Source organism: Streptomyces sp. NPDC043680 (assembly GCF_056436685.1).
Genome location: NZ_JBWKCE010000008.1, coordinates 54,848 through 168,662, shown reverse-complemented (window position 1 = coordinate 168,662; position 113,815 = coordinate 54,848). Strand labels below are relative to the sequence as shown.

Annotated in this window: 101 protein-coding genes, 2 tRNA genes, 3 pseudogenes and 1 riboswitch (2 of these 107 cut by a window edge); of the genes and pseudogenes, 64 read left to right on the top strand and 42 right to left on the bottom strand. The window is 72.6% G+C overall.

What is annotated here, in order from left to right; translation table 11 throughout:
- The 4 genes from AC0666_RS18790 to AC0666_RS18775 form a co-directional block, all read right to left on the bottom strand.
- Positions 1–1,112, bottom strand: the 5' portion of a protein-coding gene (locus tag AC0666_RS18790; protein ID WP_468968848.1) for an ABC transporter permease subunit. It extends 559 nt beyond the left edge of the window; only the first 1,112 of its 1,671 coding nucleotides appear in the window; its start codon is at positions 1,110–1,112; its stop codon lies beyond the left edge, outside the window.
- Positions 1,079–1,987, bottom strand: coding sequence for a branched-chain amino acid ABC transporter permease (locus AC0666_RS18785; protein ID WP_468968851.1), 909 nt, complete (start codon positions 1,985–1,987; stop codon positions 1,079–1,081). Before AC0666_RS18785 ends, AC0666_RS18790 begins: the two co-directional genes overlap by 34 nt.
- Before the next feature lie 90 nt (positions 1,988–2,077).
- Positions 2,078–3,901, bottom strand: a complete 1,824-nt coding sequence (locus AC0666_RS18780) for an AMP-dependent synthetase/ligase (protein WP_468968854.1) — start codon at positions 3,899–3,901, stop codon at positions 2,078–2,080.
- Between the two features lie 161 nt (positions 3,902–4,062).
- Positions 4,063–4,147: transfer RNA gene (locus AC0666_RS18775), tRNA-Leu, on the bottom strand.
- 208 nt (positions 4,148–4,355) lie between these two features.
- On the opposite strand from AC0666_RS18775, the gene AC0666_RS18770 reads away from it, so the two are divergent.
- Entirely contained in the window at positions 4,356–5,525 is a 1,170-nt protein-coding gene (locus AC0666_RS18770) for a low temperature requirement protein A (protein ID WP_468968857.1), read from the top strand.
- Here AC0666_RS18770 and AC0666_RS18765 read toward each other — a convergent pair.
- Positions 5,509–6,450 (bottom strand): beta-ketoacyl-ACP synthase III, encoded by a 942-nt coding sequence (locus AC0666_RS18765; protein ID WP_468968860.1) that lies wholly within the window; start codon positions 6,448–6,450, stop codon positions 5,509–5,511. The two genes, AC0666_RS18770 and AC0666_RS18765, sit on opposite strands and share 17 nt — an antisense overlap.
- 221 nt (positions 6,451–6,671) lie before the next feature.
- On the opposite strand from AC0666_RS18765, the gene fdhD reads away from it, so the two are divergent.
- Both fdhD and AC0666_RS18755 read left to right on the top strand, forming a co-directional pair.
- Positions 6,672–7,508: a formate dehydrogenase accessory sulfurtransferase FdhD gene (gene fdhD, locus AC0666_RS18760; RefSeq protein ID WP_468969581.1), complete on the top strand. Its 837-nt coding sequence runs from the start codon at positions 6,672–6,674 to the stop codon at positions 7,506–7,508.
- Positions 7,509–7,536: 28 nt separating this feature from the next.
- Positions 7,537–7,761, top strand: a complete 225-nt coding sequence (locus tag AC0666_RS18755; RefSeq protein ID WP_468968863.1) for a hypothetical protein — start codon at positions 7,537–7,539, stop codon at positions 7,759–7,761.
- Positions 7,762–7,824: 63 nt separating this feature from the next.
- Here AC0666_RS18755 and AC0666_RS18750 read toward each other — a convergent pair whose 3' ends face one another.
- Both AC0666_RS18750 and AC0666_RS18745 read right to left on the bottom strand, forming a co-directional pair.
- Positions 7,825–8,247 (bottom strand): (2Fe-2S) ferredoxin domain-containing protein, encoded by a 423-nt coding sequence (locus tag AC0666_RS18750; RefSeq protein ID WP_356846295.1) that lies wholly within the window; start codon positions 8,245–8,247, stop codon positions 7,825–7,827.
- Positions 8,248–8,256: 9 nt separating this feature from the next.
- Positions 8,257–9,309 carry a bile acid:sodium symporter family protein gene (locus tag AC0666_RS18745; RefSeq protein ID WP_478707952.1) on the bottom strand — a complete coding sequence of 351 codons (1,053 nt, stop codon included), beginning with the start codon at positions 9,307–9,309 and terminating at the stop codon, positions 8,257–8,259.
- Positions 9,310–9,431: 122 nt separating this feature from the next.
- On the opposite strand from AC0666_RS18745, the gene AC0666_RS18740 reads away from it, so the two are divergent.
- Positions 9,432–10,283: a LysR substrate-binding domain-containing protein gene (locus AC0666_RS18740; RefSeq protein ID WP_468968868.1), complete on the top strand. Its 852-nt coding sequence runs from the start codon at positions 9,432–9,434 to the stop codon at positions 10,281–10,283.
- Between the two features lie 149 nt (positions 10,284–10,432).
- Here the strand turns inward: AC0666_RS18740 and AC0666_RS18735 are convergent, their stop codons facing one another.
- Positions 10,433–12,268, bottom strand: coding sequence for an IclR family transcriptional regulator (locus AC0666_RS18735; protein WP_468968870.1), 1,836 nt, complete (start codon positions 12,266–12,268; stop codon positions 10,433–10,435).
- A complete protein-coding gene (locus AC0666_RS18730) occupies positions 12,265–12,786 on the bottom strand; it encodes an RNA polymerase sigma factor (RefSeq protein ID WP_356846292.1) in 522 nt (173 codons plus the stop codon). Before AC0666_RS18730 ends, AC0666_RS18735 begins: the two co-directional genes overlap by 4 nt.
- Positions 12,787–13,270: 484 nt before the next feature.
- Between AC0666_RS18730 and metG the strand changes: the two genes are divergently transcribed.
- The 4 genes from metG (at position 13,271) to AC0666_RS18710 (ending at position 17,807) form a co-directional block, all read left to right on the top strand.
- Complete coding sequence (gene metG / locus AC0666_RS18725; protein WP_468968873.1) at positions 13,271–14,986, top strand: methionine--tRNA ligase; 1,716 nt, start codon at positions 13,271–13,273, stop codon at positions 14,984–14,986.
- 237 nt (positions 14,987–15,223) lie between these two features.
- Positions 15,224–16,144, top strand: coding sequence for a helix-turn-helix transcriptional regulator (locus AC0666_RS18720; protein ID WP_468968876.1), 921 nt, complete (start codon positions 15,224–15,226; stop codon positions 16,142–16,144).
- Positions 16,145–16,248: 104 nt separating this feature from the next.
- Complete coding sequence (locus AC0666_RS18715) at positions 16,249–16,938, top strand: hypothetical protein (protein ID WP_468968878.1); 690 nt, start codon at positions 16,249–16,251, stop codon at positions 16,936–16,938.
- Positions 16,939–17,027: 89 nt separating this feature from the next.
- Positions 17,028–17,807: a bestrophin-like domain gene (locus AC0666_RS18710; RefSeq protein ID WP_468968881.1), complete on the top strand. Its 780-nt coding sequence runs from the start codon at positions 17,028–17,030 to the stop codon at positions 17,805–17,807.
- Here the strand turns inward: AC0666_RS18710 and AC0666_RS18705 are convergent, their stop codons facing one another.
- The 3 genes from AC0666_RS18705 to AC0666_RS18695 all read right to left on the bottom strand — a co-directional run bounded on the left by AC0666_RS18705 (position 17,808) and on the right by AC0666_RS18695 (position 20,273).
- Positions 17,808–18,983, bottom strand: coding sequence for an MAB_1171c family putative transporter (locus AC0666_RS18705; RefSeq protein ID WP_468968884.1), 1,176 nt, complete (start codon positions 18,981–18,983; stop codon positions 17,808–17,810).
- On the bottom strand, positions 18,980–19,537 hold the full coding sequence (locus AC0666_RS18700) for a toxin-antitoxin system, toxin component (protein ID WP_361723758.1): 558 nt from the start codon (positions 19,535–19,537) through the stop codon (positions 18,980–18,982). The genes AC0666_RS18705 and AC0666_RS18700 overlap by 4 nt, the downstream gene beginning before the upstream one ends.
- Before the next feature lie 64 nt (positions 19,538–19,601).
- Complete coding sequence (locus AC0666_RS18695; RefSeq protein ID WP_356846284.1) at positions 19,602–20,273, bottom strand: helix-turn-helix domain-containing protein; 672 nt, start codon at positions 20,271–20,273, stop codon at positions 19,602–19,604.
- A gap of 219 nt (positions 20,274–20,492) precedes the next feature.
- On the opposite strand from AC0666_RS18695, the gene AC0666_RS18690 reads away from it, so the two are divergent.
- The 3 genes from AC0666_RS18690 (at position 20,493) to AC0666_RS18680 (ending at position 25,102) form a co-directional block, all read left to right on the top strand.
- Positions 20,493–21,482, top strand: a complete 990-nt coding sequence (locus AC0666_RS18690) for a helix-turn-helix domain-containing protein (RefSeq protein WP_468580908.1) — start codon at positions 20,493–20,495, stop codon at positions 21,480–21,482.
- Between the two features lie 129 nt (positions 21,483–21,611).
- On the top strand, positions 21,612–22,967 hold the full coding sequence (locus AC0666_RS18685) for a 6-phospho-beta-glucosidase (RefSeq protein WP_468968888.1): 1,356 nt from the start codon (positions 21,612–21,614) through the stop codon (positions 22,965–22,967).
- Positions 22,968–23,038: 71 nt separating this feature from the next.
- Entirely contained in the window at positions 23,039–25,102 is a 2,064-nt protein-coding gene (locus AC0666_RS18680; RefSeq protein ID WP_478707951.1) for an MDR family MFS transporter, read from the top strand.
- Positions 25,103–25,163: 61 nt separating this feature from the next.
- Here the strand turns inward: AC0666_RS18680 and AC0666_RS18675 are convergent, their stop codons facing one another.
- The gene (locus tag AC0666_RS18675; protein ID WP_361723767.1) at positions 25,164–25,652 is read right to left on the bottom strand and encodes an NUDIX hydrolase; all 489 of its coding nucleotides are present in this window, start codon (positions 25,650–25,652) and stop codon (positions 25,164–25,166) included.
- Entirely contained in the window at positions 25,649–26,317 is a 669-nt protein-coding gene (locus AC0666_RS18670; protein WP_468968895.1) for a helix-turn-helix domain-containing protein, read from the bottom strand. Before AC0666_RS18670 ends, AC0666_RS18675 begins: the two co-directional genes overlap by 4 nt.
- A 66-nt stretch (positions 26,318–26,383) precedes the next feature.
- Between AC0666_RS18670 and AC0666_RS18665 the strand changes: the two genes are divergently transcribed.
- Both AC0666_RS18665 and AC0666_RS18660 read left to right on the top strand, forming a co-directional pair.
- Complete coding sequence (locus AC0666_RS18665) at positions 26,384–27,424, top strand: FAD-dependent oxidoreductase (RefSeq protein WP_478707950.1); 1,041 nt, start codon at positions 26,384–26,386, stop codon at positions 27,422–27,424.
- 109 nt (positions 27,425–27,533) lie between these two features.
- On the top strand, positions 27,534–28,931 hold the full coding sequence (locus tag AC0666_RS18660; RefSeq protein ID WP_478707949.1) for an NAD(P)/FAD-dependent oxidoreductase: 1,398 nt from the start codon (positions 27,534–27,536) through the stop codon (positions 28,929–28,931).
- 17 nt (positions 28,932–28,948) lie between these two features.
- Here AC0666_RS18660 and AC0666_RS18655 read toward each other — a convergent pair whose 3' ends face one another.
- The gene (locus AC0666_RS18655) at positions 28,949–30,037 is read right to left on the bottom strand and encodes an ATP-dependent DNA ligase (protein WP_468968901.1); all 1,089 of its coding nucleotides are present in this window, start codon (positions 30,035–30,037) and stop codon (positions 28,949–28,951) included.
- A 75-nt stretch (positions 30,038–30,112) separates the two neighbouring features.
- Here AC0666_RS18655 and ligD point away from each other — a divergent pair, with 75 nt between their 5' ends.
- Complete coding sequence (ligD, locus tag AC0666_RS18650) at positions 30,113–31,138, top strand: non-homologous end-joining DNA ligase (protein WP_468968904.1); 1,026 nt, start codon at positions 30,113–30,115, stop codon at positions 31,136–31,138.
- Between the two features lie 93 nt (positions 31,139–31,231).
- Here ligD and AC0666_RS18645 read toward each other — a convergent pair whose 3' ends face one another.
- Positions 31,232–31,720, bottom strand: a complete 489-nt coding sequence (locus AC0666_RS18645) for a hypothetical protein (RefSeq protein ID WP_468968906.1) — start codon at positions 31,718–31,720, stop codon at positions 31,232–31,234.
- A gap of 320 nt (positions 31,721–32,040) precedes the next feature.
- Here AC0666_RS18645 and AC0666_RS18640 point away from each other — a divergent pair, with 320 nt between their 5' ends.
- Both AC0666_RS18640 and AC0666_RS18635 read left to right on the top strand, forming a co-directional pair.
- A complete protein-coding gene (locus AC0666_RS18640; protein ID WP_468968909.1) occupies positions 32,041–32,763 on the top strand; it encodes a dienelactone hydrolase family protein in 723 nt (240 codons plus the stop codon).
- Positions 32,764–32,992: 229 nt separating this feature from the next.
- Entirely contained in the window at positions 32,993–33,847 is an 855-nt protein-coding gene (locus AC0666_RS18635; protein ID WP_478707948.1) for an alpha/beta fold hydrolase, read from the top strand.
- Between the two features lie 102 nt (positions 33,848–33,949).
- On the opposite strand, the gene AC0666_RS18630 is transcribed toward AC0666_RS18635, so the two are convergent.
- Positions 33,950–34,606 carry a TetR/AcrR family transcriptional regulator gene (locus AC0666_RS18630; protein WP_478707947.1) on the bottom strand — a complete coding sequence of 219 codons (657 nt, stop codon included), beginning with the start codon at positions 34,604–34,606 and terminating at the stop codon, positions 33,950–33,952.
- A gap of 95 nt (positions 34,607–34,701) precedes the next feature.
- Between AC0666_RS18630 and AC0666_RS18625 the strand changes: the two genes are divergently transcribed.
- Both AC0666_RS18625 and AC0666_RS18620 read left to right on the top strand, forming a co-directional pair.
- Entirely contained in the window at positions 34,702–35,496 is a 795-nt protein-coding gene (locus tag AC0666_RS18625; RefSeq protein WP_478707946.1) for a VOC family protein, read from the top strand.
- 83 nt (positions 35,497–35,579) lie between these two features.
- Positions 35,580–35,822, top strand: coding sequence for a WhiB family transcriptional regulator (locus AC0666_RS18620; RefSeq protein WP_356846271.1), 243 nt, complete (start codon positions 35,580–35,582; stop codon positions 35,820–35,822).
- 257 nt (positions 35,823–36,079) lie between these two features.
- Here the strand turns inward: AC0666_RS18620 and AC0666_RS18615 are convergent, their stop codons facing one another.
- The 5 genes from AC0666_RS18615 to AC0666_RS18595 form a co-directional block, all read right to left on the bottom strand.
- A complete protein-coding gene (locus tag AC0666_RS18615; protein WP_468968919.1) occupies positions 36,080–37,051 on the bottom strand; it encodes an acyl-ACP desaturase in 972 nt (323 codons plus the stop codon).
- 355 nt (positions 37,052–37,406) lie between these two features.
- The gene (locus AC0666_RS18610; protein WP_468968922.1) at positions 37,407–39,050 is read right to left on the bottom strand and encodes an ABC-F family ATP-binding cassette domain-containing protein; all 1,644 of its coding nucleotides are present in this window, start codon (positions 39,048–39,050) and stop codon (positions 37,407–37,409) included.
- A 274-nt stretch (positions 39,051–39,324) separates the two neighbouring features.
- A complete protein-coding gene (gene ssgD, locus AC0666_RS18605) occupies positions 39,325–39,741 on the bottom strand; it encodes a spore wall synthesis regulator SsgD (protein WP_468968925.1) in 417 nt (138 codons plus the stop codon).
- Complete coding sequence (locus AC0666_RS18600) at positions 39,738–40,013, bottom strand: hypothetical protein (protein ID WP_468968928.1); 276 nt, start codon at positions 40,011–40,013, stop codon at positions 39,738–39,740. Before AC0666_RS18600 ends, ssgD begins: the two co-directional genes overlap by 4 nt.
- Positions 39,992–40,360: a (4Fe-4S)-binding protein gene (locus AC0666_RS18595; RefSeq protein WP_468968930.1), complete on the bottom strand. Its 369-nt coding sequence runs from the start codon at positions 40,358–40,360 to the stop codon at positions 39,992–39,994. Before AC0666_RS18595 ends, AC0666_RS18600 begins: the two co-directional genes overlap by 22 nt.
- 112 nt (positions 40,361–40,472) lie before the next feature.
- Between AC0666_RS18595 and AC0666_RS18590 the strand changes: the two genes are divergently transcribed.
- Complete coding sequence (locus AC0666_RS18590; protein ID WP_468969582.1) at positions 40,473–41,588, top strand: WD40/YVTN/BNR-like repeat-containing protein; 1,116 nt, start codon at positions 40,473–40,475, stop codon at positions 41,586–41,588.
- Positions 41,589–41,750: 162 nt separating this feature from the next.
- Here AC0666_RS18590 and AC0666_RS18585 read toward each other — a convergent pair whose 3' ends face one another.
- Positions 41,751–42,050, bottom strand: a complete 300-nt coding sequence (locus AC0666_RS18585; RefSeq protein WP_468969585.1) for a YciI family protein — start codon at positions 42,048–42,050, stop codon at positions 41,751–41,753.
- A gap of 25 nt (positions 42,051–42,075) precedes the next feature.
- Here AC0666_RS18585 and AC0666_RS18580 point away from each other — a divergent pair, with 25 nt between their 5' ends.
- Positions 42,076–42,753: an endonuclease V gene (locus AC0666_RS18580; RefSeq protein ID WP_468968933.1), complete on the top strand. Its 678-nt coding sequence runs from the start codon at positions 42,076–42,078 to the stop codon at positions 42,751–42,753.
- 6 nt (positions 42,754–42,759) lie between these two features.
- Here AC0666_RS18580 and AC0666_RS18575 read toward each other — a convergent pair whose 3' ends face one another.
- The 3 genes from AC0666_RS18575 to AC0666_RS18565 all read right to left on the bottom strand — a co-directional run bounded on the left by AC0666_RS18575 (position 42,760) and on the right by AC0666_RS18565 (position 47,640).
- Entirely contained in the window at positions 42,760–43,965 is a 1,206-nt protein-coding gene (locus AC0666_RS18575) for a saccharopine dehydrogenase family protein (protein ID WP_468968936.1), read from the bottom strand.
- A 124-nt stretch (positions 43,966–44,089) separates the two neighbouring features.
- Entirely contained in the window at positions 44,090–45,709 is a 1,620-nt protein-coding gene (locus AC0666_RS18570; RefSeq protein WP_468968939.1) for a PKD domain-containing protein, read from the bottom strand.
- A 242-nt stretch (positions 45,710–45,951) separates the two neighbouring features.
- Complete coding sequence (locus AC0666_RS18565; protein WP_478707945.1) at positions 45,952–47,640, bottom strand: hypothetical protein; 1,689 nt, start codon at positions 47,638–47,640, stop codon at positions 45,952–45,954.
- 221 nt (positions 47,641–47,861) lie between these two features.
- On the opposite strand from AC0666_RS18565, the gene AC0666_RS18560 reads away from it, so the two are divergent.
- From AC0666_RS18560 to AC0666_RS18535, 6 genes are all read left to right on the top strand, one after another.
- The gene (locus tag AC0666_RS18560) at positions 47,862–48,254 is read left to right on the top strand and encodes an MmcQ/YjbR family DNA-binding protein (protein ID WP_468580877.1); all 393 of its coding nucleotides are present in this window, start codon (positions 47,862–47,864) and stop codon (positions 48,252–48,254) included.
- 99 nt (positions 48,255–48,353) lie between these two features.
- Positions 48,354–49,490 carry a CaiB/BaiF CoA transferase family protein gene (locus tag AC0666_RS18555; protein WP_468968946.1) on the top strand — a complete coding sequence of 379 codons (1,137 nt, stop codon included), beginning with the start codon at positions 48,354–48,356 and terminating at the stop codon, positions 49,488–49,490.
- Entirely contained in the window at positions 49,490–50,515 is a 1,026-nt protein-coding gene (locus AC0666_RS18550) for an LLM class F420-dependent oxidoreductase (protein ID WP_468580874.1), read from the top strand. Before AC0666_RS18555 ends, AC0666_RS18550 begins: the two co-directional genes overlap by 1 nt.
- A 9-nt stretch (positions 50,516–50,524) precedes the next feature.
- Entirely contained in the window at positions 50,525–51,667 is a 1,143-nt protein-coding gene (locus AC0666_RS18545) for an acyl-CoA dehydrogenase family protein (RefSeq protein WP_468968949.1), read from the top strand.
- A 60-nt stretch (positions 51,668–51,727) separates the two neighbouring features.
- A complete protein-coding gene (locus AC0666_RS18540) occupies positions 51,728–52,942 on the top strand; it encodes an acetyl-CoA C-acetyltransferase (RefSeq protein ID WP_468580871.1) in 1,215 nt (404 codons plus the stop codon).
- 45 nt (positions 52,943–52,987) lie between these two features.
- Positions 52,988–55,159, top strand: coding sequence for a 3-hydroxyacyl-CoA dehydrogenase NAD-binding domain-containing protein (locus AC0666_RS18535; RefSeq protein WP_468968953.1), 2,172 nt, complete (start codon positions 52,988–52,990; stop codon positions 55,157–55,159).
- Between the two features lie 88 nt (positions 55,160–55,247).
- Here AC0666_RS18535 and AC0666_RS18530 read toward each other — a convergent pair whose 3' ends face one another.
- The 4 genes from AC0666_RS18530 to AC0666_RS18515 form a co-directional block, all read right to left on the bottom strand.
- Entirely contained in the window at positions 55,248–56,237 is a 990-nt protein-coding gene (locus tag AC0666_RS18530; protein ID WP_478707944.1) for an antibiotic biosynthesis monooxygenase, read from the bottom strand.
- Positions 56,234–58,960, bottom strand: a complete 2,727-nt coding sequence (locus tag AC0666_RS18525; RefSeq protein ID WP_478707943.1) for a molybdopterin-dependent oxidoreductase — start codon at positions 58,958–58,960, stop codon at positions 56,234–56,236. The genes AC0666_RS18530 and AC0666_RS18525 overlap by 4 nt, the downstream gene beginning before the upstream one ends.
- On the bottom strand, positions 58,957–59,784 hold the full coding sequence (locus AC0666_RS18520) for an FAD binding domain-containing protein (RefSeq protein ID WP_468968961.1): 828 nt from the start codon (positions 59,782–59,784) through the stop codon (positions 58,957–58,959). Before AC0666_RS18520 ends, AC0666_RS18525 begins: the two co-directional genes overlap by 4 nt.
- 178 nt (positions 59,785–59,962) lie before the next feature.
- Positions 59,963–60,697 (bottom strand): MerR family transcriptional regulator, encoded by a 735-nt coding sequence (locus AC0666_RS18515; RefSeq protein WP_468968963.1) that lies wholly within the window; start codon positions 60,695–60,697, stop codon positions 59,963–59,965.
- A gap of 109 nt (positions 60,698–60,806) precedes the next feature.
- On the opposite strand from AC0666_RS18515, the pseudogene AC0666_RS18510 reads away from it, so the two are divergent.
- A pseudogene (locus tag AC0666_RS18510) lies at positions 60,807–62,651 on the top strand (AMP-dependent synthetase/ligase).
- Between the two features lie 69 nt (positions 62,652–62,720).
- Here AC0666_RS18510 and sph read toward each other — a convergent pair.
- Entirely contained in the window at positions 62,721–63,710 is a 990-nt protein-coding gene (gene sph / locus AC0666_RS18505) for a sphingomyelin phosphodiesterase (RefSeq protein ID WP_468968969.1), read from the bottom strand.
- Between the two features lie 157 nt (positions 63,711–63,867).
- Between sph and AC0666_RS18500 the strand changes: the two are divergent.
- Positions 63,868–64,767, top strand: a pseudogene (locus AC0666_RS18500) (oxygenase MpaB family protein); the annotation flags it as partial.
- Between the two features lie 259 nt (positions 64,768–65,026).
- Here the strand turns inward: AC0666_RS18500 and AC0666_RS18495 are convergent.
- Complete coding sequence (locus AC0666_RS18495) at positions 65,027–66,550, bottom strand: M1 family metallopeptidase (protein WP_468968974.1); 1,524 nt, start codon at positions 66,548–66,550, stop codon at positions 65,027–65,029.
- A 295-nt stretch (positions 66,551–66,845) separates the two neighbouring features.
- Here AC0666_RS18495 and AC0666_RS18490 point away from each other — a divergent pair, with 295 nt between their 5' ends.
- From AC0666_RS18490 to AC0666_RS18465, 6 genes are all read left to right on the top strand, one after another.
- Positions 66,846–67,709 (top strand): SCO6745 family protein, encoded by an 864-nt coding sequence (locus tag AC0666_RS18490; protein WP_468968977.1) that lies wholly within the window; start codon positions 66,846–66,848, stop codon positions 67,707–67,709.
- A gap of 113 nt (positions 67,710–67,822) precedes the next feature.
- Complete coding sequence (locus tag AC0666_RS18485) at positions 67,823–70,234, top strand: Tex family protein (RefSeq protein WP_478707942.1); 2,412 nt, start codon at positions 67,823–67,825, stop codon at positions 70,232–70,234.
- A 267-nt stretch (positions 70,235–70,501) separates the two neighbouring features.
- Positions 70,502–71,026 (top strand): hypothetical protein, encoded by a 525-nt coding sequence (locus tag AC0666_RS18480; RefSeq protein ID WP_468968983.1) that lies wholly within the window; start codon positions 70,502–70,504, stop codon positions 71,024–71,026.
- The gene (locus tag AC0666_RS18475; protein WP_478707941.1) at positions 71,016–72,209 is read left to right on the top strand and encodes an MAB_1171c family putative transporter; all 1,194 of its coding nucleotides are present in this window, start codon (positions 71,016–71,018) and stop codon (positions 72,207–72,209) included. Before AC0666_RS18480 ends, AC0666_RS18475 begins: the two co-directional genes overlap by 11 nt.
- Positions 72,210–72,231: 22 nt before the next feature.
- Positions 72,232–73,020 carry an SDR family NAD(P)-dependent oxidoreductase gene (locus AC0666_RS18470; RefSeq protein WP_478707940.1) on the top strand — a complete coding sequence of 263 codons (789 nt, stop codon included), beginning with the start codon at positions 72,232–72,234 and terminating at the stop codon, positions 73,018–73,020.
- An 85-nt stretch (positions 73,021–73,105) separates the two neighbouring features.
- Positions 73,106–73,660 carry a superoxide dismutase family protein gene (locus AC0666_RS18465; RefSeq protein ID WP_468968992.1) on the top strand — a complete coding sequence of 185 codons (555 nt, stop codon included), beginning with the start codon at positions 73,106–73,108 and terminating at the stop codon, positions 73,658–73,660.
- 13 nt (positions 73,661–73,673) lie between these two features.
- Here AC0666_RS18465 and AC0666_RS18460 read toward each other — a convergent pair whose 3' ends face one another.
- Positions 73,674–75,311: an ABC-F family ATP-binding cassette domain-containing protein gene (locus AC0666_RS18460; RefSeq protein WP_468968994.1), complete on the bottom strand. Its 1,638-nt coding sequence runs from the start codon at positions 75,309–75,311 to the stop codon at positions 73,674–73,676.
- 92 nt (positions 75,312–75,403) lie between these two features.
- Here AC0666_RS18460 and AC0666_RS18455 point away from each other — a divergent pair, with 92 nt between their 5' ends.
- A complete protein-coding gene (locus AC0666_RS18455) occupies positions 75,404–76,342 on the top strand; it encodes a GlxA family transcriptional regulator (RefSeq protein ID WP_468968997.1) in 939 nt (312 codons plus the stop codon).
- Between the two features lie 92 nt (positions 76,343–76,434).
- Complete coding sequence (locus AC0666_RS18450) at positions 76,435–77,082, top strand: DJ-1/PfpI family protein (RefSeq protein WP_478707939.1); 648 nt, start codon at positions 76,435–76,437, stop codon at positions 77,080–77,082.
- On the opposite strand, the gene AC0666_RS18445 is transcribed toward AC0666_RS18450, so the two are convergent.
- The gene (locus AC0666_RS18445; protein ID WP_468969003.1) at positions 77,048–77,842 is read right to left on the bottom strand and encodes an enoyl-CoA hydratase/isomerase family protein; all 795 of its coding nucleotides are present in this window, start codon (positions 77,840–77,842) and stop codon (positions 77,048–77,050) included. The genes AC0666_RS18450 and AC0666_RS18445 overlap by 35 nt on opposite strands.
- A 76-nt stretch (positions 77,843–77,918) precedes the next feature.
- Between AC0666_RS18445 and AC0666_RS18440 the strand changes: the two genes are divergently transcribed.
- On the top strand, positions 77,919–78,110 hold the full coding sequence (locus AC0666_RS18440; RefSeq protein WP_468969006.1) for a hypothetical protein: 192 nt from the start codon (positions 77,919–77,921) through the stop codon (positions 78,108–78,110).
- A gap of 130 nt (positions 78,111–78,240) precedes the next feature.
- Positions 78,241–78,732, top strand: coding sequence for an ATP-binding protein (locus AC0666_RS18435; protein WP_468969588.1), 492 nt, complete (start codon positions 78,241–78,243; stop codon positions 78,730–78,732).
- An 18-nt stretch (positions 78,733–78,750) separates the two neighbouring features.
- On the opposite strand, the gene idi is transcribed toward AC0666_RS18435, so the two are convergent.
- Positions 78,751–79,350, bottom strand: a complete 600-nt coding sequence (gene idi, locus AC0666_RS18430; RefSeq protein ID WP_361716642.1) for an isopentenyl-diphosphate Delta-isomerase — start codon at positions 79,348–79,350, stop codon at positions 78,751–78,753.
- A 202-nt stretch (positions 79,351–79,552) separates the two neighbouring features.
- Positions 79,553–80,323, bottom strand: a pseudogene (locus AC0666_RS18425) (SAM-dependent methyltransferase); the annotation flags it as partial.
- A gap of 425 nt (positions 80,324–80,748) precedes the next feature.
- Between AC0666_RS18425 and AC0666_RS18420 the strand changes: the two are divergent.
- The 15 genes from AC0666_RS18420 to AC0666_RS18350 all read left to right on the top strand — a co-directional run bounded on the left by AC0666_RS18420 (position 80,749) and on the right by AC0666_RS18350 (position 98,061).
- Positions 80,749–82,530 (top strand): DUF5941 domain-containing protein, encoded by a 1,782-nt coding sequence (locus tag AC0666_RS18420; protein WP_478707996.1) that lies wholly within the window; start codon positions 80,749–80,751, stop codon positions 82,528–82,530.
- Positions 82,527–83,279: a phosphocholine cytidylyltransferase family protein gene (locus AC0666_RS18415; RefSeq protein ID WP_361716648.1), complete on the top strand. Its 753-nt coding sequence runs from the start codon at positions 82,527–82,529 to the stop codon at positions 83,277–83,279. The genes AC0666_RS18420 and AC0666_RS18415 overlap by 4 nt, the downstream gene beginning before the upstream one ends.
- A complete protein-coding gene (locus AC0666_RS18410) occupies positions 83,267–84,328 on the top strand; it encodes an iron-containing alcohol dehydrogenase family protein (RefSeq protein ID WP_468969013.1) in 1,062 nt (353 codons plus the stop codon). Before AC0666_RS18415 ends, AC0666_RS18410 begins: the two co-directional genes overlap by 13 nt.
- Positions 84,306–85,085, top strand: coding sequence for a CDP-alcohol phosphatidyltransferase family protein (locus AC0666_RS18405; RefSeq protein ID WP_468969016.1), 780 nt, complete (start codon positions 84,306–84,308; stop codon positions 85,083–85,085). Before AC0666_RS18410 ends, AC0666_RS18405 begins: the two co-directional genes overlap by 23 nt.
- An 8-nt stretch (positions 85,086–85,093) precedes the next feature.
- Positions 85,094–85,966: a glycosyltransferase family 2 protein gene (locus AC0666_RS18400; protein WP_478707995.1), complete on the top strand. Its 873-nt coding sequence runs from the start codon at positions 85,094–85,096 to the stop codon at positions 85,964–85,966.
- A gap of 102 nt (positions 85,967–86,068) precedes the next feature.
- Entirely contained in the window at positions 86,069–86,998 is a 930-nt protein-coding gene (locus AC0666_RS18395; RefSeq protein ID WP_468969019.1) for an ABC transporter permease, read from the top strand.
- A complete protein-coding gene (locus AC0666_RS18390; RefSeq protein WP_361716659.1) occupies positions 86,991–87,773 on the top strand; it encodes an ABC transporter ATP-binding protein in 783 nt (260 codons plus the stop codon). The genes AC0666_RS18395 and AC0666_RS18390 overlap by 8 nt, the downstream gene beginning before the upstream one ends.
- Positions 87,774–88,157: 384 nt before the next feature.
- Positions 88,158–89,096: a squalene synthase HpnC gene (gene hpnC / locus AC0666_RS18385; protein WP_468969022.1), complete on the top strand. Its 939-nt coding sequence runs from the start codon at positions 88,158–88,160 to the stop codon at positions 89,094–89,096.
- Positions 89,093–90,052 (top strand): presqualene diphosphate synthase HpnD, encoded by a 960-nt coding sequence (gene hpnD / locus AC0666_RS18380; protein WP_478707938.1) that lies wholly within the window; start codon positions 89,093–89,095, stop codon positions 90,050–90,052. Before hpnC ends, hpnD begins: the two co-directional genes overlap by 4 nt.
- Before the next feature lie 133 nt (positions 90,053–90,185).
- Complete coding sequence (gene hpnE / locus AC0666_RS18375; protein WP_478707937.1) at positions 90,186–91,565, top strand: hydroxysqualene dehydroxylase HpnE; 1,380 nt, start codon at positions 90,186–90,188, stop codon at positions 91,563–91,565.
- Between the two features lie 53 nt (positions 91,566–91,618).
- Positions 91,619–92,713, top strand: a complete 1,095-nt coding sequence (locus tag AC0666_RS18370) for a polyprenyl synthetase family protein (protein ID WP_468969031.1) — start codon at positions 91,619–91,621, stop codon at positions 92,711–92,713.
- Between the two features lie 128 nt (positions 92,714–92,841).
- Complete coding sequence (gene shc, locus AC0666_RS18365; RefSeq protein ID WP_468969034.1) at positions 92,842–94,935, top strand: squalene--hopene cyclase; 2,094 nt, start codon at positions 92,842–92,844, stop codon at positions 94,933–94,935.
- Positions 94,935–95,612 carry a phosphorylase family protein gene (locus AC0666_RS18360; RefSeq protein ID WP_468969036.1) on the top strand — a complete coding sequence of 226 codons (678 nt, stop codon included), beginning with the start codon at positions 94,935–94,937 and terminating at the stop codon, positions 95,610–95,612. Before shc ends, AC0666_RS18360 begins: the two co-directional genes overlap by 1 nt.
- Before the next feature lie 5 nt (positions 95,613–95,617).
- The gene (gene hpnH / locus AC0666_RS18355) at positions 95,618–96,649 is read left to right on the top strand and encodes an adenosyl-hopene transferase HpnH (RefSeq protein ID WP_468969039.1); all 1,032 of its coding nucleotides are present in this window, start codon (positions 95,618–95,620) and stop codon (positions 96,647–96,649) included.
- Positions 96,646–98,061, top strand: a complete 1,416-nt coding sequence (locus AC0666_RS18350; protein ID WP_468580829.1) for an aspartate aminotransferase family protein — start codon at positions 96,646–96,648, stop codon at positions 98,059–98,061. Before hpnH ends, AC0666_RS18350 begins: the two co-directional genes overlap by 4 nt.
- A 33-nt stretch (positions 98,062–98,094) precedes the next feature.
- On the opposite strand, the gene AC0666_RS18345 is transcribed toward AC0666_RS18350, so the two are convergent.
- Both AC0666_RS18345 and AC0666_RS18340 read right to left on the bottom strand, forming a co-directional pair.
- The gene (locus AC0666_RS18345; RefSeq protein ID WP_468969045.1) at positions 98,095–98,298 is read right to left on the bottom strand and encodes a hypothetical protein; all 204 of its coding nucleotides are present in this window, start codon (positions 98,296–98,298) and stop codon (positions 98,095–98,097) included.
- 154 nt (positions 98,299–98,452) lie between these two features.
- Positions 98,453–99,259 carry a tyrosine-protein phosphatase gene (locus AC0666_RS18340; RefSeq protein WP_468580827.1) on the bottom strand — a complete coding sequence of 269 codons (807 nt, stop codon included), beginning with the start codon at positions 99,257–99,259 and terminating at the stop codon, positions 98,453–98,455.
- A 311-nt stretch (positions 99,260–99,570) separates the two neighbouring features.
- A riboswitch (cyclic di-AMP (ydaO/yuaA leader) is annotated at positions 99,571–99,746 on the top strand.
- 2 nt (positions 99,747–99,748) lie between these two features.
- On the opposite strand from AC0666_RS18340, the gene AC0666_RS18335 reads away from it, so the two are divergent.
- From AC0666_RS18335 to AC0666_RS18295, 9 genes are all read left to right on the top strand, one after another.
- On the top strand, positions 99,749–100,708 hold the full coding sequence (locus AC0666_RS18335; RefSeq protein WP_478707936.1) for a LysM peptidoglycan-binding domain-containing M23 family metallopeptidase: 960 nt from the start codon (positions 99,749–99,751) through the stop codon (positions 100,706–100,708).
- Positions 100,709–100,876: 168 nt separating this feature from the next.
- Entirely contained in the window at positions 100,877–101,662 is a 786-nt protein-coding gene (locus AC0666_RS18330) for an SGNH/GDSL hydrolase family protein (protein WP_468969052.1), read from the top strand.
- 158 nt (positions 101,663–101,820) lie between these two features.
- The gene (locus AC0666_RS18325) at positions 101,821–103,023 is read left to right on the top strand and encodes an MBL fold metallo-hydrolase (RefSeq protein WP_468969053.1); all 1,203 of its coding nucleotides are present in this window, start codon (positions 101,821–101,823) and stop codon (positions 103,021–103,023) included.
- A 443-nt stretch (positions 103,024–103,466) separates the two neighbouring features.
- Positions 103,467–104,999, top strand: a complete 1,533-nt coding sequence (locus AC0666_RS18320; protein ID WP_478707935.1) for a GDSL-type esterase/lipase family protein — start codon at positions 103,467–103,469, stop codon at positions 104,997–104,999.
- Between the two features lie 250 nt (positions 105,000–105,249).
- Positions 105,250–107,145, top strand: a complete 1,896-nt coding sequence (locus AC0666_RS18315) for a sensor histidine kinase (RefSeq protein ID WP_478707934.1) — start codon at positions 105,250–105,252, stop codon at positions 107,143–107,145.
- 56 nt (positions 107,146–107,201) lie between these two features.
- The gene (locus tag AC0666_RS18310; RefSeq protein WP_478707994.1) at positions 107,202–107,630 is read left to right on the top strand and encodes a roadblock/LC7 domain-containing protein; all 429 of its coding nucleotides are present in this window, start codon (positions 107,202–107,204) and stop codon (positions 107,628–107,630) included.
- Positions 107,630–108,040, top strand: a complete 411-nt coding sequence (locus AC0666_RS18305; protein ID WP_478707933.1) for a DUF742 domain-containing protein — start codon at positions 107,630–107,632, stop codon at positions 108,038–108,040. The genes AC0666_RS18310 and AC0666_RS18305 overlap by 1 nt, the downstream gene beginning before the upstream one ends.
- Complete coding sequence (locus AC0666_RS18300; protein ID WP_478707932.1) at positions 108,018–108,728, top strand: GTP-binding protein; 711 nt, start codon at positions 108,018–108,020, stop codon at positions 108,726–108,728. The genes AC0666_RS18305 and AC0666_RS18300 overlap by 23 nt, the downstream gene beginning before the upstream one ends.
- 11 nt (positions 108,729–108,739) lie before the next feature.
- Positions 108,740–109,291, top strand: coding sequence for a GAF domain-containing protein (locus tag AC0666_RS18295; protein ID WP_468580816.1), 552 nt, complete (start codon positions 108,740–108,742; stop codon positions 109,289–109,291).
- Here the strand turns inward: AC0666_RS18295 and AC0666_RS18290 are convergent.
- Positions 109,277–110,194 (bottom strand): transketolase family protein, encoded by a 918-nt coding sequence (locus AC0666_RS18290; protein WP_478707931.1) that lies wholly within the window; start codon positions 110,192–110,194, stop codon positions 109,277–109,279. The two genes, AC0666_RS18295 and AC0666_RS18290, sit on opposite strands and share 15 nt — an antisense overlap.
- Positions 110,195–110,206: 12 nt before the next feature.
- Positions 110,207–110,908: a transketolase gene (locus AC0666_RS18285; protein WP_478707930.1), complete on the bottom strand. Its 702-nt coding sequence runs from the start codon at positions 110,906–110,908 to the stop codon at positions 110,207–110,209.
- Between the two features lie 146 nt (positions 110,909–111,054).
- Between AC0666_RS18285 and AC0666_RS18280 the strand changes: the two genes are divergently transcribed.
- Positions 111,055–111,131, top strand: a tRNA-Pro gene (locus AC0666_RS18280).
- Positions 111,132–111,276: 145 nt separating this feature from the next.
- On the opposite strand, the gene AC0666_RS18275 is transcribed toward AC0666_RS18280, so the two are convergent.
- The gene (locus AC0666_RS18275; protein WP_478707929.1) at positions 111,277–112,290 is read right to left on the bottom strand and encodes an NAD(P)H-dependent flavin oxidoreductase; all 1,014 of its coding nucleotides are present in this window, start codon (positions 112,288–112,290) and stop codon (positions 111,277–111,279) included.
- Between the two features lie 116 nt (positions 112,291–112,406).
- On the bottom strand, positions 112,407–113,105 hold the full coding sequence (yczE, locus tag AC0666_RS18270) for a membrane protein YczE (protein WP_468969077.1): 699 nt from the start codon (positions 113,103–113,105) through the stop codon (positions 112,407–112,409).
- Between the two features lie 279 nt (positions 113,106–113,384).
- Between yczE and AC0666_RS18265 the strand changes: the two genes are divergently transcribed.
- Positions 113,385–113,815 carry the 5' portion of a VanW family protein gene (locus AC0666_RS18265; RefSeq protein WP_478707928.1) on the top strand. The gene runs 1,351 nt beyond the window's last position, so 431 of the gene's 1,782 nt are visible here — the first part of the coding sequence; it begins with the start codon at positions 113,385–113,387; its stop codon lies beyond the right edge, outside the window.

Sequence of the window (113,815 nt, the reverse complement as noted above, 5' to 3'; positions counted from 1 at the left end):
GCCGTGCTCTTCCCGGCCCCGTTGGGCCCGAGCACGGCCAGGATCTCCCCCTTCCGCACGAGGAGGTCCACCCCGCGCAGTACGAGCCCCCCGTCGTACCCGGCACTGACGCCGCGCAGCTCCAGGGCAGGCCCTGCGGGGCCGGGGCCCGGGGCGGGACCGGGCCCTGCAGGGCGGTCCCCCTCCCCGCCCCTTCCTGAAACCGGGCTCTGCCCGGACCCGGTCCTCGAACCGCGGACGGGCCGAAGAACAGGCCCGTCGGCAGCCGCACCGCCACCACCCCCGGCGCGCCGCCGGGCCAGTCGCACCGGAACCGCCGCGCAGTACCCGTCCGGATCGTTGGCCAGGGCCAGCCCCGCCAGGCCGAACAGGATCACCGGCAGATGCGCCGACGCCGTCACGTGGTCCGCCAGCAGCCGCGGGGCCACGGCGTACACCAGCCCCGCCACCACCGCGTACGGGGGCCGCCGCACCCCCGCCGCGACCACCACCGCCAGCCAGACCAGCCCCGTCATGGCCGTGAAGTCCGTCGCGGTGATGCGGGTGTTGTACGAGGCGTACAGCACGCCCCCGAACCCGGCCAGTCCCGCCGACACCGTGAACAGCAGCAGCTTCGTCCGCAGTACGGACACCCCCGAGGCCATCGCCGCCGCGGGCGCCGACCGCACGGCCAGCATCGCCCGCCCCGAGGGGGAGTTGCGCAGCGCGCTCAGGGCGGCGGCGACCGCGGCGACGAGGACGAGCAGCGCCACCCCCAGCGCCCGGTCGTCGGACAGGTCCACCGGCCCGAACACCGGGCGCGGGACGGACCATCCCGCATCACTGTTGCGCAGCCATCGCAGTTGGAAGAGCACCTGGTCCGCGAGGAACGCCAGGGCGAGCGTGGCCAGGGCCAGCGACCTGCCGCCCAGCCGCAGCGCCGGCAGCGCGACCAGCGCCCCCAGGGCCGCCGCCGCGCAGGTCCCCGCAGCCAGCGCCAGGGCGAACGGCCAGCCCCGGCTCATCAGCATCCCCGCGACCAGCGCGGCCCCCGTCACGAACGTGGCCTGGGCCAGCGAGACCATCGCCCCCAGGCCGGTCACCACGGTGAAGGACATGAACACCAGCCCCACGGCGAGCCCCTGCGCGAGCAGCCCGCTCCAGAACGGCGTGTCACCGTGTAGAAGGCCGCGCCCAGCAGCGCGGCGGCCACGGCCCACACCCCCCAGCGCCGCCCCCACCCGGCCCCCGCCAGGTGGTCCACCGCCGGGGTGTCCACGGCTGCCGTCCCGGCCGTCCTCGCCCGCCGGGTCAGCACCAGCAGCCCGCCGAACAGCACCAGGAACGGCACCGCCGTCCGGAACCCGGTGACGGACTCCGCCAACGACGCGTACCCGGCCACCAGGTTCTGCAGCGCCCCCAGGCCGAGCCCGCCCGCGAAGGCGAGCGGCACGGACGCGAACCGCCCGAGGGCCGCCGCCGTGGCCGAAACGAAGAGGAACAGGGTGAAGTCGTGGGCCGACAGTCCCAGCAGCGGGGTCGCCAGCACCCCGGCCAGCCCTGCGAGCGCCGAGGCGATCATCCACGCCACCGAGGACAGCCGGTCGGCGCTGATGCCGCGCAGTTCGGTCAGCGAGCGGTTGTCGACGGCCGCCCGCAGGTGCAGCCCGAGCCGGGTGTTCCGCATCAGCACCCACAGGGCCCCCGCCACCACCGCCGTCACCACCCAGGTGATCAGCTGGTCGGAGTCGATGCCGACCCCGTCCGTGAACTGCCAGGACGTGGCGGGACTCGGCCCCACTCCGGGCAGGCCGAACTGGTTCTCCGCCGGGACGACGTCCGCTCCGGCGTCCGCGAGCAGCTCCACCGCCCACAATCCGGCCGCCGGCAGCGCCACGAGCAGCCCGATGGTGGCCACGATCTGCGCCGTCTCGCCGACCCGTGCGAGCCGCCGGAACATCAGCCGGTCCAGCCCCCAGCCGAGTCCGGGGGCCAGCACGCCCACCACCAGCAGCGCCGCGGGGACCGCCGGCCATCGGAGCCCGGAGCGCAGCTCGTGGAAGGCCAGCGCGCACGTGACGTCTCGTCAGAACCTGGCTCAGGACTGGTAGAGAGCCGCCACCTCCATCGCGTACGCCTTCTCGATCGCCCGCCGCTTCAGCTTCAGCGAGGGCGTCAGCAGGCCGCGCTCCTCCGTGAACTGCTCGCCCAGCACCCGGAAGGTGCGGATCGCCTCCGCCTGCGAGACCAGCGTGTTGGCGGCCACCACCGCACGACGCACCTCCGCCTTCAGGTCCGGGTCGTGGACCAGCTGCGCGGCCGGCAGCTGCGGGCGGCCCCGCAGCGACAGCCAGTGCGCGATGCCCTCCATGTCGAGCGTGAGCAGCGCGGCCACGTACGGCCGGTCGTTGCCCACCAGCACGCACTGCGAGACCAGCGGATGCGAACGCACCCGCTCCTCCAGGGCCGTCGGTGAGACGCTCTTGCCGTTGGAGGTCACCAGGATCTCCTTCTTGCGCCCGGTGATGACGAGGTACCCGTCCTCGTCCAGCCTCCCCAGGTCCCCGGTCGCCAGCCAACCGTCCCGCAGCACCTCCTGCGTGGCGCGCGGATCGCCCAGGTATCCGGAGAAGACGTGGCTCCCGTGCAGCCAGACCTCCCCGTCCTCGGCGATGTGCACCGTACTGCCCGGGATCGGCAGGCCCACCGTGCCGTACTTGGTGGCGCCCGGCGGGTTCGCGGTGGCCGCGGCGCTGGACTCGGTCAGGCCGTACCCCTCGAAGATGGTGATCCCGGCACCGTCGAAGAACAGCCCGAGCCGGCGCGACATCGCCGAACCGCCCGACATGGCGTGCCGTACCCGCCCGCCCATCGCCTCGCGGACCTTCCCGTACACCAGCCTCTCGAAGAGCTGGTGCTCCATCCGCAGCGCCGCCGAGGGTCCCGGCCCGCTGCCGAAGGCCTTCTGCTCGCGCGCCTCGGCGTACCGTACGGCCGTCTCCACCGCCCGGTCGAACGCGCTCGTGCGCCCCTCCGTCTCCGCCTTGCGCCGGGCCGCCGCGAAGACCTTCTCGAAGACGTACGGAACCCCCAGCACGAACGTCGGCCGGAACGCGGCCAGGTCCGGCAGCAGCTCGGCCGCCGCCAGCACCGGCTGGTGTCCGAGCTTCACACGGGCCCGGACCGCCGCCACCTCCACCATCCGCCCGAACACGTGCGCGAGCGGCAGGAACAGCAGGGTCGACGGCGTTTCCCCCGGGCCGGCCTGGAAGACGGACTCCCAGCGGGCCACCATCGTGTCCGCCTCGTACATGAAGTTGCCGTGGGTCAGCACACAGCCCTTGGGGCGCCCGGTGGTCCCCGAGGTGTAGATGACCGTGGCGACGGCATCGGGCGTGACCGCGCGGCGGTGGCGGTGCACCACGTCGTCGTCGACCCCCCGCCCGTCCGCGACCAGCGACTCGACGGCCCCGGCGTCGAGCTGCCACAGCCTGCGCAGACCGCGCAGCCCCTCGATCACCGACCCCACGGTCATGGCCTGGTCCTCGTCCTCCACGACGCAGGCGACGCAGTCGGAGTCCTGCAGGATCCAGTGCACCTGCTCGGCGGAGGAGGTCGGGTAGACGGGCACGGGCTGGGCGCCGACCGCCCACAGCGCGAAATCGAACAGGGTCCACTCGTACCGGGTCCGGGACATGATGGCGACCCGGTCCCCGAACCGCACGCCCTGCGCCAGCAGCCCCCGCGCCAGCCCGAGCACCTGCCCGGCGAACTCCGCCGAGGTCACGTCCTGCCACAGCCCGCCGGCCTTCCGCCCGAGGACGATCCGGCCGGGCTCTTCCCGGGCGTACCGGAAGACGACGTCGGCGAGGCCGCCGACGGGTGGGTCCGTGACGACCGGTGGGACGCTGATCTCGCGCATGCCCCGCTCCTCTCCCCGCAGCGCGGCGACGCTACCCCACGCCTTCCCGCGGTTGATCACCGTGGGAAGACCTCCACAAGACCTCCCCAGGGAACACGGAGTGGCACGTCACGGCACGGGAAACGCAAAAAACCCCACCGAAGTGGGGCTCTTGCTCTGTGTGTCCGAGGGGGGACTTGAACCCCCACGCCCGATAAAGGGCACTAGCACCTCAAGCTAGCGCGTCTGCCATTCCGCCACCCGGACCAGGTGGTCGGCCCCGGTTTCCCGCGGCGACAAGGACAACAATAGCAGGGGATCGGGGTGCTTCCGACCAGGTATTCGGCCCGGGGCCGCTCGCTGACCTGCACGCATGCGCCGCAGAGCACCACGGGACCCCGTGTTCCGCTGGACACCGGGGCCGGGGAGGCGGTCATATGAGCGCCGCACGTCCGGGAGCCAGGGGGAGTCACGCATGGAAGCCGAGCACCGCGTCAGTACGTTGGAGCTGTTCTTCGATCTCGTCTTCGTCTTCACCATCACGCAGCTGACGGTGCTGCTCGCCGACGACATCAGCCTCCGGGGCGCGGGGCAGGTCGTCGTGATCTTCACCGTGCTGTTCTGGATGTACGGGGGCTACGCGCACCTGACCAACCAGGTGCCGCCCGACCGTACGGCGCGCAGGGTGCTGCTCATCCTGGCCATGGGGGCCTTCCTCGTGTGCGCGCTCGCGGTGCCGACCGCGTTCGGGGCCGGCGGGGTCGCCTTCGGGCTCGGGTACCTCTGCGTCGTCCTCGTGCACAGTGCGCTCTTCACCCAGGCACACGGGCTGGGCGTGCTGTGGTTCGCGCTGCCCAATGTGCTGTGCGCGCTCGTGGTGACGGCTGCCGCGTACTTCGACGGACCGCCCGCCTGGGGGCTGTGGCTGCTCGCCCTGCTGATCCAGTTCGTGGTGCCACAGGTGGTGCAGCGGGCCGCCGCGAGCGGACAGGAGCAGGCGGCGAACGCCGAAGGGGCGACGACCACCGTCAGCGACCAGCTCGGCGGCATGAGCTCCGGGCACCTGGTGGAGCGCCACGGCCTGCTGCTGATCATCGTGTTCGGCGAGTCCGTGATCGCGATCGGCATCGGCGTGGGCTCGCTCACGCTGTCCCCGGGCATCGCCGCGGGCGCCTTCCTCGCCCTGGCCATCGCGTCGGCCCTGTGGTGGATGTACTTCGTACGCGACGAGGGCCGGGCCGAGGAGGTCTTCGCCGAGACCGCGCCCGAGCGGCGTTTCAAGCTGGCGATGCTCGCCTACTACTACGCCTTCCTGCCCATGCTGCTGGGCATCGCGGCCTTCGCCGCGGGGGTCAAGAAGACCATCGGACACCTGGGCGAGCAGCTCGACCCCGGCCCGGCGGTCGTCCTGGCCGGCGGGGTGGCGGTCTACCTCGCCGGAGACCTGGCCTTCCGGGCCGTACTCGGGATCGGGCCGGCCCGATTCCGGGCCGCGGCCATGGTGCTCGTCCTGGCCACCGTCCCGGTCGGCACGGCGGCTGCCGGGATGTGGCAGCTGCTCGCACTCGTCGTCGTCCTCATGGCCGCCCTGGCGGCGGAAGCCCGCTCCTGCCCGGCCCCGGCAGGCCCTACGGGCAGCGGATGACCTGGCCGGCGTACGAGAGGTTGCCGCCGAAGCCGAAGAGGAGGACCGGGGCGCCCGAGGGGATCCCGCCGCGCTCGACCAGCTTCGACAGGGCCATCGGGATGCTGGCGGCCGAGGTGTTGCCGGAGTCGACCACGTCGCGGGCGACCACCGCGTTGACCGCGCCGATTTTCTGGGCCAGCGGCTCGATGATCCGCAGGTTCGCCTGATGGAGGACGACCGCGGCCAGCTCCTCGGGGGCCACGCCGGCCTTCTCGCACACCTTGCGGGCGAGCGGCGGCAGCTGGCTGGTCGTCCAGCGGTAGACGGACTGGCCCTCCTGGGCGAAGACCGGCGGCGAGCCCTCGATCCGGACCGCGTGGCCCATCTCGGGCACCGAGCCCCACAGGACCGGCCCGATCCCGGGCTCCGCGCACGCCTCGACGACGGCCGCGCCCGCCCCGTCCCCGGTCAGGACGCAGGTGGTGCGGTCGCTCCAGTCGGTGATCTCCGTCATCTTGTCCGCGCCGATCACCAGGGCGCGGGTGGCGGAGCCCGCCCGGATGGCGTGGTCGGCGGTGGCCAGGGCGTGCGTGAAACCCGAGCAGACCACGTTGAGGTCCATGACGGCGGGACTGCTGCGCATGCCCAGCTTGGCGGCCACCCGGGCGGCCATGTTGGGGGACCGGTCGATCGCGGTGGAGGTGGCGACGAGCACGAGGTCGATCTCGTCGGGAGTCAGCCCGGCGCCGGCCAGGGCCTTGCCCGCGGCGTGGAACGCCAGCTCGTCGACCGGCTCGTCCGGGCCGGCGACGTGCCGGGTCCTGATGCCGACCCGGGAGCGGATCCACTCGTCGCTGGTGTCGACCATGGCCGCAAGGTCCTCGTTGGTGAGCACCTTGGCGGGCTGGTAGTGCCCTAGCGCCACCACGCGTGAACCGGTCATGGGCGGGGTCCCCCTTTGTACGGCAGTCAGATGACCCAGCTTGACCTGCTACCGGTGGGTAGAGGTGCACGGGAACCAACAGGATTACCGCCCACTAATTTGGAGATTCCGGAGGAGCTTCCTGCCGGGAGTCCCGCGGACGACGGATCCGCGAGAATGGGCCCGTCAGGGTGCACGCAGAGGTGCACCACGTGCACGGAACGAACGGCGGGCTGATCAGCATGGGACGGGTCACCGAGCGCCGTCGCGTCGTGCGGGTGCGAGGCGGGGTGAGCGGAGTCCGCCCCGACACCCTGGTCGCCGAGGAGCCGCTGGAGATACGGCTGAACGGGAAGCCGCTCGCCATCACCATGCGCACTCCGGGCGACGACTTCGCCCTGGCCGTCGGCTTCCTGGTCAGCGAGGGCGTGCTCGGCTCCCCGGCGGACGTACGGGCCGTGACCTACTGCGAGGGTGCCACCGAGGACGGCTCGAACACGTACAACGTGGTGAACGTGCAGCTCGCCCCCGGCGTCGCGCTGCCCGACTTCACGTTGGAGCGCAACGTCTACACCACCTCCTCCTGCGGCCTGTGCGGCAAGGCCAGCCTGGACGCGGTGCGCACCGCCACCCGCTTCCCCGGGGCCGCCGCCGACGGGGTGCGGATCCCCGTGGACCTCCTCGCGCAGCTGCCCGACCGGCTGCGCGCGGCGCAGAAGGTGTTCGACCGGACCGGTGGTCTGCACGCGGCCGGACTGTTCTCCGCGCAGGGCGAGCTGCTCGACGTACGGGAGGACGTGGGCCGGCACAACGCCGTGGACAAGATCGTCGGCAGGGCCCTGCAGGCCGGCCGCCTTCCGCTGACGGCCTCGGTGCTGCTGGTGTCGGGCCGGGCCTCCTTCGAGCTCGCGCAGAAGGCCGTCATGGCGGGCATCCCGGTCCTGGCCGCCGTCTCCGCCCCGTCCTCCCTGGCGGTGGACCTGGCCTTGGAATCGGGGCTCACCCTGGTCGGCTTCCTGCGCGGCCCGGACATGAACATCTACGCGGGCGAGGAACGGCTCCTCTTCGACGCGGGATAGGGCCCGCGCCCTCACCGGCCTGACCCTCGTGCTCGGCGGCACCGCCGCCCTCACGGCAGCCGCCGCCCACGCGGACGTCAGGGCCTGCATCAACCAGGTCGAGCGGGAGCTGCGGGGCGGCGAGGCCCCGGAGGCGGTCCGGAAGGTGTGCGACACCGGCGTGACCGGCGACCGCGCGGGGTGCGTCTACGGCCTGACCAAGGACGGTGTGCCCAACGGGACCGCGGTGACCGCCTGCCGGGTGGCTCCGTAGCGGGCTCCGGCCGCCTGATGCGCCCCGGCCCCGCGGTCCTTCCGAGCGGGACGTGAGGACGGGCTAGCGGCGACGGCCGCGGCGGGTGGGGGCCGGCTTGGGGTCCGGGGGGTCGATGCGGTGGAGGTCCAGCGTCGGCGGGACCGGGGTGACGCCCGGGCCGCCGGATTCCGCCCAGGCGATGACCTCGTCCGTGGCGGTGTCGTCCAGCGCCCAGCCGAACCAGGCCGCGCGGGCACCCCGCCGACGGGCCTCGCTGGTGGGCTGCACCACGATGACGTTGGCCTGCGCGCACGGGCCGAGGCAGTCGCTCGTACGGACCGCCAGCCGGCCCCCGGAAGCCGCCGCGGCCTCGCGCAGCCGGGCCAGTTGGCCCGCATGGTCGGTGCCGGGGTTCTTGCGGGGGTCTCCGCAACAGCACCCACGGCACACCACCAGGGTGCAGGGGCGTTCGGCATGGGCGGCGAGCGGGCGTATCCAGGTCACCGCCGCACGTTACCGGGCCCGCAGGGCAGGGTGTTGGGACCCGGGCGAGACCTCCACCACATGCCCGGGGCCGAGTTCGGCCCCGGAGCCGGGCGCGGCATCCTGCGCGCGGCGCCGCGCCAGCACCGCGCACACCATCAGCTGCATCTGGTGGAACAGCATCAGCGGCAGCACCGCGAGGCCCGCCTGTGCGCCGAACAGCACGCCGGCCATGGGGAGTCCGGCCGCCAGGCTCTTCTTGGATCCGGCGAACTGGATGGCGATGCGGTCCTCGCGGCCGAAGCCGAGGCGCCCCGCCCCGTACCAGGTGACCAGCAGCATCACCGTGAGGAGCGCGGCCTCCACCAGCAACAGGGCGCCCAGCCGCGGGAGGCTGACCTGGTGCCAGATGCCCGCGGCCATGCCCGCGCTGAAGGCGGTGTAGACGACGAGCAGGATCGAACCGCGGTCGACGCGGCCGAGCACCTTCTTGTGGCGGAGGAGGAATCCGCCGACCCACGGGCGCAGGAGCTGGCCCAGGAGGAAGGGCAGCAGGAGCTGCAGGACGATCTTGACGAGGGAGTCGGGGGAGAAACCGCCCGTGCTGCCGCCGAGCAGCCCGGCGGCGAGCAGCGGGGTCAGGACGATCCCGGCGAGGCTGGAGAAGGAGCCGGCGCAGATCGCGGCGGGCACGTTGCCACGGGCGATCGAGGTGAAGGCGATGGAGGACTGGATGGTCGAGGGAACCAGGCAGAGGAAGAGCAGCCCGCTCTGCAGCGGGGGCGTCAGCAGGGTGGGGACCAGCCATCCGGTCGCCAGGCCGAGCACCGGGAACAGCAGGAAGGTGCAGCCCAGCACGGTCAGGTGGAGCCGCCAGTGACGCAGTCCGTCGAGCGCCTCCCGGGTGGAGAGCCGCGCGCCGTAGAGGAAGAAGAGCAGGGCCACGGCTGCCGTGGCGGCGCCCCCGGACACGGTGGCGGCCGTCCCGCGCGCGGGCAGCAGGGCGGCGAGGCCGACGGTGCCGAGCAGGGCCAGGACGTACGGGTCCACGGTCGGCCGGGCGGGGAGGGACGGGCGGCGCATGGGCGGAGGCTCATTTGCTGTCGTGCGGGCGGGGGTACTTCTCCCATCGTCGGCGGGCCCCCGTGATCGGGAAACCCGCATACCGCTCTCACTGCCATCACGTTCCGCAATAGGCTGGAGGCGTGTACGACCCCGTCCAGCTGCGTACGTTCCTCACGGTGGCCCAGACGCTGAGCTTCACGCAGGCCGCCGGGCGGCTCGGCGTACGGCAGTCCACGGTCAGCCAGCACGTCCGGCGGCTGGAGGAGGCGACCGGGCGGCCGCTCTTCCTCCGGGACACCCACAGCGTGGAACTCACCGAGGACGGCGAGGCGCTGCTCGGCTTCGCGCGGACCATCCTGGAAGCGCACGAGCGGGCGGCGGCCTTCTTCGCCGGGACGCGGTTGCGCGGCAGGTTGCGGTTCGGGGCGTCGGAGGACTTCGTGCTGACCCGGCTGCCGGAGATCCTGGAGGGCTTCCGGCACGAGCACCCCGAGGTGGACCTGGAGCTGTCGGTGGAGCTGTCCGGGACCCTGCACGAACGCCTGGACGCTGGACGGCTCGACCTGGTGCTGGCGAAGCGGCGCGGGCCGGGCGACGAGCGCGGCCGGCTGGTCTGGCGGGACCGGATGGTCTGGATCGGGGCGGAGGGCCTGCGGGTGGCCCCGGACCGCCCGGTACCGCTGATCCTCTTCCCGCCGCCCGGGATCACCAGGGCCCGGGCACTGGAAGTGCTGGAGCGCGAGGGGCGGCCCTGGCGGATCGCCTGCACCAGCGGCAGCCTCAGCGGGCTGGTGGCCGCGGCCCGGGCCGGGCTGGGCGTGATGGCCCATACGCGCGGGCTGATCCCACCGGGGCTGGTACGGGTCGGCGGGCTGCCGGAGCTGGGCGCGGTGGAGTTCGCCCTGCTGCGCGGTCGGCGGTCGTCCGCCGCGGCGGAGGCCTTGGCGGCGGCCGTGCTGTCGGGGGCGGACCGGCTCACCCGGGCGGGGTGAACCCCGCGGCGGAGCCGGTGCCGTGCGGGGAGAACCCCGCGGCGGACCGGCTCACCCGGGCGGGGTGGACCCGTGGCGGAGCCGGCGGCGGGCAGGGTGGACCCGCCCTGGGCGGGGGTTCCCGCCCAGGGCGCGGCGGCCCGCGCGGGTCAGGTGGTGCTCAGGACCACCAGCCCTTCGGCGGCCGGCAGGCTGCCCGGGGTGAGCGGGGCGAAGGTGTGGGGCAGGGCCAGCCGCGGCGGGTCGGTGTCCGGGAAGGCCTCGAACAGGTACGCCGCCGCCGCGGCGGTGTCGCTGACCAGGTGCGGGCCGGCCGGGGCGGCCGCCCCGGGGGTCTGCCGGGGCAGCGCGGTCCGGAACACGTGGCGGAAGTGCCGCAGGGTCTCCGCACTGATGCCGGTCGGGGCCGGCGCGGGCTCCGGCGCCGCCGCCGGGTCATCCGCGGCATCCGGGGCGTCCGGCGGGATCGCCCCCGACAGGAGCAGGGCCAGCAGCACCGGAACGGCCTTGCGCCGCAGGGCCTCCGTCGCCTCGTGCAGCCGGTGCGCATGGGACGCCGGGAGGGAGAGCGCCAGGCTGCCGGCCGCGTCGCCGGTGGCGATCGGGACCGCCGAGCAGACCACGCCCGGGGAGTACTCGCGCAGGTCGAAGACGGGCGCGCCCGGAGCCACCGCGTCCAGGGCGGTGAACAGGACCCGGCTGTCGGTGATCGTCTGCGGGGTGAGCCGCGCAGGCCGGTGCCGGGCCACGTGGTCGCGCCGGCGGTCGTGGTCGAGCTGGGTCAGCAGGCACTTGCCGACGGCGCTGGCATGCGCGGCCGCCCGGAAGTCCACCCACTCCTGGACGGGCGGCGCCCCGGGCCCGTCGGCCATCTGGGTGATCCGGACCTCGCCGTCGGCGTACCGGCTCAGGTACACCGCGGCGCCCGCACTGTCCCGGGCCAGGGCCAGGGTCCGCTGGAGCTGGCCCGCCAGACCGCTGCCGCCCGGGGCGGCGAGCCGGTCCAGCGCGGGCCCGCGCGCGTACACGCCGGCGCCCGGGCGGTACGCGTACTCCTCCTCGCACAGCATCACCAGCACCGGCTTCAGCTCCGCCTCGGCGAGCCCGGACTCCCGCCCGAGCTGGCCGAGGCGGACCCCCAGCGGGTGCTTTTCCAGGACGCGTACGACGGCCAGGGCCCGCCGGGCCTCCGCCATGGCCTCGCTCGTGCCGCCCTGGGGGGCGCGGCCCCGGGAGGCCGCCGCGAGGGGCGGCCGCCGCTGTGGCCCGGCGACCGGCCGCGGCGGCTGCGGCTGCATCCGGGGCGGCGGCCGGAACGCCGCCAGGACGGAGGTCAGCCCCGGCCGGGGCATCGGCACCGGGCCCAGATCGGGATCGTCGAGCTGGTCGACGTAGCGCAACACGGCCGCCTGGGCACACAGCCGGACCTCCCGCAGTTCGCGCCGGCCCCCGGGCCGGAACCCGCGGCGGCCCAGCTCACGCGCCCAGACCCGGGCGTCGTGGTGCTCCCCGCGCCGGGAGTGGTCCAGGAAGAGGCAGTACGCGGCCACCACCGTCCGGGCCGTCCCGGAACCGGCGGCGAACTGCCACCAGAACCGGGCACCCTCGCGCAGCCCGGCCAGGTGCAGCAGACACCCGAAGACCAGGGCGCCGCCCAGATCGGTCGGCCCCCCGGCGAGGAACGCTTCGAGCTGCGCCTCCGCCCTCGGCGCGCACACCGCCGCCAGACAGGCGGCCTTCAGGTCGCGGCGGGCCCGTTCCGAGTCGAGCGGGCAGTCCCGCACCGGGTCGCTCCACCCGTAGGCCCGCCGCCTGGTGCGGGCCGCCCAGGCGCCCATGCGGGAGGTGCGCAGCAGCCGCGCCTCGGCCGCGCCCAGGTCGTAGTGCGGGTAGCGGTCCCGGACGCTCGCCCGGGCCAGGAACTCGGCCAGCGAGCGGCGGGTGGCGTCGCCGCCGCGCTCCTCCTTGCCCTCCCGCCGCCTCATGATTCGGCAGAGGTGTCGAGCAGGCGGGCGAGCCGGCGGTGGGCCTGGCCCAGCTGCGAGCGGACCGTGGCCTCGTCGACGCCCATGACGGCGGCGGCCTCCCCCGGCGTGCACTGGAGCCCGTAGCGCAGCAACACGGCGTCGCGCTGGCGCTCGGCGAGCCGGGAGACGGCCGAGTAGAAGCGGATGGTGTCGGTCAGGACCTCGTACTGGTCGGCATTGGCCTCCTTGAGCGCGGCCTCGAAAGCGCTGATGTCCATGGGCTCCGGCCACGGGCTGCGCAGGTGCTGCCGGTCGACCAGCCGCTGCTTGAGGATGGTCCAGGCATAGGCGTCGAGGCGGTCCATATGGAGCATGCGTAGCCACTCGTTCATGATCGAGTCGAAGGTGGCGTCCACCGCGGCTTCGGCCGCCGCGTCGGAGCCGAGCTGCAAATACGCGAAGCGCATGTACGAGGGCCGTCGGTTGGCGTGGAAGGCCCAGTACGACAACCGTGCGGTCGGGTCCCACTGGCTCATGGGTGTCGGCCGCTGCCGTCGGCTGGGCAGTCCCACAGCCCCACCGGACTCCTCTGGTCCGCCATCGCTCACCGTTCCACCTCATCCCCTGTACGCGGCTCAGCCTGGCAGTCCGGGCGCACTAGGGGGGCGCGGAGAAGAAACCTGGAGGATTACGGTCGGTGATGATCGACTCGTGACAGACTTCGACCGCGCGCGGCTCCAACCAGCGCAAACGCATATGCCCTCGCCAAGCGGGGAGCTCATGCACCGGTCGGTCGCGCCTTCCGGGGCACCGACCGGGGCACACGCGGGGTGACGTACCATGACCCGGAGCGAGGGCCGTGACGCAGAGGTCACTTCCCTCGCTTTTGCGTGACGCCCACCCACAGAAATGCGGCGCGGCGCCTTTCGGCGGTTCGATACGATGAACCGGATCACAATCCGTCACGGCACGTTTGCCACCGCACAAATCCGCATAATGCAACGAATGGAGCATCCGAGGATGGCTCGACACCTGATCACCAGCGCGCTTCCGTACATCAACGGGATCAAGCACCTGGGCAACATGGTCGGGTCGATGCTTCCGGCGGACGTGTACGCCCGGTACCTCCGCCAGCGCGGCCACGACGTGCTCTACATCTGCGCCACCGACGAGCACGGTACCCCGGCCGAGCTCGCCGCCAAGGAGGCCGGCCTCACGGTCGCCGAGTTCTGTGCCCAGGCCCACGACGCCCAGAAGGCCGTCTACGACGGCTTCGAGCTGTCCTTCGACTACTTCGGCCGCAGCTCCTCCGCGCAGAACCGCGAGATCACCCAGCGCTTCGCGCGCCGGCTCCAGGAGAACGGCTTCATCGAGGAGCGCGCGATCCGGCAGGTCTACTCGCCGGTCGACGGCCGCTTCCTGCCGGACCGCTACGTCGAGGGCACCTGCCCGCACTGCGGCTACGACAAGGCCCGCGGCGACCAGTGCGAGAACTGCACCCGCGTCCTGGACCCCACCGACCTGATCGAGCCCCGCTCGGCGATCTCCGGCTCCACCGAGCTGGAGGTCCGCGAGACCAAGCACCTGTTCCTCCTGCAGTCCAAGCTCCAGCACGAGGTCGAGGCCTGGGTCGCGCAGCACGAGGAGGAGTGGCCCCAGCTGGCGTCCTCCATCGCCCGCAAGTGGCTGACCGAGGGCCTGCATGACCGCGCGATCACCCGCGACCTCGACTGGGGTGTCCCGGTCCCGGCCGACACCTGGCCCGACCTGGCCGCCGAGGGCAAGGTCTTCTACGTCTGGTTCGACGCCCCCGTCGAGTACATCGGCTCGACCAAGGAGTGGTCGGACCTCGACCCGGCCACCCGCGACTGGAAGTCGTGGTGGTACGAGGCCGAGGACGTCCGCTACACGCAGTTCATGGCCAAGGACAACGTCCCGTTCCACACGGTGATGTTCCCGGCCACCGAGCTCGGCACCCGCGAGCCGTGGAAGAAGGTCGACTACGTCAAGGCCTTCAACTGGCTGACGTACTACGGCGGCAAGTTCTCCACCTCGCAGAAGCGCGGCGTCTTCACCGACCAGGCGCTGGAGATCCTCCCCGCCGACTACTGGCGCTACTTCCTCATCGCCAACGCTCCCGAGTCCGACGACTCGTCCTTCACGTGGGAGCACTTCACCGCCACGGTCAACAAGGACCTCGCCGACACCCTCGGCAACTTCGTCAACCGCGTGCTCTCCTTCTCCCGCAAGCGCTTCGGCGACGACGTCCCGGCGGGCACGGCGGCCGGCGAGGCCGAGACCCGGCTCGGGGAGCAGATCGCCGAGCTGCTGGCCGAGTACGAGGGCCACATGGAGACCACCCAGTACCGCAAGGCGGCGGCCGCCCTGCGCGCACTGTGGTCGGCCGGAAACTCCTACCTGGAGGAGAAGGCCCCCTGGCTGGAGATCAAGACCGACCCGGAGGGCGCGGCCCTCACCCTGCGCACCGCGATGAACCTCATCCACCTCTACTCGGTGGTCTCCGAGCCGTTCATCCCGGCCTCGGCGCGCGCCATGCGCTCCGCGTTCGCGCTCGCCGACGACACCGCGGCGTGGGTGACCCCGGAGCAGGCCCGCTCGCTGGACGCGGTCCCGGCGGGGACGCCGTTCACCGTGCCGCCGGTGCTCTTCGCGAAGATCACCGAGGAGGACCTGGAGTCCTACCGCGAGCGCTTCGGCGGTTCCGAGGCGGGCTGAGCCCCGCCGCCGGGCCGTACAGCCCGGGCGCACCGACCCGACTCCGAGAGGGGCGCGACCTGCCGAGGTCGCGCCCCTTCGGCGTGCCCCCCGGACGCGGAGGCCGTGCCGGTGCCCGGCTTCCCGGCCGAGAAGGACCCGCAGGCGAAGAGCTCGGCCTCATGGCCCGGACCGGCCCTTTCCCTCCGCTGAGGAAGGCTTCCGGCCGGGGTGTCCGGGCCCTTTAAGATCGCGGATATGACAGCCACACGCCCGAAAGCGGAACTCGGCGACTTCCTGCGGTCCCGGCGCGCCCGGATCCGCCCCGAGGACTCGGGCCTGCCCTTCCTGGGCGGCCGCCGCCGGGTGCCGGGCCTGCGCCGCGAGGAGCTCGCGCAGCTCGCCGGGGTGAGCGTGGACTACTACACCCGCTTCGAGCAGGGCCGCGCGGAGAACGTCTCCGACGCCGTCCTCGGAGCCGTGGCGAGCGCCCTGCGCCTGGACGCCACCGAGACCGCCCACCTGACCCGGCTGGTGCGCACCGCGGGACGGGGCGCACAGCCCGCTGCCGGGGACGGCGATGACGGCGGGAGCGCGGCGGTGCAGGAGGTCCGGCCGGGCCTGCGCAGGCTGCTGGAGTCGATCCCGCAGACCCCGGCGTTCGTCATCGGCCGGCGCACCGACATCCTCGCCTGGAACCCGCTCTTCGCCGCCCTGATCACCGATTTCGGCGCACTGGCCCCGGAGCAGCGCAACAAGGCCCGGCTGGTCTTCCTGGACCCCGGGGTACGCGGCCGGTACGTCAACTGGGAGGCCAAGGCGCGGGACTTGGTCGCCTACCTCCGGCTGGACCGCGGACGCCACCCCTACGACGGGCGGTTCACAACGCTGATCGAGGAACTGAGCGGGCGGAGCCCGGAGTTCGCCGGCCTCTGGGCCCGGCAGGAGGTCCGGCTCAAGAGCCACGGCGGATACCACCTGCGGCATCCGGTGGTCGGCGAGCTGACCCTCGCCTACGAGAGCCTGAACCTGCCGGACGACCCCGACCAGTCGCTGATCACCTATACCGCGGAGGCGGGCTCGCCGTCGGAGGCGGCGCTGCGGATCCTCGCGGACGCGCTCCCGGACGGCGGTGTCGAGCTCCCCGGGCGGGTTTCTGCCGCCGATGGCCTGAAGTAATCCCTCCACCGGAGATCTTGACGCGTCTGCAGCGTATCGAAGCGGTCCCGTGATCGTTTCTTCAGCCGACACCTCACAACGGCTGCGGAACGGAAGGACGCGCGGTGACCGCTTGGCAGTACTTCGCCGGGGCGGGCCTGGTGGCGGCGCTCAGCCCGCTGCACGCCCAGGTGGCGGTCGCGGACGACGGCCACCGCCCCGACCACCCCGGTGGCCACACCCGTGGCGACGCTCCCGGCGGCTACGGCTACGGCTACGGCTACGGCGACGGCGACGGCGACGGCGACGAGGACGGTGCCCGTGCGGACGCGTGCGTGCCGAGCGCGCAGCCGCGGCCGCCCGCCGCCGAGCCTTCCGCGCCCGCCGCCGAGCCCTCCCCGCCCGTGGTACGGCCCTCGCCGCGACCGCCGGTACGGGCCGTCCTGCCCGGCGCCGCCCGGTCGACCGTGCACCACCCCGGACGGGGGCCGGCTCCGGTTCCCGTGGCCGAACCGCCGCGGCCGCAGCCCGTGCGGCCGCCGGCGGAGGCGAGGGCCGGGCAGGCGGAGCCCCCGGCGCCCGCGGCGGCTGCCGCGGAGGAGGCAGGGCCGGTGCCCGGGAAGAGCCCGGCTCCGCCCCGGGCCGCAGCCGTGGCCGTGCCCGTGAGCACCTTCCACGTGCGCCCGTACCGCGCGACAGCCCTGGAGCGGCGCGGCCCGAACGGCCTGTCCACCATGATGCTCATGGTGGTCGTCACCACCCCGGCCGTGCTGGCGGCCGCCGCCCTGCGGCCCCGCTCCAAGAGCCGCGGCTGAGCCCGCGCGCACCACGTTCCGTCCGAACCGACGATCCGAAGATCCGACGATCCGACGATCCGAACCGACCCACCAACGGGAGATCCCTCGTGTCCGAATGGCTGGTCCTGGCCATCGCCATGGTGCTCGTCTGCGCCCTCGTCCTCGCCTGCACGCTGATCCGGCACCGCCGGGTCGCAGCCGACGAGGACACCAGCGAAACCCCCGACGTCATCGAGTACATGACGATGATGGTGGGTGTGGTCTACGCGATCGTGCTGGGCCTGGCCATCGCCGGGGTCTGGGAGGCCCGAGGCGCTGCCGAGGACAGCGTGCGCCGCGAGGCCCAGTCGCTGTACGAGGTCTCGCAGCGGGCCGACGTCTATCCGGCCGCCGTCCGCGACCGGATCCGCGGCGAGGTGGACGCGTACGTCTCCCACACCGTCGCCGTGGACTGGCCCCGGCTGACCTCCGGCAAGGGCGCCTCTCCCGAGGGCGCCGAGCTCCTCGGCGCGCTGCGCAGCGACGTCACCCACCAGAGCCCGGCCACCGAACTCCAGGCCCAGACCTACCAGCCGCTGCTGGACCACATCGCGGCGGCCGACGACGCCCGCCACTCGCGGGTGCAGAGCTCCGAGTCGACCCTGCCGAGCGTGGTGTGGTTCGGGCTGCTGGTCGGCGGGGTGGTGACGGTGGGGCTGATCTTCACCCTCCAGATCCGCCGTTCGGGACGGGAGCTGCTGCTGGCGGGGCTCTTCAGCGCGCTGATCGTGTTCCTGCTGTTCATGGTGTGGAGCTTCGACGCCCCGTACGGCCGTGAGGGCATCGACAGCGCCGCACCCTTCCAGGACCTCTTCCCGAAGGTGGCGCTGGCCGTCGCCGGGCGCTGATCAGCGCGGCAGCGCGAGCTGTCGGCGGACGGCCTCCACCACGGGCGAATGCCGCAGGGCGTGGGAGATGCGGACGAGGTCGCGCGGCCCGCCGGGGGTGTCGGGCGCGCTCTCCTCGCTGGCCCCGATGACCTTGCCCTCGGGGTCCGCGGAGCGGGCCTGGACGGCAGCCGCGACCATGGCCGCGTCGGCGACCGCGCGCGCCGTCTCCTCGTCCGCCCCGTCGGTGAGGGCGCGGTCGTAGGCGTCGTCGTGGTGGCGCTTGTCGAAGTACGGCCCCAGGTGCAGGAATCCGTCATGGATGTCCGACTCGCGCTGGATCATCCTCAGCTCGACCGGGGACCACCAGGCCATCCGGATGGCGGGAACGCCGCTGGGCGCCGCGATCTGCACCTCTTGCCAGAGCGCGCCGAGCCGCCGGTAGGTGGTCCACGTCTGCCAGCTGTCGGACAGCCGCTGGCAGACCAGGGGCACGACGAAGCCGATCGCGCTGATCAGTGCGCCCGCGGAGGCGAGCGGCGGGGCGGCGAAGGTGCTCAGCCAGTCGAGGTCGTGGCCCGTCCAGCGGGCGATCACGGCGGTCATCTTGGTCGCGTCGTAACTGAGGTTGAAGACGTACCCGAGCACGATGATCACGAGGCCGGTGCGCAGCCAGCCGCGGACCTGGAGCGACCAGCGCCAGCACATGGCCACCATGACGACGGCGGCGACGTTGTGCGCCAGCAGGTACAGGGCGATCAGCTCGCGCATGTACGGGGTGCCGGCGTAGTACGTGTCGAAGTCGCGCAGCCGCTCCACCGGCGCGTCACCGAGCAGGAAGAGGATGATCAGCCCCACGATGACCGCGCCGTAGCCGAGGATCCAGCGGCGCGAGATGCGCTGGGTCAACTCGGGCGGGCCGCCGCGCCAGTTCACGATCAGTACCAGGCAGGCGGCGCTGAAGGCGGTGATCAGGCAGTAGACGAGGGGGGCGGAGAAGTTGCTGACGCCGGTCCAGCGGTTGACCGCCCCGATCGTCGGGGGAGCGGCGAAGGTGAACACCGATCCGGCCAGGATCAGCAGGGCACAGACGGAACGCAGCAGCGGATCGCGCCAGTTGTGCCTCAGGGCGGGCAGCTTGAAGGCGAGCGCGATCGCCATCGCGGCTGCCGGAATGTAGTAGTCCTGGCCCTTCAACGGTCGTTCCTGTGCCCCCGGTATCCGAGCGAGGCTTCGATGCGCCCCGCCAACTGGTCTCGCTGTGCGGGCGCCCGGTGGCTCGCGGACCCGGCCAGCCAGGTGCGGCACCGGCTGCCCAGCAGTAAACCGAACGTCTCGGCCTCGGTCTCCTCCTGGACGTCGGCGCGGGTGCGCGCGGCGACCCGGCGGACGGTCTCGCCGAGGTCGGCCTCGTCGGACAGTAGTCGGGCGGCGACGGCGGCTCCGTCGACGTGGTGGCTGCAGTGGCCGGCCTTCATGTGCCACAGCTCGTGGCCGAGGATCACCAGCTGGTGGTCCGGCGCGGTGCGTTCCTCGATGACCACCAGGTCGCGGTCCGCCATGTCGAGCCACAGGCCGCTGGCCGTCCCCGGCGGGAACGAGGCCATCCGGAAGTCCACCCGGCGGCCGCGGTGTCTGCTCATGCCCTCGCAGAGGGCGGCGTAGAGGTCCACGGGTTCCACGGGCGCGGTCAGCCGGAGCCCGGCCACCAGTTCGCCGCACAACCGGCGCTGCTCTCTGCCTATGCTCACCGTTCTCCCCGTCGGCGCGGATCCGGATCAGGACTCAAGGATCAGACCCAGACTCGCGACTGGGTCAGGATTCGTCGTTCGGTTTCACGCTTTCGAGAAGCATGTCCAGCCATTCGGTCACCTTGTCCCGGTGCTTGTCGCTGGGCAGTTGGGCGGCGCGCCAGGCGATGCCCCGGACGCCATGGTTCTGGAGGAGTCTTGCCAGCGGATCGCCTGCCGAAGCCGCCGGGGCGGGTACGGTTTCGCGGGTGCGGCCCGCGTAGTCCTGGAGCAGCTGCTGCTCGGTGCGCAGGAGGGCGTCGGTGAGGGCGTCGGCGTCGTGCGCGGTGAGGAAGCCCGCGTGGACGCCGAAGAAGCGCTGGATCGCGTCGCAGTGCTCCATGGTGGGCCGGCGGTCGCCGTTGATCAGGGCGCCGGCCTGCTGCCGGGACATCCCGGCGCCATCGGCGATCTCCTGCTGCGTGTAGCGGCGGCCGTTGGGTTTGACCCGGGTGCGGCGGAGCAGGTCGAGGCGCTGGAGGAAGCGGGTCTGCAGACAGGGCTCGCCGGCGGGCCTGCCGTCCAGCAGCGTCTTGACCACGTCGGCGGGGACGCCCGAGGCCTCGGAGAGGCGGCGCAGGTCGAAGACCTTGTTCAGGTCGTACCCCAACTTGCCCGCGAGTTCGGCGACGCGCGTGACGGTGGCTGCCAGGGGCGCGTTGGCCACCGCGACGGGAGCCGGGAAGCCGTCTGTCACCAGTGGTTCTCCTAGATCGCGGCGGGGTCGGTACGGGCACATGGTCGGCTTTTGGAATCTAGCCGGTCCGCCGCCGCAGGGCCAGAACTTGCCACAGCTGTGGCGCGAATGAGCTGTCAAGAGGCTGGAATTGCCACGATAGTTGACACTCGAATGAAGTCGGTAGCAGGATCGCCAGAGGAAATTGAAGATCCAGACCGTGAGGAGGGGGAGCTCTCGGTGCCACATCTCGCAGCGGTGGGCCCGTCCGATGGCCTCGCCCAAGCCGGTGAGGAGCGCCTGGCGGGCGAGGAGTCCGCACGTGGCGCAGTGCGGTCGGAGCGACGCAAGGAGATTTTGCGCCAGCGCCGCGAGGAACTGGGCCTGAGCCAGGAGGACCTCGCCGCGCGGTTGCGCATCAGCGTCCGTGCTTACGGGAACTGGGAACGCGGTCTGGTCAAGGAATGGACCGACCGCAAACTGCTCGCCCTGGCCGAGGCCTTGGAGATGAGCGAGCGGCAGTGCTTCTGGCTGTTCCGCGTCATGGTCGACCGGGACCCGCCGCCGACCTGGCGGGCGGCCGAGGAGAACCGGCTGCCCGAGGACCCCGCACAGCGCGACTACCTGTGCGACTACGCGGCCCTGATGGAGGCCGTGCCCTACCCGAGCTTCCTGGTGGACCACCGCTGGGACGTGGCCCTGACCAACTCGGCGTTCGACAAGCTGTTCCAGTCGGTACGCCCGCACCCCACGGCGCTGCCGGACGACAACTTCCTGCGCTTCGTGCTGTTCCACCCGGACGCCGCGGCCGTGCTGGAGGACCACGAACCGGCCTGGTGCGTACCGCTGCTGGCCCGGTTCGCGAACGCGCTGGCCGCGGCCCCGGAGGACGAGGGACTGCGCAGCATCCGCCAGGAGGTGGCCCGCGACCCCTTCATGGAGGCGGCCTACCGCTACGGCGTGCCGCACTGGCTGACCACCCACGGCGCCGACGCCGCCGAGCACGACGGGGCGGTGCGGACGGTGCGCCACTGGGACCCCCAGTGGGGCCTCGTACGCTGCCGGATGGTGGCGGAATCCAGCCGCATGCTCGACGGCATGGGCCTCACCCGGATCACCCTGATCCTCTCCGCCCCCCAGGGCGCGCCCACCGGTCCGGTCCGCGGCGGCGGCGCCGCCCCGCTCCACCAGGGACCCCGGCTTCGCGCCGTGCCCTCGCCGGTGGACTGACGCCGCCCGGCGCCCGGCAGGGGACACTGGAGCCCGACACCGCGTGCCGCGGACCCGGATGCCACGGATCGTGGCACCGATCGTGGCACGGCGGAGCATGGGTGTGACAGGACGAAGGGCGGCAAGGGCGTGCGGCTGACCATCCTCGGCGGAGGCGGATTCCGGGTACCGCTGGTGTACGGGGCGCTCCTCGGCGACCGGGCCGAGGGCCGGGTGACCGGGGTGACCCTGTACGACGAGGACCCCGCCCGGCTCACCGCCATGGCCCGGGTGCTCGCCGACCAGGCGGCCGCCTCCGGGGTCGAGGACCCGCCCGCCGTCACGGCCACCCGGGACCTCGACGAGGCGCTGCGCGAGGCCGACTTCGTCTTCTGTGCCATCCGGGTCGGCGGCCTGGACGGGCGCGCCGCGGACGAGCGGATCGCCCTGGCGCAGGGCGTGCTCGGCCAGGAGACGGTGGGCGCGGGCGGAGTCGCGTACGGCCTGCGGACCGTGCCCGTCGCCCGCGAGCTCGCGCGCAGGATCGCCCGTACGGCCCCCGGGGCCTGGGTCATCAACTTCACCAACCCGGCCGGGCTGGTCACCGAGGCGATGGCCGAGGAGCTGGGCGGGCGGGTGATCGGGATCTGCGACTCCCCGGTGGGGCTCGGCCGGCGCATCGCCCGGCTGCTGGGAGCCCGCCCGCAGGAGGCCTGGATCGACTACGTCGGCCTCAACCACCTGGGCTGGGTCCGCGGGCTGCGCATCGGCGGCCGCGACGAACTGCCCCGGCTGCTGGCCGACACCGAAGCGCTGGAGTCCTTCGAGGAGGGGCGGCTGTTCGGCGCCGAATGGCTGCGCTCGCTCGGCGCGGTCCCGAACGAGTACCTGCACTACTACTACTTCAACCGCGACACCGTACGGGCCTACCAGGAGGCCGGGCAGACGCGCGGCGCGTTCCTGCGCGACCAGCAGCGCGGCTTCTACGCCGAGGCTGCGCGGCCGGGGCGGCCCGCCGGGGCGGCGCTGGCCGCCTGGGATCGGACCCGACACGAGCGCGAGGCCACGTACATGGCCGAGAACCGCGAGGCGGCGGGCCTCGGCGAGCGCGATGCGGCCGACCTGGAGTCCGGCGGGTACGAGCAGGTCGCGCTGGCGCTGATGCGGGCCATCGCCCGAGACGAGCGGGCCACGCTGATCCTGAACGTCCGCAACGGCTCCACACTGTCCGTGCTGGACGCCGAGGCGGTGATCGAGGTGCCCTGCCTGGTCGACGCCAACGGCGCCCACCCGGTGGCCGTGGACCCGCTGCCGCTGCACGCGGTCGGACTCGTCACGTCCGTCAAGGCGGTCGAGCGGGCCGTGCTCCGGGCCGCGGCGAGCGGCTCCCGGGCCGACGCGGTCAAGGCCTTCGCCCTGCACCCGCTGGTGGACTCCGTGAGCGTGGCCCGGCGGCTGCTCGACGGGTACGCGGCCGAGCATCCCGGCCTCGCCTACCTGCGCTGATCCCGCAGCAGGGTCCCCCATACGGCCCGGTGCGGCATGCGGCGGGGCGGGGGCGCTGTGAGAGTGCGAGTGTGACCACCACGGCTCCCGCTGCAGCCGCGGCGCCCCCCGTGCTCGACCGGCGGCGGCGCAACGTCGTCTTCGGCACGATCATGCTGGGCGTCCTGCTCGCGGCGCTCGACCAGACGATTGTGGGAACCGCCCTGCCCACGATCGTGGGGGACCTCGGCGGTGGGGACCACATGTCGTGGGTGGTCACCTCGTACCTGCTCCTGGAGACGGTCTCCACCGTGCTGGCGGGCAAGTTCGGCGACCTCTTCGGCCGGAAGCGGATCTTCCAGATCTCGGCGATCGTCTTCATCGCCGGCTCGTTCCTCTGCGGTCTGGCCGGCAACATGACCCTGCTCATCCTGTGGCGCGGGGTGCAGGGAGCCGGCGCCGGCGGCCTCATGGTCACCTCGATGGCCCTCATCGCCGACGTGGTGCCGCTGCGCGAACGCGGCACGTACCAGGGCGCGATCGGCGCCGTCTTCGGCGTCGCGACCGTCATCGGGCCGCTGCTCGGCGGGGTCTTCACCGACGAGCTGAGCTGGCGCTGGGCGTTCTACGTGAACGTCCCGATCGCGATCCTGGTGGTGGTCGCGGCGGCCCGCACCATCCCCTCCGTACGGCCCGCCGGCCGCCCCGTCATCGACTACCTCGGCATCGCGCTGGTCGCGGTGGGCTCCGGCGCGCTGATCCTGGCCACCAGCTGGGGCGGGAACCAGTACGCCTGGAATTCGGCGGTCGTCATCGGCCTCTTCGCGGTCGGCGCCCTGGCCCTCGTGCTGTTCTGCCTGGCCGAGAAGCGGGCCGCGGAGCCGATGCTGCCGATGCGGCTCTTCCGCACCCCCGTCTTCGGTGTCTGCTCGGTCCTCAGTTTCGTGGTCGGGTTCGCGATGCTCGGCGCGCTGACCTTCCTGCCGACCTACCTCCAGTACGTGGACGGCGACTCGGCCACGATCTCGGGCGTGCGGACGCTGCCCATGGTGGTCGGCCTGCTGATGGCGTCCGTCTTCAGCGGTACCGTCACCGGCAGGACGGGGCGATACCGCATCTTCCCCATCGTGGGCTGCCTGGTGATGGCCGTGGGCCTGTACCTGATGTCCCGGATGGGCCCGGGGACCGGCACCTGGCGGGAATCGCTGTACATGTTCGTGTTCGGAACTGGTATCGGCCTGTGCATGCAGGTGCTGACGATCGCCGTGCAGAACACCGTGGACTACGCCGACCTGGGCACGGCCACCTCGGGCGTCACCTTCTTCCGTACGCTCGGCGGCTCGTTCGGGACCGCCGTGTTCGGGGCGATCTACGCCAACCACCTCGGGCCCGGGCTGGAACGGGCGGTCGGGGAGGCGGCGCGCGCCACGGGAGCCGACCCGGCCGGGCTGGAGACGGCGGCCCAGAGCCCCGAGGGGGTCCACGGGCTGGATCCCGCGGCGGCCGGCCCGATCATCGCGGCGTACGAGCAGGCGCTGCACACGGTGTTCCTGTGGACGGTACCCGTGGCGCTCTTCGGGTTCGTCGTCGCGCTCTTCCTCAAGCAGGTCCGGCTGCGCGACACCGTCCGGGCCGGCTCCATGGACATGGGCGACGGCTTCGCCTCGCCGACCACGGCCACCGGTGACCCGGCCAAGGTGCTCGAACTCGCGGTCGGCAAGCTGCTCCGGGGCATGGGGTCCGACACCGCCCGGCAGCTCGTGCGGAACGCGGACACGCGGTTGGACATGGCGGGCGCCTGGGCCGTCATGCAGGTGGAGCTCATGCACCGCACGGTCGGCTACGCCAGCCTCGGGCTCATCGCCTCCCGCCGGTCCCTTCCCCCCGAGGTGCTGCTGCCGGTCTTCGACCGGATGGTGGAAGAGGGCTACCTGACCCGGGACGGCAACTTCCTCGCCCTCACCCCGCCGGGGGAGCGCGAGGCCGCGGCGATCTCCAAGGCGTGGGGGGACTGGCTCGGGGACCAGCTGGAGAAGGACCGCGGCCGCCCGCGGAGCGAGGAGCTGCGGGTGGCCGCGGACACGATCGCGAAGCGCCTGCTGGCGGAGGACCTGCGCGAGGGCAACTTCGCACCGCGGGCGCGGGCGGGGGTGTAGCCGCGTCCCGGGGCCGGGCGGGCCGGGCGGGCCGGGGTCGGGCAGAGCGGGCGGGGCCGGGCTAGCGGCCGTTGGTCGCCGGGTAGTCGTACGAGGGCACGGGCGGCAGGGTCGGGGCGAGCTCGGGGCGCCAGGTGCGCAGGACCGCCGCCGAAGGGGCGTAGAGGGCGTGCGGGATCTCGGCCGGGGCGAACCACTCCCAGCGGACGATCTTGTGCGGTTCGGTGACCTTGGGGGTGCCCTGCGCGGCGGTGGTGACGGCGGCCGCGGTCAGGCGGGTCATCCCGGCCTTCGCGTCGATCTGGACGGCCAGGATCCGGATGTTCTCGGGGTCCGCCCGCAGATCCGTTTCCTCACCCAGTTCGCGGGCGGCTGCCTGCTCGAAGCCCTCCCCGGGGTCGACCTTGCCGCCGGGCAGCTCCCAGCGGCCGTCGTGTGCCTGGCCGAGGAGCACGCGCCCGTCGGCGTCGGCCACGACCAGGCCGACGCCGACGACGGCGTTGGGCTGGGGGACGGCTCGTTCGGGACGCTGGTTCGGCTTCGTCGTCATCGGGGCTTTCCTTTTCCGTCTTTTGATCGGGTGGTGGGCCTGGCGCGGACGTGGATGCGTTCGCCCTGCGGACCGAAGAGGCTGATGCACTCGGCGGGTTGCGGCCCCGCGTTGAAGAAGGCGTGCGGGGTGCGGGTGTCGAATTCCGCCACTTCCCCGGCGGTGAGGACCAGGTCGTGCTCGCCGAGGAGCAGCCGGATCCGGCCGGAGAGCACGTACAGCCACTCGTAGCCCTCGTGGACCTTCAGCTCCGGCTCGGGCGGGGTGCCCTCGACGGGCGGCATGACCTGCTTGAAGGCGTGTACCCCGCCGAAGCTGCGGGTGAGCGGCACATAGGTGCTGCCGTGCCGGACGAAGGGGCGCGGGCGGATCCGCGGATCCCCCGTCTCCGGCGCGCCCACCAGCTCGTCCAGCGCGACCCGGTGGGCCTTGGCCAGCGGGAGCAGCAGCTCCAGCGTCGGCCGGCGCTGCCCGGACTCCAGTCGGGACAGCGTGGAGAGCGAGATCCCGGTGGCCTCGCTGAGCTGGGCCAGGGTGGTCCCGCGCTGCCGGCGCAGCGCGCGCAGCCGCGGGCCCACGGCGGTGAGCACGTCCGCGAGTTCGTCGTCCCGCCGCGGCGGCTGTTCCTCGGGGTGCTCCGGGTGTGCGGGGTCCTGAGGGGGCATGACTCCATTTGCCGGTTCGGCAACATCATTTGTCAAGCCGGGGTGTACGGGCCCACCCTCGCCGGTATGGACAACGCAAGCACGCAGCAGTTCGACGTGGTGGTCGTGGGCGGCGGCGCCGCCGGACTCGCCGGGGCGCTGACCCTGGCCCGGGCCCGGCGTTCGGTGCTGGTGCTCGACTCCGGCCGCCCCCGCAACGCCCCGGCCGCCCATCTGCACGGCTACCTCGGCCGCGACGGGGCGAGCCCCGCGGAGCTGCTGGCCGGCGGGCGCAGCGAGGTCACCGGGTACGGCGGCGTGATCCGGTCCGGGGCGGCCGGCACGGCCGTCGCGGCCGATCCGCTGCCCGGGGGCGGCTTCCTGGTGCGGTGTGCCGACGGCGGCGCCGTGCGGGCCGGCCGGCTCCTGCTCGCCACCGGCCTGGAGGACCGGCTGCCTGAGCTGCCGGGGCTCCGGGAGCGCTGGGGACGGGAGGTACTGCACTGTCCGTACTGCCACGGCTGGGAGCTCGGCGGCATGCCGCTCGCCGTGCTGGCGACCGGGCCGACGGCGGTACAGCAGGCGCAGCTGTGGCGGCAGTGGAGCGACCGGGTGACCCTGCTGGCCCATGTCTGGACGCCCACGGGGGAGGACCGGGAGCTGCTGGGCGCACTGGGCGTCGCGGTGGTGGAGGGCGAGGTGACCGGCCTGGTGGTCGCCGAGGAAGGGGACGTGGAGGGGGACGGCCGTGGCGGGGGTGACGGCCGCGGCGGACGTCGGCTGGTCGGGGTGCGGCTGGCGGCCGGTGGGTCGGTGGACTGCGCGGCCCTGGTGGTGGCGCCGTGGTTCGACGCCCGCGCCGGGGTGGCGGCGAGCCTCGGCCTCCCCCTGACCACCGTGGAGCGGGAAGGCGTGGCGGTCGGCACCTGTGTGGATGCGGACCCCGTCACCGGAGCCACCGCCCTGCGGGGCGTGTGGGCTGCGGGGAACGTGGTGAACCCGATGGACCAGCTGAGCGGGGCGGCCGCAGCCGGGGTGCGGGCCGCCATGGCGATCAACGCCGACCTGGTCGAGGCCGAGACCCGGCGGGCCGTCGCGGCGTACCGGGCGGGCCGCGGCGGGGTCTGACGGGCCGACGTACCGGACATGTGTGCGGGTTTCGGCCAGGCCCCCGGCGTGCAGGCTCTGGGCGGTCAGATCGTCGTACGGTTCACCGGCTCGGGACTCGGGGGGCGCAATGGCACGGGTGCTGGTCGTCGGCGGGGGTGTCGGAGGGCTCGCGACCGCGCTGCTCGCGGCACGGCACGGACACACCGTCGAGCTGTTCGAACGGGAGGTGCGTGCCCCGGGCACCGCCCTCGGCCGGGACTTCTTCGGCTGGCGCCGGCCCGGCGTCCCCCAGGCGAACCAGCCGCACCTCCTGCTCGGTGCCGCCCGCGCCGTCCTGCGCGAGGAACTCCCCGACGTCCACCGGGAGATGCTGAGGCTCGGCGCCCGCGAGCGGCACGAGCTGGACTGGTTCGACGTACGCCCCTCCGCCCGCGCCGGCGACGAGGACCTCGTGATGCTTCACGCCCGGCGCATCGTGCTGGAGAGCGCCCTGGTCACCGCCCTGCGCGCCGAACCGGGCGCGGTGGTGCACCACGGGGAGCCGGTGACCGGTCTGACGACGGCGCCCGGCCCCGGGGCCTTCGGGGTACGGGTGACGGGGGTGGCCACGCAGGCCGGTGCGTACCCGTGCGACCTCGTCGTGGACGCGGGCGGGCGGCGCGGTGGCGCCGAGCGGTGGCTGGCCGCGGCGGGCTGCCGGCCGGCCGTGGTGGAACGCCACCGCACGGGGCTGGCGTACTTCTGCCGCTGGTACCGGCTGCCCGAGGGGATGGAGGAGGGGCCGCGGCGGCCGTGGACGGTGACCGGGGGGCCCTTCGCCGGGTGTGCCGTCTTCCCGGCCGACAACGGGGTGTTCGCCGTGACACTGCTCGTCCACACGGAGGACCCGACCCGTGCGGCGCTGCGCGATCCCGCCGTCTTCGAGGCCGCCGCGCGCTCCTTCCCGCCCGGCGAGGCCTGGCTGGGGCTGGGGGCCGAACCGCTGTCGGGCGTCCTGGCCGCGGCGAGCCTGGACAACCGGTGGACCGCCCTGGTGGACGGGCAGGGGCCGGTGGTGACCGGGCTCGTGCCGGTCGGGGACGCGCTGACGCACACCAATCCGACGCTGGGGCAGGGCATTTCGCTCGCCCTGTGGGCGGCCCTGAGGGTGGCCCGGACGGCGGACCGGGATCCCGGATCGGCGCCGTTCGCCACCGAGTACCACGCGTGGGCGGTGCGGACCCTGAAGCCGTGGTTCGACTTCCAGGTCGTGGCGGACACGGCTGTCGGCGAGCGGTTCGCGGCGCGGGCCGGGCGGCCGGGCCCGGCGCGCGAGATGGCCGCGCTGTTCGAGTGTGCGCTGGAGGACCCCGAGGTGATGCGGGCCCGGGCCAGGGTCCGCCACCTCGCCGAGCGGCCGGAGCGGGCGTACGCGGACCCGGAGGTACGGGCCCGGGTGGCGCGCTGGCTGGCGGCCAGGCCGGGCTACGTACCGCATGCGGTGGGGCCGGACCGGGAGGAGTGGGAGAAGCTGACGGCGGGGTGAGGCTGCGTGCGCGTGGCTCAGGGGAGCGGGGCGGTCGCGCCGGGGCCGCCGCCGAGCACCTCGGCCAGGTCGTAGTGGACGACCTCCTCCAGCTGGGCGTACGTGCAGCTCTCCGGCGTCCGGTCGGGCCGCCAGCGGCGGAACTGGGCCGTGTGCCGGAAGCGGTCGCCCTCCATGTGGTCGTACGCCACCTCGCAAACGCGTTCCGGACGCAGCGGCACCCACGAGAGGTCCTTCTTCCCCGTCCAGCGGCTCTGCGCGCCGGGCAGCCGGGCGCCCTCGTGCGCGGCCTCCTCGGCCCACGCGGCCCACGGGTGCCCCTCGACGTCGGCCATCCGCAGGGGGGCCAGATCGTCCACCAGCTCGGCGCGGCGCCTCATGGGGAAGGCGGCGCACACGCCGACGTGCTGGAGGGCGCCGTGGGCGTCGTGGAGGCCGAGCAGGAGCGATCCGACAATCGGACCGCTCTTGTGGAAACGGAATCCTGCGATGACGACGTCGGCCGTACGCTCGTGCTTGATCTTGAACATGAGGCGCGCATCGGGCCGGTAGGGGAGATGGAGCGGTTTGGCGATCACCCCGTCGAGTCCGGCGCCCTCGAACTGCTCGAACCACTCCTGCGCCAGCGCGGGATCGGTGGTCGCGGGCGCGAGGTGAACGGGGGGCCGAGCGGTGGAAAGGGCGTCGACGAGGGCGGTACGGCGGTCGCCGAGCGGGGTGTCGAGGAGCGCCTCGTCGCCGAGGGCGAGCAGATCGAAGGCGATGAAGCTGGCCGGGGTCGTCGCGGCGAGCAGCTCGACCCGGGACCGGGCGGGGTGGATCCGCTCGGTCAGCCGGTCGAAGTCCAGCCGCCCGGCGTGCACGATGACGATCTCGCCGTCCACCACGCAGCGGTCGGGGAGATTGTCCCTCAAGGCGGTCACCAGCTCCGGGAAGTACCGGGTCAGCGTCTTCCCGGTGCGGCTGCCGATCTCCACCTCGTCGCCGTCGCGGTACACGATGGCCCGGAAGCCGTCCCACTTGGCCTCGTACTGCATGCCCGGCGGGATCTTGGCCACCGACTTGGCGAGCATCGGTTTCACGGGCGGCATCACCGGCAGGTCCATGTCTTCGATTCTGCGGTGGTACGTCCGGCCCCGCCCGGTATGCGCCCCCGGCCGGCCCCGCCTACCGTGGCCCACATGGGTGCATCCGGTAATGCGATCGAGCTGGACGCGGGCGGACGGACGGTACGGCTGTCCAACCCGGACAAGGTGTACTTCCCGGAGCGCGGCCTCACCAAGGGGGACGTGGCCCGCTACTACCTGGCGGTCGCGGACGGCGTCACCCGGGCCCTGCGCAACCGCCCCACCACCCTGGAGCGCTATCCCGACGGGGTGGAGGGCGAGTCCTTCTTCCAGAAGCGGGCCCCGAAGAACCTCCCGGACTGGATCCCGACCGCCCACATCGCCTTCCCCAGCGGGCGCACGGCCGACGAGATCTGCCCGACCGAGCCGGCCGCCGTGCTGTGGGCGGCGAACCTGGGCTGCCTCACCTTCCACCCCTGGCCGGTGCGCCGCGAGGACACCGACCGGCCCGACGAACTGCGCATCGACCTGGACCCGCAGCCGGGCACCGACTACCGCCATGCGGTGATCGCCGCGCACGAGCTGCGCGACGTACTGGAGGACGTCGGACTGCGCGGCTGGCCGAAGACCTCGGGCGGGCGCGGGCTGCACGTGTTCGTGCCGATCGAGCCGCGTTGGACGTTCACAGAGGTGAGACGGTGCGCGATCGCGATCGGCCGGGAACTGGAACACCGCATGCCTGGCAAGGTCACGACGGCTTGGTGGAAGGAGGAGCGTGGCGAGCGGATCTTCGTCGACTACAACCAGACGGCCAGGGACCGCACGATCGCATCCGCCTACTCCGTACGCCCCCGCCCGCACGCCCCGGTGTCGGCCCCGCTGCGCTGGGACGAGATCGACTCGGCCGAGCCCCGCGACTTCGACATCGTCACCATGCCTGCGCGCTATGCCGAACTGGGTGACCTCCACGCGGATATGGACGACCACGCCTTCACCCTCGACGCAGCCCTGGAACTCGCGGCCCGCCTCGAACAGGACCACGGCCTGGGCGATATGCCGTACCCCCCGGACTACCCGAAGATGCCGGGCGAACCGAAGCGCGTCCAACCCAGCCGCGCGAAGAACGACGACAAGGACTGACCGCCTGCTGGTCCTGACCGCGCTGGTCCTGCCCGCCTGCTGGTCCTGGCGGTGCTGGTCCTGACGGTGCTGGTCCTGCCCGCGCCCGCCCGATCACGGGACGGGGCGCAGGACGGCCGTGTACCCCTCGCCGCCGTACAGGGACTCGTAGCGGATCGTGAGCGTGAGCCGTCGGTTGATCAGGTCTTCGAGCTCGGCGTGCAACTGTGGGTCGTAGTCTGCGACACCCAACAGGTACTGCTCGTAATCGGTGGCGATGACCTCTCCCTCGTTGAAGGTCACCGCAGACGGGCGCACCGACAGGCGGGCACGGACGCGGTCGACACCGGGCGCGTTCCAGGAGCCGATCACCTCGCCGTCGACGGCGAGCGTGCTGTCGACGATGACCGCCGGGCCGAGCCCGGAGTTGATGAGCCGGATTCCTGCTCTGCCTCCCTTCGGCCAGCCGCGGTGCAGTTGGAGTATCGGGCGCACCGAGTGGCGGTTGTGCTGCCGTGTGGCGTGTGCCTGGTAGGCCGAGACGACCAGCGACCCGACAGCGATCACGACCGCGCATATCGCGGTGACGGTCTCTGCTTTCATCCCATCCCCCTGGTGAAGTCTGCAGGCGCAGACGCTATCCGAACCCGATCACCGTGTCGGCGGTTGGGGGAGCGAGCCCCGGTGCGGTGTGTCGTGTGCGATCGGTGTCCGCTGGCAAGCGTGGCGTTCGGCCACGGAGCCTCCGCAAAAACCTGCTTGGCGCAGTACGGCGGCCACTGCTACGTTTCCGGAGGCCGTGCGAGAGAACGAGGAGGTGGTACCCGTGAACGCTGTATCGACATGGGTGCTCTCCTCCGGGGTCACGGTCGGGCGATAGGTCGTCCGGGAGCGCCGTTCCAGCCCTCCCGAAAGGCACGACCGTGCACTTCACTTCCGAGCAGCGCCTCGAAGACGGCGTCCTCGAACGCGAATTCACCCTCGGCGAGATCCCCGGCACCCTGTGGACGCCTGAATCCACCACCCCGGTCCCACTGATCCTGATGGCCCACAACAACGGCCTGCCCAAGGGGGCGGCCCGGCTGGTGGCGCGGGCCCGGCACTCTGCGGCGTGCGGCTACGCGGTGGCCACCATCGACGCCTCCGGGTGCGGCGACCGGCCCCGTTCCGCCGCCGACGAGCAGGCTCGCGCCGACCTCCGCTGGGCGATGCAGGCCGGCGAGCCGGTCGACGAGATCTTCGAGTCCCTCGTCGGCCCGCTGGTCGAAAAGGCGGTCCCGGAATGGCGGACCACCCTGGACGCCCTCCTCGCGCTGCCCGAGATCGGCGGCCCGGTCGGCTACTCGGGGTGGACCGCCGTCGGCATTCGCCTGGCGGTGGTCGAGCCGCGCATCGCGGCCGCCGGTTTCTTCGCCGGAGGTTACGTGCCCCGTGCCCAGCGCGAGGAGGCCCGGCGGGTCACCGTTCCGCTGCTGTTCCTGCTGCAGTGGGACGACGAAGGGAACCCCCGGCAGCGGGCCCTGGAGCTGTTCGACGCCTTCGGCGCCAAGGAGAAGACGCTGCACGCCAATCCGGGCGGACACACCGATACCCCGTGGTTCGAGGTGGAGGACGGGAACCGGTTCTTCGGCCGGCACCTGAGATGAGGCCGGGCCGCCAGGCCGGCAGCAGACAGTAGGCGGGGCCGGCCGGGATGCCGCTCAGCGAGGAGGTCCCGGCCTCCTCGATGGCGGTGGCCGGCACCTGCACGACCGCCCCGATCACGGCGGTACCGGCCATCGGCGGTACCGGCCGGTCGGGGCGGCTCGGCAGCCGGGTCCTCTGCTCTTCGCGTGCCCTAAGTAAGAACACGAACGATCGTGCTAATATTTTGGCGTGTCTTCACTCATGAGCACGACCCTCAATCTCGCTGCCCGGATCGCGCCGGGCCTGGCCGGGCGGGTGGCGTTCGCGTTGTTCGTACGGCCCATCGGTCGACCCCGGCTGCGGTCCGGCGAGGCCGGGCTGATGGCCGAGGCCGAGACCGGACGGCTGACCGTCGACGGCATACCGGTCACCACCTACCGCTGGGGCGACGGCGGCCGGCCCGTCCTGGTGGTGCACGGGTGGACCTCGCGCGTCTCCCGCCTCGCCGGATTCATCGAACCCCTGCGGGCCCAGGGCCACACCGTCGTCTCCTTCGACGCCCCCGGCCACGGCGAGTCCGGCGGCCGGGCCACCACGATCCGCAGACAGCGCGAGATCATCCGCCGACTGCACGCCGAGCACGGGGACTTCTCGGCCGTGGTGGCGCACTCCTTCGGCGTGCTCGCCACCTTCTTCACGCTGCGGGACGGCATCCGGGCGGACCGGATCGTCGCCGTCGGCGGTGTCGCCGACTTCGACTACCTCCTCGCCGGCTTCCGGCGCACCCTGCGCGTGGGGCCAGGCGTCGAACGCGCCCTGCGGACGTACGTCCAGGACCGCCTCTTTCCCGACGAGCCCGACGTCTGGCCGCGGTTCGACGCCCGTCACCGCCCGGATCAGGTTCCGGCGCAGATCCTGCTGGTGCACGACCTCGACGACGACGTGGCCGCGCCCGACCAGTCCCGCGGCGTCGCGTCGGCGTACGGGGACCGCGCCCGTCTGATCGAGACGAAGGGGCTCGGCCACCGCCGCATCCTCGCGGACCCCGAAGTCATCGCCGCGGCCGTCGAGTTCCTGGCGGAGTCGGTGCCCGTCGCTCGGTGACGGTGGCTGTCGCTCGCTGACGGTGGCCGTGGCGATGGCCGGGGGGCGTGGGTGTGGTGCTTGCTGTGGTCGGGGTCGTTGCCGTGACGCGCCGTGGACGGCTCAGCGCTCCGTCGGCGAGGGCCGGTGCGGCAGGTCGTCCGAGGTGGAGGCCACCGCGCGGAGGCGGTTGAGGATGCCCCGCGCGGCGCGTTCGTAGGCGAGCGGGTCCTCGTGCAGGAGGGAGTGCGCGTTGGCGAGCTCCATCAGCGCGATGATCTCGAACGCCAACTGCGGTACGTCCTCCGAGCCGGCGTCGGCCCGGAACCCGCCGTGGAGCCGGGCCTCGTCGAGGAGCCGCTCCACGTACTGCGTCCAGTCGGCGCGCGCCTTCGCGATCTCGTCGCGTACGGGGCCGGGGCGCGAGTCGAACTCTGCGGAGGTGGCGTAGAAGAAGCAGCCGCCCGCGAAGACCCGCCGCCCCGAGTAGTCGATCCAGCGCTCGCAAAGCCGCCAGACCTTGCCGAGACCGGCGGGCTCGTCGCGCACGGGCTTGACGACCTGCTCCACGAAGACCGCCACCGCGGCGCGCACGGTGGCGAGCTGGAGGTCCTCCTTGGATCCGAAGAGGGCGAAGACGCCGCTCTTGCTGAGCCCCAGGTCGGTGGCGATCTTTCCCAGTGACAGGCCCTCCAGGCCGTCCACCGAGGCGATGTCCACGGTGTGCTCCAGGACGGTCCGCCGGGTCTGGTTTCCGCGCTCCACGCGCCCGTCAGCCATGGTCCCAGCTTAGCGAACGCACGGTCGTCCAGTTTGTGGGGCGGCCGGTGTCAGTGGTGGGTGCCATGCTCGAAGAGGAGGGAAGGAGGCGGGCCATGCTCACCACGGACTACAAGGACGGCTCCCCGAACTGGGTGGACCTCGGCACGCCCGACATGGACGGCGCCGCGGACTTCTACGCCGGGCTGTTCGGCTGGGAGTTCCGGCCGGGAGGCGAGGAAGTCGGCGGGTACGGGATGTTCCGCCTCGGTGGGAAGACGGTCGCGGGCGGTATGGCCGTGACGCCGGAGCAGGGCCCCTCGGCCTGGACCGTGTACTTCCAGACGCGCGATGCGGACGCCACCGCGGCCGCCGTGGTCGAGGCGGGAGGTTCGGTGGCGTTCCAGCCGATGGACGTCATGGACTTCGGCCGGATGGCGATCTTCACCGACCCGTCCGGGGTGGGGTTCGCCGCCTGGCAGCCGATGCGGAACAAGGGCCTGGACGCCGTGACCGACGTCGGGACCCTGTGCTGGGCCGAGCTCTACACCGGCGACGTGGCAGTGGCCTCCGGGTTCTACCGCTCCGTGTTCGGGTGGGAGATAGCCGAGATGCCGTTCGAGGGCAGCACGTACACCATGGTCAAGCCGGCCGGCACGGCGGACGGGGAAGCCTTCGGCGGCCTGGTGCCGATCGCGGCGGACCCGGTGGAGGACACCGAGGAGCCGTACTGGACTCCGTACTTCGAGGTCGCGGACTGCGATGTGACGGCGGCGAAGGCCGAGGAGTCGGGCGGCAAGGTCCGGATGAGCCCCGTCTTCATGGAGGGCGTCGGCCGCTTCGCCAAGCTGGCGGATCCCTACGGCGCCCGGTTCGCCGTCATAGCCAGTGCCCCGGCGCCCGGGGTGTGAGGTGGAGGGTGTGACGTGGAGGCGGCGGGAGTGTTGATCAGCCGTTGATCGGACGTCCATCGGCTGCGGTCAGGATCACCGGCATGTCGATGAACACCACTGCAGCCACCGCCACAGCCTGGTACGACCTCGCCCTCTGCGCCCAGACGGGGCCGGGCTTCTTCTTCCCGGAGCCGGGCTCGTCCCTGAGGGACGCGAAGCGGCTGTGCGGGGCGTGCGAGGGGCGGGCGGGATGCCTGGAGTACGCCCTGGCCAATGACGAGCGCTTCGGCGTCTGGGGCGGCCTCTCCGAGGCGGAACGCCTCGCCCTGCGTCCGCGCCGTTGATCTGCTGCGGCTGGTCGGGTCGCGGCTGATTCAGTCCTGCCCGAGCGGTCACGCCTGATTGGGTCGCGGCTGACGGGTCGCGGCTGTTGTGTCGCGCCTTGTCCGTCGCTGATGCGGCCGCCGAGCGTCGACCGCCGCTGGGCCGGCCGGGGGGAGCCGGCCCAGGGGAGCCGGGGAGGGCGCTGGGGCCAGGGAGCACGCGGTGTGCCTGCGCCCCGGCGGAGCGGGGCTCCGCCGGGGCGCAGGCGCCCGGTGGCTCAGCCCTTGCGGGCCGCGAGGCGGGCTGCGCGGGCGGCCAGGCGCTCGTCGAACTTGCGGGCCTCGGTGTCCAGGCCGTTCATGTACAGGCCGAGCTCCTCCTGGGCCTTCTGCCCGTCCGGGCCGAGCCCGTCGATCTCCATGATCTTCAGGAAGCGGATCACCGGGCTGAGGACGTCGTCGTGGTGGATCCGCAGGTTGTAGACGCCGCCGATCGCCATCTGGGCGGCCATCCGCTCGAAGCCGGGCATGCCGTGTCCGGGCATCCGGAAGTTGACCACCACGTCCCGTACGGCCTGCATCGTCAGGTCCGGGGCGATCTCGAAGGCCGCGCCCAGCAGGTTGCGGTAGAAGATCATGTGCAGGTTCTCGTCCTGCGCGATGCGGGCCAGCATCCGGTCGCAGACCGGGTCACCGGACTGGTGGCCGGTGTTGCGGTGGGAGATGCGGGTCGCCAGCTCCTGGAAGGCCACGTAGGCCACCGAGTGCAGCATCGAGTGGCGGTTGTCGGACTCGAAGCCCTCCGACATGTGCTGCATCCGGAAGACTTCGAGCTTGTCCGGGTCCACGGCGCGCGAGGCCAGCAGGTAGTCGCGCATCACGATGCCGTGGCGGCCCTCCTCGGCGGTCCAGCGGTGCACCCAGGTGCCCCAGGCGCCGTTGCGGCCGAAGAGCGTCGCGATCTCGTGGTGGTAGCTGGGAAGGTTGTCCTCGGTCAGCAGGTTCACGACCAGCGCGATCTTGCCGATCTCGGTGACCTTGGACTGCTCGGGGTCCCAGGCCTCTCCGTCCTCGAAGAACTCCGGGAAGTTGCGGCCGTCGCTCCACGGGACGTACTCGTGCGGCATCCAGTCCTTGGTGACCTTCAGATGGCGGTTGAGTTCCTTCTCCACCACCTCTTCCAGCGCGTACAGCAGCTTGGCGTCGGTCCACGCCTCCGAGCTGCCGAGGTGGGGAGAGGTGATCGTCACGGGTGCTCCTGGGGACAAAGCGAATTACCTACGGTTCCGTAGCCTACGAACCCGTAGGTTAAGCGGAGCGTGAAGGCCCGCCAAGCCCCTGGCGTTCATATGACCGGTTACATCCCGTTATCTGTGCAGTGTGTGGGGGTCCGGAAGCGGGTAAGCGGAACCAAAGTCACGCTGACAGGTGGCCCGGCGCCCCCGCCTTGACGGCGGCGGGGTGATGCTGCTGGGAGCTGCCCGGGGTCGCCGGTGATGCTGCTGTGAGCTGCCCGAGGGGCGCCGGCGTGTGCCGTTAGTCGTACGTGAGCTGCCGGTCAGTCGGCTGCCGGTAGGGCTGCCGGCTGACCGGCCCACGTCCGCGTCAGTGCCACAAGCGGGACCGGACGTCCTCCGCCGTGGTCGGTCGGAGCTCACCGTCGAGCAGCAGCCACCGGGTGATCCCCACCGACTCCAGGAACGGCAGATCGTGGCTCGCCACCAGCAGCGCACCCTCGTAAGACTCCAGGGCGCGCGTCAGCTGGCGCACGCTCGCCAGGTCCAGGTTGTTGGTCGGCTCGTCCAGCATCAGCAGCTGCGGAGCCGGCTCCGCGAGGAGCAGTGCCGCCAGGGCCGCGCGGAACCGCTCGCCGCCCGACAGGGTGCCCGCCGACTGGTCCGCCCGGGTGCCGCGGAACAGGAAGTGTGCGAGCCGCGCCCGGATCACGTTGTTCGAGGCCTGCGGAGCGAACCGGGCCACGTTCTCCACCACGGAGCGGTCCGGGTCGAGCACGTCCAGCCGCTGCGGCAGGAACCGGGTCGGCACATGGGCCACGGTCTCCCCGGACAGCGGTGCGAGCTGCCCGGCGATGGTGCGCAGCAGGGTCGTCTTGCCCGAGCCGTTGCCGCCCACCAGCGCGATCCGCTCCGGGCCGCGCACCTCCCACTCGCCCGCGACCCGCGCTCCGTAGGCCAAGCGGAGATCGCTCAAGGTCAGGACCCGGCGCCCCGGCGGTACCCGCGTGGCCGGCAGTTCGATCCGGATCTCGTCGTCGTCGCGGACCGCCTCGACGGCCTGGTCCAGCCGCTCCTTGGCCTGCGCGAGCTTTTCGGTGTGCATGATGCGGTGCTTGCCGGCCGATTCCTGAGCCGCGCGCTTGCGGGCACCCATGACGATCTTCGGCTCGCGCTTGGTGTCGTTCATCTTCTGCCCGTAGCGCTTGCGTCGCGCCAAGACGACCTGGGCGTCCGCCAGTTCGCGTTTCTGTCGCTGGACGTCGGCCTCCGCGACCCGCACCATGCGCTGGGCCGATTCCTGCTCGGTGGCGAGCAATTCCTCGTATGCGGTGAAGTTGCCGCCGTACCAGCGGACTTGGCCCTCGCGAAGGTCCGCGATCTGATCGACCCGCTCCAGCAGCTCCCGGTCGTGGCTGACCAGCAGCATCACCCCGGACCAGGACTCGACCGCCGTGTACAGGCGACGCCGGGCCCGCAGGTCCAGGTTGTTGGTCGGCTCGTCGAGCAGCAGCACGTCCGGGCGGGAGAGCAGAAGGGCGGCCAGCCGGAGCAACACACATTCTCCGCCCGACAATTCGCCGACCGTGCGGTCCAGGCCGATCCTGGCGAGCCCGAGCTGGTCGAGGGTGGCCAGGGCCCGCTCCTCCACGTCCCAGTCATCGCCGACGGCGGCGAAGTTGGCCTCGGTGGCCTCGCCGGCCTCGATCGCGTGCAGTGCGGCGCGGGTGGCGTGGATGCCGAGGGCCTCGTCCACGCGTGATGCGGTGTCGAGGGTGACGTTCTGCGGGAGGTATCCGATGGTGCCGGATACGGCCAACTGGCCCGTGGTGGGTTTCAGTTCACCGGCGAGCAGCTTCAGGAGCGTGGACTTCCCACAGCCGTTGAGGCCGATCAGGCCGGTACGGCCAGGGCCCACGGTCAGCTGGAAGTCGTCGAAGACGGGAGTGCCGTCCGGCCACTCGAAGGACAGGGCCGAGCAGGTGAGGGAAGCAAGGGGATGGCGATGACTCATGGAGGCCTCCAGGTTGCGTGAGTGGTGCGTGCAACGCGGGGAGACAGCCGACGGTTTGAGTGACGGTCACGGTGGGGCGTGGGGCGTGGCGCTTGACGCCTGGTGCCTGTGGCCGGGCGGCTGGTGCCTGTGCGTGTGGCCGGGCCTTGGTGACGGTCGGGGTCGGTGTCTCGGACCTCAGACGAGCAATGTCCTGCTCCGTTTCGGCGGGGATGGGGCATTGACGAACGTACGGGCGGCCGCAGCCGCCCGCAAGCGAATATTCCGGTCGGCGTCAGTGGGGGTCGCGCATCAGCTCGGCCAGGCTGTGGTCCACGTCGAGGTAGAGGTGCTCCAGCCCGGGCGGGACGATCGTCGCGGCCCGTTCCAGGAACCGCTGCAGCTCGGCCGTCAGCATCAGCACGATCGCGACGCCCTCGGGTGCGTGGAATTCGATCGAGGTCCGGTCGGTGTCGTACGGGCGCACGCGTACGTCGCCGTGGCCCGCCGGACAGTCCAGGCCCGCCTCCAGCAGCTCGCGCCCGAAGGTCCAGGCGACCTCGACGCCTTCGAGCGTGGCCGGGGCCGGGAAGGACATCCGCACGGCGAAGGGGTCGGCACGGTCGTAGCAGAGCGTGACGGGTGCGGTCTCGACCTTCGGCGCGGTGGCGACCAGACGGGCCTGCACGGACTGCTCGATAACAGTGATCAAGGCTCGGCTCCCTTGCGGCGGATCTGCGGCCGGGATGGGGGTGGAACCCGGCAACCGGATAGACGCGGGATTCGGCACATCCGTGCATGCGAAGTGACGTGAGCTGGGTCACCGATTGGCTGGAACGCGTCTGTTTGGTTGCTCAGAGTAATCGGCGAGGCGTGTGGGGAGGTGGTGGGGGTGTGTCGTGGTACGGATGTTCCGGAAGCGCCGTAGGGGCCGGAGTGGTCGCAGAACGGCTGGTTCCCGCTCACTCCACAGGCGCAAAGCACCGTCCGGGTTTCGGTGCGAGCGGTCCCGTCCGCCGTGTCACGCTCACTTCGCCGCGCACGACGAGCTGCCCGGCGGGCGACCCCACGACCGTGGTCGGCCGGTCCGGCTGCTCCGCCGGGCCGTCGGCGAGTCGGTGCTGGAGGGCGCCCGAGGGGCAGCGGCGGATGACTTCGGCGACCCGCTCCGGGCCGCTGCCGTCCGGCTGTACCCAAGGGCGCAGGCCCGTGTCGAACACCTCGGGCAGGCCGCGTACGCATTCGGCGGCGTGCAGGCAGCGACCGGTTTCGTAGGCGACGGTGATGTGTTGGCCGTTGTAGGCCTTGGGCCGGGGGTCGGTGGAGGGCATGGCTTCAGCCTGGAACTCGGTAACGGCGATGCACCCTGGACGGCGAATCCGGGGTGCATTAGCTTCCCGCGCCATGAGACTTCTGGGAGTTGGCATGTGCGCGGCTGCTCTGATGGTGGGGGTGCTGGCCGGCCCGGCGTGGGCCGGTGCGGGTGGTGGTGGTGAGTTGGGTGCGGGTGCCGGTGCCGGTGCGGGTGCCGAGTTGGGTGCGGGGTGGGGATGGGGGGTGAAGGAGACCGGGAAGGAGGCCCGGTTCCGTGGGCTGGCCGCCGTCAGCAGGTCCACCGCCTGGGTCGCCGGGTCCAAGGGGACGGTGCTGCGCACCGTCGACGGCGGGCGCAGCTGGCGCGATGTGTCGCCGCCCGGCGCGGTCGCGGAGGGGTTGGAGCTGCGGGACATCGAGGCTTTCGACGCGCGGCGCGCGGTCGCCCTGTCCATCGGTGAGGGCGAGGCCTCGCGGGTGCTGCGTACCGAGGACGGCGGCGCGACCTGGACCGAGACGTTCCGCAACCCCGATCCGCGCGCCTTCTACGACTGCCTGACCTTCTTCGACTCCAGGCACGGGCTGGCGATGAGCGACCCGGTGGGCGGGAAGTTCCGCATCCTCTCGACGGACGACGGCGGGCGCAGCTGGGAGGTGCTGTCGAGTACGGGCATGCCCGATGCCCTGCCCGGCGAGGCGGGCTTCGCGGCGAGCGGCCAGTGCCTCGTCAGCGCCGGGTCGCGCGATGTGTGGCTGGCCACGGGCGGAGGCGCCGTGGGCCGGGTCCTGCACTCGGCCGACCGCGGCCGCACCTGGCGCGTCGCCGAGTCGGGCATTCCGGCCGGCGACCCGGCCAGGGGCGTCTTCGCCCTGGCCTTCCGCGACCGTACGACGGGCCTCGCGGTCGGCGGTGACCACCGCACCGGCGAGGCGTCGCCGAAGGCGGCGTCCGTGTCGGCCGACGGCGGGCGCACGTGGAGCCCGGCGCAGACCCCGCCGCCCGCCTACCGCTCGGGCGCGGCCTGGCTTACGCACACCCGGGGCGCGGCCCTGGCGGTGGGGCCGACGGGCACCGACGCGACCACGGACGGCGGACGCACCTGGCACGCCCTGGCGCCGGGCTCGTTCGACACCGTCGACTGCGCCGGCGACGGGGGCTGCTGGGCGGCGGGGGAGAAGGGACGGGTGGGGCGGCTGGAGCGGGGGTGGCCGGGGGGTCGTGTGCAGGAGCGGGCCCGTCGGTGAGGGGCGGGCCGCTTTCCGTTGGCAGTTCCCCATTCGGGGCCGAGCGTCCCCCTTCCCGAGGCCCGGCCCGGTAAGTCACAGATGGCGACGACGAGATGGGCATCGGCGGCGGATCGGCGTCGCGCAGCAGAGTCGGCCCCGCCGGGCCCTTCGGGATCTGCCCTAGGAGGCCGGCCGCTCGCGGACCGGCGCCAGGTCCGCCGACGTCTTCGTCGCGATGAACTCCGTGATGCGATAGGTGCAGACCCCGGCCACGGTGAAGGGGTCCTCCTCCGCGATGCGTTCGACCTCCGCGCGGGAGATCCCGTGAGCCAGGATGATGCCTCCGTCGCGCGGGACCTTGCGGCCCGAGGCGAGGAAGACGCCGGACGCGTAGTAGGAGTCCAGCCAGGCGATGTGGGCGTCCATCTCCTCTTCAACGGCTTCGACGGGCGCGGTGTAGGTGAGCTCCATGACGAACATGATCGCCAGGCTACCCTCGCTGCTCATGACGAGTGTGAAGACCCCCGCCGACGCGGCCGAGGCCCGGGCGATACAGGACGAACTGCGCCATCACGTCGTGCTCGACGAGCCGGGACCGCCGCCCGGGCGCGGTCTCGTCGCGGGTGTGGACGTCGCCTACGACGACGAGCGCGACCTGGTCGCCGCCGCGGCCGTCGTCCTCGACGCCGCCACCTTGCAGGTCGTCGAGGAGGCGACCGCCGTCGGGCACGTCAGCTTTCCGTACGTCCCGGGCCTGCTCGCCTTCCGCGAGCTGCCCACCGTCCTCGCCGCCCTCGACGCGCTGGCGGCCCCGCCCGATCTCGTCGTGTGCGACGGCTACGGGCTCGCGCACCCGCGCGGCTTCGGTCTCGCCTGCCACCTGGGCGTGGTCACCGGTCTGCCCAGCATGGGCGTCGCGAAGAACCCGTTCACCTTCACCTACGAGGAGCCGGGCGCCCGGCGGGGCGACGCCGCGCCGCTGCTCGCGGCCGACGGCGCCGTCGTCGGGCGGGCCCTGCGGACGCAGGACGGGATCAAGCCGGTGTACGTGTCGGTGGGCCACCGGGTCTCGTTGGACAACGCCTGCGCCCACGCCCTCGCGCTGAGCCCGCGCTTTCGGATCCCCGAGACCACCAGGCACGCCGATTCGCTGTGCAGGCGGGCGCTGCGCGAGGCCTCCTGAGCGAGCTCACCGTACGTGGGCCACCCGGAAGCGGATCCCCGCCTTCTGGAGCCGGTCCAGCAGGGCGTCGCCCATCGCGACGGCGGTGGTGAGCTGGCCGGCCCGCTGCGGCAGGGCGTCGTAGGCCAGGCACAGGGCCGACTCGGCCAGCATCTTGGCGGTCTCCCCGTAGCCCGGGTCGCCGCCGGAGACCTCGGTGAACACCCGGCGGCCACCGCCCTCGCCGACGAAGCGGACGGTGAACCAGCTGCGGGCGCGCCGCTCCGCGTCCGGGCCCTGGCCCGGTTCCCAGCGGTTCATCAGCCACCGCCGCGCTGCCGGGACCTGGGCCAGGGCCGCCGTCGCGCCCACCGCCGCCGTACCGCCCACGGCGATTGGGAGGTGCTTGACCGAGGCGTACTGCCGGTAGCGGAAATCCGGGCCGTACCGCTCCAGCGCGGCTGCCGAGCGGGTCACGATCCGGGCGTCCAGCGTCGGCAGCGGCACGGCCCAGGTGCCGGTCTCCCGGCTGAACCGCGGCGCCCCCAGGGGGCCCCGTGCCCGCCGGCCGTGCAGCCGGGGCTCGTGCAGCCGCCGCTCGCGGGCCGCGGCCAGGGTCTGCGGCCCGCGGCCCATCGCGGTGAGGGCGGAGGCCAGGGTGCCGCCCGAGAAGAGGGCGTTGGACCGCATGAAGCCGTCCACCTGGAGGGGGACCCCCTGCGGCAGCTGCCCCACGGTGAAGTACGCGCCCAGGTCGGCCGGGATCGAGTCGAAGCCGCAGGCGTGCACCAGCCGGGCGCCGGTCTCGCGGGCGCGGGCGTCGTGCGCGACGTACGTCCGGTCCACGAACTCCGGCTCGCCGGTGAGGTCCACGTAGTCCGTGCCCGCCCGGGCACAGGCGGCGACGAGCTCTGCCCCGTAGAGGACGTACGGGCCGACGGTCGTGGCCAGGACGCGGGTGGAGGCGGCCAGCTCCCGCACGGCGCCCGGATCCGCCGCGTCCGCCCGGAGCAGCGGCAGGTTCGCGCAGGCCGGATCGAGCGCGGCGAGCTGTTCGCGCAGCCGCTCCAGCTTGCCGGGGTCGCGTCCGGCGAGGGCCCACCGGCAGTCGGCGGGCGCGTGCGCGGCGAGGTAGGCGGCGGTCAGCGCCCCGACGAAGCCGGTCGCGCCGAAGAGCACGATGTCGTATGTCCGCTCGCGGGCCCGGTCGGTCTGTTGGACCTCTTCGTTCATCACGGCTCCTCCCAGCTCACTGTTGGTGGCTGAGGCTAGCGTGGGGCGGTCGGTTTACGACCGGCGCCCCGGGGCCGGCGTGGAGGCCGTTCCCGGGGCGCGGTGATCAGGGCTTACCGGTGGTTCAGTTGTCCTGGTACATGCCGAAGACGTCGACGATGAGGTCGATGTCGCCGAAGCTCATGTTCCAGAAGTCGACGATGCCGTTGGCCCCGGTACCGGCCTGGACCAGGTTCGGGACGGTCTTGCCCACGGTCCAGTTCAGGGTGGAGGAGCTGGGCTCGGCCGGCCGGACGGCCGTGTCGCCCTCGTAGGCCTCCATCGAGTTCGGGTCGGGCGTGACGGCGAGGAAGCCGGTGTCCTTCGTGTTGGTCACGGTGGTGTTCAGCACGAAGCCCTTGATGTCGGGCTGCCCGACCGCGAGGTCCGCCCAGATGTAGTTGCGGCCGTCCAGCGGGCCCTCGTTGTCGTCCCGCGTGTCGATGGCGCGGTCGGGCGCGAAGGGGATGTAGGCGCTGGTGCTCTTGGGGCTGTAGTAGCCGACGACGTCGACGATGACGTCGGCGGGGTTCCAGCCGCCGTTGCGGACGCTGATCTTGCCGTCCGGGCCGACGGGGACGATCACCGAGTTGGCGATGGTCTGGCCGGCCGTGAAGTTCACGTTGGAGGCGGTGGGCGCCGACTGTCCGCTCGGGTAGACGGTCAGGTGGCCGTCGCTCCGGGGGTTGGTGACCGTCACGTTCAGCGCCACGGCCGTGACGCCGGAAGCGGGCACCTGGCCCACGCCGCTGATCTGGGTGCTGAAGCTGCCGTAGCCGGCGAGCTGGCCCTTGGCGGTGCCGAGGCCGGAGCGGGTGTCGACGAAGCGGGCCGGCGTCAGCGGGGTGTAGCCGCTGGACGCGGTGTTCGTGAAGTAGCCGGTGACGTCGGCGATCAGGTCGACCGACTCCCAGCCGCCGTTGTAGAGGTCCACGTAGCCGTTCTCGCCGACCGGCACGATGACCAGGTTCGGGACGGTCTGTCCCGGGGCGAAGTTGACGTTCGAGGTGGTCGGACGCTCGTCGCCGTCGGCGAAGGCGGTGATGTGGCCGCCGCTGCTGGTGTTGGTGACGGTGACGTTGAGGACGACCGCCGTGACGCCGGCCGGAATGCCGCCGTTGCCGCCGACCTTCAGCCGCGAGGAGGTGTACGGGGCGACCTTGGCCTTGGGGGCGCCCGTACCGCTCCGGGTGTCCAGGAGGCGGGTGGGGCCGTACGGGGTGTAGTCGGAGCCGGCCGTGCTGACCGCGACCTCGTTGGTGACGGAGGTGTTGTTGGCCTTGTCCGTCACGGTCACCTTGACCGTGTAGGTGCCGACCTCGGCGTAGGTGTGCTCGGACACCACGAGCTCGGTGCCGTTGGCCGTGGCCGGGGTCGTGGTGCCGTCGCCCCAGGCGACGGACACGTCGAGCGGGGTGTCCGCGCTGGTGATGGAGCTGTCCAGCTCGATGCCGTGCGCGCTGAAGCCGAAGGCTTCCAGGGCGACCGCGAGGGTCGGGTTGCCGGCGGTGGTGGCGGTGGCGCCGTCCGCGGCCAGGGTCTGCGGGGCGGCCGTCCTGCTCTTGGTGGCCGGCAGGGTCTGCCGGGTCGACTTCGAGGCGGGGCTGGTGAACTTGGCGCCCTTCGACAGGCCGGCCTCGGCCAGGTCGGGCGTGCTGACGCCGTGGGCCTTGCCGTCGGCCGGGGCACCGTCCGCGTGGGCCATGCCCGGTATGAGAGAAATGCCGGCCGCGAAGACGGCGGCCGATGCTGCGAGTCGGCGGTATGACACCGAGCCCCCTATGGTTCATGAGCCCGTTGAGCAGGGCTGAAAGCCCGCTCAGAGTACATAGCTCCTGAGCGGCCGCTCACGGGCCCCCGCCCTGTGGCCCGCGCCACAGCGGGCAGCGCCCCGGGAGCGGCGTGGAGGCCGCTTCCGGGGCGCTGTGAACAGGGCTTGCGGGAGGTTCAGTTGTCCTCGTAGAAGCCGAACATGTCCACGATGAGGTCGATGTCGCCGTCGCTCTGGTTCCAGAAGTCGATGACCCCGGTGGAGCCGGTGCTCGCCTGGACCAGGTTCGGGACGGTCTTGCCGACGGTCCAGTTCAGGTTGGACGACGTGGGCTCGGGCGGCCAGACGTCCCAGCCGTTGTCGTACGCCTCCTTCGTGTTCGGGTCCGGGGTGACGGCGAGGTAGCCGTTGTCCCGGGTGTTGGTCACCGTGGTGTTCAGCACGTACCCCCTGTCGTTGGGGTACTTCGAGCCCAGGGGCATGTAGACGTAGCCGCGGCCGCCCAGCGGACCCCAGGCCCAGTCGTTCGAGTCGCGGGTGTCGAGCAGTCGGAAGGGCTCCGTGGGCCGGTACGCGCTCGTGCTGGTCGGGCTGTAGTAGCCGACGACGTCGACGATGACGTCGGCCGGGTTCCAGCCGCCGTTGCGGACACTGATCTTGCCGTCCGGGCCGACGGGGACGATCACCGAGTTGGCGATGGTCTGGCCGGCCGTGAAGTTCACGTTGGAGGCGGTGGGCGCCGACTGCCCGCTCGGATAGACGGTCAGGTGACCGGCGCTCCGGGGATTGGTGACCGTCACGTTCAGCGCCACGGCCGTGGCGTTCGCGCCGACGCCGCGCAGACCGGTGATCTGGGTGCTGAAGGTGCCGTAGCCGGACAGCTGGCCCTTGGCGGTGCCGAGACCCGAGCGCGTGTCGACGAAGCGGGCGGGCGCCATCGGGGTGTAGCCGCTGGACGCGGTGTGCGTGAAGTACCCCGCGACGTCGGCGATCAGGTCGATCGACTCCCAGCCGCCGTTGTAGAGGTTGACGTAGCCGTCGGCTCCGACCGGCACGATGACCAGGTTCGGGACGGTCTGTCCCGGGGCGAAGTTGACGTTCGACGTGGTGGGGAGCGTGCCGCCGCTGGCGTACGCCGTGACGTGGCCCCCGCTGGTGGTGCCGGTGACCGTGACGTTGAGGGCCACGGCGGTCACGCCGGCCGGGATGCCCCCGTTGCCGCCGATCTTCACGCGGACCGGGCTGTACGGGGCGACCTTGTGCTGCGGGGCGCCGGTCCCGTCGCGGGTGTCCAGCAGGCGGGTCGGGCCGTACGGGGTGTAGTCGGAACCGGCGGTGGTGACGGTGAGCGTGTTGGTGACCGAGGTCTGGGCGGAGGTGTCCTCGACCGTGACCGTGATCAGGTACGTGCCCACTTCGGCGTAACCGTGGGGCATCGTCTCCACACGGGATCCGCTGACGCCGAAGCTCTGCTTCCACCCGTTGTCGCCCCAGTCGATGGTGACCGAGAGGCTCTGGCCGGGGTCGCCCGTGACGCTGGTCTCCAGCGAGATCCCGTGGGCGCTGGTGGCCTTGCCCTTCAGCGCGACCGTGTACGTCGGTTCGGTGGCGGCGGCTGCGCCCTGCGCCTGCGCGGTGGCCTTGGAACCGCCGGACGCCGGGGCGGCCGACTTCACGGCGCGGCCCGCCGGGCTGGTGAAGGTCGGAAGCTGCGATGCCTTGGCCTTGGCCGCGGCCAGGTCGGGCGCGCTGACCCCGTGCGCCTTGCCGTCCGCCGGGCCGTCGGCCGCGTGGGCCGTGCCCGGTACGAGAGATATGCCGGCCGCGAGAACGGCGGCGGTTGCTGCGATTCGGCGATGAGACACCGAGTCCCCCCACGTGATGTCTGTGCGGCCCTTGATCAGGGCCGGAAGCCCGCCCAGAGTACATAGGCCCCGGGCGCCCCTTCGCAGGGGTTTCCGCGGCGGCGGGGCGCGCCCGCCGCAGGCCTTCGGTCCGGTTGCCCGACCGGTGTCCGGGCCAGGCCCTAACGTGGGATCGACTGTCGGCGAGCGCAGGCCGCGACCTGCGGTGAGCGGAGGCGTCCATGAAGGCTGCGGTGCGCAAGTGGGAGGCGGTGCGGGCGTTCGCCCGGGGCCTGCCGGAGGCGGTCGAGGAGTACCCGTGGGGCCCGGAGGACTGCGTGGTGAAGGTCAACAAGAAGATCTTCGTCTTCCTGGGGAACGCCGACGGCCCCGGCGCACCCGGTCTCTCCGTGAAGCTCAAGGACGAGGCCCTGCACGGCCACGCGATGACCGCCCCGGGGGCGGAGCCGACCGGGTACGGGCTGGGCCGGGCCGGCTGGGTCTCCCTGCCGCTCGGGGAGGAGGGGGCGCCGTCCGTGGAGGTGCTGTGCGAATGGGTGGAGGAGAGCTACCGGACGGTGGCCCTCAAGCGGCACCTGAAGGAGCTCGACGCCCGAAACGCGTCAAACGGCTAAGCGCTTGCTCTTGTGCGAAGTGGAACACGTTCCTAGCATCACTGGTGTTACATCAGTTGTGTCACAAAGCGCGGTCGGCTACGGGATGCTGGGGGTTCGATGGCAGTGACAGGCAAGGGCCCGCTCGCGGGCGTGCGCGTCGTCGAACTCGCGGGCATCGGGCCCGGCCCGTTCGCCGCCATGCTCCTCGCCGACCTGGGGGCGGACGTGGTCCGGGTGGACCGCCCGGGCGGAGGCGGCCTCGCGATCGACCCCGCCTACGACGTCACCAACCGCAACAAGCGCTCCGTGCTGGTCGACCTGAAGTCCCCCGAGGGCCGCGCCCGCGTACTGGACCTGGCGGCGCGGGCCGATGTCCTCATCGAGGGCTTCCGCCCCGGGGTGGCCGAGCGGCTCGGCGTCGGCCCGGCCGACTGCCACGCCCGGAACCCGAAGCTGGTCTACGGCCGGATGACCGGCTGGGGCCAGGACGGCCCGCTCGCCCACACGGCGGGACACGACATCGCCTACATCGCCGTCACCGGCGCCCTCGGCATGATCGGCGAGCCGGACGGACCCCCGGCCGTCCCCGCCAACCTCGTCGGCGACTACGCGGGCGGCTCCCTCTACCTGGTCATCGGCGTCCTCGCCGCCCTCCAGCACGCCCGCACCCCCGACGGGACCGGCCAGGTCGTCGACGCGGCCATCGTCGACGGCACCGCCCACCTCACCGCCATGATCCACGGCATGATGGCGGCCGGCGGCTGGCAGGACCGCCGCGGAGCCAACCTGCTCGACGGCGGCTGCCCCTTCTACGGCACCTACGAGACCTCCGACGGCCGGTACATGGCGGTCGGAGCGCTGGAGCAGCAGTTCTACGACACCTTCGTGGAGCTGCTCGGCATCAAGGACCGGGCCCCCGCCCGCAAGGACCTGGCCCGCTGGGGGGAGCTGCGCGAGGCCGTCGCCGCGCGTTTCAAGTCCCGTACGCGCGCGGAGTGGACGGCGGTCTTCGAGGGCACGGATGCCTGCGTGGCGCCGGTGCTGTCCCTGGGCGAGGCCCCGCACCACCCCCACCTGGCCGCCCGCGCCACCTTCACCGACTTCGGCGGGATCACCCAGCCGGCGCCGGCGCCCCGCTTCTCCGCGACCCCCGGCGCCGTCACCTCCGGCCCGGCCCGACCGGGAGCCGACACCGCATCCGTGGCCCGCGACTGGGACGTGCCGGGCCTGCTCGGGAAGGGTGAGGACGCCTGATGGAACTGTCCATGATGCTCGACTACGCCACGGACCCGCGCCGGGCCGCCGACGAGGCGGCGGCGCTGGAGTCGGCCGGGCTCGACGCGGTGTGGGTCGCCGAGGCGTGGGGCTTCGACTCCCCGACGATCATGGGATACCTGGCGGCCCGCACCGAGCGGATGAAGATCGGCTCCGCGATCCTCAACGTCTACTCCCGCACCCCCGCCCTCATCGCCCAGACGGCGGCCGCCCTGGACGCCATGTCCGGCGGCCGGGCGCTGCTGGGCCTGGGGGCCTCCGGCCCGCAGGTCGTCGAAGGCTGGCACGGCAAACCGTACGACCGGCCCCTCGGCCGGACCCGCGAGACGGTCGAGCTGTGCCGGCGCATCTGGCGGCGCGAGACCATCGACCACCACGGCATCACCGACATGCCGCTGCCGCCCGAGAAGGGCGGCCGGCACGGCAAGCCGCTGAAGCTCCTCACCCGCCCGGTCCGCGACCGCGTCCCCGTCTACATCGCCTCGCTCGGCCCGGCGAACGTGCGGATGACCGCGGAGATCGCGGACGGCTGGCTGCCCACGCTCTACATCCCCGAGAAGGCCGGCGCCGTGTGGGGGGCCTCCCTCGCCGAGGGCGCCGCCCGGCGCGCCCCGGAGCTCGCACCGCTCGAAACCGTCGCGGGCGGGCTGCTGGCGATCGGCGAGGACGCCGCCGCCGTGCGGGACCGGGCCCGCCCCCAGATCGCCCTGTACGTCGGCGGGATGGGTGCGGTCGGCAAGAACTTCTACAACGACCTGGCCGTCGCCTACGGCTACGAGGAGGAGGCCCGGAAGATCCAGGAGCTCTACCTCTCCGGGCGCAAGCGCGACGCGGCCGCCGCCGTCCCCGACGAGTTCTGCGAGCTCATGACGCTGTGCGGGCCGGAGAGTTACGTACGCGAGCGGGTCGAGGCCTTCCGCGAGGCGGGGGTCACCATGCTCAACGTCACGCCCGTCGGCCCCGAGCCGGCCCGACTGATCGAAACCGTCAAGAGCTGGCTCTAGGGGGCCCCGATGCAACGCCGCATCTTCGACGCCGACCACGAGGCGTTCCGCGAGACCGTCCGCACCTTCCTCGCCAAGGAGGTGCTGCCGCACTACGAGCAATGGGAGAAGGACGGCATCGTCAGCCGCGAGGCCTGGCGGGCCGCCGGCCGCCAGGGCCTGCTGGGGCTGGCCGTCCCCGAGGAGTACGGGGGCGGTGGGAACACCGACTTCCGCTACGCCGCGGTGATCGCGGAGGAGTTCACCCGGGCGGGTGCGCCCGGACTCGCGATCGGCCTGCACAACGACATCATCGGGCCGTACCTGACCTCGCTGACCACCGAGGAGCAGAAGCGGCGCTGGCTGCCCGGATTCTGCTCGGGCGAGACCATCACCGCGATCGCGATGACCGAGCCGGGCGCGGGCTCGGACCTCCAGGGCATCCGGACGAGCGCCGAGGACCGCGGGGACCACTGGGTCCTCAACGGGTCGAAGACCTTCATCTCCAACGGCATCCTGGCGGACCTGGTGATCGTGGTCGCCAAGACAACCCCCGAGGGCGGGGCGCACGGTCTGTCGCTGCTGGTCGTCGAGCGCGGCACGGAAGGCTTCGAGCGCGGCCGCAACCTCGACAAGATCGGCCAGAAGGCACAGGACACCGCCGAGCTGTTCTTCCACGACGTACGCGTCCCCAAGGAGAACCTGCTCGGCGAGCTGAACGGGGCCTTCGTCCACCTGATGACCAACCTCGCGCAGGAGCGGATGGGCATCGCGATGGCCGGCATCGCCGCCGCCGAACACCTGCTGGAGATCACCACGCGGTACGTCAAGGAGCGCGAGGCCTTCGGCCGGCCCCTTTCCAAGCTCCAGCACGTCCGGTTCGAGATCGCGGAGATGGCCACCGAGTGCGCCGTCACCCGCACCTTCCTGGACCGCTGCATCGTCGACCACTCGAACGGCGAGCTGGACCACGTCCACGCCTCGATGGCCAAGTGGTGGGCGACCGAACTCCAGAAGCGGGTCGCCGACCGCTGCCTGCAACTGCACGGCGGATACGGCTACATGAGCGAATACCCGGTCGCACGGGCCTACACGGACGGCCGCATCCAGACCATTTACGGCGGTACGACCGAGATCATGAAGGAGATCATCGGTCGTTCCCTGCTCGGCTGAGACCGGCACCACCGGCCGGCCGGCACGACCGGCTGAACCTTCCCTCGAAAGGCTTGAACAGTGAGCACCGAAGCGTACGTGTACGACGCGATCCGCACGCCGCGCGGCCGCGGCAAGGCCAACGGATCCCTGCACGGCACCAAGCCGATCGACCTGGTGGTCGGCCTGATCCACGCCCTGCGCGAGCGCAACCCCGGACTCGACCCGGCCGCCATCGACGACATCGTCCTCGGTGTCGTCGGCCCGGTCGGCGACCAGGGCTCCGACATCGCCCGGATCGCGGCCATCGCCGCCGGCCTCCCGGACACGGTGGCCGGTGTGCAGGAGAACCGCTTCTGCGCCTCGGGCCTGGAGGCGGTCAACCTGGCCGCCGCGAAGGTCCGCTCCGGCTGGGAGGACCTGGTCCTCGCGGGCGGCGTGGAGTCCATGTCCCGGGTCCCGATGGCCTCCGACGGCGGGGCCTGGTTCAACGACCCGATGACGAACTGGGACGTCAACTTCGTCCCCCAGGGCATCGGCGCCGACCTGATCGCCACCATCGAGGGCTTCTCGCGGCGCGACGTGGACGAGTACGCCGCCCTGTCCCAGGAGCGCGCCGCCACGGCCGTCAAGGAGGGCCGCTTCGCGAAGTCCGTGGTCCCGGTCACCGACCGCAACGGCCTGGTCGTCCTGGACCACGACGAGTTCATCCGCCCGGGCACGACGGCCGACACCCTCGCCAAGCTGAAGCCCTCCTTCGCGGACATCGGCGAGCTCGGCGGCTTCGACGCCGTCGCCCTCCAGAAGTACCACTGGGTCGAGAAGATCGACCACGTCCACCATGCGGGCAACTCCTCGGGCATCGTCGACGGCGCCTCGCTCGTCGCCATCGGCTCCCGCGAGGCGGGGGAGCGGGCCGGCCTGACCCCGCGCGCCCGGATCGTCTCGGCCGCCGTGTCGGGCTCCGAGCCCACCATCATGCTCACCGGCCCCGCCCCGGCCACCCGCAAGGCCCTCGCCAAGGCAGGCCTGACCATCGACGACATCGACCTGATCGAGATCAACGAAGCCTTCGCCGGCGTCGTCCTGCGCTTCGTCAAGGACATGGGCGTCTCCCTCGACAAGGTCAACGTCAACGGCGGCGCCATCGCGCTGGGCCACCCGCTCGGCGCCACCGGCGCGATGATCCTCGGCACCCTCGTCGACGAACTGGAGCGCCAGGACAAGCGCTACGGCCTCGCCACCCTCTGCGTCGGCGGCGGCATGGGCGTGGCCACCGTCGTCGAACGCCTCTGAACCCGTCCTGCACCCGAGCCCACCCCCGACACGGAAGTAGCGAACATGAGCGAGTCCACCACGATCCGCTGGGAGCAGGACGAGACCGGCGTCGTCACCCTGGTCCTCGACGACCCCGACCAGTCCGCCAACACCATGAACCAGGCCTTCAAGGACTCCATCGCGGCCGTCGCCGACCGCGCCGAGGCCGAGAAGGACTCCATCCGGGGCATCATCTTCACCTCCGCCAAGAAGACCTTCTTCGCGGGCGGCGACCTCAAGGACATGATCCGGCTGCGCCCCGAGGACGCCCGGCTGGCCTTCGACACCGGCACCGAGATCAAGGCCTCGCTGCGCCGCATCGAGACCCTCGGCAAGCCGGTCGTCGCCGCCATCAACGGCGCCGCCCTCGGCGGCGGCTACGAGATCTGCCTGGCCTCCCACCACCGGATCGCCCTCGACGCGCCCGGCTCGAAGATCGGCCTGCCCGAGGTCACCCTCGGCCTGCTCCCGGCCGGCGGCGGCGTCACCCGTACCGTGCGCCTGATGGGCATCGCCGACGCGCTGCTCAAGGTGCTGCTCCAGGGCACCCAGTACGACCCCCGGCGCGCCCTGGAGAACGGCCTCGTCCACGAACTGGCCGCCACGCCCGAGGAGATGCTGGCCAAGGCCCGTGCCTTCATCGACGCGAACCCCGAGTCGCACCAGCCCTGGGACGTCCCCGGCTACAAGATCCCGGGCGGTACGCCCTCCAACCCGCGGTTCGCCGCCAACCTCCCGGCGTTCCCCGCCAACCTGAAGAAGCAGCTGAACGGGGCCCCGTACCCGGCGCCGCGCAACATCCTCGCCTGCGCCGTCGAGGGCGCCCAGGTGGACTTCGAGACGGCGCTGACCATCGAGGCCCGCTACTTCACCGAGCTGGTCACCGGGCAGACCGCCAAGAACATGATCCAGGCGTTCTTCTTCGACCTCCAGGCCGTCAACGCCGGCCGCAGCCGCCCCCAGGGCATCGAGCCGCGCAAGGTCACGAAGGTCGCCGTCCTCGGCGCCGGCATGATGGGCGCGGGCATCGCCTACTCCTGCGCCCGCGCGGGCATCGAGGTCGTGCTCAAGGACGTCACCCCCGAGGCCGCGGCCAAGGGCAAGGCGTACTCCGAGAAGCTGCTCGACAAGGCGCTCTCGCGCGGCCGTACGACCGAGGCCAAGCGCGCCGAGCTGCTGGCCCGGATCACCCCGACCGCCGACGCGGCCGACCTCGCGGGCTGCGACGCCGTGATCGAGGCGGTCTTCGAGGACACCGCGCTCAAGCACCGGGTGTTCCAGGAGATCCAGGACGTGATCGCCCCGGACGCGCTGCTCTGCTCCAACACCTCCACGCTGCCCATCACCGGGCTCGCGGAAGGGGTGAGGCGCCCCGCCGACTTCATCGGCCTGCACTTCTTCTCGCCCGTCGACAAGATGCCGCTCGTGGAGATCATCAAGGGGGAGCGCACCGGCGACGAGGCCATCGCCCGAGCCTTCGACCTCGTGCGGCAGATCAACAAGACGCCGATCGTGGTCAACGACTCGCGCGGCTTCTTCACCTCGCGCGTCATCGGCCAGTTCATCAACGAGGGCGTGGCCATGGTCGGCGAGGGCATCGAGCCCGCCTCGATCGAACAGGCCGCGGCGCAGGCCGGCTACCCGGCGAAGGTGCTGTCCCTCATGGACGAGCTCACGCTGACCCTCCCGCGCAAGATCCGCAACGAGACCCGCAAGGCCTTCGAGGCCGAGGGCCGGGAGTGGACCGCCCACCCCGCCGACACGGTCATCGACCGGATGGTCGACGAGTTCGACCGCCCGGGGCGCAGCGGCGGGGCCGGTTTCTACGAGTACGACGAGGCGGGCAAGCGCACGCGCATCTGGCCCGGGCTGCGCGAGCACTTCGCCAAGCCGGACGCCGACATCCCCTTCGAGGACATGAAGGAGCGGATGCTCTTCTCCGAGGCGCTGGACACCGTCCGCTGCCTCGACGAGGGCGTCCTGACCTCGATCGCCGACGCCAACATCGGCTCCATCATGGGGATCGGCTTCCCGGCCTGGACCGGCGGTGTGATCCAGTACATCAACGGCTACGAGGGCGGCCTGCCGGGATTCGTGGCCCGGGCGCGTGAGCTGGCAGCCCAGTACGGCGAGCGGTTCACCCCGCCGGTCTCGCTGATCGCGAAGGCCGAGCGCGGGGAGACGTACGCCGACTAGCGCGGCGACCTCGGTGACCCGGTGACCGGGTTGCCGGGAAGGCCGGCCGGATGCCTCCGGCCGGCCTTCCTGCTGTGCGGCATCCCGTTCAGGGCAGGGTCCAGAACTGCCGCGTGATGAGGTAGAAGACGACGACCCAGAACGCCATCGCCGCGGCGACGATGCCGAGGCCGAGCAGGTTGGTGCGCGCCCTCGACTCGTCCGGCGAGGGCCGCAGCCACCGCCTGAGCAGCGGGTTCACGTAGTACGGCATCGTGACGAAGCTCATCATGAAGCTCGACAGCAGGTTGCCCACGAGCAGTCCGAGCCAGATCGGCCACTTCAGCGGCGACAGGGCGAGTGCCAGGAGCACGACGGTCGGGTACAGGCCGACCCAGACCGCGATGGAGGTCTTGGTCTCCGAGGGGGGCGGCGCTTCCCTGCCGTTCTCCTCGAAGGCGAACCAGCTGCCGAACGAGTTGTCGATCGTGCGCAGTCTGAAGTCGTCGAACTTCTCCCCCTCGGCGAGGACTTGCCGCCGCTTGTCCGAGGTCAGCCAGGCGTCGAGGTGCTCGGCGTTGTCGTAGCGGTACAGGGTGGTCCATTCGTCCTGCAGGCCCTCGACGGGGCGGAAGATCTCGGTGCCGCGGAAGCCTTCGAACCTGCTCTCCTCCTGGCTCATACGGCGCTGCCAGTCGAGGAAGTCGTCGATGTGGTCGGGGCGGACGCGATGGGTCACCACGACGGTCACGAGCGGGTCCGTCGGCTGCGTGCCGCCGCTGATCACCTGCTGGGTCGCGGGGCCGTCGAAGAGCTTCTCGCCGGCGTCGAGGAGCCGCTGCCGAGTGGCGCCGTTCATCCACGCCTGGAGGTGGGCGACCGAGTCGAAGCGGTAGACGACCACCCAGTCGGGTTGCAGGGCCGTGGGCGGGGAGACTTCCGCTCCGAGGTGTCCGGGGTACCGGGCGGCGGCGGCGTTGACGTCCTCCTGCCACTTCTCGTACTCCTGCTCCTTGCCCGGCCGGACCTTGCGGCCGATGATGACCGTGGCCGCCGCCTCCGCGGCCTGCGCCGCGTCCGCGGGCTTCTCGGCCGTCATCGTCCCGGGCCCGTCCGCGCCGCCCGGCTCTCACCCAGCAGGCTGTAGATCCGCTCCGGGGTGAGGGGCAGCTCGCGACATCGGATGCCGGTGGCATCGCGGAGCGCGTTCGCCAGCGCCGGGGCCACCGGGTTGATGCAGCATTCCGCCATCCCCTTCGCCCGCATCGGCCCGACGGAGTCCGACGAGCCCACGAGCAGCACGTCGGTGCGGGGCACGTCGGCGTAGGTGGGGATCCGGTAGTTGCGGAGGTTCGGGTTGACCATGACACCGTCCGCGTCGACCTGGAAGTTCTCGGTCAGCGCGAATCCGATGCCCTGGGCGACACCGCCGTCCACCTGTCCGCGCACCTGCTCGGGGTTGATGACCACACCGGCGTCGGTCGCCTGGACGCTGTACAGGATGCGGATCTCGCCCGTCACCCGGTGGACGGCGACCCGGAAACCTTGGGTGTTGGAGGTGACGCTGCGGGGCGAGCCGTATGCCTTGCGCGCGGCGGTGAACCGGATGCCGCGCGCCCGGGCCAGGGCGACCAGCTCGGCGAGCGGGACGCGCTCGTCCCCGCACATGACGTGGTCGTCGTCCATCGAGCACATCACGACGTGGACGCCCGTGTGCGCGGCGGCGAACTCCAGGATGCGGTCGCGTACCGCGTTGGCCGCCCGGAGCACCGCGTTGCCCGCCACGAACAGCCCGGCACTCGCGAAGGCGCCGGTGTCGAAGCCCGTGCGGTCGGTGTCGGACTGGACCAGGCGGATCCGCGACGGTGTCGTACCCAGCTGGCCGGCCGCGATCTGCACGTGCGCGGTCGAGGTGCCCTCGCCGAATTCCACGGTTCCGACGGCCAGTTCGTACACGAGGTCGTCGCCGAGCGTGATCCAGGCTTCGGAGATGTGCTCCGTCGGGGGCGCGGTCTCGTGCAGCGAACTCGCCACGCCGACCCCCACCAGCCACTCGGGGCCGGGGGACGGCTGATCGGCCGTACGGGCCAGCTCGCCGGCCACGAGGTCGATGCACTTGCCGAGCCCGTCCTCGTTGAACGTCACGTCGTCGGGGCCCTCGTGCATCGCGACGAGCGGATCGCCGGGACGCACGATGTTGCGGCGCCGCAGTGCGAGCGGGTCCATGTGCAGGGCGAGGGCCAGCTCGTCCATCGCCGATTCCACGGCGAAGGCCGGCTGGGTCATCCCGTACCCGCGAAGCGCCCCGCTCGGAACGGTGTTGGTGTAGACGGAGTACGCGTCGTACCTCTTGTTGGGGCACCGGTAGATCATGACGGCGGCGCCGCCTGCGTAGAGCGTTTCGCCGCCGTGGTTGCCGTAGGCGCCCGTGTTGGACACGTTGCGCACCTGGAACGCCGTGAGCGTGCCGTCCGCCTTGGCGCCGAGCTTGACCGTCAGCTTCATCGGGTGCCGCGGCGAAGCCGTGGTGAACTCCTCCTCACGCGTGTACTCCAGGCAGACGGGCCGCTCGGTGTCCAGGGCGGCGAGCGCGACGAGGTCCTCCGAGATGACCTCCTGCTTGCCGCCGAAGCCGCCGCCGACGCGCTTGCAGAACACGCGCAGCTGGTCCGGGCGCAGCGCGAACAGATAGGCCAGTTTGACCTTCGCGATCGACGGCGACTGCGAACTGGTGCGGACGTTCAGCACGCCGTCCTCCATCCACGCGATCGAGCCGTGGGTCTCCAGGTGCGCGTGCTGTACGCGCGGTGAGGAGTACGTGCCCTCGTGGACCACGTCGGCCGCGGCGAATCCGGCGTCGACGTCGCCGATGTGCGAATGGATCTCCAGCAGCAGGTTGTGGACGCAGTCGTGGACGAACGGGTCCTCCGAACCGTGCAGTTGCGGCGCCCCGTCGGCCATGGCCGCCTCGGGGTCGAAGACCGCGGGCAGCACCTCGTACTCCACGGCCAGCCTCCGGCAGCCCTCCTCCGCCGCCCCGACCGTGTCGGCGAGGACGACGGCGACGCGCTGGCCGACGAAGCGGACCCTGTCGTCGAGGATGTAGGTGTCGTCCGGGTCCACGAGGTGGTCGGTGTGGATCGCCGTGGTGAAGCGCCTGCGCGGCACGTCCTCCCAGGTGTAGACGCGGTGCACGCCGGGGACCGCCAGCGCGGCGCTCTTGTCGATCGAGACGATCCGGGCGTGCGCGTGGGGCGAGTGCAGCACTTTCAGGTGCAGCATGCCCTCCATCCGGGTGTCCATCGTGAACTCGGCCCGGCCGGTCACCACGTCCTCGGCCGCCGGTGCGCCGACGCTCGTGCCCACGGCTTTCCCGGGTGCGGCCGTCTGCACGCCGACGACACCGTTCACGGCGTCCTCGATCGCCCGGTAGCCGGTGCAGCGGCAGAGGTTGCCCTTCAACGCCCGTGGCAGGTCCCTCTTCTGGTCCTCGGTGAACGTCGCAGCGGTCATGATCATCCCGGCGGTGCAGAAGCCGCACTGGAACCCGGGGGCGTCCCGGAACCGGCGCTGTACCGGATGCAGGTCGCCGGGGGAGCCGAGCCCCTCGATCGTCGTCACCTCACGGTCTTCCGCGCGGAAGGCCGGGGTGATGCAGCTGTGCACCGGGGTGCCGTCCAGCCACACCGTGCAGGCACCGCAGTCGCCCGCGTCGCAGCCCTTCTTGACGCCGTAGTGGCCGAGCGCCCGCAGGAAGGTGCGCAGACACTGGCCCGGTGCCGGCTCTTCGTCGAACCTCCTGCCGTTCACGCGGTAGGTCATGGCGAACTCCCGGCCATGAGTTCGCCGCGGATCTCCTCGGCGAAGTGCCGTGTCAGGTGGCGACGGTGGTCTGGCGTCCCGTTGGGGTCGGCGAACCAGACGTCGGCGGGGACGGCGTCGATGCTCTGCCTCAGGGTCCCGGCATCGGGCATGGTGTCGAAGGCGAGGCGGACGGGCCGTGTGGTGCCTGCGGTGACGGTGAGCAGCAGATCGCTCGTCCCGGGTGTCTGCGTACCGATGAGGAACACGGTCGAACGGCCGAGGCGGGTCAGCGAGAACCGGCGGTGCACGGCGCGTTTGCGCAGGGCGCGCGCCGGGATTTCGACGCGGCGCAGCACTTCCCCGGGGGCGAGGACGTTGCGGTGGTCGCCGGTCACGAAGCGGAGGGCGTCGACGGTGCGCACGGACCCGTCGGCGGCCCACAGCTCGTACCGTGCCTCCAGCGCGACCGTCAGCGTGATCATCGGACCGGCGGGCAGGGACATGCAGATGTTGCCGCCCACGGTGGCCGCGTTCCAGACCTTGAACGAGGACAGGAACGCCTCGCAGGCGCTCGCGAGCAGGCCGCCCGCGAGCCAGTCGCGCGGCGGTACGAAGGCGTGCAGGTCGCGGATGGTGCACGTCGCGCCGATCTCCAGGCCCGCGGCGCTCGGTACGAGGGGATCCCAGGGCAGTGCGGTCAGGTCGAACAGTCGGCGCAGGTCCGGCTGTTCGGTGGAGAACAGCCAGGTGCCGCCGGCGAGCCAGGCGTCTCCCGCCTGCCAGTCGGCGCCCGGCCGGTCGGAAGGCCGCCGCACGACGTCGGTGATGGTGTTGAGGTCCATGCAGATGTCACCCGCCCGGTGCGCGCAGGGAGCGGTGCCACGTCGAGCGGCGGAATCGTCGACGGACCGTCGCGGCCGGGAACCGCTCGATCGAGAAAGGATGGGCGGACGCGGGGATTCCTCTTCAGCGTACCGAGCACGGCCCGGCCCCGCGCGGGCAGCGGGGGCCGGGCCGTCATCAGTCCTCTGCCGGCTCCGAGACGAACGCCGCCCGCAGTTCCTCCTTCAACGACCGCTGGAAGGCGGTCACCAGCGCCTGCACCACCATCGGCTGCATGTGCGCGGACAGTGCCTTCATGGACTCCACCCGCTCCGGATCGCTCTCGCCCTGCGTGAACGGCCCCCACACCTCGTCCCGGAACAGCGCGGTCAGCTCGTGCGCCGCCGTCCGTGCGTGCTCCAGCAGCACCTTGCGCGCGACGAGGATCGTCTCGTGGGCGATCGGCACGTCGAGCAGCGCGACGCCCAGCCGCAGCAGCCCCACGTCCACCCGGAAGCCCTCAGCGCTCGGGGCCACCACGTTCATCGCCGTCAGGCGCCGCAGATCACCTTCGGTCAGCGGCCGCCCCGCTCGCTTCTCCAGCTCCTCCCGGGAGGACTCCAACGCCGAGTCGGGGGCCCACGTGGCCACCAGCGCCCGGTGGATCGCCAGGTCGTGGGCGCTCAGGTCGTCCGGCAGGGCGTCCAGGTAGCGCTGGATGGCCGACAGCGTCATGCCCTGGTGCTGCAACTCCTCGATCAGGGCGAGCCGCGACACGTGCTCGGGGCCGTAGTGGCCCACCCGACGGGGTCCGATCACGGGAGGGGGCAAAAGGCCGCGGGTGCTGTAGAACCGTACGGTGCGGACGGTCACACCCGCCCGGGCGGCGAGCTCGTCGACGGTGAGCGCGGGCCCGGGTGCCTGGGTGGTCATGGTCTCCGCCTCGCTCTCTGCTGCGCGCGCAGTGCAGCCGGTACAGCCTCGGTACAGCTTCAACAGTATTGCTGTCGCACCAACGATGTGAAACGGCCAGGAGCTGCCCATGACCACGAACCTGCGACTGCCCGGACCCGCCGAAGAGCTCACCCTCCCCGCCCTGCTCGCCCGCAACGCCGCCGAACACGCCGAGCTGCCGGCCCTCTCGTGGCGCACCGGCGAGGCCGACTGGACGACGCTCACCTGGTCGGAGGTCCGCCGCAAGGTGGCCGTCCTCGCCTCCGGGTACGCCGCGCTCGGCATCGAACGCGGCGAACACGTCCTGATCATGATGGGCAACCGCCCCGAGCACTGGCTCAGCGACCTCGCCCTCGTCCACCTCGGCGCCGTCCCCGTCACCGTGTACGGGACCTCCGCGCCCGAGCAGATCGCCCACATCGCCCGGCACAGCCGGGCCCGGTTCGCCGTCATCGAAGGCGCCCGAGAACTCGCCCGGTGGGAACCGCTGCTCGCCGACGCCACCGTGCCGCTGGAGCGGCTGGTCGTGGCCGAGGCCGACAGCCTGGCCGCCGGGAGCCCGCACGGTACGTACGGCTCCCTCTACGCGAGCGGCGCCCGGATGCACCGCGCCGACGCCTTCGAGAAGGCATGGCGGGAGGCCCGCCCCGAGGACCCGCTCACCGTCGTCTACACCTCGGGCACGACCGGCGACCCCAAGGGGGTCCGGCTCACCCACCGCAACATCCTGCTCCAGTCCGTCCGCCTCGACCGGCGGGTGGAACTGCCCGAGCACGCCGAGCACATCTGCTACCTGCCCTTCGCGCACATCGCCGAGCGGATCCTCGGCATCTACCTGCCGCTGCTGCGGGCCGCCCACGTACGCCTCGTCGCCGACCCGGCCGCCGTGGCGCCCGCCGTCCGCGAACTGCGTCCGGTGCAGTTCTTCGGCGTGCCCCGGGTGTGGGAGAAACTCGCCGCGTCCGTCCGCGCGGTGCTGTCCCGGCTTCCGGCCGGGCAGCGGGAGGCCATCGAGGCCGCGAACGACGTCGCCCGCGCCCGGGCCGGCCACCGGGAGCGCGGAGAGCAGGTTCCGGCAGCGCTCGAAGCCTCGTACGCGGAGGTCAAGCAGCGGGTGCTGGACCCGCTGCTGGGCCGGGCGGGGCTGGACCGGCTGCTGTGGACCGCCAGCGCGACCGCCCCGATGCCGATCGACGTGGTCCGGTTCTGGGCGGGCTGGGGGATCACCATCATGGACGCCTGGGGGCTCACCGAGACCTCCGGCGTGTGCACCGTCAACAGCCCGGACGGCTTCCGGCTCGGCTCCGTCGGACGCCCGATCGAGGGGCTGGAACTGCGGCTCGCGGAAGACGGGGAGATCCTCGCGCGGGGCGAGACCGTCTTCGCGGGCTACCTGCGCCCGGACGGCTCGCTGGAGCGCGCGCACGACGGCGACGGCTGGTTCGCCACCGGGGACATCGGCCGGATCGACGAGGACGGCTTCCTCTGACTCACCGACCGCAAGAAGGAGCTGATCATCACCTCGACCGGGAAGAACGTCTCGCCGGCCCTGGTGGAGAACACCGTCAAGGAGCACCCGCTGATCGGCCAGGCCCTGGTGCACGGAGACGGCCGCTCCTACCTGGTCGCCCTTTTGGTCCTGGACCCGGAGATGGCCCCCGCCTGGGCCGCGGCCCGGGGCATCGAGGCCGCTTCCCCCGACCTGCTCGTCCGCCACCCGGCCGTGCAGGAGGAGGTGGCCCGCGCCGTCGAGGCCGCGAACGCCCGCCTCAACCGCACCGAGCAGATCAAGCGGTACCGGCTGCTGGCCGAGGAATGGGGCCCGGAGTCGGGGGAGTTGACGCCCTCGCTCAAGCTGCGCCGCCGGGTGGTGCGGGAGAAGTACGGCGCGCTGATCGAGGCCCTGTACGCAGAGCCGTACGCGGCGGACTGACGTCGGCCGGGGCTGCGTGCGAGGAGCCGCCGCACCCGGTGGACGGGCCGGGTGCGGCGGGGCCGGGTGCTACCTGCCGATCAGCGGGTAGTGGTCCGAGAGGTTGGCGTAGGTGTAGGAGGTGCCCCAGCTGGAGACCGTCCAGGGTGCCGACTCCTCCTTGACCACGTTGTTCTCCCAGCCCGCCGGGCGGGCGTTGCCCTTGCGGTAGAGGACGTAGTCCAGGTCCTCGCGCGGGTCGCTCGGGTAGCGGTAGTGGGCGATCGAGTTCAGCGCGGTGTCGAAGGAGTACGGGTGGCCGGTGCGCGTGTCCGAGTCGGCGAGGTCGGCGTTGGCGAGCATCGAGGCGAACTCGGGGCTGCGGGAATCGACGTTCATGTCGCCCGCGACGATGACCTGTTCGCCGGCCGGGATGTTCTTGCCGTCCAGGAAGGCGTCGATCGCCCTGAACTGGCGGGCGCGCATCTCGGCCGCCTCGCCCGCGGCGCAGCCCGAGTCGGTGGACTGCGCGTGGGTGCCCACCACGTGGACCCTGGTGCCGTTCACGTTCAGCACCACGTAGGCGAAGCCCTTGTTGGACCACCAGTCGGCGCCGCAGGCGTCCTTGTAGACGACCTGCTCCTTGCGCAGGATCGGCCACTTGCTGAGCACGGTGACGCCGCCGTCCTCCGGGGTGGTGGAGGAGTAGGCGCCGCCCGTGGCGTCCCAGCCGCTCTTGCTGCGGCCGACGACCGGGGTCTGGTACGGGTACCGGGCCGAGGCATTGGCCTTCAGGGCGTCCGAGGCCCCGTTGTCGAAGGCCTCCTGGAGCACGACCACGTCGTGCCCCTGGAAGAAGGAGGCCTTGGGGATCTCCGAAGCCCGGTGGTCCTGACCCCAGTTGGGATAGAGGTTCTTGCTCATCAGGAACGTGTTGTACGTCAGGACGCTGAGCCGGGGGGCGGTGGCGCGCTCCGACGCGGTGGCGGCGGGGGCGCCGGCGACGGTCAGCGCTCCGGCGGCCATCGCCGCCACGGCCGCGGCGGCGACACGGGAGCGGCCGTGCGAGGTGTGCAGCATGGGGTCTCCGTCATTCCTGCGGGGGGGGGGAGAGAGAGATCGACGCCGTCATACAAGCAGCCGCGGTTACTTCGGGGTAACACCCGTGACACGACTTTCTGTCCGGCGCGGAACATCGCGCGGAACCCCCACAAGCGGAGCCGGTCATACTGGACGTATGAGTACGACGGAGCCCGCCGAGCACGTTTCAGGACCCGGGACGGCGCGGCGCGGCGAGCCCGAGCCGCCGCCGCCCGGCGGGGTGCTCTGGACCATCTCCGGTGACATCCGGGCGCTGCTGATGCTGCCCGCCGCCTTCACGATGCAGGTCGCGCATCCCGCCATCGCGGCCGGGGTCGACGCGTACTCGGTCTTCCGCACGGACCCCTGGGGGCGCGGTGAGCGCTCACTGCGCTCCGTACAGCTGTGGGTGTACGGCGGCCCCGAAGCCGCCGCCGAGGGGCGCAGGGTGCGCCGGCTGCACAAGGACATCCAGGGCGTCGACACCCGGGGGCGGCGCTACCACTCCCTCGACCCCGCCTGCTACGCCTGGGTGCACGCCACCGGCTTCCCGGTCTACCTGCACGCCGGGCGCTACCTGCTGCGCCGCTTCACCCCCGCCCAGGAGCGGCAGCTGTACCGGGAGTGGCTCCAGGTGGGCCGGATCCTCGGCCTGCGCGACCGGGACATGCCTCAGAGCATCGAGGAGTACTGGCCGTACTACCGCCGGATGCTCGCCGAGGAGATCGAGCCCACCGAGGTCGCCCGCGAGCTGGTCGCCACGGACGTGCCGCTGCCGCGGCCCGAGGGCGGCCCCCTGCCGGTGCGGCTGCTGCTGCGGCTGACCTGGCCGGTGCTGCGCAGGGCGTTCCTGCGGCTTCGGGCCTTCGTCACCGTCGGCTACATGCCGCCCGACGCCCGCGCCGCCATCGGGCTGGAGTGGACCCCGGCCCAGGAGCGCAGGCTCCGGCGGTTCAGCACGGGCGTACGGCTCCTCGTACCGCTGCTGCCGGAGCGGCTGCGGTACCTGCCGCTCGCGCGCGAGGCACGGGCGCGGTGGGGGGGCCGGCGCCGCGGGGGGGGGGCGGGGGGGCCCCCGCGCCGGGTCGGGTGGGGGGGGTTGTGGTTTCGGCGGAGGGGGGTGCGGGGCCCGGTCCGGGGGGGGGGGGGGGGGGGGGCGCCCCCCCCGGCGGGCGGGGCGCCCGGGGGGGGGGGGGCGCGGCCCCCCGCGGGGGGGCCCCCCGCCCCGCCACCGGCCACGGTACCGATGGCCGATGATCGGTTGACCGCGACCGGTTGACCGCGACCGGTTGACCGGTGACCGGCCGACCGGCTGGTCAGCGGCCGTGCCGGTGCCCGGTCTCGTGGACGGTGTTCGTCTCGGCGATCTTCTTCCAGGACTTGGGCTCCACGGGCTTGGCGGCGGGCGCCTTGGCGGAGCGGGCGGTCGGCGTGGCGGCGGCCGGCGGCGCGAACGCCGGCTTGCCCGGGGTGTAGAGCCAGGTCTCGAAGAACTGGGCCAGCGGCTTGTTCGACACCTTCTCCGCGTAGCGGACGAAGTCGCCGACCTTGGCGTTGCCGTAGGCCCGCTCGGTCGGCCAGCCCTTGAGGATCTGGAAGAACTTCTCGTCGCCGATCTCGTTGCGCAGCGCCTGGAGGGCGATCGCCCCGCGGTCGTAGACCGCCCCGTGGAACTGGTTGTCCGGGCCCGGGTCCCCCGGCTTGACCTGCCAGAACGGGTCCTCGGCCGGGTGCTGCGCGTACGCCCAGTCGGCCAGCTCCTGCGCCGTGCCCTCGCCCTCCTTCTCCGACCAGAGCCACTGGCTGTAGCGGGCGAAGCCCTCGTTGACCCAGATGTCCTTCCAGCCGTCCACGGACACGCTGTCGCCGTACCACTGGTGGGCCAGCTCGTGGACGACGACCGAGACGTTCGCGCCGTTCGAGAACTGCCGCGGGCTGTAGAACGGCCGGGTCTGCGTCTCCAGCGCGAAGCCGGACGGCACGTTCGGCACGTAGCCGCCCAGCGCGTTGAACGGGTACGGGCCGAAGACGCCTTCCAGCCACTCGGCGACCTCGCCGGTCCGCTCGACGCTGGCGCGCGCCGCCCCCGCGTTGTCGCCGAGGTCCTTGCTGTACGCGTTGAGGATCGGCAGCCCGTTCGCCGTCTTGTCGGTGGTGACGTCGAACTTGCCGATGGCGAGGGTGGCGAGGTACGTGGCCTGCGGCTTGTTGGAGCGCCAGTTGTAGCGGGTCCAGCCGAGCCGCGAAGTCTGCGACTGGAGCACGCCGTTGCTGATCGCCTGCGTGCCGTCCGGGACGTTGACCGAGATGTCGAAGGTGGCCTTGTCGAGCGGGTGGTCGTTGCTCGGGAACCACCAGACCGCCGAGTCGGGCTCCTGCGCCGCGATGCCGCCGTCCGGGGTGCGCTGCCAGGCCGACCAGCCGTCGATCTTGAACTCGGAGGGCTTGCCGGCGTACTTGACGACGACGGTCGCCTGCCGGTCCTTCTGCAGCGGCTGGGCGGGGGTCACTTCCAGCTCGTGGTCCCCGGACGTGGCGAACTTGGCCTTGGCGCCGTTGACCCGGATCTCGCTGACCTTGAGGCCGAAGTCCAGGTTGAAGCGGGAGAGGTCCTGCTTGGCGGTGGTCAGCAGGGTGGCCGTGCCCTCCAGCAGGTCCGTCTTCGGCTGGTACTGCAGGCGCAGGTCGTAGTGGGACACGTCGTATCCCCCGTTGCCGCTGGCCGGGTAGTAGGGATCGCCGATACCCGGGGCGCCCGGTACGGAACTCGCCGCCGACGCCGGGATCACCAGCAGCAGGGAAGCGGCGAGCACGCTCGGGGCGATGACTTTGCGGTGCACGAAGGGCTCCAAGTGGTAGGGGAGACAGTCATGTTCTCGGTCTGGTGGCTCGACCGTATTCACGCCCGGCCCCTCACGTCATGTCCATGGCCCCTGCTGTCACACGATCGCCATTCGGCCGTCACAGGCACGCCCTCCGGCGCCGTGAGGGCCCGGATGACCGCGTGCGCGCACCGCACCGCGCGGTACGGGCACCCTGCGAGAAAGGCCAGAAAACAGCGCCTGCGCCGGGCGGGGACCGGCGTGGCGGAGCCTGGCCTGTGCGACATACTGAGCAGTCGGTAACCTGGCGGGCATGTCGATTCCCGAGTTCGCCGCCCGTCGCTGCTGGCACGCCGCGATCAACCCGCTGCACGCCACGATCTACTTCTCGCCGGATCTCGCCAAGGAGTACGCCGCCCTCGGCGTCACCGAGCGGCTCGCCGTCAACCTCGCCTCCCGCTCCGCCGCCATGGGCGCAGTCGGTGCCGGCGCCGTGACCGCGGCCTTCTACAACTACCGCCACGACTCCGTAGCCCGGCACCTGCCCGCCGTCTGGGAGACGATCACCCCCGAGCAGGCCCTCGCCGCCCGCCTGCGCGCCGCCGACCGCACCCTGCGCCGGCTGCTCGGCGAGGAGGCCGTCGCCTCCCCGGAGATCGCCGAGGCCGCCGACCTGGCCATGCGTGCCACCGAGGCCTGCACCCGGCACGCCCGCCCCCTCTACGCCGCCCACGCCGACCTCCCGGTACCCGAGGAGCCGCACCTGCGCCTGTGGCACGCCACCACCCTGCTGCGCGAGCACCGCGGCGACGGCCACCTCGCGGCCCTGCTCATCGCGGGGCTGGACCCGCTGGAGGCGCTGGTCAGCCACACCGCCACCGGCCGCGGCATGAGCCCGAAGTGGAACAGGGCCGTCCGCGGCTGGGAGCCGTCCGATCTGACCGCTGCCGCCGACCGCCTGCGCGAGCGCGGGATCCTCGACGCCGACGGCGAGCTCACCGAGGAGGGCCGGGCCGTACGGGAACGCCTGGAAGCCGACACCGACCGCCTCGACGCGGCCCCGTACGAACACCTCGGCGCGGACGGCCTGGCCCGGCTCGCGGAGCTGGGCGGCGGTTTCGTCCAGCGGGCCATGGCCGCGGGCGCCTTCCCCGCCGACCTCTTCGGCAAGGCGTAGCCTCCCCGGCGCGCCGCCCCCGGGCCCGGCGGGGCGGCGGTCCGCGCCTGCGCCGGTGCCACCTGCCACAATTGGCAGCCGTCCAGTGCAAACGAAGGCAGGCGGGACCGATCGTGACGACGTCCATCGAAGGCAGGATCGCCGAGGAGCTCGGCGTACGGGAGCGGCAGGTCAAGGCCGCCGTCGAGCTGCTCGACGGCGGCTCCACCGTGCCGTTCATCGCGCGCTACCGCAAGGAAGCGACCGAGATGCTCGACGACGCCCAGCTGCGCACCCTGGAGGAGCGGCTGCGGTATCTGCGCGAGCTGGAGGACCGGCGCGCGGCCGTCCTCGACTCGGTCCGGGAGCAGGGCAAGCTCGACGCCGAGCTGGAGGCGCGGATCAACGCGGCCGACACCAAGGCCCGCCTGGAGGACATCTACCTCCCGTTCAAGCCCAAGCGGCGCACCAAGGCGCAGATCGCCCGCGAGGCGGGTCTGGAGCCGCTCGCCGAGGGCCTGCTGGCCGACCCGTCGGTGGAACCGGCCGCCGCCGCGGCAGCGTTCGTGGACGCCGACAAGGGCGTCGCCGATCCGGCAGCCGCCCTGGAGGGCGCCCGCGCCATCCTCACCGAGCGGTTCGCCGAGGACGCCGACCTGATCGGCGAACTGCGCGAGCGCATGTGGAGCCGCGGCCGGCTCGCGGCGAAGGTCCGCGAGGGCAAGGAGGAGGCGGGCGCCAAGTTCGCCGACTACTTCGACTTCGCCGAGCCGTTCACGGCGCTGCCCTCGCACCGGGTCCTGGCCATGCTGCGCGGTGAGAAGGAGGAGGTCCTCGACCTCACCCTGGAGCCCGAGCCGCCGAGCGAGACCCCCGGCCCCTCCACGTACGAGGGCATGATCGCCCGCCGCTTCGGCGTGGCCGATCGCGGACGCCCCGGCGACAAGTGGCTCGCCGACACCGTCCGCTGGTCCTGGCGCACGAAGATCCAGGTGCACCTCGGCATCGACCTGCGCATGCGGCTGCGCGCCGCCGCCGAGGACGAGGCCGTCCGGGTCTTCGCCGCCAACCTGCGCGACCTGCTGCTCGCCGCCCCCGCGGGCACCCGGGCCACCCTCGGCCTCGACCCCGGCTTCCGTACCGGCGTCAAGGTCGCCGTCGTGGACGCCACCGGCAAGGTCGTGGCCACGGACGTGGTCTACCCGCACGTCCCGGCCAACAAGTGGGACGAGTCGCTGGCCAAACTGGCCCGCCTCGCCAAGGAGCACGCGGTCGAGCTGATCGCCATCGGCAACGGCACGGCCTCACGCGAGACCGACAAGCTGGCCGGTGACCTGATCACCCGCCACCCCGAGCTGAAGCTCACCAAGGTGATGGTCTCCGAGGCCGGCGCCTCCGTGTACTCGGCCTCCGCCTTCGCCTCGCAGGAACTCCCGGACATGGACGTGTCCTTGCGCGGCGCGGTCTCCATCGCCCGCCGCCTGCAGGACCCGCTCGCCGAGCTCGTCAAGATCGACCCCAAGTCGATCGGCGTCGGCCAGTACCAGCACGACCTGTCCGAGGTGAAGCTCTCGCGCTCGCTCGACGCCGTCGTCGAGGACTGCGTGAACGGCGTGGGCGTGGACGTCAACACCGCCTCCGCCCCGCTGCTCTCCCGCGTCTCGGGCATCAGCAGCGGCCTCGCCGAGAACATCGTGGCCCACCGCGACGCCAACGGCCCCTTCCGCAGCCGCAAGGCGCTCAAGGACGTGGCCCGGCTCGGCCCGAAGGCGTACGAGCAGTGCGCGGGCTTCCTGCGGATCCGCGGCGGGGAGGACCCGCTGGACTTCTCCAGCGTGCACCCCGAGGCCTACCCGGTGGTGCGGGGCATGGCCAAGACCGCGGGCAGTGAGGTGGCCGCCCTGATCGGCAACACCGCGGTCCTGCGCTCGCTGCGCCCGGAGCAGTTCGTCACCGAGGCCTTCGGCCTGCCGACGGTCACCGACATCCTGCGCGAGCTGGAGAAGCCGGGCCGGGACCCGCGCCCCGCCTTCAAGACGGCCACGTTCAAGGAGGGCGTCGAGAAGATCGGCGACCTCGCGCCCGGGATGATCCTGGAAGGGGTCGTCACCAACGTGGCGGCCTTCGGCGCCTTCATCGACATCGGCGTCCACCAGGACGGGCTGGCGCACGTCTCGGCCCTGTCGAAGAACTTCGTCAAGGACCCGCGCGACGTGGTCAAGCCGGGCGACATCGTCCGCGTCAAGGTCGTGGACGTCGACGTTCCGCGCAAGCGGATCTCGCTCACCCTGCGGCTGGAGGACGAGGCCGACCGCACGGCGGCCGCGCCCCGGCAGCGCGAGGACCGGCAGGAGCGGCGCGGCGGCGGCCGTCCCCCGCAGCAGCGCGGAGGCGGCCAAGGCCAGGGCGGTGCCCGCCGGCAGGCAGGCGGCGGCCAGGGCGGTCAGGGACAGCGGGCCGGCGCCCCCGCCCCCGCCAACAGCGCGATGGCCGACGCCCTGCGTCGGGCCGGCCTCGCCGGTCCCGAGGAGCGCCGCAAGCGGTAGGGCGGCGGGCGGTGCTCGCGGTGCGCGCGGGCGCCGGCACACCGGCAGGGTTGGCTGAATAGTCACCTCGTACGGGGGCATACCTTGCCAAGTCCCGTACAAGATCTGTAGGCATGGTGGAACGCCCGTTCGCCCTCCGGCGGACGGGCGTCCGTTCCCCCCTCAAAGCCCGCACTCCCAGAGGCCGCCTTGAAGGCACAGGACGTCATGCCCATGCCACAGCACGCCTATCGACGCTGCCCGCGAAAGGGTCCGAAGAGGGATCACATGCCCCACGCGCAACACGGCCTCCGCAAACGGTGCGAGAAGATCCTCGGCCGACTGGACATGCCCCACCCCTTCTCGCTCGACGCGCTGTGCGACCGGATAGCCCAGGGCCGCGGCCGCCCCATCCGGCTGCACCCGCTCCCCAAGGAGGCCGCGGAATCCGGCGTCTGCGGGCTGTGGGTGGGCACCGACCGGGTCGACTACGTCTTCTACGAGGCCCAGACCACCCCGCTGCACCGCGAGCACATCGTCCTCCACGAGCTCGGGCACATCCTGTTCGGCCACCACTCCCTGGAAGGGGAGGAGCCCGCCGAGGGTGCCCCCGTCATCCTCGGGCGCACCAACTACACGACCCGCCAGGAACAGGAGGCGGAGATGCTCGCCAGCATGATCCGTATCCGTACGGCGGGCCCCTCCCCGGCCTCGCCCGCCGAGATCAGGGGCACCCTGGCCCGACTGGAATCGGCCATGGGCTACGAGCGCAGCCACACCCGCGCCCAGGAGCGGGGCCACCGTGGCCAGTGACCTCACCGCCATCGGCGACTGGCTCGCGGTACCCAGCGTGGTGTGCCTGTGGATCGCGGTCCTGCTGCGCGCCCCGGGCGCCCTGCGCCTGCCGCAGCAGCGCGGCCTGTGGCTGGCGGTGGCGACCGCCGCCGCCGCGATGACCCTGAACCTCCCCGACGTGATCGCCTACGCGACGCGCGACGCCGACTACGCGCACGCCGTCAGCCTCGTCCGCAACCTGATCGGCGTGCTCTCGGCGGGAGCCGTGCTCTACTTCGTGGCTGCCGCCACCCGGGGACGCACCCTCCAACTCGCCGCCTGGATGGGCACGGTCGCCTGGCTGACCACCCTCCTGATCCTGGACATGGCCGTGCCCGCGCACGGGCCCCACACCATCCCGCCGCACGGCGACCCGGTGCCCTCCCTCGCCTACTGGCTCTTCCTCATCGCCGCGCACCTCCTCGCCAACATCACCTGCGTCAGCCTCTGCGGCCGCTACAGCCGCCGCACCGGGAGCCGGGGCCTGGCGGCCGGCCTGCGGCTGTTCGGCCTCGGGACCGCCCTCGCCGGGGCGTTCTGGTTCGTGTACCTGCTCAAGGCCCTGTTCGGCAGCACCTGGGCCATGCCGGCGCTGCCGCTGCTGATGAACCTGCACGGGCTGCTGCGCGCCGCCGCGATCCTCGTCCCGACCCTGTTCACCCTGCGCCGTACGACCACGGACATCGCCACCGCCTGGCGGCTGTGGCCGCTGTGGCACGACCTCGTCCAGGCCGTCCCGCACGTCGCCCTCACCAAACCGCGGGCCGGCCGGGTCGTGGAGCTGCTGTGGCCGCCGGTCCCGCGCAACCTGCTCGTGTACCGCAAGGTCATCGAGACCCGCGACGCCATCCTGATCCTCGGCGAATACGTCGCCCCCGGCGTCCCGGAGCTCGCCCGCAGCCACGTCACGGTCAGCGGGATCCCCGAACAGCGGCGCACCGCGGCCGCGCTGGCCTGCGTACTGAAGGAGGCGCGGCAGGCGAAGCTCGCCGGGCTGCCGGTCCGGCCGGGAGGGGCCGCCGAGTGGGAGCTGCCCGCCGCGATGCAGACCTCCGCCGAGGGCGGCGGCGTGGAGGACGAGGCCCGGTTCCTGGTGGACGTGGCCCAGGCCTACGGCTCCCCGGCCGCCGCCGGCTTCACCCCGGAGCCCGTGAACCCCTGAACCCGCAGGAAGTGAACGCCCCTTGACCACCGTTCTGATCACCGGGGCCAGCGCCGGACTCGGCGCGGCCTTCGCCCGCGGCTTCGCGGCCAAGGGCTGCGACCTCGTCCTCGTCGCCCGTGACAAGGACCGCCTCGAAGGCCTCGCCCGGGAACTGGGCCGCGCCCACGGCACGGTCTGCGAGGTGCTGCCCGCCGATCTGCTGGAGGCGGGGGAGTGCGCCGCGGTCGCCGAGCGGCTCGCCGACCGGGCCCGGCCCGTGGACATCCTGGTCAACAACGCGGGCTTCGGCCTGCCCGCGCCGTTCCCGTACAGCCCGGTCGAGGACGAGGAGCGGATGCTCGACCTGCTGGTCAAAGTCCCGCTCCGGCTCACCCACGCGATCCTGCCGGGGCTGCGCGAGCGCCGCCGGGGCGCCGTGCTCAACGTCTCCTCGGTCGCCGGACTCCTGCCCACCGGGACCTACGGGGCCGCCAAGGCCTGGATCACCGCGTTCAGCGAGTCGCTGCGGGTGGACATGGCGCCGTACGGGGTCCGGGTGCTGGCCGTGGTGCCCGGGTTCACCCGCACCGAGTTCCAGGCCCGCGCCGGAATGGACGTGAGCGGCCTGCGCGACGCGGTGTGGCTGGAGCCGGAGGACGTCGTGGCCCGGGCCCTGCGCGACCTGGCCCTGCGCCGACCGGTGAGCATCACCGGTCGCCGCTACCAGGCCTACGCGTTCGCCGCCCGGCACCTGCCCCGCGGCTTCGTGGCCCGCCGGATGGCCCGCACCCGCCGGGCCCCCGCACAGGAGCCGCCGGAGATGCGGTGACGGTCGGCCCGGGCCAACCTGGGCGGGGGAGGAGGGAAGCTCGGCAGGGAGGGGACGTCCGGGTCCGCATCACAAGGAGTCCAAGGTGTCCTTCCTCGCGTCAGTTCTCGCTGCCGCCATGGCCATGTCCTCGCCCCTCGTCGGGCGCGTGGACCAGGGCGTGACCGTCGACGAGCCGTTCCGGGCCGCCGGCGGCCCGACGACCCACCGGGCAGTGACCTTCGATCCGCAGGCGATCCCCGTCGGCGGCACGGTCCGTGTCACCGAGCGCCTCGGCCAGGACGGCACCCACGTCGAGCTGTGGATCCGGGGTGCGGAGGCGAACCGCACGTTCGGTGCCCATGTGCACCGGAAGGCCTGCGGCAGCGTGCCCGGCGACTCCGGGCCGCACTACCAGGACGCCGAGGATCCGGCCCAGCCCTCGATGGACCCCGCGTACGCCAACCCCCGTAACGAGGTGTGGCTCGACCTCAGCACCGACGGGCGCGGCCACGGCGCCTCCGCCTCCACCGTGACCTGGCGTTTCCGTCCCGGCGAGGCCCGCTCCGTGGTGATCCACGAGCACCCCACCGGAACGGCACACGGCACGGCCGGCGTGGCCGGGAACCGGCTCGCCTGCGTCAACGTGCCCTTCGCATGACGCGCCCCGAGGCCTACAGCTCGACGACCTTGCCGTCCGCGACCTCCAGGCGGCGGGTCACGTGCACCGCCTCCAGCATCCGGCGGTCGTGCGTGACCAGTAGCAGCGTGCCCTCGTACGCCTCCAGGGCCGACTCCAGCTGCTCGATCGCCGGGAGGTCCAGGTGGTTCGTGGGCTCGTCGAGGACCAGCAGGTTCACCCCGCGGCCCTGGAGCAGCGCGAGGGCCGCACGGGTGCGCTCACCCGGCGAGAGCGTGGCCGCGGGGCGCAGTACGTGCGACGCCTTCAGGCCGAACTTGGCCAACAGCGTGCGCACCTCGGCCGGCTCGGTGTCCGGAACGGCCGCGCAGAAGGCCTCCAGCAGCGGCTCGCCGCCGAGGAACAGTCCGCGCGCCTGGTCGACCTCGCCGATCAGCACGCCCGAACCGAGGGCGGCCGCGCCGGAGTCCGGGGCCAGCCTGCCGAGCAGCACCGCCAGCAGCGTGGACTTGCCCGCGCCGTTGGCGCCGGTGATCGCCACCCGGTCCGCCCAGTCGATCTGCAGGCTGACCGGGCCGAAGTCGAAGTCGCCGCGCCGGACGGCCGCCTCGCGCAGGGTGGCGACCACCGAGCCCGAGCGCGGGGCCGCGGCGATCTCCATCCGCAGCTCCCATTCCTTGCGGGGCTCGTCGACGACCTCCAGCCGCTCGATGGCGCGCTGCGTCTGGCGGGCCTTGGCCGCCTGCTTCTCGCTGGCCTCGCTGCGGAACTTCTTGCCGATCTTGTCGTTGTCGGTGGCTTTGCGGCGGGCGTTCTTGACGCCCTTGTCCATCCAGCCGCGCTGCATCTGCGCCCGGCCTTCGAGCGCCGCGCGCTTGTCCGCGTACTCGTCGTACTCCTCGCGCGCATGGGTGCGCGCGCGTTCGCGCTCCTCCAGATAGGCGTCGTAGCCGCCGCCGTAGAGGTTGATCTGCTGCTGCGCCAGGTCCAGTTCCAGGACCTTGGTGACGGTCCGGGTCAGGAACTCGCGGTCGTGGCTGATCACGACCGTGCCCGCGCGCAGCCCCGTCACGAACCGCTCCAGCCGCTCCAGACCGTCCAGGTCCAGGTCATTGGTCGGCTCGTCGAGCAGGAAGACGTCGTAGCGGGAGAGCAGCAGCGAGGCGAGGCCGGCGCGGGCCGCCTGCCCACCGGACAGGGCGGTCATGGGCAGGTCGAGCCCCACCGCCAGGCCGAGGTCGTCGGCGACCTCCTGGGCCCGCTCGTCGAGATCGGCGCCGCCCAGGTTCAGCCACTGGTCCAGTGCCGTCGCGTACGCGTCGTCCGCGCCCGGCGTGCCGTCCACCAGGCCCTGGGTGGCCGCGTCCAGCTCAGCCTGGGCGGCGGCCACGCCCGTACGCCGGGCCAGGAACTCCCGCACGGACTCGGCGGCGCGCCGCTCCGGCTCCTGGGGAAGGTGTCCGACGGCCGCGGCGGGCGGGGAGAGCCGCAGCTCACCGGCCTCGGGCCGGTCCAGGCCGGCCAGCAGGCGCAGCAGGGTGGACTTCCCGGCGCCGTTGACGCCGACGAGACCGATGACGTCGCCGGGCGCGACGACGAGGTCGAGGCCGGCGAAGAGGGTGCGCTCACCGTGCGCGGCGGTGAGGTTCTTGGCGACGAGGGTTGCAGTCATGGTCCGCCGATCCTATCCGCGGCGGCGGGCATGGCCGTAAAGGTGGGAAGCCCGTCATTGCAGCCGCGGAGAAGACCTCACACCATGGGGTCATGTCGTTGCGAAACGTGCTCGTCCTCCTCTACGACGGGGTGCAGAGCCTGGATGTGACCGGGCCGGTGGAGGTCTTCGCCGGCGCCCGGCGCTACGCGATCCGCACGGTCTCCCCGGGCGGCGCGGCCGTCCGCACGAGCAGCGGGCTGACGCTGGTGCCGGACGGGGAGCTGGAGGCCGAGCGGCCGGGGCCGGGGACCACGGTGCTGGTGCCGGGAGGCCGGTACACCGGGGACTTCGAGCCGCGGCTCACCGACTGGCTGCGCGCCCACGGGGGTGGCGCGGAGCGGCTGGTGTCGGTGTGCACGGGCGGGCTGCTGCTCGCGGAGGCGGGACTGCTCGACGGGCGGCGGGCCACCACGCACTGGAACGCCTGCGAGCAGATGGCGCGGGACTATCCGGGGGTGGCGGTGGAGCCGGACCCGATCTACGTCCGGGACGGCCCGGTCGCCACCTCCGCCGGGGTGACGGCGGGCATCGACCTGGCGTTGGCCCTGGTGGAGGAGGACCACGGCAGGGACCTCGCGCTGACGATCGCCCGCCATCTGGTGGTGTTCCTGCGGCGGCCGGGCAACCAGGCGCAGTTCAGCGCGCAGCTGGCGGCCCAGACGGCCCGCCGGGAGCCGCTGCGGGACGTGCAGCACTGGATCACGGAGCACCCGGGCGAGGACCTGAGCGTCGAGGCCCTGGCGGCCCGGGCCCGGCTCTCGCCCCGGCACTTCGCCCGGGCCTTCCAGGCGGAGACGGGCGTGACGCCGGGGCGGTACGTGGAGCGGGTCCGGGTGGAGCACGCGCGGCGGCTGCTGGAGGAGACGGAGGACGGCGTTGCCCGGATCGCGCGGTCCTGCGGCTACGGCACCCCGGAGGCCCTGCGCCGGGCCTTCCTCAAGACCCTGGGCCAGCCGCCGACGGAATACCGCCGCCGCTTCGGCCCCTGACCACCCGCCGGTGCCCGGCCGGCCGGGCGTACCCAGGCGGGCCGCTCCGTCGGAGCGGTGGACCACAGCACCACACCCACTCAGGAGAAGACATGCAGATCGCCTTCTTGCTCTACGACGGCTTCACCGCCCTCGACGCCATCGGCCCCTACGACACCCTCGGCCGCCTCCCCGGCGCCGAGACCGTCTTCGTGGCCGAGCGGCCCGGGCCCGTGCGCAACGATGCGGGGTCGCTCGCCCTCGTCGCCGCCAAGGCGCTCGACGAGGTGCCCCGCCCCGACATCGTCCTCGTCCCCGGCGGCCCCCACCCCGAGGTGGAGATGGCGAACCCGGCCGTCCTCGACTGGCTGCGCGCCACCGACGCCACCAGCACCTGGACCACCTCCGTCTGCTCCGGCTCGCTCCTGCTGGCCGCCGCCGGGCTGCTGGAGGGCCGCCGGGCCACCTGCCACTGGCTGTTCCTCGACCGGCTGCCCGCCTTCGGGGCAGAGCCCACCGGCGAGCGCGTCGTCTTCGACGGGAAGTACGTCACCGCGGCCGGGGTGTCCTCCGGCATCGACATGGGGCTCGCCCTCCTCGGCCGGATCGCCGGGGACGAGTACGCCCAGACGGTGCAGCTGATGACCGAGTACGACCCCGAGCCGCCCTACGACGCCGGTTCGCCGGACAAGGCGCCGGCCGAGCTCGTGGCGCGCCTGCGCGCCGTCAATCCCCTGACGTCCCCGTCGGGTTCCAGGTGAACGACGGTGTGCGGCGTTCCAGGAAGGCGGCGACCCCCTCCGAGGTGTCGCCGCTCGCCGCCGCCTGACGCGCCCAGTGACCGTCGCGGTCCGTCCGGCCGTCCGCGAACTCCTTGGCCGCGGCCTGCGTCAGCCGCGAACGGCTCGCCAGGACACGGGTGAAGTCCGCGACGCGCTTGTCCAATTGTCCGCCCGGCACCAGCTCGTTCAGGAAGCCGGCCCGCAGCGCGTGCTCCGCGTCGATCAACTCGGCGGAGAACAACAGGTACTTGGCGGTGGCCGGGCCCACCAGCGCCGCCAGCCTCCGGGTGGACGAGGAGGGGTAGACGATGCCGAGCTTCGCCGGGGTCACCCCGAAGGACGCCCCCTCCTCGGCGAAGCGCAGATCGCAGGCCGCGGCCAGTTGGCTGCCGCCGCCCACGCAGAATCCGCGGATCGCCGCGAGCGTGGGCTTCGGAAAGGCGGCGAGGGCCTCCTCCGCCGCCACCGACAGCGCCTGCGGATCCTCGTCGCCCCGCAGGGAGGAGATGTCGGCTCCCGCGCAGAAGGTCGGTCCGGCACCGGTCAGCACGAGCACCCGTACGGCCGGATCGGCCGCCAGGCCCGCCAGCAGGGGCGGGAGCGCCCGCCACATCGCCGCCGTCATGGCATTGCGCTTGGCGGGGTGGGCGATGACGACGGTGGCGACCCCGTCGGCAACGGAGTGCCGGAGGCCCGCTTCGGGGGCCGCGTCGGGGGCTGCTTCCGGGGCTGCGTCCATGCGCCGGATGCTATCCCGGGCCGCCGATCCTGCGATCAAGGTGATCCGGGCCGGCTGTCCCGGCAGTAGTCTCCACGTGATCGGAACCTTCTTCTTCCTCGCCCTGTTGTTCGACGGGCTGAGGCTGGTGGCCCTGAGCCTGGGCGCCCGGCGCATCCTGGGCCTGGTCAGGGAGGACGAGGTGGCGGCCGACCGGGCCGGTGTCGTGGAAGGGCCCGCCGCGGCCGGGAAGCGGCCCGGAGAAGATCAGGAACAGTCGCACAACTGACGCTGTCATACGCCAGCGGTCAGAATGTGCCCGAATGACGCCGAGTTCTGGTCACCGGTCCGGCCCGGAGCAGCCCGTTCCCCACTCTGGACGCGTGGAGACGATCGAGCGTGAAGACGGGGGCCGGAACATGGACGTCAGCGGGAGTGTCCCGCCAGCCGAGCTGGGCGAGCCGGAGCCCCCGGTCGGCCCTCTCGCGTACGAGGGCGTGTGGCGGTTCACCGTGCCCGCTGTAGAAGAATCCGTTCCGCAGGCCCGCCGCGCGGTCCGCGACCTGCTCGGCCGCCAGGGCGTCCCGGCCGACCGCGACCTCGTGTACGCGCTGCTGCTGATCGTCTCCGAACTGGTGACGAACTCGGTGCGGCACGCGGCGCTGCTCTCCCCGGAAGTCGCGGTCGAGGTCGCCATCGGCCGGGAGTGGGTACGGGTGGCCGTCGAGGACAACCACCCGTACCGGCCCAAGGCGCTGGAGGCGGATTTCGGCCAGACCGGCGGCCGGGGCCTGCTCCTGGTCCGGGAGACCACCCGGGAGTCCGGCGGGGTCTGCGACGTCGAACACACTTCGACGGGCGGCAAGGTCATCTGGGCGGCGCTGCCGCTCACCACATCCGGGCGGCCCTGAGCACCGGCCCCGTACGGGCTACCAGCCCGCCGCAGCCCCGGTCAGCTCGCGGATCGCGGGTCGAGCCGCGTCCAGCACCGTCATGAACCAGGCCGAGAACGGCGCCTCTGCATGCCGCTTGGCGAGCTCCTCGGCGGTCACGAACGCCGTGTCGCCGATCTCCTGCGGATCCGGGCGCAGCTGCGCCTGCGCGAGTCCCACGAACAGGTGGTTGTACTCCTGCTCCACCAGGCCCGAAGCGGGGTCGGGGTGGTTGTAGCGCACCGTCCCCGCCTCGGCGAGCAACGAGGGCGACAGGCCCAGCTCCTCGTGCGTGCGCCGGGCCGCCGCCGCGAAGGGCGATTCGCCGGGGTACGGGTGACCGCAGCACGTGTTCGACCAGACGCCCGGGGAGTGGTACTTCCCGAGGGCCCGCTGCTGGATCAGCAGGCGGCCCTGCTCGTCGAAGAGGAACACGGAGAAGGCCCGGTGCAGCTGCCCCGGAGCCTGATGGGCGGAGAGTTTCTCCGCCGTGCCGATGGTGTTGCCGGACTCGTCGACCAGTTCGAGCATGATCGGTTCTTGAGTGCCGGTGCCGGGGGACGCGGTGTTCGCGGCGGTGGCTGGTGTGGTCGGCATACCCATCCTTCGCTTCGGACTTCGGCCTTCAGTCTGCCGTACAAAAGAGGCTTGTCCCCACTTCGGCGATCCGCGCATGTCTGTCCCCGCCGCGTGCTAAAGCGGCGGGGGACAGGACGCGAGAGGGGGTGCCGGGCACGGCCCGGCACCCCCTGCGGCGCCGTCAGCGGCGGGTGCCGCCCGGGGTGCCGTCGGCCGTCTCGGGCCGCAGGACATAGCCGGTGTAGCCGTACTCGTGCCCGTGCCGCGCCCGTACGTCGAGCTCTTCGCGTACGGAGGCCAGCGCGGCCGCGGCCGCGCTGGCCTCCGAGGCCCGGGCGGCCCCGGCCACCCGTTCGCCCAGCGGGCCGTAGTACTCGGCCCAGTCGGAATCCGGCTGGCGGTGGACGCCCAGCACCCGGTACCCGGCCGCCCGGGCGGCGGCGAGGTTGCGCGGGCCGGAGCGCAGGGCGTACTGGGGATCCCAGAAGGCGCGGGCCCCGGCCGAGGGCTCCTCGACCGTCCACTCGCACTCGGTCACCACGAGCGTGCCGCCGGGGGCGAGCAGCCGCTTCCACCCCGCGAGCGCGGTGTCGAAGCCGATGCAGTAGGCGGAGCCCTCCGCCCATACGAGGTCGAAGGAGCCGTCCGCAAAGGTGAGCTCGCCCATGTCCGCCTTGACGGGGTGGACGCGGTCGGCGACCCCGCGGCCCGCGGCGGCCGTGCGGAGTTCGTCGAGGAAGCCCTCGTACAGGTCGACGGCGGTCACCTCGGCGCCGCCGGCGCCCGCCACCTCGGCGAGGAGCAGGGCGCTGCGGCCGGGACCGCAGCCCAGGTCGAGGACGCGCGGCCGCTCGGGCAGCGGTCCGCACAGCGACAGCAGGTGCCGCGTGGTCGCGTCGGAGCCGGGCGACTGGCGGGGCAGGCCGCGGTGGAGTGTGAGGAACGCGTCGAAGAATTCGGCGCGGGTGAAGCCGGAGTCGTTGTCGGTCAACGTGAACCCTCGGGAACGGGGGCTCCGGCCGACCAGAGGACACCCCAGCGGAGGCTGGGGGATGGATCGGCGATGCGATCAGGCCTGGCCGGACGCCCGGAGGAAAGTGGGGAATACGGGGAGGTACCGGAGTTCGCCGCGCTCGGCAGCGACCACTGCGACGGTCATCGACCCACCTCTTTCCCCACGGGGTGCTTCCTGTGTTCCACAGCGCGTTCGACCTTAACATCCAGGCGGTTTGTCGTGCCCGGCGTGATCGTCAATGATGATCGCTCCGGCGGCGCCGAAGCCCCGGATTATTCGGCTTATCGGGGAGTAAACGGGTGATGAACCCCTGCTTCCATTCATCCGATAGCCTCTGCCGACGTGCCGCCGCCCCCGCGCGGCGTCGCCCGTCCCGTGTTCGCTGCAAGGAGTGAGTTCGTCTGTCGACCGTCATCCTCACCGGCCTGCCGGTCCCCGGATCACCGCTCACGGACGAGCTGCGCTCCCTCGGCTTCGACGTCCGCCCCGCCGCCGGCCCCGAAGAGACCGCCGCGGCACTGGCCGGCGTACCCGCCGACCAGCGGGTGGCCGTCGTGGACAGCGCCTTCGTCGGGCATCTGCACGCGCTGCGGCTCGCCCTGACCGACCCGCGCTTCGACGCCTGCGCCGTGACCGGCGCCCTCGCCGTCCAGCCGGGGGCCCGCGCGGCCCTCGACAAGGCCGCCGCGCTCCCGCCGACGTCCCTGGAGGGCTCCGGCCCGTACCCGGACCGGCTCGCCGACGCCGTCGAGGCGGCCGGGACCGCGGTCCAGCGCCCCGAGCTCGGCAGCCTGGTCGCCGCCGTCCCCGCCACCGCCCAGGAGCGTGAGGCGGCGGCCGCCGCCGTGGCCGCCGTGGACGAGGAGGCCGTGCGGCTGCGCAGCGCCGTGAAGTCCCGCGACGGCTTCTTCACCACGTTCTTCATCAGCCCGTACTCGCGCTACCTCGCCCGCTGGTGCGCCCGACGCGGACTGACCCCGAACCAGGTCACCACCGCCTCGCTGGCCACGGCGCTGATCGCCGCCGGCTGCGCCGCCACCGGCGAGCGCTGGGGCTACGTCACCGCCGGTGTGCTGCTGCTGGTCTCCTTCGTCCTGGACTGCACCGACGGCCAGCTCGCCCGCTACTCGCTCCAGTACTCGACGATGGGCGCCTGGCTCGACGCGACCTTCGACCGCGCGAAGGAGTACTCCTTCTACGCGGGCCTCGCGCTCGGCGCAGCCCGGCACGGGGACGACGTCTGGGCCCTGGCACTCGGCGCCATGATCCTCATGACCTGCCGGCACGTCGTGGACTTCGCCTTCAACGAGGCCAACCACGACGCCACCGCCAACACGAGCCCGACCGCCGCGCTCTCCGACCGGCTCGACAGCGTCGGCTGGACCGTCTGGGTCCGGCGGATGATCATCCTGCCGATCGGCGAGCGCTGGGCCATGATCGCGGTGCTGACGGCCGCGACCACCCCGCGCATCGTCTTCTACGCCCTGCTGATCGGCTGCGCCTTCGGCGCGCTCTACACCACCGCCGGCCGGGTCCTGCGTTCCCTGACCCGCAAGGCGAAGCGCACCGACCGGGCCGCCCAGGCCCTGGCCGACCTCGCCGACTCGGGCCCGCTGGCCTCGGCCGCCGCCACGCTCGTCAAGGGCCGGCCCGTCGCCCCGCTGGCGATGACCCTCGCCGGCTCCGTACTCCTCCTCGCGGGGGTGCTGCTGAACGCGTTCGGCACGCCCTGGCTCGTCGGCACCGCCGTGTTCTATGTCATGGCCACCGGCGCGGCCGTCTCCCGCCCGCTCAAGGGGGCCCTGGACTGGCTCGTCCCGCCGCTGCTGCGGTGCGCCGAGTACGCGACCGTGCTGGCGCTCGCCGCCAAGGCCGACGTCCCCGGGGCCCTTCCGGCCGCATTCGGACTGGTCGCGGCGGTCGCCTACCATCACTACGACACGGTCTACCGCATCCGCGGCGGCTCCGGTGCACCGCCGAGGTGGCTGGTGTGGACGATCGGCGGGCACGACGGCCGGGTCCTGCTGGCCGTGGTCCTGGCCGCCGTCCTGCCCCGTGACGCGTTCCCCGTCGCGCTCACGGCCATGGCCGTGTCCGTGGCACTCGTGGTGCTCGCCGAGAGCATCCGCTTCTGGGTCTCCTCCGGGGCACCCGCCGTACATGACGAAGGAGAACCAGCATGATCGGCCTTGTACTCGCTGCCGGTGCCGGACGCCGCCTGCGTCCCTACACCGACACCCTGCCCAAGGCCCTCGTGCCCGTCGGCCCCGAAGGCGACGAGGAGAGCCTGACGGTCCTCGACCTGACCCTCGGCAACTTCGCCGCGGTCGGCCTCACCGAGGTCGCGATCGTCGTCGGCTACCGCAAGGAGGCCGTGTACGAGCGCCGGGAGGCCCTGGAGGCCAAGTACGGCGTCAAGATCACGTTGATCGACAACGACAAGGCCGAGGAGTGGAACAACGCCTACTCCCTGTGGTGCGCCCGTGACGTCCTGGGCCAGGGTGTGATCCTCGCCAACGGCGACACCGTCCACCCGGTCTCCGTCGAGCAGACCCTGCTCGCCGCCCGCGGCAACGGGCAGAAGATCATCCTCGCCCTCGACACGGTCAAGAACCTGGCCGACGAGGAGATGAAGGTGGTCGTCGACGGCGAGAAGGGCGTCCAGAAGATCACGAAGCTGATGGACCCGGCCGACGCCACCGGCGAGTACATCGGTGTCACCCTGATCGAGCCCGAGGCCGCCCAGGCGCTCGCCGAAGCCCTGAAGACCACCTTCGAGCGCGACCCCGACCTCTACTACGAGGACGGCTACCAGCAGCTCGTGAACGACGGCTTCGTGATCGACGTGGCTCCCATCGGCGACGTCAAGTGGGTCGAGATCGACAACCACGACGACCTCGCCAAGGGCCGGACGATCGCATGCCAGTACTGACGAGGCTCATCCCCTCCCCGGTCGTCGTCGACATCAGCCGGGGCGCGATGGACGACCTGGCCGGCCTCCTGGCCGACCAGCGGATCTCCGCCTCCGGCAAGCTGGCGATCGCGATCAGCGGCGGCTCCGGCGTGGCGCTGCGCACCAAGCTGGAGCCGGTCCTGCCGCACGCCGACTGGTACCCGGTGGTGGACGGCACCATCGACTCCGCCGTCAAGCTGGCCGACGACATAAAGGGCCGCCGCTACGACGCCGTGGTGGGCCTGGGCGGCGGCAAGATCATCGACGTGGCGAAGTACGCCGCGGCGCGGGTCGGGCTGCCCATGGTGGCCGTGGCCACCAACCTCTCCCACGACGGCATCTGCTCGCCGGTGTCCATCCTGGACAACGACAACGGCCGCGGGTCCTACGGTGTGCCGACCCCGATCGCGATGGTCATCGACCTCGACGTGATCAAGGAAGCGCCCGTACGGTTCATCCGCGCCGGCATCGGCGACGCGATCTCCAACATCTCGGCCATCGCCGACTGGGAGCTCTCGCACCGCCTGACCGACGAGCCGGTCGACGGCCTGGCCGCCGCCATGGCCCGCACCGCGGGCGAGTCGGTGCTGCGCCACCCCGGCGGCTGCACCGACGACGAGTTCCTCACCGTGCTCAGCGAGGCCCTCGTGCTCTCCGGCATCGCCATGTCGATCAGCGGGGACACCCGCCCCTCGTCCGGCGCCTGCCACGAGATCAGCCACGCCTTCGACCTGCTCTACCCGGGGCGCTCCGCGCTCCACGGCGAGCAGGTGGGGCTCGGCGCCGCCTTCGCCATGCACCTGCGCGGAGCCGCGGACCAGTCCGGCCTCTTCGTGGAGGTGCTGCAGCGCCACGGACTTCCCGTACGGCCCGAGGAGATCGGGTTCAGCGTGGACGAGTTCGTCGCGGCCGTCGAGTACGCCCCCCAGACCCGCCCGGGACGCTTCACGGTCCTGGAGCACCTCAACCTGTCCGCAGCCGAGATCAGGGACGCTTACGCCGACTATGCCAAGACCATCCGTAGCTGAACTCCGGCCCGTCGTCCACCCGGCGGGTGTGAAGGACCGGCGCAGCGGCGAGCACTGGGGCGGCCGCCTGTACATGCGCGAGATCTCCCTGCGCATCACCCGCTTCCTGGTCACCACGAAGGTCACGCCCAACCAATTGACCTACGTGATGACCCTGGCCGGTGTCCTGGCCGCCCCGGCCCTGCTGGTGCCGGGCGTCTGGGGCGCCGTCCTCGGCGTGGTGATGGTCCAGCTCTACCTGCTCCTCGACTGCGTGGACGGGGAGGTCGCCCGCTGGAAGCAGCAGTTCTCGCTCTCCGGGGTGTACCTGGACCGGGTCGGCGCCTACCTGTGCGACGCGGCGGTGCTGGTCGGCTTCGGCCTGCGCGCCGCCGACCTGTGGGGCAGCGGCCGGATCGACTGGCTGTGGGCCTTCCTGGGCACCCTCGCGGCGGTCGGCGCCATGCTGATCAAGGCCGAGACCGACCTGGTCGGCGTCGCCCGCCACCAGGGCGGGCTGCCGCCGGTGAAGGAGGCGGCCGCCGAGCCGCGCTCCTCCGGCATGGCCCTCGCCCGCCGGGCGGCGGCCGCGCTGAAGTTCCACCGGCTGGTCCTCGGCATCGAGGCGTCCCTGCTCATCCTGCTGCTGGCCGTCCTGGACCAGGTCCGCGGCGACCTGTACTTCTCCCGGCTCGGCGTCGCCGTCCTCGCCGGCATCGCGATGCTCCAGACGCTGCTGCACCTGGTGTCCGTCCTCGCGTCGAGCAGGCTGCGGTGAGCGCCCCGCTGCGCATCGGCGCGGTGATCATCACCATGGGCACCCGCCCCGACGAGCTGAAGGCACTGCTCGACTCGGTGGCCCGCCAGGAGGGCGAGCCCGTCGAGGTGGTCGTCGTCGGCCAGGGCGTGCCGCTCGACGGGCTGCCCGAAGGGGTCCGCACCGTGGAGCTGCCCGAGAACCTGGGCATCCCGGGCGGGCGCAACGCCGGCATCGAGGCCTTCGGTCCGGCCGGACGCGACGTGGACGTCGTGCTCTTCCTCGACGACGACGGGCTGCTGGAGCGCACCGACACCGCCGAGCTGTGCCGGCAGGCGTTCGCCGAGGACCCGCAGCTCGGGATCGTCAGCTTCCGGATCGTGGACCCGGAGTCCGGTGAGACCCAGCGCCGTCACGTACCCCGGCTGCGTGCCTCGGACCCGCTGCGCTCCTCCCGCGTCACCACCTTCCTGGGCGGCGCCAGCGCCGTCCGCACGGCGGTGTTCTCGCAGGTCGGGCTGCTGCCCAGGGAGTTCTTCTACGCGCACGAGGAGACCGATCTGGCCTGGCGGGCGCTTGACGCCGGGTGGCTGATCGACTACCGAGCGGACATGGTGCTGCTGCACCCGAAGACCGCCCCCTCCCGGCACGCGGTCTACCACCGTATGGTGGCCCGTAACCGGGTGTGGCTCGCCCGCCGTAACCTGCCGGCCCTGCTGGTCCCGGTCTACGTGGGCGTCTGGCTGCTGCTGACGCTGCTGCGCAGACCGTCCGCTCCGGCCCTCAAGGCCTGGTTCGGCGGGTTCAAGGAGGGATGGACCACCCCCTGCGGACCCCGGCGCCCCATGCGGTGGCGTACGGTCTGGCGGCTGACCCGGCTGGGCCGACCGCCTGTCATCTGACCGCTCGCGTCTGAGACCATGGCGCGATCACGCGATCACGGGCCGACCGCCCAGGCCCGATGCCACCTTCTGCCGCATCTTGAAGACGGAAAGTTTCAACTTGTGAGTGACACAACTCAGGATGGCGCCCTCGCCACGAGCAAGCCGCCGTCCGAAGACGCACGGCTGACCCCCGCGGAGCTCGCCGCGAAGTACGGCCTGACCGTCAGCGGTGCCCGGCCCACCCTGGCCGGATACGTGCGGCAGCTGTGGGACCGGCGCCACTTCATCATGGCGTTCTCCCGGGCCAAGCTCGTGGCCCAGTACAGCGAGGCGAAGCTCGGGCAGGTCTGGCAGGTGGCGACCCCCCTGCTCAACGCCCTGGTGTACTACCTGATCTTCGGCCTGATCCTGAAGGCCGGCCGTGGCATGCCGCCGGGGGTCTACATCCCCTTCCTGGTGACGGGCATCTTCGTCTTCACCTTCACCCAGAGCTCGCTGATGGCGGGCGTCCGGGCGATCCCCAGCAACCTGGGCCTGGTCCGCGCGCTGCACTTCCCGAGGGCCTCCCTGCCGATCTCCTTCTCGATGCAGCAGCTCGGGCAGCTGCTGTACTCGATGATCGTGGTGGTCATCGTCGCGGTCTCCTTCGGCAACTACCCGCGGCTGTCGTGGCTGCTGGTCGTCCCGACGCTGGCGCTGCAGTTCCTCTTCAACACCGGCCTGGCGCTGATCTTCGCGCGAATGGGGGCCAAGACCCCCGACCTGGCGCAGCTGATGCCGTTCCTGACGCGCACGTGGATGTACGCCTCCGGCGTCATGTTCTCCATCAGCGAGATGCTCAAGGACAGGCCCGCGTGGATCGCCGACGTCCTGCAGTGGAACCCGGCGGCGATCTACATGGACCTGGTCCGCTTCGCGATGATCGACGACTACGGCCGCGAGAACCTGCCGCCGCACGTCTGGGCCTTCGCCGTGGGCTGGGCCCTCGTGATCGGCCTCGGCGGCTTCGTGTACTTCTGGAAGGCTGAGGAGCGTTACGGCCGTGGCTGACAACACCCTGGGGAAGGTTCCCACCGTCATCGCGGACGAGGTGCACATCGTCTACCGCGTGAACACCGGCCGCTCCGGCAAGGGCAGCGCCACGGCGGCGCTGAACAAGATAGTCCGCCGGGGCAAGGGCGACGCTCCGGGCGTGCGCCGCGTCCACGCCGTGCGCGGCGTCTCCTTCACCGCGTACCGCGGCGAGGCCATCGGACTGATCGGCTCGAACGGCTCCGGCAAGTCGACCCTGCTGCGCGCCATCGCGGGCCTGCTGCCCTGCGAGTCCGGCAGGGTCTACACCGACGGCCAGCCCTCGCTGCTGGGCGTCAACGCCGCGCTGATGAACGATCTGACCGGCGAGCGCAACGTCGTGCTCGGCGGACTCGCGATGGGCATGAGCCGCGAGCAGATCAGGGAGCGCTACCAGGACATCGTCGACTTCTCCGGTATCAACGAGAAGGGCGATTTCATCTCGCTGCCGATGCGCACGTACTCCTCCGGTATGGCGGCGCGTCTGCGCTTTTCCATCGCGGCGGCCAAGGACCACGACGTCCTGATGATCGACGAGGCGCTGGCCACCGGTGACCGCAGCTTCCAGGTGCGTTCCGAGGACCGGATCCGCGAACTGCGGCAGAAGGCCGGCACCGTCTTCCTGGTGAGCCACAACAACAAGTCCATCCGCGATACCTGCGACCGGGTGCTGTGGCTGGAGAAGGGCGAGCTCCTGATGGACGGGCCCACCGAGGAAGTCGTCTCGGCCTACGAGAAGGCGACCAACCACTGACGTGGCGTCACCGCCGGCCCCCGTCGCCTCGCGCGGCGGGGGCCGCGCCATGCTCCGGGCGGCCCGCCCGGACGCAGGGAACGACATTCGGGGGCGCAGGAATACCCCAGAGGCTCCTGCGGCGTTGTACAGCGTAAGCTGGAGCGGTCCTGAATCGCGGCAAGAGGGGACGATTCCCCACAGGTGAAACGGCCTGGGATACCCGGGGGAAAACCCGGCGGCGTGTCCGAAATGGGATGTATTGGGTTCGCAGTGTAGAACGGGAGACGTGACGGCAATGGCGACGGGAATTCTCCGGCCCCCAGGTATTGGGCGGTGTCTTGCCGGACAGGCCGGAAGGGCAACCGGGATCCCTCAGGCCGTCCCCGCCGCGGGCGGCGGGCGGTGAGCCCGGGGCACGGCATCCGTCCCCGGTCCGCACCGGTCTCCGACGCCCTCGCCCGGGCCACCCTCTCCAAGGCCCGGACGGAGAACTTCCCCGTCGCCCCGTCCTTCCTCCCCCGCGCCTGGCGCGAGGGTCTGACGGCGGTGTACGGGTACGCCCGCCTCGTCGACGACATCGGCGACGGCGACCTCGCCCCCGGCGGACACGACGCAGTTCTCCTCGGACTCGAACCGGCCGCCGCGGACCACCCGCTCACCATGCTCGACGCCTTCGAGGCCGACCTGATGCGCGTCTTCGGCGCCGCCGACGGCCCGCCCCGGCACCCGCTGCTCCAGGCGCTGCGGCCCGTGGTCCGCGACCACGGCCTCACCCCGGAGCCGTTCCTCGGGCTGATCGAGGCCAACCGCCAGGACCAGCGCGTCGCGCGCTACGAGACGTACGGCGAGCTCCTCGGCTACTGCGAGCTCTCCGCGAACCCGGTGGGCCGCCTCGTGCTGTCCCTCACCGGGACCAGCACCCCCGAACGGATCCGCCGCTCCGACGCCGTCTGCACCGCCTTGCAGATCGTGGAGCACGTCCAGGACGTCGCCGAGGACCTCGGCCGGGACCGGATCTACCTGCCCGCCGAGGACATGCGCCGCTTCCGCGTGACCGGGACCGATCTGAAGGCGCCCACCGCGAACGCGTCCGTGCGTTCCCTGATCGCCTTCGAGGCCGAACGCGCCCGGGACCTGCTGGATGAAGGCACCCCGCTCGTGGGCAGCGTGCACGGCAGGCTCCGGCTGCTGCTCGCGGGTTTCGTGGGAGGAGGACGCGCCGCCCTGCGAGCCGTCTCCGCCGCCGGATTCGACGTACTCCCCGGCCCGCCCAAGCCCACCAAGCACGGCCTGCTCCGCGAGGTGGCCGCCGTCCTGCGCACAGCGCCGAGAAAGGGGTGAGCCCGACCGTGGAGGGTTTCGCACACACGTCCGCACCGTCGGCACCGGTCCTCGCGGCCTACAGCTACTGCGAGGCCGTCACCGGTTCGCAGGCCCGCAACTTCGCGTACGGCATCCGCCTGCTGCCCACCGACAAGCGGCAGGCGATGTCCGCGCTCTACGCCTTCTCCCGGCGCGTCGACGACATCGGCGACGGCACGCTCGCCCCCGGGGCCAAGCTCGCCCGGCTGGAGGAGACCCGCGCGCAGCTCGGCCGGATCAGGGCCGGGGAGGTCGCCGAGGACGACACCGACCCGGTCGCCGTCGCCCTCGCCCACGCCGCGCGCCGCTTCCCGATCCCGCTCGGCGGCCTCGACGAACTCATCGACGGCGTCCTCATGGACGTCCGCGGCGAGAGCTACGAGACCTGGGAGGACCTCAGGGCCTACTGCCGCTGCGTGGCCGGTGCCATCGGGCGGCTCTCGCTCGGCGTGTTCGGCACCACACCGGGCGCGGCCGACGCCGACCGGGCCGCAGAGTACGCCGACACCCTCGGCCTCGCCCTCCAGCTCACCAACATCCTGCGCGACGTCCGCGAGGACGCCGCCAACGGCCGCACGTACCTTCCCGCAGAGGACCTCGCCAAGTTCGGCTGCACCGAAGGCTTCCACGGCGACCGGGTCGCCGCGGGCGCCGACTTCGCCGGCCTCGTCCACCACGAAGTGCGGCGCGCCCGCGCCCTGTTCGTCGAGGGCTACCGGCTGCTGCCCATGCTCGACCGGCGCAGCGGCGCCTGCGTCGCCGCCATGGCCGGCATCTACCGCCGCCTCCTCGACCGCATCGAGCGAGAGCCCTACGCCGTGCTCCGCGGCCGGGTCTCGGTGCCGACCCACGAGAAGGCGTACGTCGCCGTGCGAGGCCTGTCCGGCCTCGACGCCCGCACCATCTCGCGCCAGAGCACGCGGAGGCGGATCTGATGAGCACGACCACCACCCCCCGCGGGCCGGGCCGCCGCGCACAGGCAACCCCGGCGACGGCCCCTGCGTCCGTCACCCCGGGACCCGCCCGTACGGCCGTCCCGGCAGGCGGCCGGACGACAGGGGAGGACGCATGAGCGGCAGCGACCGGTACGCCGTGGTCGTCGGCGGCGGCCTCGCGGGCGTCACCTCCGCCCTCGAACTCGCCGACGCGGGCCTGCGGGTGACCCTGCTGGAGGGCCGACCCCGGCTCGGCGGCCTCGCCTTCTCCTTCAAGCGCGGCGAACTCACCGTCGACAACGGCCAACACGTCTACCTGCGCTGCTGCACCGCCTACCGCTGGTTCCTCGACCGGATCGAGGGAGCCGCGCTCGCCCCGCTCCAGGACCGGCTCGACGTACCCGTCCTCGACGTCGCCCACCCCCGCGGCCCGCGCCTGGGCCGGCTGCGGCGCAGCGCCCTGCCCGTGCCCCTGCACCTGACCGGCTCGCTCGCCCGCTACCCCCACCTCTCCCTCGCCGAACGCCTGAGCGTCGGGCGAGCCGCGCTCGCGCTGCGCCGCCTCGACCCCGCCGATCCGGCGCTCGACGGCCTGGACTTCGCGACCTGGCTCGGCCGCCACGGCCAGAGCCCGCGTACCGTCGAGGCCCTGTGGGACCTCGTCGGCATCGCGACGCTCAACGCCACCGCCGCCCACTCCTCGCTGGGCCTGGCCGCCATGGTCTTCAAGACCGGCCTGCTCTCCGAGAACAGCGCCGCGGACATCGGCTGGGCCGCGGTCCCCCTCGGCGACCTGCACGACACCCTGGCCCGCAAGGCGCTCGACGCCGCCGGCGTACGCACCGAACTGCGCACCCGCGTCACCGCCGTCTCCCGTACGCAGGAAGGGCACTGGCGGGTCGACACCGATACGGAGTCGCTCGACGCCGCCGCCGTCGTCCTCGCCGTCCCGCAGCGCGAGGCACACGCCCTGCTCCCGCCCGGGGCCCTGGCCGACCCGGACAAGCTCCTCGACATCGGCACCGCACCCATCCTCAACGTCCACGTCGTCTACGACCGCAAGGTGCTCAAACAGCCCTTCTTCGCCGCGCTCGGCTCCCCGGTCCAGTGGGTCTTCGACCGGACCGACGCCTCCGGACTGCCCGACGGCGGCCAGTACCTCGCCCTGTCCCAGTCGGCGGCCCAGGACGACATCGACGAGCCGGTCTCCGTGCTGCGCGCGAAGTACCTCCCCGAGCTGGAACGGCTGCTGCCCGCCGCGCGCGGCGCCAAGGTACGGGACTTCTTCGTGACCCGGGAGCGGACCGCCACGTTCGCCCCCACCCCCGGCGTCGGCCGGCTGCGCCCCGGCGCGCGGACCGACACGCCGGGCCTTTACCTCGCCGGTGCGTGGACCGCCACCGGTTGGCCCGCGACGATGGAGGGCGCCGTACGCAGCGGGCTGAGTGCGGCACACGCCGCCCTCGGCACGATCGGCCGCCACCGCGAGCACCCCCTGCAGGAGGCGGTATGACGACCACCGGCACGACCCGCACAGCAGCACGTACAGGAAACAGAGGAGAGCCAGTGAACCCGGGGAACCCGGCAGTCGAGAACACGGATGCCGGTATGGGCGCGGCCGGTGCGGAGAAGGCGGACACCCTCGCCCTCCTGGAGCGCGGCCGCACGCTGTCGACTCCCGCGCTCCGCGCCGCGGTCGACCGGCTCGCGGCGCCCATGGACACCGTCGCCGCCTACCACTTCGGCTGGATCGACGCCCAGGGCAACCCGGCGGACGGCGACGGCGGCAAGGCCGTGCGCCCCGCGCTCGCCCTCCTGTCGGCCGAGGCCGCCGGCGCGGCGCCCGAGGTCGGCATCCCGGGCGCCGTCGCCGTCGAGCTGGTCCACAACTTCTCGCTGCTGCACGACGACCTGATGGACGGCGACGAGCAGCGCCGGCACCGCGACACGGTGTGGAAGGTGCACGGACCGGCGCAGGCCATCCTCGTCGGCGACGCTCTCTTCGCCCTCGCCAACGAGGTGCTGCTGGAACTCGGCACCGTCGAGGCGGGCCGGGCCACGCGCCGCCTGACCACCGCCAGCCGCAAGCTCATCGACGGCCAGGCGCAGGACATCTCCTACGAGCACCGCGAGCGCGTCAGCGTCGAGGAGTGCCTGGAGATGGAGGGCAACAAGACGGGCGCCCTGCTCGCCTGCGCAGTCTCCATCGGCGCCGTCCTCGGCGGGGCGGACGACCGTACGGCCGACAAGCTGGAGGAGTACGGATACCACCTGGGCCTCGCCTTCCAGGCCGTCGACGACCTCCTCGGCATCTGGGGGGACCCGGAGTCCACCGGCAAGCAGACCTGGAGCGACCTGCGCCAGCGCAAGAAGTCCCTGCCGGTCGTCGCCGCGCTCGCCGCGGGCGGACCCGCCTGCGAGGAGTTGGCGCAGCTGCTCGCCGCGGACGCCAAGAGCAACGACTTCGAGAACTTCTCGGAGGAGGAGTTCGCCGCCCGTGCGGCGCTCATCGAGGCGGCGGGCGGCCGCGCCTGGACCGCGGAGGAGGCCCGCCGCCAGCACGCCGTGGCGATCCGGGCCCTGGACGAGGTGGACATGCCCCGGCGGGTGCGGGAACAGCTCGTCGCCCTCGCCGATTTCGTCGTCGTGCGCAAGAGGTGACCGCCACCCGGGCCGTCCACCCACGCATATGACTCGCCAGTCGCCGGCCGGCGCCTCCTGACAGGAGCGCCGGCCGACGGCAGACCCCAGCACAGCAGAGGACAGGACACTGCACGTAAGGGGAAGCCATGACAGCGACGACCGACAGTGCCGGTGCCTGCGGCGCTGATCCGGAGGACGGCGGGGCCGCAGTGGGCGCCGTGCCCGTGCGGACCGCCCGGCAGGCGGGGAGCCTCCCGGGACCGCCCCCGGGCACGGGGCTCGCGGACCCGGCCGGGACCCCGGGGGACCCGCCCGCAGCGCCCTCCCGGTCCGGCCGGGCCGGGAGCGGGACGCAGGCCGTGCAGGACGCCACCGCGCGGGCGGTCCGGCACCTGCTCGACCGCCAGGACCCCGAGGGCTGGTGGAAGGGCGACCTGGAGACCAACGTCACCATGGACGCCGAGGACCTCCTGCTGCGGCAGTTCCTCGGCATCCGGGACGAGGCCACCACCCGGGCCGCCGCCCTGTTCATCCGCGGTGAGCAGCGCGAGGACGGCACCTGGGCCACCTTCCACGGCGGACCGCCCGAACTCTCCGCCACCGTCGAGGCGTACGTCGCCCTGCGCCTGGCCGGAGACGCCCCGGACGCCCCGCACATGGCCCGCGCCTCCGCCTGGATCCGGGCCCACGGCGGGATCGCCGCCGCCCGCGTCTTCACCCGCGTCTGGCTGGCCCTGTTCGGCTGGTGGAGCTGGGACCACCTGCCCGAACTCCCGCCCGAGCTGGTCTTCCTGCCGCCCTGGGTGCCGCTGAACATCTACGACTTCGGCTGCTGGGCCCGCCAGACCATCGTCCCGCTGACCGTGGTCTCCGCCAAGCGGCCGGTCCGCCCGGCCCCCTTCGCCCTCGACGAGCTGCACACGGACGCCCGGCGGCCCTTCCCGGCCACCCGCCCGGCCCCGCTGGCCAGTTGGGAGGGCGCCTTCCAGCGGATGGACCGGGCCCTGCACGTCTACCGGCGGTTCGCCCCCCGCCGGCTGCGCAAGGCGGCCATGGACACCGCCGCCCGCTGGATCATCGAGCGCCAGGAGAACGACGGCTGCTGGGGCGGCATCCAGCCGCCCGCCGTGTATTCGATCATCGCCCTGCACCTGCTCGGATACGACCTCGGGCACCCCGTCATGCGGGCCGGCCTGGAATCCCTGGACCGGTTCGCCGTGTGGCGCGAGGACGGCGCCCGGATGATCGAGGCCTGCCAGTCCCCGGTCTGGGACACCTGCCTCGCCGCCATCGCCCTCGCCGACGCGGGCCTGCCCCCCGACCACCCGGCCCTGGTCAGGGCCGCCGACTGGATGCTCGGCGAGGAGATCGTCCGCACCGGCGACTGGGCCGTACGGCGGCCCGGACTGGCCCCGGGCGGCTGGGCGTTCGAGTTCCACAACGACAACTACCCCGACATCGACGACACCGCCGAAGTCGTCCTCGCCCTGCGCCGGATCAAGCACCCGCGGCCGGCCCGCGTCGAGGCGGCCATCGCCCGCGGGGTCTCCTGGAACCTCGGCATGCAGTCGCGCAACGGCGCCTGGGGCGCCTTCGACGCCGACAACACCAGCCCCTTCCCCAACCGCCTGCCCTTCTGCGACTTCGGCGAGGTCATCGACCCGCCGTCGGCCGACGTCACCGCCCACGTGGTGGAGATGCTCGCCGTCGAAGGCAAGGCCGCCGACCCCCGGACCCGGCGGGGCATCGCCTGGCTGCTCGCCGAACAGGAGCCGAACGGCAGCTGGTTCGGCCGCTGGGGCACCAACTACGTGTACGGGACGGGCTCGGTGGTCCCGGCGCTGACCACCGCCGGGATCGCCCCGGCCCATCCCGCGATCCGGCGGGCCGTGCGCTGGCTGGAGATCGTACAGAACGAGGACGGCGGGTGGGGCGAGGACCAGCGCTCCTACCGGGACCCCGGGTGGGCGGGCAGGGGCGCCTCGACCCCCTCGCAGACCGCGTGGGCCCTGATGGCGCTGCTCTCCGCGGGGGAGCGGGAGTCGAAGGCGGTGGAGCGCGGCATCGCGTACCTGGTGGACAGCCAGCGCGGGGACGGCTCCTGGGACGAGCCGTACTTCACCGGCACCGGATTCCCCTGGGACTTCTCCATCAACTACCACCTGTACCGCCAGGTGTTCCCGCTCACCGCACTTGGCCGCTACCTGTACGGGGAACCGTTCGCGCCGGGGGAGCGCTGATGAGCCCCGCCCGGCCCGGCACCCCCGGAGCCGGGCTGCCGCTGCTGGTGGCCTGCGCCCTGCGCATCGAGCAGGCGGCCCTGCGCAGCGGCGGCGACCACGGGCCCCGCCGCGCCCCCGAGGGCTACGCCCTGCTGCGTACGGGCATGGGCCCGCGCGCCGCCGAACGGGCCGTCGGCCGGGCGCTCGCCGAGCCGGCCCTGAGCGGGGCCGCGGTCCTCGCCACCGGGTTCTGCGCCGGACTGGTCCCGGGGATGCACCCCGGCGACCTGGTCGTCGCCGAGGAGACCCGGGACCCGCGGGGCACCGTCCCCTGCGCCGGGACCGCCCTGCTCGCCGCGGCACTGGCCCGGGCCGCCCCCGGCCGGACCGTGCACACCGGCGCCCTGACCGGATCCGACCACGTCGTCCGCGGCCAGGAGCGCGCACACCTGCGGGCCACCGGCGCCATCGCGGTCGACATGGAGTCGGCGGCCACCCTCTGGGCCGCGAGCGGCGGCGCCGCACGCGGCCCCGGCCGCCCGGTTGCGGCCGTCCGGGTGATCGTGGACGCTCCGGAGCACGAGCTCGTCCGCATCGGCACCGTCCGCGGTGGAATATCGGCCTTCCGTGTACTGCGTGCCGTACTGCCCGCGTTTTATGACTGGCACCGTTCGTTGCTGCTCCCCAGGAGGTGAGCCAGATGGCCATGCCGCTGCGACAGTCCATCAGGGTCGGGACCTATCTTCTCGAACAGAAGCTCCGCAAGCGGGAGAAGTTCCCGCTGATCGTCGAGCTGGAACCGCTCTACGCCTGCAACCTGGCCTGCGAGGGGTGCGGGAAGATCCAGCACCCGGCCGGAGTGCTCAAGCAGCGCATGCCGGTGGCCCAGGCGGTCGGTGCCGTCCTTGAGTCCGGCGCGCCCATGGTGTCCATCGCGGGCGGTGAGCCCCTGATGCACCCGCAGATCGACGAGATCGTGCGGCAGTTGGTGGCGAGGCGCAAGTACGTCTTCCTCTGCACCAACGCGATGCTGCTCCGCAAGAAGATCGAGAAGTTCACCCCGTCCCCGTACTTCGCCTTCGCCGTCCACATCGACGGGTTGCGCGAGCGGCACGACGAGTCGGTGGCCAAGGAAGGCGTCTTCGACGAGGCGGTCGCCGCCATCAAGGAGGCGAAGAGGCGCGGTTTCCGCGTGACCACCAACTCCACCTTCTTCAACACGGACACCCCGCAGACCATCATCGAGGTGCTCAACTACCTCAACGACGACCTGAAGGTCGACGAAATGATGATCTCGCCCGCCTATGCCTACGAGAAGGCCCCCGACCAGGAGCACTTCCTGGGCGTCGAACAGACCCGCGAACTCTTCAGGAAGGCCTTCGCGGGCGGAAACCGGCGGCGCTGGCGGCTCAACCACTCCCCGCTCTTCCTGGACTTCCTGGAAGGCAAGGTCGATTTCCCCTGCACCGCCTGGGCCATTCCGAATTACTCCCTCTTCGGCTGGCAGCGCCCCTGCTATCTGATGAGCGACGGCTACGTGCCGACGTACCGGGAACTGATCGAGGAAACCGACTGGAGCAAGTACGGCCGCGGAAAGGACCCGCGGTGCGCGAATTGCATGGCGCACTGCGGTTACGAGCCGACCGCCGTCCTCGCCACCATGGGCTCGCTCAAGGAGTCCCTGCGCGCGGCCCGGGAGACGATCGCCGCCAACCGGGACGCGTCGGCATGAGCACCGGCCACGCGGGGGCGGGCGGCCGGGGCACGGGCTTCGACCTCGGCGCCCTGCTGGCCGAGCGCGGCGCCGAACGCTACGAGCTGCACACGCGCCACCTCAACCACCAGCTGCCCCGCATGCTGCACACCATCGGCTTCGACAAGGTCTACGAGCGGGCCGAGGGCGCCCACTTCTGGGACGCCGAGGGCAACGACTACCTCGACATGCTCGCGGGATTCGGGGTGATGGGCCTGGGCCGCCACCACCCGGTCGTCCGCCAGGCCCTGCACGACGTCCTCGACGCCCAGCTCGCCGACCTCACCCGCTTCGACTGCCAGCCGCTGCCCGGACTGCTGGCCGAGAAGCTCCTCTCGTACAGCCCCCACCTGGACCGGGTCTTCTTCGGCAACAGCGGCACCGAGGCGGTGGAGACGGCCCTGAAGTTCGCCCGGTACGCCACCGGGCGGCCCAGGATCCTCTACTGCGACCACGCCTTCCACGGGCTCACCACCGGCTCGCTCTCCGTCAACGGCGAGGCCGGCTTCCGGGACGGCTTCGCACCGCTGCTGCCCGACACCGGGATCCCGCTCGGCGACCTGGCCGCCCTGGAGCGGGAGCTGGGGCGCGGCGACGTCGCCGCCCTCGTGGTCGAGCCGATCCAGGGCAAGGGCGTCCTCGCCGCCCCGCCCGGTTTCCTGTCCGGCGCCCAGGAACTGCTGCACCGGCACAAGGCGCTGCTGATCGCGGACGAGGTGCAGACCGGCCTCGGACGGACCGGTGACTTCTACGCCTACCAGCACGAGCCGGGCGTGGAACCGGACCTGGTCTGCGTGGCGAAGGCGCTGTCGGGCGGCTACGTGCCGGTCGGTGCGACCCTGGGCAAGGACTGGATCTTCAAGAAGGTCTACTCGTCCATGGACCGGGTCCTGGTGCACTCCGCCAGCTTCGGTTCCAACGCCCAGGCGATGGCGGCCGGACTGGCGGTGCTCTCCGTCATGGAGGACGAGGCGGTGGTCGCCCGGGCCCGCGCGACGGGAGACCTGCTGCGCGGCCGCCTCGCGGCGCTGGTGGGCGAGTACGAGCTGCTGCACGAGGTGCGGGGGCGCGGCCTGATGATCGGCATCGAGTTCGGCCGCCCGCACTCGCTGGGCCTGCGCAGCCGGTGGACCATGCTCCAGGCAGCCCGGAAGGGGCTCTTCGCGCAGATGGTGGTGGTGCCGCTGCTCCAGAAGCACCGGATCCTCACCCAGGTCTCGGGCGACCACTTGGAGGTCATCAAGCTGATCCCGCCGCTGATCATCGACGAGGCGGACGTCGACCGCTTCGTCACCGCCTTCCGCGCGGTGATGGACGAGGCGCACGAGGGCGGCGGACTGATGTGGGACTTCGGCAGGACGCTGGTGAAGCAGGCCGTCGGCAACCGCTGACGGCCGGCCGGGCCGTGGGGGAGGGGAGGGCGGTCAGACCGCCTTGGCGCGGCGGATCACGGCCACCGTGTGGGCGACGGCCTCGGTCATGGCCGTGCGCCGGCGCTCGGCCTCCTCCGGGGGGAGCTCGTCGGCGTACTCGCCGCTGAAGGTGAGCGCGAGCCTCCCGCGGTCGTCCTCGCCGATGTCGTTGTCGACGGTCCACACCGCCCCGTCGTCGGCGCGGTGGAAGGCCACCCGCCGGCCGTCGCCAACCGGGCAACTGCCGTATTCATTCCGCCGGTTCGCCGCCGCCGTCGGGGCCGCCCGCCGACCCTGCGAGTCGGCCCTGTCCGTCGGCCCTGCCCTTGCGATGTGCGGGGCGGGGCCGACGGGTGCCGGACGACGCGGCCTAGTCGAGCAGGTGCTCGCGCAGGCGGGTCAGCGTCGCGGGCGTGAGTCGGAGGCCTTCGGCCAGATAGCGGTCGAGGCCGCCCCAGTGATCGTCGATGGTGTCGAAGGCGGCGGTGAGGTACTCCGCACGGGCCTCGAAGAGCGGGGTGATCAGTTCCACCACCTCGGGGGAGTGGACCTCGGACGGCTCGCCCGTGCGGCGCATCCGGTAGCGGCGGTGCGGGGCGTTCGACTCCAGGTAGTCCGCGGTGATGGCCTCCCGCTCGACGCCCAGCGCGAGCAGGGTGACGGCGATCGACAGCCCCGCCCGGTCCTTCCCGGCCGCGCAGTGCATGAGGGCCGGGACGCTCGCGTCGGCGAGGGCGTGCACGACCCGGCTGTGCTCGCCGGTGCGGTTCCTGACCATCGAGCGGTACGAGGCGGACATCCGGGCGGCGCCCTTCCCGTCGCCGAGGAGGGCGCGGAGCTGGTCGAGACCGCCCTCGCGGACCATCGTCCAGAACTCCCGCCCGTCGGCCGGATCGGACAGAGGGATGTTGACGTTGCGGACGCCCGGCAGCTCGACGTCGAGGCCCTCCAGGGCGTGGTCCGCGTCGTTGCGGAAGTCGAAGATGGTGTGCAGGCCCAGCGAGGCGAGGAATTCCGTGTCCTTTTCGGTGGCATGTGCCAGATGTCCGCTTCGGAACAGTCGTCCCGGCTTGATCCTGCGCCCGTCGGTGGTCGGCAGGCCGCCCACGTCGCGGAAGTTGCGCACTCCGACCAGCTCCGGTTCCACCGGTGGGGTGTGGGGTATCTGCTGGGTCACGGAAGTCTCCTCCGTATCGTCGCGGATGTCCGAATTTGGACCACTTGGACGCAACTTGCCTGTACAGAAGGGTAGATCGCGTCCCCGCCCGTGAGCCAGATCATACGGTGACCGTGCGTGCCTGATCGCGGTTCTCGAATTGCCCTGTGGGAAGGGTTGTTGCCGCCGCGGAATGGACACAGGGTGACCGGAATTCCGCCGATCGCCCACTGCCGGGAAACTGATGGGTAATTCATGGCTTGTTCCGTACGGTCCGGCTGGATTACGTTCGCCCCGATCCGGATGGACCGCCGAATCCTGCCGCCATCCGGGAACCGCACCCGACTATTCACGCGCGCGGCAGGAGCGGGGGAACCAGGTAAGCCGCTGCTCCGGATCTTTCTCCCGGACAGCTCGGGGTGAAGCCGTACAGGTGCTGTTCCTGTCCGGCCGGACATCTCCAGTCCGAACCCGACAGCTCACCTCGCAGGCGACGGAGAGGAATTCGCCATGCCTGCAAAGGGTAAGCACCGCCGTCCCAAGTCCCGCTCCCTCGCGCGTGGTTTCGCCGTTGCCGGCACCGGCGGCGCGGCCCTCGCCCTGCCGCTGATGGGTGCCGCCGGCGCCCAGGCGGCCGGCGCCCCGGCCGCGGCCCCCGTCACCGCTCCCGTGCAGGCCCCCCAGGCTCCGGCCGCGCTCCAGGCCGCTCCCGCCGCCGCTCCGAGCGTCTACACCGTGGTGCCCGGCGACTACCTCTCCAAGATCGCCGCGGAGCGCCACCTCGCGGGCGGCTGGCAGCAGCTGTACGCCGACAACCGCGAGGCCGTCGGGGCCGACCCGTCCCTGATCCACCCCGGCCTCAAGCTGACCCTCGGCGCCGAGGCCGCGGCCGCCCCGCACGCCCCCGCCCGCAAGCAGGCCCCGGTCCAGAGCCAGGCACCGGCCGAGAAGCAGGCCCCGGCCGAGAAGCAGGCCCCGGCGCCCAAGGCGAAGGCCCCGGCTCCCCAGGCCGCGGCCGAGGCCGCGCCGGCACCCGCCGCGAAGAGCCGGACGGTCACCGCCGCCGGCTTCGTCGCCCCGGTCGGCGGTGGCGGGATCTCCACCCAGTACAAGACGCCCGGCGCCATGTGGTCCAGCGGCTACCACACCGGCGTCGACTTCATCGCGAGCTCCGGCACCTCCGTCAAGGCGGTCGGCGCCGGCACCGTGGTCTCCGCCGGATGGGGCGGCGCGTACGGCAACGAGGTCGTCATCCGGCACGAGGACGGCAAGTACTCCCAGTACGGCCACCTGTCACAGCTCTCCGTCTCGGTCGGCCAGAGCGTGGCCGCCGGGCAGCAGATCGGCCTCTCCGGCTCCACCGGCAACTCGACCGGCCCGCACCTGCACTTCGAGATCCGCACCGGCCCGTCCTACGGCTCGGACGTCGACCCGCTGGCCTACCTCCGCTCCAAGGGCGTGAGCATCTGAAACCTCCCGCCGCCGCGGGGGCGTCCAGACCCGCGTGAGGCCGGGGCCCGAGGGGGGTCCCGGCCTCACGCGCTGTTATCCCGTACCCACCTCGTGGTATAGATCACGGTCCGTCAACCCCTGCCTACGGTGGCGTAGGTCACGCGCCGGGGTGAAGGATAAGGCCTCGTGGCAGCGACGACGACGACACTCAAGACCATCGGCTCGTACGCGGCGATCGGGGACAGCTTCACCGAGGGCGTGGGGGATCCGGGACCCGGGGGGAGCTTCGTCGGCTGGGCGGACCGGCTGGCCGTCCTCCTGGCCGATCAGCGCGAGGAGCACGACTTCCGGTACGCGAACCTGGCCGTACGAGGGCGCCTCCTCGACCAGATCGTGGCCGAACAGGTGCCCAGGGCCAAGGAACTCGCCCCGGACCTGGTGAGTTTCTGCGCGGGGGGCAACGACATCATCCGACCCGGCAGCGACCCGGACGCCGTGGCGGAGCGCTTCGAGGCGGCCGTCGCCGACCTGACCGGAGCCGTCGGACTGGTCATGATCACCACGGGCTTCGACACCCGGGGCGTGCCGGTCCTCAAGCACCTGCGGGGCAAGGTGGCGACGTACAGCGCGCACGTGCGCGCCATCGCCGACCGGTACGGGTGCCCGGTGCTCGACCTCTGGTCGCTGAAGTCCGTCCAGGACCGGCGGGCCTGGGACGACGACCGGCTGCACCTCTCGCCCGAGGGGCACACCCGGGTCGCGCTGCGCGCCGCCCAGGTGCTGGGGCTGGAGGTGCCGGCGGACCCCGACCAGCCGTGGCCGCCGCAACAGCCGCGCGGCTCGGTGGACGTGACCCGGGACAACATCCTCTGGGCGCGCGAGCACCTGGTCCCGTGGATCGGCCGGCGGCTGCGCGGGGAGTCCTCCGGGGACCACGTGGAGGCGAAGCGCCCGGATCTGCTGCCGCTGTAGGCGCAGCCGCAGGTGCCGGTGGTCGCGGGTGCGGCGGGGGGAGCCGGAGGGAAGGGAGCGGGGAGCGGAATCCTTCGGGGCCGGTGTGCGTTGGGAAGTGCGTGGACCGGCGCACGGTCCGCGCCCGCCCCTTCCGCCCCATCCTCCCAGGAGGCGCTTTGACCGGCTCCCGTCCCCTGCGTCCACGGTTGCGCGCCCTGCGGCCCGAATCCTTCGGCGCGGATCCGTCCGGTGCACGGCTGGAGCGGATCCAGCGTTCGCCGAACTTCGCCGACGGCGTCTTCCAGAACCCGCTCGGGGCCCGGACCAGGCCCTCCGGCTCGATGCGCGAGTTCGCGAAGATCTACTTCGACAAGGAGCACCGGATCCGGCGCAACCCCGGCGCCCCGGTCCCGGTCTACCCGACCACGCTCGCCGAGCTGGCGAAGCCACCGGTCAGCGGACTGCGCCTGACCTGGATGGGGCATTCCAGCGTGCTCGCGGAGATCGACGGGCGGCGCGTGCTGTTCGACCCGGTCTGGGGCGAGCGGTGCTCCCCCTTCCCCTTCGCCGGGCCCAAGCGGCTGCACCCCGTACCGGTGCCGCTGGCCTCGCTGGGGCCGGTCGACGCCGTGGTGATCTCCCACGACCACTACGACCACCTCGACCTGCCGACGATCAAGGAGCTGGTCGGGACGGACACGGTCTTCGTGGTCCCGCTGGGCGTCGGGGCGCACCTGGAGCGCTGGGGCGTCTCCGAGGACCGGATGCGCGAGCTCGACTGGAACGAGAGCACCGACGTCGCCGGCCTGTCCCTGACGGCCACCCCCGCGCGCCACTTCTGCGGGCGCGGACTGCGCAACCAGCAGCACACCCTCTGGGCCTCCTGGGTGGTCGCGGGCGACGAGCACCGCATCTACCACAGCGGTGACACCGGCTACTTCCCCGGCTTCGCCGAGATCGGCGCCGCGCACGGCCCCTTCGACGCCACGATGATCCAGATCGGGGCGTACTCGGAGTACTGGCCGGACATCCACATGACGCCCGAGGAGGGCATGCGCGCCCACCTCGACCTCCAGGGCGGTATCCCGCACGGCACGATGCTGCCGATCCACTGGGGCACCTTCAACCTGGCCCCCCACCCGTGGGAGGAGCCCGGCGAGGGCACCCTGGCGGCGGCGGAGGCAGCCGGGGCGGCGGTCGCGCTGCCGATCCCGGGCCGGCCCTTCGAGCCGGGGGACACGGCCGCGCTGCCGACCGACCCGTGGTGGCGTCCCTTCGCGACCCCCGCGCCGCCCGCCCCCGTCGCGGCGCCCCGGCCGGCCACGACCGGCCGCCCGCCGGTGACGGCCCACGGGGAACCGGAGACCGTCGGGTCCTGACGGGGCAGGGTCGGCCGGCTCGCCCGCCGGGGCGCCTTGTGACTGGCCGCCCGAGGGCCCCGGCGGCGTGCTGGTCAGTCCGGACGGTCGTGGAGTCGCGCCGTGACGGCCCGGCCCCGGTCGCGTTCGAGGTGGCGGTGCCGGCGGGTGGCCTGCTCCAAGCGGCCCACCGGTGGCCTGGAACAATGGGACGGAAGCCGCCGGCGGTACAGGAGCCGGCCGTGAGCCGCCACCGGCCGAGGCTTCACCGACCGACCATCGCTTCGCTCTTCGGCCGCCTGGCCCGGCACTCGTGAGTGCCGGGCCAGGCGGCTGCCACAAGGAGACCCTTGCACCGCCTCGGAGTTCTGGCCCGCGCTGCTGCAGTCCTGGCGGCGGGAGCCGCCCCGTTCCTCGGATGGACACCGGTTTCGGCCGCACCGGCGACGCCTGTGGTCCGCGTGATGCCTCTCGGTGACTCGATCACCTACGGCCAGGGCAGTTCGAAGGAAGGCGGCTACCGGCTGCCGCTCCAGGAGATCGCCGCCCAGCAGTCCCGCTACTCCCTCGACTTCGTCGGCTCCCTCTCCCACGGACCGATGCCGGATGCCGAGCACGAGGGGCACGCGGGCTACACCATCGAGCGCATCCGCCTCGGCGTGAACCGCTGGCTTGAGGCGGCCGACCCCGACGTCGTACTCCTGCACATCGGGATCAACGATCTCAACCAGGGCGCGGACCCCGGCCAGGCCGCAAACCGGGCCACTGTCCTCGTGAACCAGATCTTCGCCGCCCGGCCCGGGGTCACCGTCATCATGCAGGGCCTGATCCCGTCCACCCCCGGATGGGCCTATCAGGACCTCTCCCGGCCGGTCGCCCAGTACAACCAGCGGATGAAGCAGCTGGAGGCCGCCGAACAGGGTGCGGGCAAGCACTTCACGTTCGTCGACGCACCCGCGCTGACGGCGCCGAACCGCGCGGACAGCACGCACCCCGCGCAGATGGCCGACGGCCTGCACCCGAACGACGCCGGATACGCCAGGCTGGCGCAGCCCTTCGCCGCTTCCCTGGACCAGGCCTACTCCTTGCACTGGTTCACCGGCGGTCCGGCCAGGCCGGAGGCACCGCGGCTCAAGGAGACGGTGCACCTGCAGCGGATCGCCGCGAACGGGGACCTGTTCAGTGCCGAAGGCGACTTCACCGTCGGCCAGTGGAGCGGCTGGAGCAGCCGGGGCGCCTTCACGGCCAAGGAGTTGGCCAGCGCGGGCACCGGTCCGGTCAACCGGGTCTTCGCACTCGGCAGCGATGACAAGGTCTACGAGAACGACAGTGACCGCACGACGGGCACCTGGTCCGGCTGGTTCACCCCCGCCATCGACGGCACGAACTCCCGTACGTTCACCGCCCTGTCGGCCTCCTCCTACGGAGACACCGTCCACCTCGTGGCCATCGGTACCGACGGACGCCTCTACAACACCGACGGGGACTTCGCCGCCGGCAGGTGGAACGGCTGGACCGACCACGGCGGCACCGGCCTCAAGCGCGTCACCAGCGCCACCACCACCGACCGGGTCAACCACATCTTCGCCACCGACGCCGGCAACCAGATCATCGAGCTGACCGCCGACTACGCCGCGGGCGCCTGGGGAGCCTGGACCGTCGCGGGCCCCGTCGGCGGCTTCAAGGCCCTCGACATCACCGCCTCGGCCAGTGACACCACCGTCCACCTCGGCGCCATCAGCCTCGGCGGCCGGTATCACAACACCGACGGCGACTACGCCGCCGGCAGCTGGAACGGCTGGAGCGACATGGGCGGCGACGGCCTGAAGCGGCTCACCAGCGCCGCCGCGAACGGCGTCAACCACGTCTTCGCCGTCACCGGCGACAACCGGATCATCGAGCGCGACGGCAACTACAACAGCGGCACGTGGAACGGCTGGGCCGAACCCGCGGGCGGCGGCGAGACCATCGCCGCCACCGCAAGCTTCACCAGCTGACGACACCCGCTTCGGGGTGGCCGTCGGTGGGGCGGCGCATCGGGCGGAGCGGGGCCGGTGCGCGCTCCCCGGCGGATTCGGGCTTCCGTACGAGCGCTCCACCGGGAGCGGGAAGACGCCCGGTGAAGTTCCCCAACTCGCCGCCGGGGGCGGGAGCGTGCGGTCTAGCGTGGGTATCCGGTGATCAACACCGTGATCCACACCGGGCCCCGGAACCGCTGGGGGCCCGGGCCCCACGTAGAGGACGCCGATGTCCGGACTCCGCGCCGCCCGCCACGCCCCGTCGAGACACGCCGTCACCGGTCCCGGCCGGCAGATACGGCCTCAGCTGGTCCGTGCCGCCGTACTGCCCACCCTCGCAGCGGGCCTCAGCGGCGCGGCCGCGGTCATCTTCACCCTGCAGCTCGGTGGCGGCGCGGGCGAGCGCGACGCCCGTCTCTGGCCGGTGCTCACCGGGTGCGGGCTGCTCGTCCTCGGCGCCCTGGCCGCGGCCCTGCTCGGCGCCCAGCGCTCCGCCAAGGCCGTCCGCGACCGCTGCGAGGCCCTGCGCCGCTCCAGCGTGCGCGGCCGTCAGGAACTGCGCACCGCCGCCGAGCGGTTGGAGCGGGGGGAGCCCCCGGCCCGCCCGGTCCGCGGCGGCCCGACCGGACCGCCGCCGGGCACCGACCCGGAACGAGTGGACGAGTTCTGGCTGCTCTCCCAGGAGCTGCGCGGCGCCCGGGAGCAGGCGCACGCGACGCTCGTACGGCTGGCCGGCCCGATCGCCCCGACCGACAACGACCGCAAGGTCGAGGTCTTCGTCAACCTCGCGCGCCGCCTGCAGTCCCTCGTGCACCGGGAGATCTCGCTGCTCGACGAGCTGGAGGACACCGTCGAGGACCCGGACCTGCTCAAGGAGCTCTTCCACGTCGACCACCTCGCCACCCGGATCCGCCGTCACGCCGAGAACCTGGCCGTGCTCGGCGGCGCGGCCTCCCGGCGCCAGTGGACCCGGCCCATCGACCTGAGCGAGGTGCTGCGCTCCTCGGTCGCGGAGGTCGAGCAGTACACCCGGGTCAAGGTCGTGCCCCCGTCCGGCGGGACCGTGCGCGGGCACGCCGTCGCCGACGTGGTGCACCTGCTGGCCGAACTGATCGAGAACGCAACCGTGTTCTCCGCCCCCGACACCGATGTGGTGGTGCGCGCCGAGCGGGTCACCGCCGGGATCGCGGTGGAGGTGGAGGACCGCGGGCTGGGCCTGCCGGCCGCGGAGCAGCACCGGATGAACGCGCTGCTGGTCGACCCCGACCAGATCAGCGTGCGCCATCTGCTGGCGGACGGCCGGATCGGCCTGTACGTGGTCTCGGCGCTGGCGCGCCGGCACGGGATCGCCGTCGAGCTCAAGTCGAACATCTACGGCGGTGTGCTGGCCGTGCTCGTGCTGCCGCAGGAGCTGCTCGGCGCGGAGGCGCCCGGCGCCGCCGATGCGCAGGGGGGCTCCCGGGCCACCTCGTGGGGGACCGGGCAGAGCCAGGCGGTGCTGCCACCGCTGGAGCCGGTGCGGGTGGGCATGCCGCCTCGGGAACGCCCGGAGCAGGCGGCCCCGCCCGGGCAGCCGGAGCCGCCGGTGGCGCGGTCGAGCGCCGAGACGGTCCGGGTGCCTGCTCAGGCGCCCGCCCCGGATCAGGCCCGCACTGCCGCGACCCACCCGATCCAGCCGGTCCACCCGGCGCCCCTGACGCCGACCTGGGCAGCGAACGCCCCGCGCCCGGCCGCCCGGCCGGACGTACGCCCCGATCCGCGACCGGAGCCGGTGGGTCCGCTGGGGCCGGTGCAGCCCATGGGGCCGGTGGGCGCCGAGCCGGGGCTGGACGTGGGGCTGGACCTCGGCCTGGGCGTGGGCCTGCCGGAGCCGACAGGTCCGACGCCCGTACCCGTTCCGGTGCCCGTACCGGGGTCGGTATCCGCGTCCGTGCCGGCCGCCCGTACGGACCCGGACCGGCCGCCCCTGCCCCGGCGCCGGGCCCAGGAGCACCTCGCCCCGCAGCTGCGGGACGCCCCCGCCCCGCGCAGGGCGGATCCCCCGGAGCAACCCGTGCACGATCCGGGCCTGATGGCCGCCTTCCAACGGGGCTACGGCCTCGCCCAGTCGGAGAACCAGACATGACCCCGTCCACCCCGACCCCGATCCCGACCCCCCACCCCGGCAAGGAGCTCACTCCCATGGGCGGCGAAGCGGCGACGAAGACCAGCCGGCTCTCGGACCTCGACTGGCTGCTCGGCGGCCTCGTCCAGCGGGTCCCCTACACCCGGAGCGCGGTCCTCCTCACCGCCGACGGCCTCGTCACCTGCCTGCACGGCCTCGACGACGACAGCGCCGACCACCTGGCGGCCCTGGCGTCCGGGCTGTACTCCCTCGGGCGCAGTGCCGGATCCCGGTTCGGGGACGGCGCGGAGGTCCGGCAGGTGGTGGTCGAGCTCGACACCGCCCTCGTCTTCGTGTCCGCCGCCGGATCGGGCACCTGCCTGGCGGTCCTCGCCGACCGGGAGGCCGACGCGGGAGTCCTGGGCTACGAGATGGCGATGCTGGTCAAGAGCGTCCGCCCCTACCTGGCGGCTCCGACGCGCCGGCCCGCCGGCGCCGCGGAGTGATGCGGGCCCGCGCCCCGCACGGCGGGGCCCCGCGGGACACGCCGTGGCTCGACGACTCGGCGGGGCGGGTGATGCGCCCGTACACCGCCAGCGGCGGGCGCACCCGGCCGGCCGTCGCGCTCGACCTGCTGTCGCTGGTGACGGCGACCGGCGTACGCCCGCACGGGCCGCTGGGCGCCGAACACGCCCTCGCGCTCCGCCTGTGCGCGGGGGCGGCGGCCGTCACCGTGGCCGAGCTGTCCGGACAGCTGCGGCTGCCCGCGGTGGTGGTCAAGGTGCTGCTGTCCGACCTGGTGGAACACGGGGCGGTCACGGCGCAGGCGCCGCGTTTCCCGGGTGGCGGGCCCCTCGGCGCCGCCGACCACAACCTGCTGCGGGCGGTGCTCGATGGCCTACGTCGACGACTGTGACGCGCCCTGCGCGGCTGAAGCGCGTGATGCGGCCGACGCGCCCGGCGTGCGCGGCGTACGCGAGGCGCGTGGTGCGGGTGGTGCGCGTGGGGCCGTACTGCCCACGACGTTGAAGATCCTGGTCGCGGGCGGGTTCGGGGCGGGCAAGACCACCTTCGTGGGCGCCGTGAGCGAGATCGAACCGCTGCGCACCGAGGAGCTGCTCAGCGGGCTGAGCGAGACGGCCGACGCCCTGGAGGGGGTGGAGACCAAGGCGACCACGACCGTTGCCCTGGACTTCGGCCGGATCACCCTGGACGAGCGGCACGTCCTCTACCTCTTCGGCACGCCCGGGCAGGAGCGCTTCTGGTTCCTGTGGGAGGAGTTGTGCGTGGGCGCGCTCGGCGCGGTGGTGCTCGCCGACACCCGCCGGCTCGCCGACTGCTTCCCCGCCGTGGACTTCTTCGAGCGCCGCGGCATCGGATTCATCGTCGCGGTCAACGAGTTCGACGACGGCCACCGCTACGGCGCCGACGAGGTCCGCGAGGCGGTGGGGCTGGGCCCCGAGGTGCCCGTCGTACGGTGCGACGCGCGCCTGCCGAGCTCCGGGACGGGGACACTGGCCGCCCTCGTCCACCATCTGCTGTTCACGGCGGCATCGGCCAAGCCGGCTGAATCGCCCGAGTTGGCTGCTTCTTCGGATGATTGAGGGGGAACACCATGGCGTACTACGAGTCGACCGGACACCTGCTGCTCACGCCGGTGGACCGGGAGGCGCCCGCGCGCGCCGTCCGGCTGCGGGAACTGGGCCTGGGGGAGCGGGTGGACGCCGAGTTGGACGCCTTCGCCCGGCAGATCGCCGACGTGCTGGCCGCCCCGTACGCGGGCGTCAACTTCGTCGGCGAGGAACGCCAGTTCTTCGCCGGGCTGCACCACGCCCCGGACGCCCCCGCGAGCGGATATCCCGCACGCGTGCTGCCCCGGGACCACGGCTACTGCCCGCACGTGGTGGTGCGGCGCCGCGCGCTGGTGCTGGAGGACGTACGCGACTTCGCGCGCTTCGCGGGCAACGCGGTGGTCGACGAGAGCGGGATCCGCTCGTACCTGGGCGCACCGCTCACCGACCGGCAGGGGATCGTGCTGGGCACCGTGTGCGCGGCCGACGGGGAACCGCGCCGCTGGGGAAACCAGGGGCTGGCCACCGCCAAGTCGCTCGCGGCGGAGCTGATGGAGATCATCCACGCCCGCGAGGAGACCCTACGGGCGGGCTGAACCCGGCCGGTGCAGGAAGGCGCCGATCCGCTCGCGCAGGGAGCGCGGGTCCAGGCCGTGGGCGGCGGTGTGCTCCTCGATGGTGCCGTAGCGGCGCAGTTCCGCGCGCCCCACGCCCAGGCCGAGGACACGGTGCGGGACCTCGGTCAGGGCCCGGGCGGCGGCGGTGGTGGAGGTGCCGGCGAGGTACGGCTCGACCAGCACCACGTCGCTCGTCGCCCGGCCGACGGCCGCGCGCAGGGCCGCGTCGTCGAAGGGCCGTACCGTCGTCGCGTACAGGACGGTCACGTCCAGCCCCTCCGTGGCGGCGAGCACGTGGTCGAGCAGCGGGCCGACGGCGACGACCACGCCCGCACCCCCCTCCCGTACGGTCCGCCAGCCGAGCCCCGTCATCGGGTGCGCAGCGGCGTTCGACTGCTGGGAGAGGCGGACGTAGACCCGGTCGTCACCGGCGGCGTACGCGTGGCGCAGCAGCGCCTCCGCCTCGTCGGGGTGCCCCGGGACATGGACCGTCCAGCCGTCCAGGGTGTCCAGCAGGGCCACGTCGCCCGGCGCCATGTGGGTGAAACCGCCCGCTGGCCAGTCGTAGCTGGCGCTCGCGCTGACCAGGACCCCGCCCGTGCCCTGGTGCCCGAAATCCAGCTTGACCTGCTCGAACGGCCGCTCCACCAGGAAGCTGGCGAAGGTGTGCATGATCGGACGCAGGCCGGTCAGGGCCAGCCCGCCGCCCACGCCGACCAGCAGCTGTTCGCGGATGCCGACATTGATCACCCGCTCGGGGTGGCGCTGCTGGGCGGGCCGGAAGCCGTCCATGGTGATCTCGGCGAGCACGAGCGCCAGCCGCGGGTCCTCGTCGAGCTCCTCCGACGTGACCGAAATGAACCGTTCGCGCATGGTGTCCATGGGTGTCCCCCCTCAAGCCTTCTTCTCGACGCGGGCGACGACGGCGTGCGGCCGGCCCGGATGTGGTGCGGTGAAGGCGGCGTGCAGGGCCGCGTGGTCCCGCCCGTCCACGGTCACCGCCGACCAGCCGGCGGCCTCGAAGCGGGAGGCGATCCCGCCGCGCCAGCCGTGGGTCGCGGAGTCGTTGTCGATCACCACGGTGTGCAGCCGCTCCAGCCCGGCGGAGCCGGCGTACGCGAGCGCCTCGTGGTTGCTGCCCTCGTCGAGCTCGGCGTCCCCGATGAGCACCCACACCGCGGGCCCGTCCAGCCCCTGGGCCCGCAGTCCGAGCGCGGAGCCCACGGCGAGCGGCAGCCCGTGCCCGAGCGAGCCGCTGCCGATCTCCACGCCGGGGATCAGGGTCCGGTCGGGGTGGTGCCCGAGGGGCGAGGCGTAGGAGCCGAAGCCGCTGAGCCAGTCGACGGGGAAGAACCCCTTGGCGGCCAGTACGGCGTAGTACGCCATCGGCCCGTGCCCCTTGGACAGCAGGAAGCGGTCCCGCTCGGCGTCCTCGGCGCTCCCGGGCCCGACGCGCAGCACCTGGTCGTAGAGCACCCACAGCACGTCGAGCGTGGAGGTGGCGGCGGGCCCGTGCTTCTCGGCCCCGGTCATGAGCGCCATGAGGCGGCTCAGATCCTCGTAGCGGAACCCTGTGTCCGCGGTTGCCTGTGACATGAGTGGATCATGCAACCTCAAGTCCACTTGAGGTCAAGAGCCACCCGACGCCACCGCCCCTCAAAAGGTGCGCGCGACCACCCTGTGAAGTGCGGTATTGTTCTCGTGCGCGTTCGGCCACGGGGAAACCCCAGGTCAGCGGGCATCGGGACGTGGCGCAGCTTGGTAGCGCACTTGACTGGGGGTCAAGGGGTCGCAGGTTCAAATCCTGTCGTCCCGACCATGCGGAAACGCAGGTCGGAGGCCGTTCTCTCATCCGTGAGAGGGCGGCCTTTCGTGTGTCCGGGGGCCGTGGTGGCCGCAGGACCGATCCCTCGCGGCGGCGGAGGCGTCCTGCGTCCCCTGCGTCCGGGGGCTGAGGGCCCTCATCACCCCGGGCCGACGGCGCGGGCCGCTGCCGCCAGCGCCGCCTCCGCTTCCCTCACGGTCCGGCGGACGATCTCGCCGGCGGGCAGGATCTCGTGCACGAGGGCGGTCGACTGGCCGGTGAAGGGGAGGTACTCCTCACCGCCGCCGGCAAGGATCGCGGCCATCACGCGAGGCACGGTCTCCGCGGGGTCCACCTGTTCGGGATGCTCGCGCAGGGCGTCCACCAGGGGGGTGCGCAGGCAGCGCGGCACCCCGGCACTGCCGGGGAGGTTGAACGGCGGCAGGATCCGCTCACTGCCCACGGCCTTCACCGCGTCCGCGGCGGCGGACTCGACGAGCCGGCTCTTCCACGCCTGCGACACGCTCATCTCCTCCGACGCGAGGAAGCGCGTCCCCATCAGCACACCCTGCGCGCCCAGGGTCAGCGCCGCTGCCAGGCCACGGCCGTCGGCGATCCCGCCGGCCGCGACGACGGGTACCTCGCCCGCCATGTCGACGACATCGGGGACCATCACCATCGTGGCGACATCCCCGCCCTGCCCGCCGGCCTCGCCGCCCTGAGCGACGATCACATCCGCTTCGGCCCGGAGGGCCTCGTCGCCCTGACGGCTACTGGAGACCTGCTGGATCCAGAGGATGCCGGCATCGTGCGCCCGGGCGATCAGGTCGGGCGGCACCGCCAAGTGAAAGGAGATCGCTGCAGGCCGCTCCTCGATCGTGGCCTGGAACGCCTCCTCGTCGAAGGGGCGGCTCGTGTGATTGATCGCGAACGGCCGGTCCGTCAGCCGCCGCAGCCGAGCCCACTGTTCCTTCAGTTCCGGAAGGGGCCGCACCGCCGTGCCGAGGCTGCCGAGCCCACCGGCCCGGCACACGGCGGCCGCGAGATCGACCTCGTCCCAGGGGCCGAAGGCCGCGCAGATGATCGGGGCATCGACACCGAGAAGGCGGCAGACAGGGGTGGTCAGCATCAGGACCTCCAGCGGGCTCGCGGCAGTCCTGCGGCGAGCGGCCATGGCGCATGCTCCTCAGCCCATCATCGCGTGCGCCGCCGTCCCGGTCCACGTGAACGTGATCGAGTCGGCGCCGCGACGGTGGGAGGGGTGCCTTCCTGGCCCGGGCAGGCGTTGGCTCACCGCCGCGGCGCCGCCCTGGTCGGCGTCGGGGCGGCCTTCGGGAGGTGTGCCGAGCCGGCGACCGGGGCCGCGGCCGGGAAGCGGGGCGGATCGGGGAGGGCGAAGACGCGGAGGAACAGTTGGGAGAGGGGGCCGATCGCCAGGGCGTACGCGAGCGTGCCGATGCCGGCGGTGCCGCCGAGCAGGAAGCCGGCCGCCAGCACCGTGAGCTCGATCCCGGTACGCACCAGCCGCACGGACCGGCCGGTGCGCCGGTGCAGGCCGGTCATGAGGCCGTCGCGTGGACCCGGCCCGAAGCGGGCGCTGATGTAGAGGCCGGTGGCGACTCCGTTGAGGACGATGCCCGCGGCCAGCAGCGCTCCCTGCGCCAGGACGCCGTGCACGTCCGGCAGCACGGCGAGCGTGGCGTCCATCGAGAGGCCGACCGCGAACACGTTGGAGAGGGTGCCGAGCCCCGGACGCTGCCGCAGCGGCACCCACAGCAGCAGGACCAGGGCCCCGACGGCCACCGAGACGGTGCCGATGCTCCAGCCGGTCCGCTCGGCGAGGCCCTGGTGGAAGACGTCCCACGGGTCGAGTCCGAGTCCGGCGCGGACCAGGAACGCGGAGCTCGCCCCGTACAGGGCGAGTCCGACGTAGAGCTGGAGCAGCCGACGGGTGAGGTGCCGCGCGGGGCGGTGAGGGGCCGAGGACACCGGGTGGAGCCTTTCGTGGGGGCCAAAGACCGACGGGGCTCACGGTGTGGCATGGCCTGGCACGGCGGATAGGGCCAATTCCAGGTGAGTGGCCCTACTTTTGCTTGCCAGGGGCCCCGGTTTGCGGGGCGGACGGCCTGCCGTCGTGAGAACGGGCACATTTTTGGCCCATTTCGTCCGAATTGGTGAATGCTTGTGTCCGGTCTGGCGGTATTTCGTGTCCTCGGGTGGGCTCGCCAGGCGACGCCATACGGACGTACCAGCGCCACCGGGAGAGACATGCGACGCCCCTACCGTCTGATCCGCAGCTGGCGGACCGCCCTGCCCCTCGTGGGCGGGGCCGCCGTACTCGGCTTCGGCGGCCTCTACGTCACCGGCCTCGTGGTCACCGACGACGTCATCGCCGACGGCACCCGCGTGCACGGCGTCGACCTCGGCGGCATGAGCCGTACGCAGGCCGAGGCAGCCCTGGAGCGCGAGCTCGGCCCCGCTGCGGCCGCGCCGATCGCCCTGCGGATCGGCGACCGGACCGAGCAGGCCTCGCCCGCCGCCTTCGGCCTGTCCCTCGACACCGCGGCCACCGCCGACCGGGCCACGCAGGCCGGGTCCGATCCCTTCACGGTGCTCGCGCGCCTGCTCGGCCCGACCGAGGAGCGGGAGATCGAGCCGGTCATCCGGACGGACGGCCCCACGAGCGCCGGCGCGGCGGA

Excerpts from the sequence above, each read along its gene's own strand:
- AC0666_RS18545 (WP_468968949.1), top strand. The coding sequence starts at position 50,525 with ATGCAACGCCGCATCTTCGACGCCGACCACGAGGCGTTCCGCGAGACC.
- AC0666_RS18610 (WP_468968922.1), bottom strand. The coding sequence starts at position 39,050 with ATGAGTCATCGCCATCCCCTTGCTTCCCTCACCTGCTCGGCCCTGTCC.
- metG (WP_468968873.1), top strand. The coding sequence starts at position 13,271 with ATGGCTCGACACCTGATCACCAGCGCGCTTCCGTACATCAACGGGATC.
- AC0666_RS18530 (WP_478707944.1), bottom strand. The coding sequence starts at position 56,237 with ATGACGGCCGAGAAGCCCGCGGACGCGGCGCAGGCCGCGGAGGCGGCG.
- AC0666_RS18660 (WP_478707949.1), top strand. The coding sequence starts at position 27,534 with ATGGCACGGGTGCTGGTCGTCGGCGGGGGTGTCGGAGGGCTCGCGACC.
- hpnE (WP_478707937.1), top strand. The coding sequence starts at position 90,186 with ATGAGCGGCAGCGACCGGTACGCCGTGGTCGTCGGCGGCGGCCTCGCG.
- AC0666_RS18480 (WP_468968983.1), top strand. The coding sequence starts at position 70,502 with ATGCCCCACGCGCAACACGGCCTCCGCAAACGGTGCGAGAAGATCCTC.
- AC0666_RS18290 (WP_478707931.1), bottom strand. The coding sequence starts at position 110,194 with ATGGACACCATGCGCGAACGGTTCATTTCGGTCACGTCGGAGGAGCTC.
- AC0666_RS18315 (WP_478707934.1), top strand. The coding sequence starts at position 105,250 with ATGTCCGGACTCCGCGCCGCCCGCCACGCCCCGTCGAGACACGCCGTC.
- AC0666_RS18295 (WP_468580816.1), top strand. The coding sequence starts at position 108,740 with ATGGCGTACTACGAGTCGACCGGACACCTGCTGCTCACGCCGGTGGAC.
- AC0666_RS18730 (WP_356846292.1), bottom strand. The coding sequence starts at position 12,786 with ATGAGCCAGTGGGACCCGACCGCACGGTTGTCGTACTGGGCCTTCCAC.
- AC0666_RS18555 (WP_468968946.1), top strand. The coding sequence starts at position 48,354 with ATGGCAGTGACAGGCAAGGGCCCGCTCGCGGGCGTGCGCGTCGTCGAA.
- AC0666_RS18620 (WP_356846271.1), top strand. The coding sequence starts at position 35,580 with ATGTCGATGAACACCACTGCAGCCACCGCCACAGCCTGGTACGACCTC.
- AC0666_RS18595 (WP_468968930.1), bottom strand. The coding sequence starts at position 40,360 with ATGCCCTCCACCGACCCCCGGCCCAAGGCCTACAACGGCCAACACATC.
- AC0666_RS18285 (WP_478707930.1), bottom strand. The coding sequence starts at position 110,908 with ATGTCACAGGCAACCGCGGACACAGGGTTCCGCTACGAGGATCTGAGC.
- AC0666_RS18560 (WP_468580877.1), top strand. The coding sequence starts at position 47,862 with ATGAAGGCTGCGGTGCGCAAGTGGGAGGCGGTGCGGGCGTTCGCCCGG.
- AC0666_RS18630 (WP_478707947.1), bottom strand. The coding sequence starts at position 34,606 with ATGGCTGACGGGCGCGTGGAGCGCGGAAACCAGACCCGGCGGACCGTC.
- AC0666_RS18490 (WP_468968977.1), top strand. The coding sequence starts at position 66,846 with ATGTCGATTCCCGAGTTCGCCGCCCGTCGCTGCTGGCACGCCGCGATC.
- AC0666_RS18590 (WP_468969582.1), top strand. The coding sequence starts at position 40,473 with ATGGTGGGGGTGCTGGCCGGCCCGGCGTGGGCCGGTGCGGGTGGTGGT.
- AC0666_RS18550 (WP_468580874.1), top strand. The coding sequence starts at position 49,490 with ATGGAACTGTCCATGATGCTCGACTACGCCACGGACCCGCGCCGGGCC.
- AC0666_RS18780 (WP_468968854.1), bottom strand. The coding sequence starts at position 3,901 with ATGCGCGAGATCAGCGTCCCACCGGTCGTCACGGACCCACCCGTCGGC.
- AC0666_RS18520 (WP_468968961.1), bottom strand. The coding sequence starts at position 59,784 with ATGGACCTCAACACCATCACCGACGTCGTGCGGCGGCCTTCCGACCGG.
- AC0666_RS18525 (WP_478707943.1), bottom strand. The coding sequence starts at position 58,960 with ATGACCTACCGCGTGAACGGCAGGAGGTTCGACGAAGAGCCGGCACCG.
- AC0666_RS18665 (WP_478707950.1), top strand. The coding sequence starts at position 26,384 with ATGGACAACGCAAGCACGCAGCAGTTCGACGTGGTGGTCGTGGGCGGC.
- AC0666_RS18415 (WP_361716648.1), top strand. The coding sequence starts at position 82,527 with ATGATCGGCCTTGTACTCGCTGCCGGTGCCGGACGCCGCCTGCGTCCC.
- AC0666_RS18645 (WP_468968906.1), bottom strand. The coding sequence starts at position 31,720 with ATGAAAGCAGAGACCGTCACCGCGATATGCGCGGTCGTGATCGCTGTC.
- AC0666_RS18765 (WP_468968860.1), bottom strand. The coding sequence starts at position 6,450 with ATGACCGGTTCACGCGTGGTGGCGCTAGGGCACTACCAGCCCGCCAAG.
- AC0666_RS18405 (WP_468969016.1), top strand. The coding sequence starts at position 84,306 with ATGCCAAGACCATCCGTAGCTGAACTCCGGCCCGTCGTCCACCCGGCG.
- AC0666_RS18745 (WP_478707952.1), bottom strand. The coding sequence starts at position 9,309 with ATGCGCCGCCCGTCCCTCCCCGCCCGGCCGACCGTGGACCCGTACGTC.
- idi (WP_361716642.1), bottom strand. The coding sequence starts at position 79,350 with ATGCCGACCACACCAGCCACCGCCGCGAACACCGCGTCCCCCGGCACC.
- AC0666_RS18460 (WP_468968994.1), bottom strand. The coding sequence starts at position 75,311 with ATGACTGCAACCCTCGTCGCCAAGAACCTCACCGCCGCGCACGGTGAG.
- AC0666_RS18580 (WP_468968933.1), top strand. The coding sequence starts at position 42,076 with ATGACGAGTGTGAAGACCCCCGCCGACGCGGCCGAGGCCCGGGCGATA.
- AC0666_RS18570 (WP_468968939.1), bottom strand. The coding sequence starts at position 45,709 with ATGGCCCACGCGGACGGTGCCCCGGCCGACGGCAAGGCCCACGGCGTC.
- AC0666_RS18300 (WP_478707932.1), top strand. The coding sequence starts at position 108,018 with ATGGCCTACGTCGACGACTGTGACGCGCCCTGCGCGGCTGAAGCGCGT.
- hpnH (WP_468969039.1), top strand. The coding sequence starts at position 95,618 with ATGGCCATGCCGCTGCGACAGTCCATCAGGGTCGGGACCTATCTTCTC.
- AC0666_RS18305 (WP_478707933.1), top strand. The coding sequence starts at position 107,630 with ATGCGGGCCCGCGCCCCGCACGGCGGGGCCCCGCGGGACACGCCGTGG.
- AC0666_RS18275 (WP_478707929.1), bottom strand. The coding sequence starts at position 112,290 with ATGGCCGCTCGCCGCAGGACTGCCGCGAGCCCGCTGGAGGTCCTGATG.
- AC0666_RS18515 (WP_468968963.1), bottom strand. The coding sequence starts at position 60,697 with ATGACCACCCAGGCACCCGGGCCCGCGCTCACCGTCGACGAGCTCGCC.
- AC0666_RS18575 (WP_468968936.1), bottom strand. The coding sequence starts at position 43,965 with ATGAACGAAGAGGTCCAACAGACCGACCGGGCCCGCGAGCGGACATAC.
- AC0666_RS18410 (WP_468969013.1), top strand. The coding sequence starts at position 83,267 with ATGCCAGTACTGACGAGGCTCATCCCCTCCCCGGTCGTCGTCGACATC.
- AC0666_RS18670 (WP_468968895.1), bottom strand. The coding sequence starts at position 26,317 with ATGCCCCCTCAGGACCCCGCACACCCGGAGCACCCCGAGGAACAGCCG.
- AC0666_RS18455 (WP_468968997.1), top strand. The coding sequence starts at position 75,404 with ATGTCGTTGCGAAACGTGCTCGTCCTCCTCTACGACGGGGTGCAGAGC.
- AC0666_RS18360 (WP_468969036.1), top strand. The coding sequence starts at position 94,935 with ATGAGCCCCGCCCGGCCCGGCACCCCCGGAGCCGGGCTGCCGCTGCTG.
- AC0666_RS18310 (WP_478707994.1), top strand. The coding sequence starts at position 107,202 with ATGGGCGGCGAAGCGGCGACGAAGACCAGCCGGCTCTCGGACCTCGAC.
- AC0666_RS18435 (WP_468969588.1), top strand. The coding sequence starts at position 78,241 with ATGGACGTCAGCGGGAGTGTCCCGCCAGCCGAGCTGGGCGAGCCGGAG.
- AC0666_RS18320 (WP_478707935.1), top strand. The coding sequence starts at position 103,467 with ATGCCTCTCGGTGACTCGATCACCTACGGCCAGGGCAGTTCGAAGGAA.
- ligD (WP_468968904.1), top strand. The coding sequence starts at position 30,113 with ATGGGTGCATCCGGTAATGCGATCGAGCTGGACGCGGGCGGACGGACG.
- AC0666_RS18350 (WP_468580829.1), top strand. The coding sequence starts at position 96,646 with ATGAGCACCGGCCACGCGGGGGCGGGCGGCCGGGGCACGGGCTTCGAC.
- AC0666_RS18655 (WP_468968901.1), bottom strand. The coding sequence starts at position 30,037 with ATGGACCTGCCGGTGATGCCGCCCGTGAAACCGATGCTCGCCAAGTCG.
- AC0666_RS18335 (WP_478707936.1), top strand. The coding sequence starts at position 99,749 with ATGCCTGCAAAGGGTAAGCACCGCCGTCCCAAGTCCCGCTCCCTCGCG.
- AC0666_RS18535 (WP_468968953.1), top strand. The coding sequence starts at position 52,988 with ATGAGCGAGTCCACCACGATCCGCTGGGAGCAGGACGAGACCGGCGTC.
- AC0666_RS18735 (WP_468968870.1), bottom strand. The coding sequence starts at position 12,268 with ATGAGGCGGCGGGAGGGCAAGGAGGAGCGCGGCGGCGACGCCACCCGC.
- AC0666_RS18625 (WP_478707946.1), top strand. The coding sequence starts at position 34,702 with ATGCTCACCACGGACTACAAGGACGGCTCCCCGAACTGGGTGGACCTC.
- AC0666_RS18585 (WP_468969585.1), bottom strand. The coding sequence starts at position 42,050 with ATGTTCGTCATGGAGCTCACCTACACCGCGCCCGTCGAAGCCGTTGAA.
- AC0666_RS18720 (WP_468968876.1), top strand. The coding sequence starts at position 15,224 with ATGACAGCCACACGCCCGAAAGCGGAACTCGGCGACTTCCTGCGGTCC.
- sph (WP_468968969.1), bottom strand. The coding sequence starts at position 63,710 with ATGCTGCACACCTCGCACGGCCGCTCCCGTGTCGCCGCCGCGGCCGTG.
- AC0666_RS18770 (WP_468968857.1), top strand. The coding sequence starts at position 4,356 with ATGGAAGCCGAGCACCGCGTCAGTACGTTGGAGCTGTTCTTCGATCTC.
- AC0666_RS18675 (WP_361723767.1), bottom strand. The coding sequence starts at position 25,652 with ATGACGACGAAGCCGAACCAGCGTCCCGAACGAGCCGTCCCCCAGCCC.
- AC0666_RS18450 (WP_478707939.1), top strand. The coding sequence starts at position 76,435 with ATGCAGATCGCCTTCTTGCTCTACGACGGCTTCACCGCCCTCGACGCC.
- AC0666_RS18445 (WP_468969003.1), bottom strand. The coding sequence starts at position 77,842 with ATGGACGCAGCCCCGGAAGCAGCCCCCGACGCGGCCCCCGAAGCGGGC.
- shc (WP_468969034.1), top strand. The coding sequence starts at position 92,842 with ATGACAGCGACGACCGACAGTGCCGGTGCCTGCGGCGCTGATCCGGAG.
- fdhD (WP_468969581.1), top strand. The coding sequence starts at position 6,672 with ATGGGACGGGTCACCGAGCGCCGTCGCGTCGTGCGGGTGCGAGGCGGG.